The following is an 85048-nucleotide window of genomic DNA, read 5'->3' on the forward strand; positions in this document are numbered from 1 at the left end:
TGAGGTGGGAGCCTTACTGCCCGTTAATGCGGGATAAAGAGGAAGATGGGAAGAAATAAAAAAAGGAAGCTAACAATTTACCATGTTAGCTTCCTTTTTTATTATGAAGCAATTTCTCCAGTTTTTACATCGTCTTGATTGTACGTATCTTGATCTAATTCACCAAGCCATTTACTAGAAATAAGACCTGCTGTCATAGAGCCACTCACGTTAAGAGCTGTACGCCCCATATCGATTAATGGCTCAACCGAGATAACAAGAGCGACAATACCGATTGGTAAGTTCATTGTAGATAGTACGATTAATGCTGCGAATGTTGCACCGCCACCAACACCGGCAACACCGAATGAGCTAATTGCAACGACAGCGATTAAAGTTAAAATGAATTGTGGTTGTAACGGATCAATTCCGACAGTTGGAGCGACCATCATTGCAAGCATCGCTGGATAAATACCTGCGCAACCATTTTGACCGATAGATACCCCGAAGGATGCAGCGAAGTTTGCGATTCCTTCTGAAATACCAAGTTTTTCTTTTTGTGCTTCAATATTTAATGGCATTGCACCTGCGCTAGAGCGAGAAGTGAATGCGAAAGTTAATACAGGGAATACCTTTTTTACATATTGAATTGGATTTAAACCAGATAGAGCAATTAATAATAAGTGAATGATAAACATTACGATAAGTGCTACATAAGACGCCAAAACAAAATTACCAAGTTTTAAAATAGCATTTATATCGCTACCAGCAACTGTTTTCGCCATAAGTGCTAATACGCCGTATGGAGTAAGTCGTAAAATTAACGTTACCATTCGCATTACGATCGCATATGCAGCATCAAGCATCTTTTTAAATAACTCAGCTTGTTCTGGATACTTTCTCTTTACACCGAGAAAGGCAATTCCGATAAAGGCTGCAAAAATTACGACAGAAATTGTTGATGTAGGACGAGCACCTGTTAAATCAAGAAATGGATTTGTAGGTAATAACTCTAACAATTTTTGCGGAATTGGTGTGTTTTCAATTGAAGTAAATTTCTCTTCTACTAATTTCAAACGAGCAGATTCTGCATCTCCTTGTTGTAATCCCGTTGCCGAAACATCAAATCCCGCGCTCGCAGCGATACCGACAGCTGCGGCAATTCCTGTAGTAAGAATTAAGATTCCAATAATAAGACCACTGATTTTACCAAGGTTTTTCGTTAATTGTAATTTTGTAAATGCTGAAATAATAGATACTAAAATAAGTGGCATAACGATCATTTGTAGTAATTTCACATAGCCGTTACCAATTAAACCGAACCAGTTATTAGATTCAATAATTACTTTAGAAGTAGGCTCATAAATGAATTGTAATATAAGACCAAAGATAATTCCGACTCCTAAAGCAGTAAATACACGTTTATTAAAAGATACATGCTTACGTTGCATATAATACAATACACCAACTAAAATGAGCATGACTGCGATGTTAATACTGACAAGCAGTGTATTCATGTTGATTCCCCCTAATTCCAATATGTTATATAGAATATAAGTCAATAAAACCTATAAGTCAACTAGGAAATTGGGGGAATTAAAAAAAGATGGCAAATTTGCCATCTTTTAATGTCCAACTCCAGGGACAAGTAAAAACGTTGTGTACCATGTAAATCCAATGAAGAACACTGTTAAATACGCCCCGAATACGTATATATACATACGCTCTGTTAATTTTAAATAGCTTAAAAGTACGAAGAAACCTGTTTGTCCTAAAAATAGTAGTGCGGTCGAATGCATATCCCCTAAGTAAAACATAACCGAGAAAATTCCAGTCCAAAAGCCGAGAACGCGAAACATGCGCTCCATGCCATCTCCCTCCTTTTCTAGAAAAAGTAAAACCTCTCTTCATTATAGTTTATTTTTCATACTATTGTAAATATTCGTTCATATAAAAGGAAAGAAGCCAACTATAATTGACTTCTTCTCAGATAGGAAATTAAATTTGAATTTTATAGTTACAAGATTTACATCCGTCAAGTAGACTATCATTTCTTGTTAATTCCGCATTTGGGAATAGGATTTCAAAAATTCCTCTCATCATATCTCCGTGCATATTACAAATTTCAGTCGGATGATGAACAGCAACTTCTTTAAATGGGCAATTGTGTACATCATAGAAAATTTTAGTTCCATCTGTACTTAATTCAAAAGCAGGAGATAAGCCAGCTGTTGAGAACGCTTCTTTTGCGATTTGAATTTTTTGTTCTATTGTTAAAGCTTCTTCACTTACATTTAACTGATGCATATGTTGTTCCATTAATTCTTTACCAAATTGTTTTCCTGTTTCATAAAGTGCTTTTTCACCAGCTGCCCCAAGGCTAAGTAGTGAATTAAAAGCTACTTTCGCTAATAATTGATAATCGCGAAATGGGAATTGTAACTGGATGACATCTTGAGACAAGACGTATAGTCTGCTCGGTCGCCCGCCCTTTCCAGTTTTCTTTGTTTCTGACTTTAGCATATTAACATCTTCTAATTTAGATAAATGCAAGCGTGCTACGTTTGGATGAATGTTAAACTCATCTGCAATTTCTTGTACAGTTACGTAATTATGTTTTTGCGAAATGTATTTATAAATGTAATAACGAGTTGGGTCAGATAATACACCTGTAATTTTTAAAGTTTGTTCCATGAGGATCTCCACCTTTATCACTTTATCCAAGATATTAACATTATAATACAGATAAACTTACATATAGGTAATTTCAGACAATAATTCGGAAATTGTTCATAATTTCACAAACATATTTTTCCTTTTTGTTCTAGTGAAAAGACAAAAGTACTAATTTTTCTTTTCCAGTTTTTCATGATATATACATGGTGAGGAGGGAAGTTTGATGAATGGTGTCGAGCTTTTTGCGAATATGATTATGAAAGAAGCTTGCGGGGTACAAGCATCGGACCTACATATTGTACCAAGGCAAAAGGATGTGGCGATTCAATTACGTATAGGAAAAGATTTAATTACGAAACAGTATATTGAAAAGGACTTTGGAGAAAAGCTTGTTTCGCATTTTAAATTTTTAGCATCGATGGATATAGGAGAGAGGAGAAAGCCACAAAGTGGTTCATTGTATTTACAAATCGATGGACAGGAAGTATATTTACGCCTTTCAACACTTCCAACAGTATACCAAGAAAGTCTCGTTATTCGCCTACATTTACAGGCATCTGTTCAGCCACTGTCTCATCTTTCATTATTTCCAAGCTCAGCGAAAAAATTACTCTCTTTTTTACATCATTCTCATGGGTTACTCGTGTTTACTGGACCGACGGGCTCTGGAAAGACAACGACAATGTATGCATTATTAGAGGCAGTTAGAAAAAGACAAACACGTCGCATCGTTACACTTGAAGATCCGGTTGAAAAAAGGAAGGACGGCTTATTACAAATTCAAATTAATGAAAAAGCAGGTATCACATATGAGACGGGACTAAGGGCTATTTTACGTCACGATCCGGATATTATTTTAGTCGGTGAAATTCGTGATGAAGAAACAGCAAAAGTAGCTGTAAGAGCAAGTTTGACTGGACATTTAGTAATGACGACGTTGCATACAAATGATGCGAAAGGAGCGATACTACGATTTATGGATTACGGTATTACACGACAAGAAATTGAACAATCATTATTAGCCGTAGCAGCGCAGCGACTCGTTGAACTAAAATGTCCGTTTTGCAAAGGGAAATGTTCAACTTTATGCAAATCAATGAGGCAAGTAAGGCAGGCGAGCATTTATGAGTTGTTATATGGATATGAATTGAAACAAGCGATTAAAGAAGCAAGTGGAGAGCATGTTATGTATAACTATGAAACATTGGAATCGGCAGTACGAAAAGGATATGCTTTAGGGTTTTTAGAAGAAGATGTTTATGTTTAAGAGAAAATGGAGTTTAAGCGATCAAGTGTTACTGTTGAAAAGGCTAAGCGAGTTATTAGAAAAAGGTTATTCACTTTTACAGGCGTTAGAATTTTTGCAGTTTCAATTACCTTCAGGAAAGAAAGATCAGGTACAGCGCATGATAGAGGGGTTGAAAAACGGACAAAGCTTGCATGATTCTTTTCATCAATTAATGTTTCATCCGGATATGCTAAGTTATTTGTTTTATGCTGAGCGACACGGTAATATTTCTTTTGCATTGCAACAAGGGAGTGTGCTTCTTTATAAGAAGGATAAATATAAGAAAGATATGATGAAAGTACTTCAATATCCTATTTTTTTAGCGGTTTTTTTAATGCTTATTCTTTCTGTTTTCAACCTCATTTTATTGCCACAGTTTGAAACTCTCTATAGTTCTTTACGTTCTACAACATCACCTCTTACGGAGCAAATTTTATTTATAATCAAATCATTACCTTACTTCATTTTTATCATTTTTCTTACTGTAATAATTGGGTTTAGTTTATATGTGTTTTACTTTCGAAAACTTCCTCCTATTCAAAAAGTAAAGATTTTAATCCATATTCCTCTCATGAAAACATTTCTTATTTTAAATCATTCGCATTATTTTTCTGCTCAATTAAGTGGATTATTACAAGGGGGATTGTCAGTGCTAGAAGCTTTAATAGTAATGATGGAACAAAAGCATCATCCATTCTTTCAGTATGAAGCAACCAGGATTGAAAGACAATTAATTGCGGGAGAACAGTTACAAACTATTATTGCTAAAAGTGGTTATTACGAAAAAGAACTTTCTTATATTATTACGCATGGACAAGTAAACGGTAATCTAGCAACTGAGCTTGGTGATTATAGTGAACTTATTATTGAAAAGATAGAACGGAAAATTAAAAACATTTTAGTTGTAATTCAACCGATTTTATTTACATGTATCGGGGTTATAGTCATTCTTATGTATTTGGCAATGATTATGCCAATGTTTCAAATGATGAATTCAATTTAGGGGGATTTGTATGGAGAATGAGAAAGGTTTTACTCTTTTAGAAATGCTATTAGTAATGGTTGTTATATCTGTATTATTACTATTAATCATTCCAAATGTAGTTACACAGCGTTCCTCAGTGCAAGGAAAAGGGTGCGACGCATATGTAAAATCTGTAGAAGCACAAATACAAGTATATCAGTTACAGTATAATAAGATTCCATCAATAGATGCGCTTGAAGAGGGAAAGTATATTACTTCTAAAACATGCCCGAAAGGCGAATTAATCTATATTTCCGATGATGGTGCAGTATCTGTCGGGAAATCGTGAAGCAAAAAGGTTTTACGTTTTTAGAAATGTTACTCGTTTTATTTACTATTTCTGTACTGAGTGTTGTTGCGCATTTTAATGTTACTTCATTATATGAAAAACAAAGAGTTGAGCAGTTTTTGAAACAGTTTTCAAATGATGTTTTGTATATGCAGCAGTTAGCGATTAAGCGTCAAAAACAGTATACGTTACGATGGTATAAAGAGAAAAATATGTATTATATTTGGGAATCGGAGACGGAATCTTTAATTGCTAAGAGAGAATATGATAAAAATATACAAATTGATTTGCATACTTTTCCAAACCCGATGACGTATAATTTGAGGGGAAATATTAATAGGGGTGGTACGATTTTACTTTCGTATCGAAATTACAAATATGAGATTGTATTTCAGCTCGGAAGAGGGAGATTTACGTATCGTGAAGTGTCAAAAAGGATCAGTAATGGCTGAGATGCTAGTAGCACTAAGTTTATTAATGATGGCGGTATCGTTATTGCTCCCGCAAACGATATTGATTATGCAAGAAAGAAAAAATATACAAATGCGCTATAAAGCATTTGTATTATTAAAAAAAGAAGCAACCTTATTCGTGTATGAGAATGAGGAAAAGCGAATAAAAGAGCAAGTTATAAAAGGAGTTGTATATTACACATATTGGAGAGGAGATGAAGTTTGTACGATGTGGAATGATGTGAAAGGGAGAACGATGGAGCAATGCCTTTATGCAGAGAAAAAATAAATTAGAAGCGGGGTTCACATTAATAGAAATGATGGCGTGTTTGTTTCTTTTATTAATGTTCTTTTTACTTTTACCACGGCTTCATATTATAGGGATCGAAAATATACAGTCAAAAGGATTAAATGATTGGGAGTGGGATGTATTTTTAGAGCAAGTGCAAATGGAGTATCGTGAAGTATCAATAGGGAGAAATATAGTAATTGAAAATAATGAAAGTATTTTGCGTTTCCAACACCGTAATGGTGATGAGGTGACGTATGAAAAAGTGAATAGTAATCTTATAAGAAAAGTAAATATGCGCGGAAGGGAATTTATATTACAAAAGGTTGAAGCAGTTTCGTACAAATTAACACCTCATTTGCTATTTATATACGTGAAAGATATAAGTGGTGAAATATATGAAGGTGTTGTGATGCGCTATAGTGAAATTGGAATAGAAACATGAGAAAACAAGATGGATTTGCATTGCCAGGAACAATTATTTTGCTGGTTTTATTAACTTCTTTTTTGATGTATGAAACAAATATGTTACTTTCGGATAAAAAATTTTATATTGAAATAGAACAAAAAATTTTTATGGAGGAACTTGTTGATCGAGCTATTGCAGATATAAAAAAAGACTTACAGCAAAAAGAAAAGAATGATACATTTTTATTTCAGTATGAAAAAGGAAAAGTGAGTGGAAAATATGTCTTTGAAAATGATGTTATTATCATTTCGTTGCAGTGTGTTACGAAACAGAAAGTTTTTTATGTAGTGAGCTTTCGCTATAGGAAAAAGGATAATAAAATATTTGATTGGGTAGAAGGCTGATATGTAAATGTAATTGAGAGAACTGGATGTCAATATTTATATAAAATATATATAGAAAAACCATGTATCTCGATTCAAAAATGAGTCGAGTTTTTTTATGGGAATGGATAAATATAGAAGGTTAAAGTTTAAATTTTCTCAAAAAAGAGAAGGGTGGGAAGAGTATGATATATTCATGCTATCCGATCATTTTTTTAAGGGAGATAGGTACATGGAAAATGAAAATCAAATAGTTGGAAATAAAGAAATGACGATTTTTGATCACAAAGGCAACACGATTGTGACAGAGGATAGAGATGTACACATTATCTCAAGATTCGAAGAGCCTCTTATTGTCGTATTAGCAAATGTATTAAGTGATGAAGAATGCGATGAATTAATCGAATTGTCTAAAAATAAAATGGAGCGTTCTAAAATTGGTTCATCACGTAATGTAAATGATATTCGAACAAGTAGCGGTGCATTTTTAGAAGAGAATGAACTTACTTCGAAGATTGAAAAACGAATTTCATCTATCACGAATGTTCCTGTAGCGCATGGAGAAGGATTGCACATTTTAAATTATGCAGTGGATCAAGAATATAAAGCGCACTATGATTATTTTGCTGAACATAGTAGATCAGCTGCTAATAATCGTATAAGTACTCTTGTGATGTACTTAAATGATGTAGAAGAAGGCGGGGAAACATTCTTTCCGAAATTAAATCTTTCTGTACACCCTAGAAAGGGAATGGCAGTATACTTTGAATATTTTTATCAAGACCAATCACTAAATGAGCTTACGTTACACGGAGGGGCACCTGTTACGAAAGGCGAGAAATGGATTGCAACGCAATGGATGAGAAGAGGTACTTATAAGTAAAAGCAAGCTAGCTAGCTTGTTTGATTGTGAAAAAATAGTGAGTATGTTACGTTTTGTTCTTCATAGCATAAGAAGAACAAAACGTTTTTTTATTAAATAAAGTAACATCTTTCGTTATAATAACAAATAATAACGGATGATTGAGAGGGACGAAAATGAAGTCTATATACATAACTGGTTATATGGGAGCAGGGAAAACAACAATCGGGAAAGCACTAAGTAAAGAACTTCATATGGATGTTGTAGACACAGATCACCAAATTGAAGAGAAGCAAGGAAAGTTAATTCGGCACATTTTTGCCGAAGAAGGAGAAATTGTTTTTCGTGAATATGAAAGTGAAATGTTGCGTTCACTACCAGCCCATAATGTAATTATTACAACTGGTGGAGGGATTATTGAACGCGCAGAAAATCGAAGGTGGATGAAAGAGAACGGCACTGTCGTATATTTATATTGCGATCCATATGTGATTGCAGAAAGGCTTCGTGAAGATACGACACGTCCGCTATTTCAGAAGAAAGATATAGATGCATTTGTAACGAAATTCGAATCGCGCCGAGCTTATTATGAAGAGGCGGATATTCATATTGATACGACAAATAAGTCTGTAGAACAAATTATGAATGAATTAAAGGGGAAGATTAATGTATAAAAAAGTGGACATACTAATCAAGTAGAGGTGATGATAATATGTCTACTAATGATTATGTTCGCTTTGTGACACAGCAATTTGTGTCATATATGGATGCTCCAAAAGAGGATCGAAAACAAAAGAAGGAACAACGCCGTGCAGAGAAAGAGCCATTCTTAAATAAATGGTTTGGTGTTATGCCGCTGAGCGCTGCTTTGCTTTATCGAAATGTAAAAGATAAAAGAAAAAAATCAAGCTAATTATTTTCTACGAGTATTTACGGTGAAAATACATTGGATTCTTTTGTGATAAGTATATGGAATGAAAAATCCCTAGTGCAATAAGGCACTAGGGATTTTTTCTATTGTACAGACTCTTTTTCTTCTGTAATTGCATGTATTTTATTATTTACCCATACAAATCCTATTCCTATACAAATAGAAATTCCCCAACCAACAGCGGTCATAATAGCTCTCATTTCACCATATCCATCTACACCGAAAACAGAGATAAAATAGATTTTCAAGAAGCTTTTTAAAATAAATTGAAGACCAAAAAATAGTGTTAAATATTGTAATGCTGGATATATACGACTATCACGATAAAGCTCACGGCTTTTATCGCGATCATGACCTTGCAGTGCTGCAATATCCGCAGCAAAATATAACATAAGTGGTTTTTTTATAAAAATTGAACATATGACGATAATACCGAGTACGATATGGTAATATGCATCATTCCATAACATTCGTTCGGCTGATCCTGATATTAAATCTACAGTTGTATTAGCGATGAGTGTGATTAAAATAAAGAACCCTGTCACGTTAAACTGTTTTTCCTTTTTAAACGTATACAGTGTATAAATAATCCCAGGGGCAGATGAGATTAACATCGCGTAATAAGGATCGATATAAGGTTTTGCAAATTTCCAAATGAGGAATGGGAATACGAGATAAAAGACAAGATCTAATATAGCTTTTTTATTTTGATTCATACAGAGCCTCCTTAAGTCATACATATATTTTATAATATACTTTCTGAAAATTGTATAAGGTTTAATGGAAAAAGAAAAAGTATATCAATCTTTGGGGGAGTAGTAGATTGAAAAAAATTGCCCCTAGCGTAGTAAGTTTTTTTAGTATATAATAAAGGAAACGCTTTCATTTTTGATTTGTTCACAAAATGGACGGAAAATCACATATTTACTATTGATATGTTGCTTTATAATGAAACTAATTAAATATACATGCATACAATATTGTGAAATAAATAACATAAATAATCTATATAAATGTAAACGTTATCAAAGAGAGAGGTGGAGACAATGAGTAAATTTTTCTTCAATCATAATCCAGCAACATTAGAGGATGGAAGGCTTGTTAAGTATGCTGAAATTATTTATGGAGAAGGTGGCCGTTCTGTATTAGAAAATTTAATGGTGAAGGCATCTATCAGATTGCGTGATCGTTATCCGAATAAATCTGACGAGCAAATCTCGAACCTCGTAAATCAAGGTATCCATGATATGTTTCAAAAATACGTGAATGAGTAAGAGTAGCTAATTGCTGCTCTTATTTTTTTGTATAAGGATTGAGCCTCTAGCTGAAAATAAAGGTGCATGTTGAAACATGAAAAAGGAGGGGAAAAGATGAGCAATGGAATTGGGCGTTCAAAAGAGAATCTTCCGACTGATGCAAATCATGTAAGTGCGAAGGATCGTGCATATCAGAAACGTATGACGAAGAAAAACCAGCAAGAGCGTAATGACGATAGAGAATAGGCTGGGAAATATCTTAAAAGAAGCTCCTTCTAAAGCTGAAGGAGCTTTCTTTAAGATAGAAAATGATTTGCGGTAATATAGAAGAGACCACCGTTTATAATTTGCATTGTAATGCGTGGTTCGTATTGTTCTTGTAATGCTTGCTTTTCAATTTCATAGCTTTCTGGAAGTTCATCGTTATCTTCGTAAAACCGATTTAAAAGGTCTAAATCGTGATTCCAACGCACTCTTGCTTCTTTTGCCCACGTATGGTCGTCTTCAGCTATTATACTTTTTAAAGCATCCTCTATACGTTGTAAGCCACTTTGTGGCTTAATGATAGGTGAGAGTGTAAAACAAAAATCTGGTATTTTCGGCGTGAGTTTGATCTCTGCTAAAGTGTCATGAAAGTTTGCAATCATTGTGCCAGAAATAAGATGAATACCGATGGAATGAAGTATGTCTTTTTTTCGGTCGCATTGATAAGATACTTTTATATTTACACCAAGCCAAGGATGTAGAGGGGTATGAGTTGCCCCGCTATGTTTCACTTCCTCATATAAACGTATGTATGAACCTAGTTCTTTTGTTGTTTCAAAGATTTGATGCAAACGTGGTGAACCGTAATGAATAAGTTCACCATCATTTTCTTCATCCTCCGAATTTGTAAGGAGAGTAAGACGCATCGGATTAGGAATGCCTCCTGTTTTTTCGAGATAGTGCCAATAGAAAGGACGATTCATTAATAATTTGTCCATTTCAATTGTTAATTGTACATCTAATAGATGAGGAGAGTGCTCTAAAATTTCACAGTTATTCGCCTCGAAAAAGTTGTATAAGTAATTATGAATTTCATTTTGCTGCATAGTCTTGCACCTCAGCTTCATTGCGCTTCGCAAAATCGATAATAGATGTTAAATTTTCCATCTTGATTCGAATTTCACCTTCGCTTTTTGATTGCGCGAAAATTTCTTGAATATGCGCATCAATATTTTTCATATTGATTCTCGTTAAAATTTCATCGAGTTCGCCGATTACACGTTCAAATAAATTAATTTTTTCATATAATAGTTTTAAAATGTGCTCTTCAACAGTATGTTTTGTTGCTAAGTTATAAATGTGAACATCATTTTTTTGTCCTAGGCGGTGAATACGCCCAATCCTTTGCTCGAGGCGCATTGGATTCCATGGTAAGTCGTAATTAATCATATGGCTACAAAATTGCAAGTTAATTCCTTCACCGCCAGCTTCGGTCGCAATTAACACTTGTGCATGATTTTGGAAAAGCTCCTTCATCCAATCTTTCTTCCCGCGCTTAAATCCACCGCGAAATGGGACAGAGGAAATTCCATGTTGTTGTAAGAACCATTGTAAATACATTTGTGACGCTCTATATTCAGTGAAAATGATGACCTTATCGTCAATTTCTTTTATAAGCTCTAGAGCTTTATTTGCTTTTGAGTTGAACGGAATATGATTAATTTTATCCATCAGCACATCAATATGTGGGTCCTTTATGTAATGCTCATTTTCTTTCTGCCTTTTTTCTACATGTTTTTTTAATGAATAGTAAACAGCTTCACGACTACTACATGCCTCTCGTTTTAAAGTTAAGGATGAGAAAGCGGACGTGAAGGCATCTTGTCCTCGCCAATTTTCAATTTCATTATATAAAGCTTGTTCTTCGTCATTAAACTCAACGAATAATGTTCGTACATGCCTCTTTGGCCAATCAATCCCAGTATTATGACGTCTATTTCGAACCATCACTTTATTGATGAGAGCTTTTAAATCTTCATCAGATTCAGCTGAACGATTTTTGGAAGCATAATATTCTTCAAAATTAGATTGATTGCCTAAATGACCTGGTTTTAATAAAGAAACAAGGTTGAAGATTTCATCAATTTTATTTTGAACGGGAGTTGCGGTTAGTAATAAACAAAACTTCTTTTTTAATCGTTGTGCAAATTCATAGTTTTTTGTTTTATTATTTTTTAGTTTATGTGCTTCATCGATAATAATCAGATCATACTCTAAGTTTAAAACGATATCACGATGTGGCGAACGTTTCGCAGTATCGATTGATGAAACGATGACATCAGCTTGTTCCCAAGAATAACTTTTCTTTTGAGCGACCGCAGGAATAAAAAATTTTGTGTTTAGTTCATACGCCCACTGAGACACGAGGGAAGCTGGAACGAGAATAAGTACCTTTTTTACGAGTCCACGCACCATATATTCTTTTAAAATAAGACCAGCTTCGATCGTTTTTCCAAGTCCGACTTCGTCTGCTAGAATCGCTTTACCATTCATTTGTTCAATGACATTTTGAGCGACTTCTAATTGATGCGGAAGCGGCGTGAAATGTGATAAATGTTTCGGTGCTTGCAATCCATCAAAAGTAGGGACGAGTAATGATTTCTCTGTTTTATAAGCTAAATGATATAAATCCCAATTTGTCCAAGGACCATCTTCATCAATTCGTTTTAAAAAATTGTTTTGCCACGTTCGATCTACGGAAATATCGACATTCATTAAGACTCTCCCACCTTTTATAAACTAAAATGATTATGAAAAAAATCTTTATTATAAGCCTTGTAATAAGGCGCTATCACACTTACTAAAAGTTAAAGAATAGGCAATGGTAAAGGGATAAATCCCAGAAGTTGTATTTAATAAGATTAAGAATAAAAAATTCTAAATTATTTTTTATGCTAGAATATTGATGAAATATAGCGAATAATGTTAGGATAATGGTGTGAAATGTGTGGAATCTTTCGTATTTTATCCAAGAAAGTAACTTTTTATTTACGCTTTCATAAAAAAATATAATGAGATTCCGTATATCCTTATCTTTTCAGAATGAAAATGTTTAGATATGGGAAGCAACTTTTATTGATTTGTCAGAGCATAAGGGGGAAAGAGCATGATTACATTACAACGTACACCGTTATTTGATGTATACGCGAAGTATGGCGGGAAAACAATTGACTTTGGTGGTTGGGAATTACCAGTTCAATTTTCAAGCATTAAAGAAGAACACGAAGCTGTACGTACAGCGGCAGGTTTGTTCGATGTATCTCATATGGGAGAAGTAGAGGTAAAGGGTGTAGATAGTTTAGCATTTTTACAACGTGTTGTTACAAATGACGTATCTACCTTAAAGGTAGGAGGCGCACAATATACAGCTATGTGCTATGAAAATGGTGGCACTGTAGATGATTTATTAATCTACAAACGTGGTGAAGAAGACTATTTATTAGTAATCAATGCATCAAATATCGAGAAAGATTACGAATGGTTAGCAAGTCATGTAATTGGCGATGCGAAAGTAGTCAATGTTTCTAGTGAAGTTGCACAGCTTGCAATTCAAGGACCAAAAGCAGAAGGCATTTTACAAAAAGTTGTGTCAGAAGATTTGAAAGAAATTAAGTTCTTTAAATTTAAAAACGATATTCTTGTAGATGGAGTTCCTGCACTTGTATCTCGTACAGGTTACACAGGTGAAGATGGATTCGAAATTTACTGTAAGAGTGAAGATGCTGCAAAACTTTGGGAGAAACTTCTTGAAGTTGGAGCAGAAGAGGGCTTAAAAGCATGTGGTTTAGGTGCTCGTGATACACTTCGCTTCGAAGCAACTCTTCCGTTATACGGACAAGAATTATCAAAAGATATTACACCGATTGAAGCAGGAATTGGCTTTGCGGTAAAAACAAATAAAGAAGCAGACTTCTTTGGAAAAGAAACGTTAAAAGAGCAAAAAGAAAACGGTGCATCTCGTAAGTTAGTCGGCATCGAAGTAATCGAACGCGGTATTCCTCGTACGCATTACCCTGTATTTATAGGAGAAGAAAAAATCGGGGAAGTAACGAGTGGTACACAATCTCCAACGTTAAAGAAAAGCATTGGTTTAGCACTAATTGATGTAAAATACGCAGCAGTTGATACAGAAGTAGAAATTGAAATTCGTAATAAACGCGTCAAAGCAGTAGTTGTTCCAACACCATTTTATAAACGTTCAAAGTAACGGGGAGAGGGGTAGATTTCATGTTGCATCGTTATCTTCCAATGACAGAAGAAGACAAAAAAGAAATGTTACAAACAATCGGCGTTCAAACGATTGATGAGTTATTCTCTGATATTCCAGAGAGTGTTCGTTTTAAAGGGGATTTAAAAATTAAAGAAGCAAAATCAGAGCCAGAGCTTTTAAAAGAGTTATCTCAAATGGCTAGTAAAAATGCGAACTTAAAAGAATACGCTTCTTTCTTAGGAGCAGGTGTATACGATCATTACGCTCCAGTAATTGTTGATCATGTTATTTCCCGTTCAGAATTTTATACAGCTTACACACCATACCAACCAGAAATTTCACAAGGGGAATTACAAGCAATTTTTGAATTCCAAACAATGATTTGTGAATTAACAGGAATGGATGTAGCAAACTCTTCTATGTATGACGGAGGTACAGCTTTAGCTGAAGCGGCAATGCTAGCAGCTGGTCATACGCGCAAAAAGAAAATTCTTGTGTCTAGTGCAGTTCATCCAGAATCAAGAGCGGTACTTGAAACATATGCAAAAGGTCAACATCTTGAAGTTGTTGAAATTGATCATAAAAACGGTGTAACAGATTTAGAAGTATTACAAAGTGAAGTAGATGATACAGTTGCTTGTGTAATCGTTCAATATCCAAACTTCTTCGGACAAGTTGAAAAGTTAGCTGATATCGAAAAAATCGTTCATCAACAAAAATCATTATTTATCGTTTCTTCAAATCCATTATCATTAGGCGCATTAACACCGCCAGGGAAATTGGGTGCTGATATTGTAATCGGTGATGCACAACCATTTGGTATCCCAACGCAGTTTGGTGGACCTCATTGTGGTTACTTTGCAACAACGAAAGCATTTATGCGTAAAATTCCAGGACGTCTTGTCGGACAAACTGTAGATTCAGATGGTAAACGTGGGTTTGTATTAACGTTACAAGCACGTGAACAGCATATTCGCCGTGATAAAGCGACGTCTAACATTTGTTCAAACCAAGCGTTAAATGCATTAGCAGCATCAGTTGCAATGACAGCACTTGGAAAACAAGGTGTGAAAGAAATGGCACGTCAAAATATTTCTAAAGCACAATATGCAAAACGTCAATTCGAAGCGAAAGGTTTCACAGTAACATTCGCTGGACCATTCTTCAATGAATTTGTTGTAGATTGTAAACGTCCAGTTAAAGAAGTAAATGATGTATTAATACAAAAGAATATTATCGGTGGTTACGACCTAGGCCGTGATTATAAAGAGCATGCAAACCATATGCTTGTAGCAGTAACAGAGCTTCGTACAAAAGAGGAAATTGACACACTTGTAAACGAAATGGGGGCTATCCAATGAAGAACCAAGACCAAGCACTTATTTTTGAAATGAGTAAAGAAGGACGCGTAGGATATAGCTTACCCAAATTAGATGTAGAAGAAGTAAAATTAGAAGATGTGTTTGAGAGTGATTATATTCGAGTAGAAGATGCAGAGCTTCCAGAAGTATCTGAACTTGATATTATGCGCCATTACACAGCGCTTTCAAACCGTAACCACGGTGTGGATTCAGGATTCTATCCACTTGGATCTTGTACGATGAAATATAATCCGAAAATTAATGAAAACGTAGCACGCTTCGCAGGCTTTGCAAATATTCATCCACTTCAAGATGAAAAAACAGTGCAAGGTGCAATGGAATTAATGTACGATTTACAAGAACATTTAATTGAAATTACAGGTATGGATACCGTTACATTACAACCAGCAGCTGGTGCACACGGAGAATGGACAGGTTTAATGCTAATTCGTGCATACCATGAAGCAAAAGGTGACTTTAACCGTACGAAAGTAATTGTTCCTGATTCTGCTCACGGAACGAATCCAGCATCTGCAACTGTAGCTGGTTTTGAAACAATTACAGTAAAATCAAATGAAAATGGTCTTGTTGATTTGGAAGACTTAAAACGTGTTGTCAATGAAGAAACGGCAGCACTTATGTTAACAAATCCAAATACATTAGGCCTATTCGAAGAAAATATTTTAGAAATGGCAGAAATCGTTCATAATGCAGGCGGTAAATTATACTATGATGGTGCAAACTTAAATGCCGTATTAAGTCAAGCACGCCCAGGAGATATGGGATTTGACGTTGTGCATTTAAACCTTCATAAAACATTTACAGGCCCGCACGGCGGCGGTGGCCCAGGTTCTGGTCCAGTAGGTGTGAAAGCTGATTTAATTCCGTTCTTACCAAAACCAATTTTAGAGAAAACGGAAAACGGTTATCACTTTAACTACGACCGTCCAGAAGCAATTGGACGTGTGAAACCATTCTATGGTAACTTCGGAATTAACGTTCGTGCATACACATATATTCGTTCTATGGGTCCAGATGGATTACGTGCAGTAACTGAGTATGCTGTATTAAATGCAAACTATATGATGAGAAGATTAGCACCGTTCTACGATCTTCCATTCGATAGACATTGTAAGCATGAATTTGTATTATCAGGTCGTCGTCAAAAGAAACTTGGTGTACGTACGTTAGATATTGCAAAACGTCTGCTTGATTTCGGCTACCATCCACCAACAATTTACTTCCCATTAAATGTGGAAGAATGTATTATGATTGAGCCAACAGAAACAGAATCAAAAGAAACGTTAGATGGTTTCATTGATAAAATGATTCAAATTGCTAAAGAAGTAGAAGAAAATCCAGAAGTTGTACAAGAAGCGCCACATACAACGGTAATTAAACGTTTGGATGAAACGATGGCTGCTCGTAAACCAGTGTTACGTTACGAAAAACTAGCACCTGTACAAGTTTGATTGGAAAAAAAGAACTCGCTATATGCGGGTTCTTTTTTTTGCAAAATTGGTGCAGATAGCATGAAAAAAATGTTAAAAATTTATATTTTTTGTTTCATATTGCTGTAATGATGCCGTTTCATAGGTGGTTTTGTTGAAAAAGTCGGTTTGATAAAAGTATTTATTTTTGTTAGAATTTTATTGAAATTAAGAAGATGTGATGGGGCAGAAATTACTCATTTTTATGTATATGTGAAAAAACGAGCAAGACGGGGGTGGAAGTGTGGGATATCGATGTTATAGAATGGTATACCATTTAGAAAACGGAGAAACAATTAAAGATGTAAAAGAATTTTGTTATCGAGACCAAGGGAAAGTGTTAGAAAGAGTAGCGCATCGTGTAATGGATAATAGAGAAGTGACAGCGATTGATAAACAAGGAACAATCATTTCAATAGCGTGTGAGGACATTGTAAAGGTAGAACTCGATTACATAACAGAAAGTTAACCTTGAGTCATATCGAATTATTCGATACAATATACTGTTGAATGGTGAAGTGAAAAGAGAGGAGTTTATCATGGGTAGTACAAGACACTTTTATATGTTTATTTTAGCGTTTGTTCTTGTTGTGGCGTTAACGATTTATTTAATTGTTGATAGCAGCTGGTACAATACAGTTCATCCGGCATTCCTTCTTTTTATGTATGTAGGAATTGCGGTTGTTAGTTTCGGAATGAGAGACGAAATGTTAGATCGCTTTGAAAAGTGATACATATACGAAAGACCAACAGGAAAATGTTGGTCTTTTTTTCTTGCCAAAAATTTTAAAAGCGCCTCATAAAAGGCACCTTCTTCAATAACGACAATATGAAAGTAAGAGTTTATAAACAGAGAGGCTCTTCGGTATAACATCTTTCGGAGTATGTAATATAAAGCTGAAAATGATGATGAAAACGAGAAATAGGAAAAATAAAAATAGGATATGTTTATGTATAGAATTTTGCATATCATCCACTCCTTTTTTAGGTAGTATGTCCAAAGGAAAGAAGGGTATGAGAAAATTTAGGAGGGAGAACGATGGGAAAACGAAAATTGTTATTTGGAATAGGGGTAATATTTTTTTCAATTGGCCTCATAGTATCAAATGTTTACTCAGATATACCATCGCCATTTCCTAAATTGCATAAAGGGATTGGTATAAGTGTTGCCATAGTTGGTCTGCTTTGTCTTATCGCATCAAATTTCTATAGAAAATCTAAATAGACATAAAAAAGGACAGTTACTCTTTTTCAGAGGAACTGTCCTTTTTAAATAACTTGTTCCATAGCTTGGCGATACTCCATATAATTACGATTGCAATGGAGGCAATAATTGACCAAGTGATAGATGCAATTTCAAGTGCCATGTTAGGAAGGAACGTAAGAATGGATAATACTTTATGAAACAACCATTCTATTATATGAAAACTTATTTGTAATAGAATGACGGTCCCGAGTGTGATCCATGTTAAGATTTGTTTTCCTTTTTCTTTCCACATGACATTCACCTCACGTTAGCTTAATAGTTTTAAGCCAACAGCGCCGCATAGAATGCAGCTTAAGAAGGCAAGACGGCGCCAATCCGCTGATTCACGGAAAATAAGAATACCGAGAAGTGCACTTCCGGCAGTTCCGATTCCAGTCCAAATTGCGTAAGCAGTTCCCATCGGTAACGTGTTCATCGCAAGGGATAAGAAGAAGAAGCTTACGCCGAAGTTAGCGATTAAAATAATTTTTGGTGCCCAGCCTTTCTTTTCAGTGGCTACTTTCATAAAGAGTACACCAATAATTTCGCAAATACCAGCTAGAATTAAAAATACCCAAGCCATTTTATGCAGCCTCCTTCGCTTCTTTTTCTTCTGTTACTCGTTTTAAACCGATTACTCCGAAGAAGATTAAACCGATTAATAATACTTTTACGATAGAGAAAGGTTCTCCGAAAACAAAAATCTCTGTAAGAACGATTCCGCCAGCGCCAATCCCTGTAAAGACTGCGTACACAGTACCGACAGGTAAATCTTTGTAAGCTCTAAATAGTAGTACGAAACTAATTGCGATTAATAAAGCGACACCAGCCCACTCAAGTGGTGCCTCCGCGTGTTTTAGTCCAATCACCCAAAAGATTTCAATAATACCAGCTATGATTACATAAATCCATGCCATATGTTATTTCTCCTTCCTACCAGTCGTTAGGTAAAGGGCTTAAAAACGACGCATTGCAAAGGAGCAATCCGTCAGTTTGAAAGTCCGCGCCAAAATACTTTCCAAGAGGCGTTCAAACGTGTCTCAAAGCGATTTAAACCTGCGTATAATAGTTCGACCATAAGGCCGTCTAGTAAGCATAGATAAGCTTCTAAGGCGTCTTTTACTTCAATGTTATGCAGTTCCCCTTGGTCATTTGCACGTTTAAATACAGGATATAAAAGTTTTCTAACGTTTTCGATGTGTGTATTCGCCTTATCGATAATTTGTTCGCGAAATGCATCAGGCGGAAAATACGAAGTTCGTAACCAAAACATTGATTCTTCACTTTCACCAAATCGTTTTGCATATCCTTTTAACAAACTTACGAGCAGTTCTTCTGTAGATGACATTGAAAACTTTTCAATATCGCCTGTGAAGCTCTGTACATCTTTTTGAAGAGCAGCCTCTAAACATGTAAAGTACAACTCCTCTTTTCCTTTAAAGTGTGCGTAAATCGATGGTTTTTTAATCCCAACTTCTTGAGCAATATTTGCTAATGAAGTTCCTTCGTAGCCGTAGCGTGCGAAATGAGAAAGTGCTATAGCTTTAATGCGGTTTGCTGTCATTTTCATCCCCTACCTACCGTTCGTTAGGTTAATTATATGAGATGAAAATTATAAAGTCAATGGGGAAACGTTGAAAAAAAGAGCACTATAGTTAGCACTCTTTTTTTAGACCGTTTTTCGCTCAATTAAATGGAATGAAAGTTCTTCTGAGCTTCCGATAATTTGTTCGTCTTGCATCTGCTTATGGAATAAAGAAAAAGCACGTGATCCCATCGTGAGGCCGGGATGCTCAATAGTTGTAATTTCTAATGCTTTTGAAATTTCATGATTATCGAATCCAAGGATAGCGAGGTCCTCAGGGACGCGAATGCCATGTTTTTTTGCTTCTGTTAATAAACCAGCAGCTACTTGATCATTCGCTGTGAAAATAGCAGTTGGACGATTTGTCATATTTAAAATGCGTTGAAGTATTTTTGCCCCGTCCTGCATCGTATAACATTGATGAAAAATCCAATCGGGTTGTACTATTTTTCCTTCGTGACGAAGAGTATCGGCGAAAGCTTTTTCACGCTCAATTGAATTAACACTTGTTTTTCTTGCTAAACAAATGCCGATTTTTTCATGACCCTTACTTAGTAAATAGGAAGTACCGAGACGAAATCCTTCATAATGATCTACATAGACAGATGAAATGAGGGGATGTTTCATTTTTTCACATGAAATAATAGGAGCGAATTTTGCGAACGGCTCAATTTGTTCCCATGAACTCGTTCGAGAGCAAATAATCATCCCGTCGAATTGTTTCATTTTCATCATTTCAAGAACGCGAATTTCTTCAATACTATCGTAATTCGTTTGGCACAAATTAATATGATATCCAGCTAATAATGCTTCGTTTCCGATTCCTTCAATAATGGTGCTAAAATACGGGAGATTAATGAAAGGTAGCATAACGCCAATTGTATATGTTTTACCTCTTATTAAATGGACTGCATTAATATTTTTTGCATAGTTCAATTCTTCAACTGCATCTAGAACACGCTTACGTTTTTCTTCTTTTACGTAAGGATGATTATTAAGGACACGGGAAACCGTTGATATGGATACACCAGCAGTTTTTGCAATTTGTTTTATATTGGCCATATGTATCACCTCTTTATTTATTATAAGGGAAAATAATAAGAATGAAAAAATCTTGACCTGAAAAGCTTTTCACAATCTATGTTATAAATATGACTTCCGTTATTCGCGTAACCTTTTTATTTGGGCGTAAGAGTGGCGAGGTCATTTTTGTATGTCCACAAAGAATTTTTGTCAAAATGTGTGAGAATAACTTGGAAAGTTTTCAAAGGAGGAGTTTGATTGTAAAGCGAATATGAAGAGAATATAAACGCTTCGTTCGTTAAGAGAGCGATATGAAAGGGCGGAAACAAATTGAAAAAAGGAATCATTTGTTTCGTGTTTTCTAGTGTATTACTTAGCTCATGTTCATTTCAGCAAACGATGCAAGAAGAAAAAACATTTGTGGGAACAACAGGAGGGGCTATGGATCGTGTTACTGATCCTATTCCGCTAAAAGAGCTTCCGACATATTTTCCGGCGAAGTTTAAGGTTCCAACGTTTTTACCTTATGACATTACGAGTGATGTGATGGGGGAGGTAAGAACGATGGGAAAGAAGAATGCTGTCGTAACGATTAAATATAAGCAACAAGAGAAAGGAAGGCACGACTATATAGAATTAACAGTGGCAAACTTTTCTTACAGTTTTCCATACCTCGTAGAAGAGAATCGATTTCAAGAACAAATGAGGTTGAATAATGGAGCACCTGCTTATTTTAAAAATAAGGATGATTACGAACGAGGAGACGAATTTGCTACGCTTATATGGAAAGAGAAGGGAATTGAATATCAGCTATTATATCGTAATATAGATGAGAAAGATGAAGATGTGATCAAACAGAATCTACTGTACATTGCGAACAATATGGAATAAAAAAACTAGCTGAATGATACAGCTAGTTTTTTGTATGTTATTTCTTTTTAATTTTGCCTGTCCAAGATTTAAATCCACCTTGTAATTGGTAGAAATCTTTGTAGCCTTGTTTTTTTAAGTATTGTGCTGCACGACCTGTACGGAATCCGCTTTGGCAATATAAATAAACAGGTTGATCTTGGCGAAGTTCTTTGTAGCGAAGGCGAATTTGTGATAATGGAATGTTACGCGCGCCTAAAATATGTCCCGCGTTAAATTCATCCGCTTCGCGAATATCGATAAGCTGTGCTTTACGGTAGCCAGCGCGAAATTCTTCTTCTGAAAGTGTTTTAATTAATTTTTTCTGATAGAAATACATCCATACAGTGTAGCCGATGAATGCTACAATTGCGACCAGTATAATAATCAAGTTTGTTGACACGATTCTATCGCTCCCTTTTTTCTTATCCTACTTTCAATATTATAATGACCATATGTATTTATGCAACAGATTCATTTGTATATAAGAAGAAATTTCGTATTCTTTCACAAATTTTGTCGAATTTGGTAGACTAGAGAATGTGAAAAATAATTGGTTATATGAGGTGCAGGATGGGAAAAGAAAAATGGTGTTATATTAACTCTGGTCAATGTTCACCGGCATTTAATATGGCGTTAGATGAATGTTTATTAAATTGGCAAAGTGAAAAGAAAATGCCACCAACAATTCGTTTTTATGAATGGGAAGTACCAACATTAACAGTTGGGTATTTCCAGCGTGTTGAAAAAGATATAAATATGGATGTAGTTAACGAAAAGAAATATGGATTCGTTCGTCGTCAAACAGGCGGCAGGGGTGTACTACATGACAAAGAATTAACGTACAGTGTTATTGTGTCTGAAGATCATCCGAATATGCCAAAAACAGTTACAGAAGCATATCGCGTTATTTCGCAAGGCTTATTAGACGGGTTTAAGGCATTAGGATTAGAAGCGTATTATGCAGTTCCGAAAACAGAAGCGGATCGTGAAAATTTGAAAAATCCGCGTTCAGGAGTATGTTTTGATGCACCGTCTTGGTATGAAATTGTAGTTGAAGGAAGAAAAATCGCAGGTAGTGCTCAAACACGTCAAAAAGGTGTTATCTTACAACACGGTTCTATTCCGTTAGAAATTGATTTAGATGAGTTATACGACCTATTTTTATTCCCAAATGAGCGAGTGAAAGAGCGCATGAAGAACATGTTTTCTTCTAAAGCGGTAGCGATTAACGAATTAACAGATCGTACATTTACGATTGAACAGTTAATTAAAGCGTTTGAAGCTGGATTTGAAAAAGGATTAGATGTAGAGCTTGTACCGTATGAACTAACAGAAGAACAACTTCATGAAGTTCAAACTTTAGCAAAAGAGAAGTACGAAAGTAATGATTGGAATTATAAAAAATAAGGAGATGGCGACCGCCATCTCCTTATTTTCATAGTAAATTAAGTACTTTTTCTACTTTGATTCCTTTATCTTGTAAAGAACGAAGGCGGTTTACAACGTCCATAATTTCTTTATCGAATGTAACGCTAATACCTTGGTTTTGTAGTTCTTCTTTTAATCCTTCAATAGAATCATCTATGTCGATGCCAAGCTCGTAATCTTGACAAACTTCAATTGTCTTTTTCACGAGTTTCACATAATTTTCTTGTAGTTTTGAATTTGTTTCAGTCAAAGCAGGTTGCTTCGGTTTTGCAGGAGTAACCGGCGCTGTCTCTTGCTTTGTAACTGGAGTAGATACTACTTTTTTCACAGGTGCTGGAGTAGATAGTTCTACAGCCGCTTCTACACTTACTGGCTTCGGTGTTGGTACCGGAGTAGGTTTAGGCTCTGCAGCAGGTGTTTCTACACGCATAACAGGCTTTGGAGCAGGTGTAACTGCTTTTGGAGCTTCTACAACCACTTCTTTTTTCGGAGTAGCTTCTACAACTGTTTCTTCTTGCTCAGCAGCTTCTTTATTTTCTTTGCTCCACATAACGCGTTCAATTTCTAGAGAAACATTGTTTTTGTTCATCGCTGTTAATGTAACTTTACCAACTTCAGCGTTCCCAGTGAAATCAACAATTTTATAAATGACACTCTTGTTCCAATCCACGTTTCCGCTCAAAAATAATTCTTCGTTACATTTCGGCGTTAAGCCCTCGATTTTAATTTCTGCGTTTACACCGTTTTCACTATATACCATAATTAGCGAAGCATTTACATCTTCGTCTGCTAACATTAGTTCACGTACCATTTTGCCGGTGCGTACTTGCGTTTTCTTCTTAACTGACATCAAATTTCTCCTCTCAAAAATTCAGTAATAATAAAAAAATCGTATAACGAAAAATAATTGCTCACGAAGATTTATGATACCGATAATAAAAGCATCACGTCAACAATTAACTTTAATTATTTTGCATTTTTCTTATTTTCTTTATGAAATTTTTCAATTTGTAAAATTAGACAAAAGAAAAGCAGCCTTTTTAAGGGCTGTTAAAACGTGGGAAACTTTAGTGTGTGTTTATTTTTCATTGCTTTTCATAACTAACGAGAGAAGGTAATTATGAAACCATTTATGCCAAAGCTCGGTTATTTTGAACCAGGAACATCACCATTTGAAGAACGCATTGAGGCTGCTCGTAAAGTAGCAGGGGCTGGTTATCCAATTAGCTTTATTGTTGCACCAATTTATATGCATGAAGGGTGGAAAGAAGGATACCGTGAATTGTTTGAACGATTATACAATGCGTTGAAAGACATGAAGATACCAAATTTAACGTTCGAATTAATTCGACATCGCTATACAAAACCGGCAAAAAAAGTCATTCAAGAGCGTTTTCCAAATACGAAGCTTGAAATGGATGAAGAGAAGCGGAAATATAAATGCGGACGATACGGTATTGGGAAATATGTATATAAAAAAGATGATGCAGAAGTATTGGAAGGAACAATAAGAGGTTATATATGAGTATTTTCCTGATGCAGAAATTCAATATTTTACATATGGGGAATCTGTATTCTTTTTTGTTTTACGTATTTAGGCTCGTTTCCACCTTGTCACGTTATTCTTTCTGGTGTATCATTTTATTGATTGCTTCGTACGGAATAAGCAAAATGAAATTGGATGGAGGAAACCGATGCCTACCCCTAGTATGGAAGATTATATTGAACAAATTTATTTGTTGATTGATGAAAAGGGTTATGCCCGCGTATCTGATATTGCTGAAGCGCTTAGTGTACATCCATCCTCTGTAACAAAAATGGTACAAAAATTAGACAAAGACGAATATCTAATTTATGAAAAATATAGAGGGCTTGTATTAACATCAAAAGGTAAAAAAATCGGAGAACGTCTCGTATATCGTCATGAATTGTTAGAGCAGTTTATGCGTATTATCGGTGTGGATGAAAGTAAAATTTATAATGATGTAGAAGGAATTGAACATCATTTAAGTTGGGAAGCAATCGATCGCATCGGTGATTTAGTGCAATACTTCGAACAAGAAGAAGTTCGAGTTGAGACACTTCGTGGTGTTCAAAAAGCAAATGAAGAGAAAAGTAATTAAGGGGAACGTGTGGCGTTTCCTTTTTTATTTAAATCGAAAAGGGCGGGAAAATAATGAAAGCAATTATTTTTGATTTTGATGGATTAATTGTGGACACTGAAACAATATGGTTTCACTCTTTCAGAGATGCTGTTCGTGAATACGGTGGAGAGTTACCCTTAGAAGAATTTGCAAAATGTATTGGAACGACAGATGAAGTGCTTTATGCATATTTAAAAGAGCAATTAAAAGAAAAATTTAACGAGCATGCATTAAAGGAAAAAGTAACAACTTTACATAAAGAGAAAATGAAAATACCAAAAGCACGTGACGGGGTAAAAGAATATTTAGAAGAAGCGAGAGAACTTGGGTTGAAAATCGCATTAGCCTCTAGTTCCTCTAAAGAGTGGGTTGTTCGTTTTTTAGAAGAGCTACAGATTAGAGAGTATTTTGAAGTGATTAAAACGAGAGAAGATGTCGAGAAGGTAAAACCAGATCCAGCTCTTTATAGGATTGCGATAGAAGAATTAGGAATTGAACTGTCAGAAGCTGTTGTATTTGAAGATTCATTAAATGGATTGAAAGCAGCGATTGCAGCCGGATTAAAATGTGTCATCGTGCCTAATGATGTGACAAGAAATTTACAATTTGAAAACCATCACCTTCGTATCGAAAGTATGAAAGAAAAAAGTTTGAAAGAAGTGCTGCAACATATAAAGTGAAACTTTAATCAGTGGGGGTCTCATCCCCACTGATTATAAGCCACACTAATCGTGAAAAAAAGACCGTATTTCCTAAAAGGAAGCACGGTCTTTCTTTTTGTTTTTTTTACCTTCAATGACAGTTAAATGAGATTGTTTTCTTTTTCGTTTCAACGATGGAGAATTACCCTTTTTCCCCTTGTCATCAGAAGCATTCCGTTTCAAGAAAGAATTGCTTAGGGGTGCTACATTTTGTTTCCCGTGTTTGCGGTTCGATTGTTTTGCAGCACGCTTATAGGAGCTTTGCGAATTTGCAGAGCCACTAGAGTTTGTAAACATTTTGTAGAGTAAGTAAAAGATACCGACGACAGCCAACATGATACCAATGTTTTTTAACACTCCCATTGGATCTGTAATAACAGATGAAACAAGGCCGAATATTGCTAATCCGATAATAAGTACAAATATAGCGAATGTAAACGAACGACCGTTCATAAGGGACACCTCCTAAAAACATATATTAAAATTAGTATATTAACGATGAGGAAAGGAGTTGAACACCATTTTTAAATAATTATTGTTTGTTTTCTAAACGTAATAATTCTTCAAACGATGCGATTGCAACTTCCGCTTGATCATCTGTTGGTTCTTTCGTTGTTAATAGTTGCAGCCATAATCCGGGATATCCAAGTACTCGTAAAACAGGAATATCTCGTAATCGATTGGTAAATTGTAATACTTCAAAAGAAATGCCGAGAACAACTGGAATTAATAAAATTCGGTTTACTACCCTGGCCCAAAGCGGATCTGTAGGGACGAGGAAATAGACAAACATTCCAATAATGACCGTAAATATAATAAAACTACTGCCACAGCGATAATGGAGGCGAGTTTGCTTTTGAACATTTTCTACAGTCAGTGGAAGGTTATTCTCATAAGCATTGATTACTTTATGTTCTGCACCGTGGTACTGAAATACCCGCTTAATAAGTGGGGTTAAAGAAATAAAGTATATATAGCTCAATAATAGCATGAGCTTAATGACACTTTCGACAATGATTTGCCCCGTATGAGATGGGAAAATCGGTCTCGTTAATTCAGCTAAAAGTGCAGGAACTGCTGTGAAAATTACTTTACCGAATATGAACGATAAAACGCCAACTGCTGCAACTCCTAATACCATCGTTAATTTTGATTGTTCTTCTTTTTTATTTGCAAATTGTTCATCATCTTCTGGGTGGACATCAAATCGTTCTGAAGCAAAGTTTAAATGTTTCGCTCCATTCGCACTTGCATCCACAATAGCGGCAATACCTCGTAAAAATGGAATTTTCTTTAGTATAGATAATGCTTTATTACGAACGCGTGGTAAACGATAAAATTCAATCGATTTATCTTTACGACGAACCGCTGTAACAGTATATTCTCTACCGCCAAACATAACTCCTTCTATGACTGCCTGTCCGCCATATATTTGTTTTGACTCTTCTGCCATGTTAACACCAACCTGTATTTGTTTCTCTCTTATGTAGAAAAAGAGGTAATTGTCGTACTTGGTTCTGTCAGATTGAAATAAGACAATCACCGAGTTTCCTTTATTTTATCGACAAATACAAGCGGATGACAAGGGGAAATGTTACGAGAGTCGGACATTTCTTATTCTTTTTATAGACAAATTTTGCAGGATTTAAACATGCTTCAAAATAGTTTCGGGCATACTATTGAGCGGAGGTGTCAATGTGAATCAAGAACAATCAACAATAAGGAACTTTGTACAGATTGGTTTATTTGGTGGCTTATTTTGGGGAGGTATATGGTATTTCCTTCATATATTTTCATTTACAGAAGCTGGCCCTAACTATTTACTTTTACCGTTTGCATTTGGAAATTGGAAAGAAGGGGTTTGGGGGAATTTGCTAGGTATCGTTTGTATGGGACTCCTTTCAATTTTAGTGGCATTTCTCTATAAAGCTCTTTTTAAAAAGTTTGAAGGAGTATTACCTGGCATACTATACGGTTTATTTTGGTGGGCGTTATTATTTTTAGGGATGGGGCTAATGGCACCCGTTATTAAAAGTGCACTCCATTTACCGAAAGGAACAATTGTAACGACAGTATGTATCTTTATATTATATGGTGTTTTTATTTCGTACTCTGTATCATTCGAATCGAATAATACAAATAGAGGAGAAGGGCTCGAGAAGACAAACTATTCAAATAAGTGATTCCTATGTTAAAATGTCGTATAGACATTCTTTAATATTAAGGAGTTTTAAGAAAATGAAAAAGTTACTCCTCGTAAACGGTCCTAACCTAAATCGTCTTGGTGTCAGGGAAGTAAATGTATACGGAAAAGGAACGTTAGCGACGCTTGAAACAGATATGAAACAAGAAGCAGAAAAAATGGGAGTGGAGTTAGAATGTTTTCAATCGAATCATGAAGGAGCTATTATTGATATTATTCATGAGGCGGATGACATATATGAAGGAATCATTCTAAATCCGGGTGCATTTACGCATTATAGCTACGCGATTCGGGATGCTATCGCAAGCGTTTCGATTCCAGTTATTGAAGTACATATTTCTAACATTCATCAACGTGAGTCGTTTCGTCATGAATCTGTGACAGCGGCTGTTTGTGCGGGACAAATTGTTGGATTTGGTTTTTATGGCTATAAGCTAGCGCTATTTGCATTAATGGAGAAATTGAGGGAGGCATAAAGTAATGGAAAAGATCGAGAGATTAAGAAGTGCGTTTGATGAGGCTGGTATTGACGGTATCGTATTAACGAATGAACATAGCCGTAGATATATGGCGAATTTCACAGGAACAGCTGGAGTTGTACTAATTTCAAAAGAGCGTGCTCTATTTATTACTGATTTCCGTTATGTAGAGCAAGCTAGTAAGCAAGCGGTTGGATATGAAATCGTGCAACACACAGGCCTAATTCTTGATGAAGTTGCGAAACAAGTAAAAGAACTTGGAATTCAAAAGCTAGGCTTTGAGCAAGATACCCTTACATATAGCTCTTACGTAACGCATAATGAAGCGATTGAAGCTGAATTCATCCCAACTTCTGGGCTTGTAGAAAAGTTACGCTTGATAAAGACTGATTCAGAGATTAAGATATTAAAGGAAGCTGCACAGATTGCAGATGCTGCCTTTGAGCATATTCTATCATTCATTCGCCCGGGAGTATCTGAAATTGAAGTGTCAAATGAACTTGAATTTTTCATGAGAAAACAAGGAGCAACATCTTCTTCGTTTGATATTATCGTTGCTTCAGGTCTTCGTTCGGCATTACCGCACGGCGTGGCATCTGAAAAAGTGATAGAAAAAGGAGATTTCGTTACATTAGACTTCGGCGCTTATTACAAAGGATATTGCTCTGATATTACTCGTACGATTGCAGTCGGTGAACCATCTGATAAATTAAAAGAAATTTATAATATCGTTTTAGAAGCACAACTACGTGGTGTGAACGGTATTAAAGCTGGTTTAACAGGCCGTGAAGCTGATGCATTAACGCGTGATTACATAACGGAAAAAGGATATGGTGAATACTTCGGACACTCTACTGGTCATGGAATCGGTCTTGAAATCCATGAAGCACCAGGTTTAGCGTTCCGTTCTGATACAGTACTTGAACCAGGTATGGCTGTAACAGTAGAACCAGGTATTTATATTCCAGGTATTGGCGGCGTACGTATTGAAGATGATATCATTGTAACGAGTGAAGGTAATGAGGTAATTACGAAATCACCAAAAGAACTTATTATTTTGTAATACACAGGAGGATTTTTTTACATGATTTCAGTAAACGATTTTCGTACAGGTTTAACAATTTCAGTGGACAATGCCCTTTGGCAAGTACTTGATTTCCAACACGTAAAGCCAGGTAAAGGTGCTGCGTTCGTTCGCTCTAAACTACGTAACCTTCGCACAGGATCTGTTCAAGAGAAAACATTCCGTGCAGGTGAAAAAGTAGAAAAAGCACACATCGAAAACCGTCGTATGCAATACTTATACGCGAGCGGTGAGGCTCACGTATTCATGGATAACGGAACTTATGAGCAAATCGAACTTGGTGAAAACCAAATCGAGCGCGAACTTAAATTCCTAAAAGAGAACATGGAAGTAGCAATTATGACATACCAAGGCGAAGTACTTGGTGTTGAACTTCCAAATACTGTTGAATTAAAAGTTACAGAGACAGAGCCTGGTATTAAAGGTGATACAGCTTCTAACGTAACAAAACCAGCTACATTAGAAACTGGTCTTGTTGTACAAGTACCAATCTTCATTAACGAAGGCGAAATGCTTATCATCAACACTGGTGAAGGTAAATACGTTTCTCGTGCATAGTAAAAAAGCACTCGTGATAATCACGAGTGCTTTTTTTATCCCGCATTAACGGGCAGTAAAACTCCCACCTCAAAATTCGACTGGAGCAAAGAAGTTAGGTGAGAGATCAACTGCCCGTAAACGCCCGATTGGTTCAACTAATAATCAGTGGGGGATGAACAACTCCCCCACTGATTATAGTTTCACTTTATAGGAAATAGGGCAGATAATAAATAATGGTTATTATAAAACTGAAAGCTGTAAGACTAGCAGTACCTATTGTGTAAGGGCTCCATGTCATTTGAAAAGGTTTTACCTTACCCGTTTTATATATAGTGTGATCAATGTTGGCATTTTGATTTATATTTAAAGCAATGAGCCAAATTGCACCGAACAGCGCGATGCTACCAAGGAAAAGGGTTTCCATAAATGACCAACCGACCATCTTTGAAAAAAGATAAATAAGAGCTAATTCTACTACAATTGTTAAACTAATTTTCAATACTTTCATATTTTCTTCCCTCATTTTGTGCTTCCAACCAATTTAAAAATTTCTCGCGGGATATAACATGCAGTACGCAAGGTGATTTTACTTCCTTTTCTAAAGCAGTATGTTCATCAGGGAAGCTATCTTCCACATGCAATGAAATATAAGGTAGCTTCTCTTGTGCTTTTAAAGAGCGAATGTTAGTCGTTTTAGCACCAGCGAATACGTATGTAAGTTGTAAGCCTAAAAATGCGATTTTAAAGATTTCTTTTTTAGCAGCCTCATTATATCCTTTTCCCCAATATTGATAGCCGAGCCAACTTCCAATATGTGAGCGCTTTTGTTCGTAATTAATATGTTTAAGTGTGGTGAGACCGATTATTTCATTTTCTTCATTTACAATCACTCTTGATAAGGAGTGTTTTTTTCGTTCCTCTTCCATTGCAAATAGAATGAAGGCTTTTGTATCTTCAACTGTTTCTACGTGTATTCCTAAAGCATTTTTTACATGTGGATCGCTAGATAGCTCAAAAATAACATTTGCATATCGTAAATCGAGTGGTAATAAAGTAACTCTCTTCATCGTTTATGCCCCCTTTTCTATTAAATATATCATAAAATAATATGAATATTCAGATTTAAACGAAAGCAGTAGAGAAAAATTATGTTTTTACTTCTGAAATAGACAACCTCTGCATATGGTTGTACAAATATATTCTTTTTTAGAATTAGGAACTAGCAAACGTTATGGGAGAAGGTGGGAGAATGAAACAGTGGCTAGCGGCAATGGAAACATCCGTACTTGTGATGGGGTTACTTCGTTTGTTTTCAGGTAGCGCGGAAATATTCGCCGCTTTGCTTATGCTTTACGTGAATGATGCGAAAAAAGCATTGTTTATAAATGGTATGTTGGCGTTTGTTGGACCGACCGTATTAATTTTAACAATGACAATTGGTATAGCGAGTGTAGCAAGTGAGATTTCATTCCTGAAACTTTTTTTTCTAGCGCTTGGAATTGGCTGCATTTTTATCGCGTTGTTGAAATAGTAAGTCGAGTATAGTGGGGAGAAGCTTATGAAAGAGGTATTAGAAGTTTTACCGAAAACGATGAAACAGTTAGTTGAAGATTGTAAGCAATACGATGTCCTAGAGGAAATTCGAGTTCGAATTGGAAGACCACTAGAATGTATCGCACATGGGGAAGTGTTTTTTTATGACTATGTTGCTACAGCGGAAGATGCAATCTACTTATTGAATAAATTAAGTCAATTTTCAATTTACACGATGGAAGAAGAGTTGAAACGTGGATATGTGACACTACGAGGGGGACATAGAATTGGCTTAGCGGGAAAAGTCATTACAGAAAAAAGTGAAGTAAAAATGATTCGAGATGTCTCTTCATTTAATATTCGTATTGCTCGTCAAAAAATAGGGATTGCTGAGCCGCTTTTGCCATATCTTTATGAATCACGATGGTTAAACACGATGGTAATTGGCCCACCACAAACGGGGAAAACAACACTTTTAAGAGATGTAGCACGCTGCATGAGTCAAGGAGTAAGCGCTTCGAAAATTTCTTCTTGTAAAGTAGGAATCGTTGATGAACGATCAGAGATTGCTGGATGTGTGAAGGGGATTCCGCAATATGATTTTGGTACGCGAGTAGATGTATTAGATGCTTGCCCAAAAGCTGAAGGAATGATGATGATGATTCGTTCTATGAGCCCAGATATATTGATCGTAGATGAAATTGGACGTAAAGAAGATAGTGAAGCGATTATGGAGGCGGTGCATGCAGGCGTTCAGCTTTTTATAAGTGCACACGGATTTTCTTATGATGATGTTGTGAAACGTCCATCGTTGCAGGCGGTGCTGGAACTTGGCGTATTTGATAGGTTTGTGGAATTGTCAAAAGCGAGAGGGCCAGGAACGGTTATGCAAGTGAAAGATAGATATGGAAAACCGGTATTACCGCATAGAAAGGCTCAAGGCGTATGGTGAAAATATTTGGTGCGGTATTAATAGTTGCTGTTAGCACTTTTTTCGGATTTTCATACGCTAAGCGATACAGCGAGCGACCGCGGCAGCTTAGGTTATTGAAGGCGGCATTGCAATCATTAGAAGCTGAAATTATGTATGGACACACACCTTTATCTGAAGCGGCTGAGCGATTAGTTAAACAAATGCCAAAGCCGCTAAATTGGATATTTCAAAGCTTTTCGAGGCGTCTAGAGAGCGGGGAACAAACAGTTAGAGAAGCTTGGAATGATAGCTTAAAGGAGAACTGGGCATTAACGGCGTTTAAACAAACCGAGCATGAGATTTTACAACAATTTGGTGAAACACTTGGACAACATGATCGTGAATCACAACAAAAACATATTCGCTTATGTATTACGCATTTGGAAAGAGAAGAAGGAGAAGCGAAAGCTTTACAACTCCAATATGAAAAAATGATAAAGAGTTTAGGTGTGCTAGCAGGGCTACTTATCGTAATTTTACTGCTATAGGGGGGAGAAAGGCGATGTCCATTGATGTTGGATTAATATTTCAAATCGCCGGAATCGGCATTGTTTTAGCTTTCATTCATACCGTACTAAAAGAATTAAAGCGAGAGGATATTGCAAATTGGGTTATCCTTGTCGGTTTTGTCGTCATTTTGTTTCATGTTGCATTTTTAATTAATACTCTGTTCGACAAGATTAAAAGTGTCTTTCTCTTCCAGTAAAGGAGGCGGTTCGAATCGAAATTATACAAATTGTCGGATTAGGCCTCGTTGCTACATTTTTAGCTGCTGTTTTAAATCAGCAAAAATCTAGTATTACATCGTTATTTATTGTGTTCGTTGGTAGCGTAATGTTTCTTCTCTTAATCGATCAAATTCATTCTATCTTGCAAATGATTGAGAGAGTGGCGAGTGAAGCGAAGGTTAGCAACGTATATGTAGAGACATTATTGAAAATTATAGGGATTGCTTATATCGCTGAGTTTGGTGCGCAAATTACAAAAGATGCTGGTCAAGGTGCAATCGCTTCGAAAATTGAATTAGCTGGGAAAATTTTAATTCTCGTTATGGCAATTCCTATTTTGACGGTTGTAATTGAAACAATTCTCGGGTTTTTACCTACGGGATAAGGGGGAGTGAATGTTGAGGAAGTTTGGAGCTAAGCTGCTATTTGCTTGCTTCCTTTTCTTTTCTTTACCGATTGTTGTACAAGCTTCTCCTGTAGAAACAAACGTCGTTGATCAACAATTGGATAAGCTCGGAATTGAAGATGTGAAGCAATTTTGGGACGGGCTTGTTACAAAATATGGAGGCTATTTACCAGAGAGTCAAAAAGGAAGCTTTATGGAGTTTGTAAAGGGAGAAAAAGAATTCTCCATAAAAGAGTGGATGATAGGTCTATTAAAATATTTATTTCACGAGCTTGTTGCAAATGGAAAGTTACTTGGAACGCTCATTATGCTCACAATTTTTAGTGCATTGTTGCAATCACTACAATCTTCTTTCTCAAAGAGTAGCGTAAGTAAAATTGCGGATGCAGTCGTATATATGGTACTTATTATTTTCGCTTTAAATAGCTTTTATGTTGTCATGACATATGCAAGAGAAACGATACAAACAATGGTAGATTTCATACTAGCCCTATTGCCAATTTTACTTGCACTGATAGCAACCGGGGGCGGTGTTGTTTCTGTATCATTTTTTCATCCAATCATCATTTTCTTAATGAATACGAGCGGGCTTCTGATGAATTATATCGTTCTACCACTTTTATTACTTGCAACTATATTAAGTATTGTAAGCACGATGAGTGATCAATATAAAGTTACGAAATTGTCCAAGCTTTTGCAGAACGTTAGTGTCGGGATTATCGGAATCTTTTTGACGATTTTTTTAGGGGTATTATCTGTACAGGGAACAGCGTCAGCCGTTGCTGACGGCATAGCTGTGAAAACTGCTAAATTTGTAACAGGAAACTTCATTCCTGTAGTAGGAAGGATGTTTACTGAGGCGGCGGATACTGTTATTAGTGCATCTGGATTATTAAAAAACACAGTCGGAATTATCGGGCTCGTTATTTTATGCTTAATTGTCGCTTTTCCAGCGATTCAAATATTTTGTATTGCGTTTATTTATAAATTCGCAGCAGCAGTATTGCAACCGGTTGGCGGAGGAGCAATTATTCAATGTTTAGATATTATCGGGCGAAGTATCATTTATGTATTTGCTTGTTTAGCTATCGTATCGTTTATGTTCTTTTTAAGTATCACAATTATTATTGCTGCGGGGAACATTACGCTCATGATGCGATAGGAGGTGCAGAGTATGCAATTTGTTACAGAGTGGATTAGAAATATTATCGTTTTTTTACTCTTGGCGACAATGCTTCATCTTATTCTTCCAAATTCAAACTTACAAAAGTACGTTAAATTCGTTGTAAGTCTATTATTAATTGTGTTAATTTTAACGCCCCTTTTTAAATTATTACAAACAGATGTGAACGAGGTAATCGCAAATTTTAACGAAGAAAAATATGTAACAGATGGATCAGTAAAAAATTCAATAGATTCGAAGAAAAAAGAAATACAAGCTCTAACACGTGCATATAGTTTAGAAGAGATGGCTACCAAAATGAAAAAAGAAGTAGGAAAAGAGTTTGAGAAAAAGTATGGTATGACAGTCTCTGAAATACAAATAGTTGCAGCGGAACATACAGAAGAAGTAAAGTCAGCGAAAGATATTCAATCTGTTATTGTGACGTTGAAAGAAAAAGAACGTAGTAAAAATGATGCAATCGAAACAGTAAAGCAAGTTGAAATTAATACGAAAGAACCTCCAAAAAAATTAGAAGAAACGAATGTAGAAATGAAAGATTTCTTTTCAAGCAGGTGGCAACTAGAGGATAAACAAATCCAAGTTCAAATGGAAGGGAGGACAGGTAGAGTAAATGGACAATAAAGATAAAAATTCGAGGTTCTCATTTTTTCGAAACTTATTAAATGGGGATGAAAAAGAAAGTAATGAGAAGGGGAAAAAGGTAACACCTAAGTTTTTGCTTGTCCTACTCATACTTGGGATTGTGCTTATGTTTTCTAGTAATTTCTTTTCACCTAAAAAAGAAGTGCCTGTGTTTAAAGAAAAGACAAGTCAAAGCCAAGATAAAGATGTACCAACTTTCGGACAAAAAAATAACGATAATATGTCAAATGTAGAAAAATATGAAAAAGCGTATGAGCAAGAATTGAAAGCCTCTTTAGAAGAGATAGCGGGAGTAAAAGATGTAACGATTAAAGTAAATTTAGATTCATCTGAAGAAAAAATACTTGAGAAAAATACGGTGAAACGCTCACAAACGACAGGTGAAACTGATAAAACAGGCGGGAAAAGGGAAGTAGACGACGAGTCTCTTGATGTAAAGACAGTCATTATACGTGAAGGTGATAAAGAAACTCCAATTGTTTTGCGAACAGAGAAACCGAAAGTACGAGGTGTTCTTGTCGTAGCAAAGGGAGTGGATAATATACAAATAAAAGCAATGGTAAAAGAAGCTGTGACGCGATTGTTAGATGTGCCAGCTCATCGCGTTTCAGTATCACCGAAAAATTGATAGGGAGGAAATGAAGTGTTAAAAAAACAAACAGTTTGGCTATTAACGATGTTAAGTTTAGTGGTTGTACTATCTGTTTATTACGTGACAACTCCTGAGAAAATGAACAATGCGGCACCAACAACGAGTGAAAAGATGGGACAAGAAAAGCAAGGTGCTGACAAAGCAGTTACAAAAGAAACAACGAAAGAAACTACGAATAAAGAGACAACAAAAGAAAGTACAAGTAAGGAAACTACAAATAAAGAAACAGACAAAAAAGAGAATGCTAAAAAAGAAACAAGTAAAAAAGATGCTAACGTAACAGTTCAATCAAGTGATGAGAATTTCACAGCTTTACGTATGCAAATGGAAGATCAGCGTAGTGCTGAAAAAGAAAAGTTACAAGGTGTAATGAATTCATCAAAATCTTCAGCAGAAGAAAAGAGTAAAGCGAAAGATAATCTAGATGCAATCACTACAATGGAAACGAAGCAAGAATTACTTGAAACAGTGATTAAGTCTCAAGGTGGATATAAAGATGCTCTTGTAAGAGCTGATGGAACTGATATTAAAGTAACAGTTAAATCGGCAAAGCATTCACAAAAAGAAGCGAATAAAATTATTCAGCTTGTAAGAAGTGAAGGCGGCTCAAAAGATGTAGGGGTAAAATTTGATCCATCAGTAAAATAAAGTGAACTTTAAGTATCCTGTTAATACGGTTTAATTGTAAGGGGCATTTGTACTTCAAATTAGATAAAAAGAATAATAGAAAAAAGCTATCGCTTTCGATAGCTTTTTTCTATTTCATCTTTGTAGTTGCATTTAGTATTTTCAATTGGAAACGGGGAAATACGCTGTGAGTAAAAGATTAATGGTTCATGATACTGGTGATTACTTTTTCCGGATTTGAGGTGGATGAAGAAGACCAATGTCCAAATCATTACGGCAGGCAAGAACAGAATGAGCCATATCATATGTCCACACCTCACTACAATAAATTTTCTACACTTTGAACATACTATTCTTTTATGAAGGAAGAATGAACGGCGCGTAAACAAAAAAATAATATTTGGTAAAAATATGTTTTTTTACCGTAGATAAAATGAAGAATACTGAGGGGATTACGTGTATACACTGTACAGTTTTGAAAATGTAAAGAATGTTTTTTAGGAAGTGGTCTTGCCAATTTTGTGTGAAACTTGGTATTATTACTAGGTAATAAATTTTTAGTGGAATAATATTTTCACAGGAGTTTCGATTTATAATAAAGAAATATAAATTGGAATGTTTAAAAAATTTATCGTAAGATGGGAATAGTAAATATTTCTATTAGTAAATGTCATAGGAATGAAATGTCTAATAGAATACATCGTATTTTTACAGTCAATCAGTTTTATTGATGCCAATCTGTAAAAACGGGACAAACAAGAGTATGGGAGTGGATTTTACATGTTTAAAATTCAAGAAGTTCGTGAATTAATTAAATTAATTGATAGCTCTAATATTGATGAATTTGAATACAAAAAAGATGGTACAACAATCAAAATGAAAAAACGTGGTAATGAAGTTGTTACTATGCAAGCACCGGTAACGCAACAAGTAGTGCAACCAGCGGCACCTGTTGAAGTAGAAACAGCAGTAGCGGCAGCGCAAGTAGAAGTGGCAAAACAAGAAGAGAAGAAAGCTGTTCAAAATGAAAATCTACATAAAATTACATCACCAATGGTAGGAACATTTTATTCTTCTTCTTCACCTGATACACCTCAATATGTAAGTGTTGGGGATAAAGTATCGAAAGATTCTATCGTATGTATTGTTGAGGCTATGAAGTTATTTAACGAAATTGACGCAGATGTAGAAGGCGAAATTGTTGAAATTCTTGTTAATAACGGACAGCTTGTTGAGTATGGACAACCGCTATTTCTTGTAAAAGCGTAATAAGGGAGTCTTTGTGATGATAAAAAAAGTATTAATAGCCAATCGTGGGGAAATTGCTGTACGAATTATTCGTGCTTGTAAAGAAATGGATATTGAAACAGTTGCAATTTATTCAGAAGCAGACAAAGAGTCACTTCATGTCCAAATTGCAGATGAAGCATATTGTGTTGGACCAACGATTTCGAAAGAAAGCTATTTAAATTTGACGAACATTATTAGCGTTGCGAAATTGACGGGTTGTGATGCAATTCATCCGGGATACGGATTTTTAGCAGAGAATGCAGATTTTGCAGAATTATGCCGTGAGTGTAACTTGATTTTTATCGGTCCAAGTCCGGAAGCAATTTCAAAGATGGGCACAAAAGACGTTGCACGTGATACAATGAAAGAAGCAGGGGTTCCGATTGTACCAGGTTCACAAGGGATTATTAAAAATACCGAAGAAGCGATCAAGCTTGCTAATCAAATTGGATATCCAGTTATTATTAAAGCGACTGCAGGTGGCGGTGGAAAAGGTATTCGTGTTGCACGCCATGAAGAAGAGCTTGTGAAAGGAATTCAAATTACACAGCAAGAAGCTAGTACCGCTTTTGGGAACCCTGGTGTATACTTGGAGAAGTACGTTGAAGATTTCCGCCATGTTGAGATTCAAATAATGGCAGATACACACGGAAATGCCATTCATTTAGGAGAGCGTGATTGTACAATTCAGCGCCGTCTGCAAAAACTATTAGAAGAAAGTCCATCACCTGCACTTGATGAAAACATTCGCAAGCAAATGGGTGAAGCGGCAGTTAAAGCGGCGGTAGCGGTTGATTATACAGGTGCTGGTACGGTTGAGTTTATTTATGAATATAAAACGAAAAGCTTTTATTTCATGGAGATGAATACGAGAATCCAAGTTGAACATCCAGTTACTGAAATGGTAACAGGGATGGATTTAATTAAAGAACAAATTCTTGTTGCTTCTGGAGAAAAGTTATCGTTACAGCAAGAGGAAGTACAATTTAATGGTTGGGCAATTGAATGTCGAATTAATGCGGAAAACCCTGCCAAAAAATTTATGCCATCTCCAGGTAAAGTAGAAATGTACTTACCACCAGGCGGATTTGGTATTCGCGTCGATTCAGCTGTATATCCGGGATATTCAATTCCACCTTTCTATGATTCGATGGTTGCTAAATTAATTGTTCACGGAAAAACACGTGAAGAGGCAATTGCAAAAATGAAGCGAGCGCTCAGTGAATTTGTCATTGAAGGCGTACATACAACAATCCCGTTCCATTTGCAATTGCTAGATCATCCTGATTTTGTAAAAGGTGAGTTTAACACGAAATTTTTGGAAGAGCATGAACTTGTGACGCAGTGATACATTAAAGGAGGTTTTTTTCATGGCTGAACATATGTTAGATATGGGTCAAGATACAACTCTTGGAAAAGTAGAAATTGCACCAGAAGTAATCGAAGTAATTGCAGGTATTGCAGCTGCTGAAGTAGAAGGTGTAGCGGCAATGCGTGGTAATTTTGCTACAGATGTTGTTGAGAAGTTAGGTAAGAAAAATCATGGTAAAGGTGTAAAGGTTGAATTAGCAAACGAAGATATTATTGTTGACCTTTATGTTGTTATGTATTTTGGTGTAGCAATTCCAGTTGTTGCACAAAAAATTCAAGACAATATTCGCCAAGCACTCTTTACAATGACAGGACTTGAGCCAAAAGAAGTGAATGTTCACATCGTTGGCGTAACATTCGAAACACAAAAAACAGAAATCGAACCAGTGTAAGAGTGAAAAAGGTGCCTAGTAAAATAGGCATCTTTTTTATCGTTTCATTTCTTCACAAATTAAAACCCTCTAATTATTATACTATTTCAAAAAATGAGAAATAAAAAAGAAAATGTATCGTTTTTCCAAAAAACGTACATTGTGATAAGATATGGAACTTGAAGTTAATCTTTTTATTATTTTTCAGCCTTGTACCCCGTGTGTGAAACGATAAATTGTGTTATTATCATTGTATTATAAGGTTGGAAAATCAATGAAAACTGCAAGAGTAAGTGAATTGACGGCTTATAAATTATAATAATATAACAAAGCATAAGGAAAGACTTGAAGTATAAAGGAGAGTTACAATGAAACGTAGGACGGCTAGAGAAAGAGCAATGCAAGCATTATATCAAATGGATATTACAGGAGAATTAGAACCGAAAGTAGCGGTGGAAAATACGCTAGATGAAGGTGAAGAAACAAATGAGTTTCTAGAATCACTTGTTGTTGGTTTTGTCGAGAATAAAGAAGTAATTGATGAAGCGATTCGTCAAAACTTAAAAAAGTGGAAGTTTGAACGTATTAGTATTGTTGATCGCAGTATTTTACGTGTAGCTGTGTATGAAATGAAATACATGGAAGAAATTCCACACAATGTAACAATTAACGAAGCAATTGAAATTGCTAAAGCATTTGGGGATGAGGAATCTCGTCGTTTTATTAACGGCGTTTTATCTAATATAAAAGATACACTGTAATTTCTTTAAGGGGGAATCTTAAAATGGTAGCAGTAATCATCAAAGGAAATGAAGTTGCGGAGAAAAAACGAGCACAATTAAAAGAAGAAGTTGTGAAGTTAAAAGAGCAAGGGATTGTACCAGGATTAGCAGTTATTTTAGTTGGAGAAGATCCAGCATCTCGTTCTTATGTAAAAGGAAAAGAAAAAGGCTGTGAGCAAGTGGGAATCTATTCAGAGCTAATTGAACTTCCTGAAACGATTACTGAGGAGCGTTTGCTTGCTGAAATCGATCGTTTAAATGGAGACGACCGTATTAATGGCATATTAGTACAATTACCTTTACCAAAACATATTGAAGAAAAAGCTATCATTGAAAGAATTTCACCTGAAAAGGATGTAGATGGATTTCACCCAATTAGCGTGGGGCGTATGATGACAGGACAAGATACATTCCTACCATGCACACCGCACGGTATTGTGGAATTAGTAAAAGAAACAAATCTTGATATTTCTGGAAAACATGTCGTTGTCATTGGAAGAAGTAATATTGTCGGTAAACCAGTGGGACAACTGTTTTTAAATGAAAATGCAACTGTCACATATTGTCATTCTAAGACGCAAAATATAAAAGAATTATCGAAGTTAGCTGATATTTTAATCGTAGCTGTTGGAAGAGCGAAAATGGTAACAGCTGATTATATTAAAGAAGGTGCGGTTGTAATTGATGTCGGTGTAAATCGTTTGGAAACAGGAAAGCTTTGTGGTGATGTTGATTTTGATAATGTATTGGACGTTGCGGGTTACATTACGCCTGTACCAAAAGGAGTTGGCCCAATGACTATTACAATGCTACTTCACAACACTGTTGAATCTGCAAAGCGTGCAGGTGTTGTTTGTAAATAATTTGAATCGGCTATGAGGAGAGAGCAATGGAGAAACAATATTTAACCGTTACAGCATTAACACGCTATATAAAAACAAAAATAGAGTACGACCCGCATTTGCAGTCTGTTTGGTTAAAAGGAGAAATTTCCAACTTTAAATATCATAGCCGTGGTCATATGTATTTTACATTGAAAGATGAAAATGCAAGAATTGCAGCGGTTATGTTTGCGGGTCATAATCGTAACATTAAATTCAGACCTGAAAATGGAATGAAAGTACTTGTAAAAGGAAAAATTTCCGTTTATGAGGCGAGTGGTTCTTATCAAATTTATATTCAAGACATGCAACCTGATGGAGTTGGAAATCTTCATTTAGCTTATGAACAATTAAAAGTCCGTTTAGAAGAAGAAGGGCTGTTTTCTCAAGTTTATAAGCGTCCAATCCCTGCGTATGCAAAAACAATTGGTGTTATAACGTCGCCAACAGGAGCAGCAATTCGCGATATTATAACAACGATTAAACGTCGTTATCCAATTGGAAACGTTATTGTGTTTCCTGTACTTGTACAAGGGGAGTCAGCGGCTCCCTCAATTGTACAAGCAATTCGCACAGCGAATGAAATGGGAGATATTGATGTTTTAATTGTTGGGCGTGGTGGGGGCTCTATTGAAGAATTATGGGCCTTTAATGAGGAAGTAGTTGCAAGAGCTATTTTTACAAGTGAAATTCCAATTATTTCAGCTGTAGGACATGAAACGGATTTTACAATTGCTGATTTTGTTGCTGATTTGCGTGCACCTACGCCGACTGCAGCAGCAGAACTTGCGGCACCTAATATTCTTGAATTGCAAGAGAAAGTGCTACAAAGAACTCTCCGCTTGCAAAGAGCGATGAGAGAGATGGTACATAAAAAAGAAGAAAAACTACAAGTGTTACAAAAATCTTATGCGTTCCGTTATCCAAGACAAGTGTACGAACAAAAAGAAGAGCAGTTAGATAGGGCTCTTGAACAACTTGTTTTAGCGAAAGAGCGTTATATAGATAAAAAAGTAAATCAATTAAAGCAACTTTCATTTTATTTAGAGAAGCACCACCCATCTCAAAAAATTATACAAACGAAAACTGCAATTGAAACGTTGCAAAAGCAATTGCAACGTGAAATGCAAACATTACTTCAAACGAAGGAGTTCGCATTTGTGAGAGCGGCTCAAAAGCTTGAAGCATTAAGCCCGCTTAAAGTAATGATGAGAGGGTATGGGCTTGTATACGATGAAGAGAAACAAGTATTAAAAAGTGTGAAAGATGTTAACCTTGGAGATGCTGTTTCGGTTCAATTACAAGATGGAATACTAGATTGTAGCGTATCGAGCATAGAGGAGCGTGAATTGAATAATGGAAAATAAGTTAAGCTTTGAAGAAGCAATTTCGCAGCTTGAGCATCTCGTTTCTAAGCTTGAACAAGGTGATGTACCTTTAGAAGAAGCAATTTCTTATTTTAAAGAAGGCATGGAGTTATCTAAGCTTTGTGATGAGAAATTGAAAGATGTACAAGAACAAATGGCAGTTATCCTTGGGGAAGATGGAGAGCTTGAACCGTTTACTGCTTTAGGAGATGAAGCATAGTGACACATATAGCTTTTGATGCTTTTTTGAAAGAGAGTAAAACTTTCGTAGAAGAAAAGCTTGTAAGCTATGCAAATGAATTACAATGTCCAAATGTGCTTCGTGAAGCGATGGCATATTCTTTGGAAGCGGGTGGAAAACGTCTCCGCCCGTTACTTTTATTTGCAACGTTACAAGCATTTGGGAAAGAAAGAAATCTTGGCGTGGGTGCAGCTTGTGCCCTTGAAATGATTCATACATATTCGTTAATTCATGATGATTTACCTTGTATGGATGATGATGATCTAAGACGAGGGAAGCCCACAAATCATAAAGTATTTGGTGAAGCAATGGCGGTTTTAGCAGGAGATGGTTTGTTGACATATGCTTTTCAAGTTATTATGGCATATGAGCCAAAAGAAATCTCTGCTGAAAAAAAAGTAAGACTTGTACTTGAGCTTGCGAAAGCAGCAGGACCTGAAGGAATGGTTGCTGGACAAGTGGCAGATATGGAAGCCGAAGGAAAACGACTTACAATTAATGAATTAGAGTACATCCATAAGCATAAGACAGGAAAACTGCTTGAATTTGCTGTACTTGCAGGAGCGATACTTTCTGATGCTACAGAAGAGCAGGAAGAGAAGTTACTTACATTTGCGAAATATATCGGTCTAGCTTTCCAAATTAGAGATGATATTTTAGATGTAGAAGGTACAGAAGAAGAGATTGGCAAACCGATTGGTAGTGATGCTTCCAATGAAAAGAGCACATATACGACGTTATTTACTGTAGATAGAGCAAAATCTATTTTAGAGGAAACAATTGCAAAAGCAAAAGATGCTATTAACTCTTTACAATTACAAGATGAATATTTACTATCTATTTGTGATTTGATCGCAAAACGTAATAACTAAGATAACAGCGTTTTCATTTGTTGAGTCATTCATCATTTTATGATATAAATGTAGGAAAAGGTTTTTCTTTTCTTGTTATTGGCAAAAATATATGTAGATTACATTGCCGTTATCACTTCGTGTTAGCGGCTATTTTTTCATCGCGTAAAGAAATATGATGTATAATAGGGTAAGTGAAAAAATGGAAGTATTTTCTGAAACAGGACAAGATAAAAAGAATAGAAAAGAGAATTTCTTGTGTTGCGTAAATGTTTCTTATACTATTTGACATGTTGACAGATTATGAAATGAAAGTGAGTGATCCATGTGGATCTAACGCAAATTCAAAACCCTAGTTTTTTGAAAGATATGTCTATCAGGGAACTAGAGGGATTGAGTGAGGATATTCGTAAGTTTTTAATTGAAGAGCTCTCTCAAACAGGTGGACATATTGCACCTAATTTAGGTGTAGTAGAACTCACAATTGCTCTGCATAAATTATTTGATAGTCCGAAAGATAAATTTTTATGGGACGTAGGACATCAATCCTATGTACATAAAATTTTAACCGGGCGTGCGAAAGAATTTGGCACATTGAGACAATACCAAGGTTTATGTGGTTTCCCAAAACGCTGTGAGAGTGAGCATGATGTATGGGAAACTGGTCATAGCTCGACGTCACTATCTGCTGCGATGGGTATGGCTCTTGCGCGTGATATAAAGAAAACGAAAGAATATGTTATACCAATCATTGGAGATGGTGCTTTAACGGGCGGAATGGCTTTAGAAGCATTGAACCATATTGGGCATGAAAAAACAGACATGATTGTTATTTTGAATGACAATGAAATGTCAATCGCACCGAACGTCGGTGCACTTCATAATGTACTTGGTCGTTTACGTACTGCAGGGAAATACCATTGGGTGAAAGATGAGCTGGAGTATATATTGAAGAAAATCCCAGCAGTCGGTGGGAAAGTGGCTGCGACAGCAGAAAAAATAAAGGATAGTCTAAAATATTTACTAGTATCAGGTGTCTTTTTTGAAGAATTAGGCTTTACATATTTAGGTCCGGTCGATGGGCATGATTATGAAAAGTTATTCGAAACGTTGCAATATGCAAAGAAAACAAAAGGCCCAGTACTTGTTCATGTTATTACGAAAAAAGGAAAAGGTTATAAACCAGCTGAGAGTGACGTTATTGGAACTTGGCATGGAACAGGACCTTATAAAATTGAATCAGGTGACTTTGTTAAGCCGAAGGAAGTTGCACCGGCATGGAGTGCTGTTGTTAGTGAAACAGTGCTTAAGCTAGCGAGAACGGATGAACGTATCGTTGCAATTACGCCTGCGATGCCTGTTGGATCGAAACTTGAGAAATTCCAAAAAGAATTCCCAGATCGCATGATTGATGTAGGTATTGCAGAACAGCATGCTACAACAATGGCAGCAGGTATGGCAACGCAAGGAATGAAGCCGTTTTTAGCAATTTATTCAACATTTTTACAAAGAGCATATGACCAAGTTGTTCATGATATATGCCGTCAAAATTTAAATGTTTTCATTGGAATAGATCGCTCTGGATTAGTAGGAGCAGATGGTGAAACACATCAAGGTGTATTTGACATCTCATTTTTACGTCACTTACCGAATATCGTGTTGATGATGCCAAAAGATGAAAATGAAGGGCAACATTTAGTATATACGGCGATGCAATATGAAGACGGACCAATCGCTTTACGTTATGCACGTGGTAATGGACTTGGCGTTCATATGGATGAAGAATTAAAGGCGATTCCAATTGGTACGTGGGAAACGTTAAAAGAAGGTACACAAGCAGCGATTTTAACATTTGGTACGACGATTCCAATGGCAATGGAAGCAGCTGAGCGTCTTGAAAAGGCTGGAGTTTCAGTGAAAGTAGTGAACGCTCGCTTTATTAAACCAATGGATGAAGCGTATTTACATGATCTCTTAGGAAAGAATATACCGATTTTAACGATTGAAGAAGCTTGTTTAATCGGTGGTTTTGGAACGGGAGTAGCTGAATTTGCGTCTGAGAATGGATACCATAGTGCATTAATTGAACGAATGGGTATTCCAGACCGTTTCATAGAGCACGGAAGTGTAACAAAATTATTAGAAGAAATTGGTTTAACGACAGATGCTGTTGTAGACCGTATTCATACAATGATTCCATCAAAACAAAAAAGGGCGTAACAAATGAGCGTAAAAAAAGAAAGAGTAGATGTACTATTAGTAGATCGAGGACTTATAGAAACGCGTGAGAAGGCTAAACGTGCTGTTATGGCGGGTCTTGTATATGCGAATGAAATGAGACTCGATAAGCCAGGGGAAAAAATTCCGCAAGATACGGAGATTACGGTGAAAGGGCAAGTTATGCCGTATGTAAGCCGTGGTGGTTATAAGCTTGAAAAGGCGTTAGAAACATTTCAACTTGATTTACAAGATAAAGTTATGATAGATATCGGTTCATCAACTGGTGGTTTTACAGATTGTGCGCTTCAAAATGGAGCGAAGTTATCCTATGCATTAGATGTAGGATATAATCAACTTGCGTGGAAATTGCGTCAAGATGAGCGTGTTGTTGTGATGGAACGAACGAACTTCCGTTACGTGACACCGGCAGATTTAGAGCGTGGTTTACCTCAGTTTGCAAGTATCGATGTTTCATTTATATCATTAAAGCTTATATTGCCGGTTTTAAAAACAATGCTTATGCAAAATGGTGATGTAGCGGCATTAATTAAACCGCAGTTTGAAGCTGGGCGAGAACAAGTCGGGAAAAAAGGTATTGTTCGTGATAGAAAAGTACACGAGGCTGTCGTGGAAATGATTGTCGATTTTGCTCTGAAAGAAGGCTATGATGTAGAAGGTTTAACATTCTCACCTATTACAGGTGGAGATGGTAATATTGAATTTTTAATTCATCTAAAGTGGCACGGTGAACGTGAGAATGGCGGAAATCATTCTCCAGTTTCTATTGAGCAAGTTGTTACAGAAGCACATGAGGTTTTAAAACAAAAAGGGAAAGGGGAATAACATATGTTGTTCCTCTTTTTGTTGTAATTGTATAATGATTGTAAAAACAATTGTGTACAAGTAACGGATAATACGTTAACATAAATAAGTGAAGTATACCAATGTTTAAACTATGGTAAGAGATAGTGTGAGGTGCAAATGTATGAATAAAGGTCAGCGCCATATTAAAATCAGGGAAATTATTGCGAACAAAGAAATTGAAACACAAGATGAACTAGTTGATATTTTACGTAATGAGGGATTTAATGTAACGCAAGCAACAGTATCACGCGATATTAAAGAACTGCATTTAGTGAAGGTGCCATTACATGATGGTCGCTATAAATATAGCTTGCCAGCAGATCAACGATTTAACCCGTTGCAAAAATTAAAACGAAATCTAGTGGATTCATTTGTAAAATTAGACACGGCAGGACATATGCTTGTGCTAAAAACATTGCCTGGTAACGCTCATTCACTTGGGGCACTTATTGATCATTTAGAGTGGGATGAGATCATCGGAACCATTTGTGGTGATGATACTTGCTTAATTATTTGCCGTACACCTGAAGATACAGGTGTTGTCTCTGATCGTTTCTTAAATATGCTGTAACAGAAAAATCTTGTTTGCTTTCCTCTGCAAAGTGGAAAGTAAACAAGATATTTTTATTGGCTAAAAATATGGATTTTCAAATACAATACATTATTTTTTTTGAATAAAGTTAGAAAATAGGTGGATTGACCCGTAAAACAAATGTTTGGTACAATGGAGCGGGTTAGAAGAGTAATTTATACATATAAACATATAGTATAACTATTTGAATGAAGAATACTGAGAAAAGCCCTTAATAGGGGATTAGTTAATAACGAGGTGAATGGGGCATTGTTATCGGAATTATCGATTAGAAACTTTGCTATTATTGAGGCATTAAATATTTCTTTCCAAAAAGGTTTAACTGTTTTAAGTGGTGAAACAGGAGCTGGAAAATCCATTATTATTGATGCAATTAGTTTGCTTGTTGGTGGCCGTGGTTCAGCGGAATTTGTTCGATACGGAACAGAAAAGGCTGAGATAGAGGGATTATTCTATGTAGAAGATGATAAGCATCCATGTATCGCAAAGGCAGAAGAGTTAGATATAGAAATAGAAGATGGTATGATCATTTTGAAGCGTGATATTGCTGCGAACGGAAAAAGTGTATGTCGTGTAAATGGGAAACTTGTTACACTCAGCATATTAAAAGAGATTGGGAAAACGCTTGTTGATATTCATGGACAGCATGAAACGCAAGATTTAATGAATGAAGAACGTCATATGTTTATGCTCGATCATTTTGATGGAGATCGTATTGTTAAGCAATTGGACGTATATCAAAATGTATACGCGGACTATGAGAAATTAAAAAAACAGTTAAAATCTTTAAGTGAAAATGAACAACAAATGGCCCATCGTCTAGATTTAATTCAATTCCAACATGAAGAAATTCGTAAAGCGGATTTAAAAATGGATGAAGAATATGAATTGACTGAGGAACGATTAAAAATCTCCAATTTTGAAAAGATTTATAAAGCGTTAGGAGATGCGTATCGTTCGTTAAGTTCGGACGGACAGGGGTTAGATCATGTAAGAAATGCAATGGCACAAATGGAGAGTATTACACACTTAGATGAAGCGTATCAAGAAAATCATGATTCAATTGCAAATAGCTATTACTTATTAGAAGAAGTTGCATATCAGCTTAGAGAAAAGTTAGATATGATGGAATATGATCCGAAACGTTTAGATGAAATTGAAACGCGTTTGAATGAAATCCGTATGTTAAAGAGAAAGTATGGAAATACTGTAGAAGAGATTTTAGCGTATGCAGATAAAATTGAACAAGAAATTTTTACGATTGAAAATAAAGACGTACATATTGAAACGACGAGAAAGCAGTTAAAGGAATTAGAAGTTGTTATTCTAAAAGAGGCAACGTTGTTAAGTGATATGCGTCATGAACTTGCAGATCATCTTACAAGCGCAATTCATCAAGAGTTAAAAGAACTATATATGGAAAAAACGAAATTTGAAGTGAGAATCATGAAGAGGGAAGGAAACGCAGAAGAACCTCTTGTAGAAGGAACACCGGTGAAACTTACGACGGATGGCTACGATCATGTGGAGTTTTATATTTCAACGAACCCAGGTGAACCGTTAAAGCCACTTTCAAAGGTCGCTTCTGGCGGAGAGTTATCTCGTATTATTTTAGCTTTAAAAAGCATTTTTTCTAAGCATCAAGGTGTTGCATCTGTTATTTTTGATGAAGTGGATACGGGTGTGAGTGGTCGGGTTGCACAGGCTATTGCGGAAAAAATTTATCGTGTATCAGTAAACTCGCAAGTACTTTGTATTACGCACTTACCTCAAGTAGCTTCAATGGCGGACTCGCATTTATTTATTAGAAAGCAAGTGGCGAATGATCGGACGATTACATCCGTTACTGTGTTAAATACGGATGAAAAAGTAACAGAAATTGCTCGAATGATTTCTGGTGTGGAAATTACAGATTTAACGACAGAACATGCGAAAGAGTTACTTACGCAAGCACATCATTTCAAGCAGACAGCAGAGGCTATCCAGTAATGGATAGCTTTTTTTCTCAAATGACGATTTCTTAATTCTTCCGGTTATAAATAAAGCACTGCAAGGAGAGATTAAAAAGTGAAGCCAAGAGGCTGAATGTGGGGTAGGAGCGAGGAGAGTGAACAAATTGAAATTAGAAAGATTTCGAAAAATAATAGGTCTTTGTCTCCTTGTTTCTCTAGTTCTTATTGGATGTTTTAAACCGCTTCGAACGTTTATTTCATCCCCGAAGCAACTTGTTGTTTTTGAAGGACAACAATCAGAAATAGCATCATTACCAGTTTTTAAGGCCTCATCTACAAATCGTAATGTATTTACAGTAAGTTCAAATGAGCAAGAACTTATGGTAAATTCTCACCAAAATGGTGAAGCTGATATGGTGTTTCAACTCGCTGGTTTTCCAGTGAAAAAAGTAAATGTGAAAGTATTAAAAGATTTTAAAGTTATCCCAGGTGGACAATCGATTGGTGTGAAATTGAACACAAAAGGTGTACTTGTTGTAGGCCATCATTTAATTCAAACTGAAAAGGGTAAAGTATCTCCTGGTGAAACAGCTGGTGTACAGATTGGGGATATGATTACTGAAATTAATGGTAAAACAATTGAAAGAATGAGCGATGTAGCACCATTTATTCATAATAGCGGAGAAACAGGTGAACCGCTTAATCTTGTTTTATTAAGAGATGGAAAATACATTCACACTAAGCTAACACCACAAAAAGACACTGGCGAATCCTCTTACCGAATTGGACTATATATTCGTGATTCAGCAGCTGGTATCGGAACGATGACATTTGTACATCCAGATTCCATGAAATATGGGGCGCTTGGTCATGTGATTTCCGATAATGATACAAAAAAGCCGATTCAAGTAGAAGATGGACAAATTATGCGTTCGACAGTAACGTCTATTGAAAGAGGGAGTCACGGGAACCCAGGGGAAAAATTAGCAAGATTTTCACCAGACCGTGAAGTAATTGGTAATATTACAGTAAATAGTCCGTTTGGTATTTTTGGGAAATTGAACACAAATATGACAAACGGTATAATGGATAAAGCAATGCCTATCGCATTATCCCATCAAGTAAAAGAAGGGCCAGCGAAAATATTAACAGTTATCGATCAAGATAAAGTAGAAGCATTTGATATTGAAGTTGTTAGCACAGTACCGCAAAAGTTCCCAGCTACAAAAGGTATGGTAATAAAAGTGACAGATAAACGCTTGTTAGCGAAAACAGGTGGCATTGTACAAGGGATGAGTGGAAGTCCAATTGTACAAAATGGAAAAGTAATTGGTGCTGTTACACATGTATTTGTAAATGATCCGACGTCAGGATACGGTGTTCATATTGAATGGATGTTACATGAAGCTGGAATTAATATTTATGATCAAGAAAGAAAAGCGAGCTAATACATATTAGCTCGCTTTTCTATTGAAAAATTCGTTGAAATTTTGTAAAAGCTCCGCAAGAGCTGTTTTTTGTTGTAAAATATAAGCAAAGGGTTGAACGTTTCGCTGGAATTCTATGATGGAATGTGTTGCGAAAGAAAAAAAATGAACGATAAACATATTTTTTTGTGATTTTATCGGAAAGTAAGAAACTTTAAAAGGGAATTTTCACACAATTGTCGAACAATTCATGTAGCCTAGAAGCTTACACATGTCGGAAGAATCGATTCGGTAAGGGAGGAAAAGCTGTGGAAAAAATTAAAGTATGTCTTGTGGGTGATAATAAGGAATTGGTATCAATGCTAGAGAGCTATGTTGCTGCTCAAGATGATATGGAAGTTATCGGAACTGCTTACAATGGCCAAGAGTGTTTAAATTTATTAAAAGACAAGCAGCCTGATGTTCTTGTTTTAGACATTATTATGCCACATTTAGATGGTCTAGCTGTGCTAGAGAAAATGCGACATATTGAAAGGCTAAGACAGCCTAGCGTAATTATGTTGACAGCATTCGGGCAAGAAGATGTGACGAAAAAAGCAGTTGACTTAGGTGCTTCATATTTCATATTAAAACCATTTGATATGGAGAATTTAACAGGTCATATTCGTCAAGTGAGTGGTAAGGCAAATGCTACCATTAAACGTCCATTGCCATCTTTCCGATCAGCAACAACAATAGATGGAAAACCGAAAAACTTAGATGCGAGTATTACAAGTATCATTCATGAAATTGGTGTACCTGCTCATATTAAAGGATATATGTATTTAAGAGAAGCAATCTCTATGGTGTATAATGATATCGAATTGTTAGGATCTATTACGAAAGTGTTGTATCCAGATATCGCAAAGAAATACAATACAACAGCAAGCCGCGTCGAGCGTGCAATCCGTCATGCGATTGAAGTAGCTTGGAGCCGTGGGAATATTGATTCTATTTCGTCCTTATTTGGTTATACAGTATCAATGTCCAAAGCAAAGCCTACGAATTCCGAGTTCATCGCAATGGTTGCGGATAAGCTAAGACTTGAACATAAGGCTAGCTGAGAGTAGCATATTAAAAATAAATTTTTTCATAAAAGATCGATGGGTTTAAAACACTCGTTGATCTTTTATTTTGTTATAAGGATAATATTGAAGTGTTATTTTCATAAGAAATATGATTATGACACATTTAAAGGTGATTCATTGATTTATATGGAAAATAAAACATATATTTAGTAAAATTATCTATAAAGGGATATTTATTGATATGGAATTTGTTAAGGGAGTAACTGGAAATGACTGGGGGATTTATATGAAAAAGAAAATTTTAATTTGGATTGGATGTGCAATAGGCTTAGTCGGGCTTACTGTTGGTATAACTTTTGGAATGTTGGAACTTGCAGATAATCCGGCGGACAAACAAGCTAGTGCTGAAATAGATACAAGCGAATATAAAACAGTTCCAAAAGAAAAAGAAGCGCAGTTTGGTGAGATTGGTGGCGCAAGTGCGAAACTTCAAATTACAAAAGATTCTACTGAAGAAGAAGTAGTTAAAGCGATGCACAGTATGACCCACCAAAAAGTAATAGCTGAGCAAAAATGGGGAGCAATCCCAATGTCTAAAGAGAATGCTAAAAAAGTAAGAAGTATCTTAAATGAGAGTACTTTTGAAACGAAAGAAGAACTTTTAGCGATTGCTGAAAGATGGATAAACAAAGACTTTAGTAAAGTTGTGGACGATCATAACTACTTCTGGAAATTGCAAGGTGGTAATATCGGAAAAGCTACAGGAGTTATGGATCCACTAGAAGAGCAAACTTTTTCTTTAAATAATTTTGGAGATGGAGTAACAGGTGAATTACACAAATCTGGAGACCTTCAATATGTTGGAGGAAATTAAAATTTGCAAGTTGTAGAAAAAGCTTCTTTATAGGGGCTTTTTATTTTGGTGTTCCATGCATTCGTAATTTTAGTGGGTAAGTTATCCGTGATATAATGAAAGAAGAAATATAGATTATAATAAAAAGCCCTGCAAAACAGGACTATATTATTCTTCGTCTTTATTTTGTTTTTCTAATTCAACTAACTTTTGAATTAAAATGTGTTGTGGCATATGCATAAGCTGTTCGAGCGGGACACCTAACGCTTTTGATAGGCGGACTGCAGTGTCTGGAGAAATTTGTAATGGTCTCATAGAAGTACCTCCTTTTTCGTATAGTATAGCATAAGATTGGGGGAGTGAGGATGACTCTTATATTTGCACATCGTGGTGCGGCGGGAACATACCCGGAAAATACAATGATTTCATTTGAAGCAGCGGAGGCTTTCGGGGCAGACGGAATTGAACTTGATGTTCAATTAACGAAAGATGGAAAAGTTGTCGTCATCCATGATGAAACTGTGAATCGAACGACGAATGGAAAAGGTGCTGTTCGGAATTATTTATACGCAGATTTATGTAAGTTAGATGCAAGTTATAAATTCAGCGGAAAAGTAGGTTTTTGTAAAATCCCTCTATTAGAAGAGGTGCTTGAATGGCTTACAAAAACGCAATTGCTACTCAATATTGAACTGAAAAATAATACAATTCCATATAGAGGCTTAGAGGAAGAAGTAATAACACTTGTACGTAAGTTTAGTTTAGAGGATCGGACTATTTTTTCTTCTTTTAATCACTACAGTATGAAGCGGTGTCATATGATGGCTCCGGATATTCAAACAGCTATTTTATATCGCGAAGGTCTGCATAGCCCGTGGGCATATGCGAAAAAAATGGGTGCTAAAGCAGTGCATCCAAATTATCGTTATCTTCAAGATGCCATTGCTGAATTAACGATGGAAAGTGGTGTAGAGGTTCGTCCTTACACAATAAATGAAGAAACGCTTATGCGTAAATATTTTGATATGAACATATCGGCGATTATTACTGATTATCCTGAAACAGCAAGAACTTTATTATCGATAAAAAAATGAGACCTATTATAACGGTCTCATTTTTTGTTTATGGATATGTGAAAAATTTGTTCTATCTTCTAAAGCGGGCTTGTACTTTATTTCTCTTACGATCTCTATGTAGGACGAAGCCGCCAAAGATATAAAACCCAAGTGCGAAGCAAAAAGCGCCGATTAAAAATTGTAACCATAATATAGGGATTGGAGAGAATAAAATCCCAAATACAGTGTCTCTCATTAACTTTATGCCAAGCACAGCTAATGAAATAGGGATGAGTGCTAATAATAGAGCAAGGTAACGCTGCATACATAACGCTCCTTTTCAGATTATTTCGTATATATTAAATGATGTTATATGAAAAGGGTGTTTGTCAAGAGGTTGCTGAACGAGTAAGATAAGGGTGTGAAAAATTTTGCAGAGATACTTCGAGAGGAAGTGTAATGTATGAAACAAAAGGTGTTAATTGTTGGAGCGGGTGAAGGTGGAAGTACACTGCTTAGTCTGTTACAAAATTCGAATATATTTCAAATTATAGGGGTTATTGATATTAATCCAATAGCGAAAGGATTAGAAATTGCTAAGGAATATGGAATTCCGATTGATGATAGTGTAACCCCGTTTCTTTCTATGCATATTGATGTAATGTTTGATATGACAGGTGACTATGATTTACATAAGGTTTTATGGGAGGTTAAGCATAAAGATACTCTTCTTATACCAGGGGATATTGCAAAAATTGTTACGAGATTAGCGCATGAGAAGGAAGAATTAATTGGGAAGCTGGAAGAACAGACGCAACAAGGGGATTTGATTTTAAATTCTACACATGACGGTATGATTGTTATAGATCGAGAGGGACAAGTTCGTCTGTTTAATAAAAGTGCAGAGCGTATTATCGGATATAAAAAAGAAGAAGCGATAGGGAAATATATTTTAGAAGTCATTCCAACGAGTAAGTTACTGCGCATTATACGTACGAAACAAATAGAAGTGAATTATGAACTGACGCTAGAGAATGAAAAGAAAATTATTACAACGCGTATACCAATATTAAAAGAAGATGGAGAGGTTCAAGGGGCATTTGCGATTTTTAAAGACATTACAGAAGTTGTAGATTTAGCGGAAGAAGTTACAGACTTAAAAGAAATTCAAACGCTCCTTGAGGCAATTATCAACTCATCTGAGGAAGCGATTTCGGTTGTTGATGAGAAAGGAAGAGGGCTCGTTATAAACCCTGCTTATACGAAGTTAACTGGTTTGACAGAAGAGGATATTATAGGGAAGCCGGCTACAACTGATATTGTAGAAGGTGAAAGTATGCATATGAAAGTACTTCGGACACGCCGAGCGGTACGAGGAATACATATGAAGATTGGGCAAAAAAAGCGGGATGTAATTGTAAACGTAGCACCGGTTATTGTTGATGGAATATTGAAAGGAAGCGTCGGGGTAATTCGTGACGTATCAGAAATTCAAAAATTAACAAATGAATTGAATAGGGCAAGACAAATTATTCGAACATTAGAAGCGAAATATTCATTTGATGATATTGTTGGCGATTCAGATGAAACGACGGCGGCTATTGAACAAGCGAAGCTTGGAGCGAATACACCAGCAACGGTATTGCTACGCGGAGAATCTGGGACAGGTAAAGAATTATTTGCGCATGCGATCCATAATGGAAGTAATCGGAAATATAATAAGTTCGTCCGTGTAAACTGTGCGGCTATTTCGGAAACGTTGTTAGAAAGTGAATTATTCGGTTATGAGGAAGGTGCGTTCTCTGGAGCGAAAAGAGGCGGTAAACGAGGTTTCTTTGAAGAAGCGAACAATGGAAGTATATTTTTAGATGAAATTGGAGAGTTATCTGCGAATACGCAAGCGAAGCTCCTTCGTGTACTGCAGGAAAAGGAGATTGTGAAAGTAGGAGGAACGAAAGCGATACCTATTAATGTCCGAGTGATTGCGGCGACGCATGTGAATTTAGAAAAAGCGATTTTAGAAGGGAAGTTCAGAGAGGACTTATATTATCGTTTGAATAAAATCCCAATTCAAATTCCTTCCCTTCGTCAGCGCAAAGGAGACATACCAGCGATTGCAGAAAGGTTAATTCAAAAAATTAACCAAGATTATGGCCGGAATGTAGAAGGGCTCACCGATGCAGCCGTTTCGTATTTACAATCATATGAATGGCCAGGAAATGTTAGGGAACTTGAAAATATTTTAGGACGAGCTATTATCTTTATGAATTATAACGAGATATATATTGATGTGCATCATTTACCGCCTTTACATAAAGAAGAACAAGTAGAGACGAAACAAAATAATTTATTACCTGAATTAGAAGAGAAGGCCCTTGAACACCTAGTGACAGAATTTGAGGGGAATATTATCCATGAATATTTGGAGAAATTTGATGGGAACAAAACGAAGACTGCAAAAGCGTTAGGGATTTCGGTTCGAAACGTATATTACAAGTTAGAAAAGTACAACCATGCAAAAAATAGCATGCAATAAATTGCGTACCGTGCAATTTATTGCATGGTATACAAGAAGTGACAAAATGAGACACAATATTCCGTTTTTTTAAAAGTATTGATTTTACTGCATTTTGAATGCGTTTTCATTATTGGTAAGACCACTTTTAAAAGTTGGCACGGTATTTGCTTAATAAATAGGCGAGGGACGACGGAAAGGGTTGATTACAAAATATGAAGTTAGAACACTTAATTGATCAAGCAGTAGGACAGCCTAAAAAAACTGTAGCTGTAGCAGTAGCTGAAGATCATGAAGTAATTGAAGCTGTAGCGAAAGCAATTAAATTACAGCTAGCTCAATTTCGTCTATATGGAAATCAAGAGAAAATAATGGGGATGCTACAAGAACATGGTTTACAAACTTCAGAACATATTGAAGTGATTGCAGCAGAATCAAGTGCTGAGGCTGCAGAACTTTCTGTTAAAGCTGTGAGAAACGGTGAAGCAGATGTACTTATGAAGGGTAACATCCCAACAGCGAATATTTTGAAGGCTGTGTTAAATAAAGAGTGGGGGCTACGTAAAGGTAGCGTACTTTCACATGTAGCAGCATTTGAAGTTCCAAACTATAATCGTCTTATTTTCGTTACGGATGCAGCGATGAACATCGCACCTGACGTAACACAAAAAGCTGCTATTACACAAAATACTGTAGAAGTTGCCCGGGCAATAGGAATTGAGTTGCCAAAAGTGGCACCAATCGCAGCAGTAGAGGTTGTGAATCCAGCGATGCAGGCGACAATTGATGCAGCGATGTTAACACAAATGAATCGCCGCGGACAAATCAAAAATTGTATCGTTGATGGACCACTTGCTTTAGATAATGCAGTATCACAAATTGCAGCAGAACATAAAGGCATAGTAAGTGATGTAGCAGGTAAGGCAGACATTTTACTCGTCCCAACGATTGAAGCTGGAAATGTGCTATATAAATCACTCGTTTACTTTGCAGATGCAAAAGTAGGAGCAATGATTGCTGGCGCAAAAGCACCGATTGTTTTAACATCTCGTGCTGATTCAGCAGAAACAAAAGTATATTCATTAGCATTGGCAGTTGCGACTGCTTCAAAATAAACCAAAAAGGGTAAAACATTAGGGGGAAACGACAATGACATTAGAAATCTTCGAATACTTAGAAAAATATGATTATGAGCAAGTGGTATTTTGTCAAGATAAAGAATCTGGTTTAAAAGCAATCATTGCAATTCATGATACAACACTTGGACCAGCTCTTGGTGGAACAAGAATGTGGACATATGATTCTGAAGAAGCGGCGATTGAAGATGCATTGCGTCTTGCAAAAGGGATGACATACAAAAATGCAGCAGCTGGTTTAAACTTAGGTGGTGCAAAAACAGTAATTATCGGTGATCCACGTAAAGATAAAAGCGAAGCAATGTTCCGTGCATTAGGACGCTACATTCAAGGACTAAACGGACGTTACATTACAGCTGAAGATGTTGGTACAACAGTAGATGATATGGATATTATCCATGAAGAAACTGACTTTGTAACAGGTATTTCACCATCATTCGGTTCTTCTGGTAATCCATCTCCAGTAACTGCATACGGCGTTTACCGTGGTATGAAGGCAGCTGCAAAAGAAGCGTTCGGTACAGATAACCTAGAAGGAAAAGTAATTGCGGTTCAAGGCGTTGGTAACGTAGCATATCACCTATGCAAACATTTACACGCTGAAGGAGCAAAATTAATCGTAACAGATATTAATAAAGAAGCTGTACAACGTGCAGTAGAAGAATTCGGTGCATCAGCAGTTGAACCAAATGAAATTTACGGTGTTGAATGTGATATTTATGCACCATGTGCATTAGGCGCAACGGTTAATGATGAAACTATTCCACAACTTAAAGCAAAAGTAATCGCAGGTTCTGCAAATAACCAATTAAAAGAAGATCGTCACGGTGACATCATTCATGAAATGGGTATTGTATACGCACCAGACTATGTTATTAATGCAGGTGGCGTAATTAACGTAGCAGACGAATTATATGGATACAATAGAGAACGTGCACTAAAACGTGTTGAGTCTATTTATGACACAATTGCAAAAGTAATCGAAATTTCAAAACGCGATGGCGTAGCAACTTATGTAGCAGCAGATCGTCTAGCTGAAGAGCGCATTGCAAGTTTGAAAAACACTCGTAGCACATACTTACGCAACGGTCACGACATTATTAGCCGTCGCTAATTATTCATATAAAACTTTTACAAAAGGTGTGGTTACCTCTCATGAGGTTTCCACTTCCTTTTGAATTTATTAGTGGAGGTAGCAACATTGTCCTTAAATCGAATTCTTGTTATTAATCCGGGTAGTACATCCACAAAAATTGGTGTTTTTGATAATGAAAGACCCGTTTTAGAAGAAACAATTCGTCATGACGAAGAACAGATTGGAAAATATAAGCGAATCATTGATCAATATGAGTTTCGAAAAGAAACGATTTTAGAAGTTCTACATTCTCACGGTATTAACATTTCAAAATTGAACGCTGTTTGTGGGCGTGGTGGATTACTTCGTCCAATCGAAGGTGGAACGTATACAGTAAACGATGCGATGTTAGAAGATTTGAAAAATGGGTTTAGTGGTCATCATGCTTCAAACCTTGGAGGCATTTTAGCATATGAAATTGCTTCTGGATTAAATATTCCGGCATTCATTGTAGATCCTGTTGTTGTAGATGAAATGGAGCCGATTGCTCGCATAAGCGGTATTGCTGGTATGGAACGTAAAAGTATTTTCCATGCATTAAATCAAAAAGCGGTTGCTCGTAAAGTGGCTGAACAATTAAACCACAAATACGAGGATTTAAATTTATTAGTTACACATATGGGTGGCGGCATTACAGTTGGTGCTCATAAAAAAGGAAAAGTTATTGATGTTAATAATGGCTTAAACGGAGAAGGACCATTTAGTCCAGAGCGTGCTGGTACAGTACCAGTAGGACAACTAGTTGAAATGTGTTTCTCTGGCGAGTATTATCGTGACGAAATGGTTAAAAAGCTTGTCGGACAAGGTGGACTTGTAAGTCTAATCGGCACAAATGATGCGATTAAAGTAGAACAAATGGTTGAAAAAGGCGATCCTGAAGCAACTCTTATTTATAAAGCAATGGCATATCAAGTTGCAAAAGAGATTGGCGGAGCTAGCGCTGTACTTCACGGGAAAATCGATGCAATCGTATTAACTGGTGGACTTGCATACAGTAAAATTCTTGTCGATGAAATAAAAGAACGAGTAGATTGGATTGCAGATGTTATCGTACATCCAGGAGAAGATGAATTACAAGCATTAGCAGAAGGAGCACTTCGTGTATTACGTGAAGAAGAAGCTCCAAAAGAATATGTTGTACGTGAAAAAGAAACGGTAGCTAGGGGTTGAGATAATGGCAAAAGAATATGATTTAGTCATCGTTGGCGGCGGTACTGGTGGATATGTTGCTGCTATTCGTGCATCACAACTAGGTTTAAAAACTGCACTTGTTGAAAAAGAAAATCTTGGTGGTACTTGTTTACACAAAGGATGTATTCCTAGTAAAGCTCTTTTACGTAGTGCGGAAGTATACGCAACTGCTAAAAAAAGCGAAGAGTTCGGAGTTATTGCAAGTAATGTAGAACTAAACTTTGCGAAAGTACAAGAGCGTAAAGAGAAGATTGTAACGCAGCTTCATAAAGGCGTTCAACATTTAATGAAACAAGGTAAAATTGATGTGTTTGAAGGTATTGGCCGTATTCTTGGCCCATCTATTTTCTCTCCGATGCCAGGGACAATTTCAGTTGAACTTGCAAGTGGAGAAGAAAATGAAATGTTAATTCCAAAAAATGTACTTGTTGCAACAGGTTCTCGTCCAAATTCATTACCAGGATTAGAGTTAGACGGAGAGTATGTAATGTCTTCAGATCATGCCCTAAAAATGGAAACGCTTCCTAGTTCAATCATTATCGTGGGTGGCGGTGTAATCGGTATTGAGTGGGCATCTATGCTTGCTGACTTCGGTGTAGAAGTTACAGTATTAGAGTATGCGAAAACTATATTACCACTAGAAGACAATGACGTTTCAAAAGAAATGCAACGTCTATTCAAGAAAAAAGGTATTAAAGTGGTAACTGGTGCAAAAGTATTACCAGAAACATTGGTAAAAGATAATGGAGTAACAATTCAAGCTGAACATAACGGTGAGAATAAAGAATTTAAAGCAGAAAAAATGCTTGTATCTGTAGGAAGACAAGCGAATACGCAAAACATTGGTTTAGAGAATACTGATATCGTTGTGGAAAAAGGATACATTCAAACAAATGAGTTTTATCAAACGAAAGAATCTCATATTTACGCAATTGGAGATGTAATCGGTGGCTTGCAACTTGCTCACGTTGCTTCTCATGAAGGAATTGTTGCAGTAGAACATATTGCAGGTAAAGAAGTTACACCAATTGATTATTCGATGGTATCAAAATGCGTATATAGCAGTCCAGAAGTTGCTTCTGTCGGCTTAACAGAACAAGAAGCGAAAGAAAAAGGCTATAAGTTAAAAGTAGGTAAGTTCTCATTCCGTGCAATCGGAAAGGCACTTGTATACGGAGAATCAGATGGTTTTGTAAAACTTGTAGTCGATGAAGAAACAAATGACATTCTTGGTGTTCATATGATCGGGCCACATGTAACAGATATGATTTCTGAAGCTGGTCTTGCAAGAGTACTTGATGCAACACCTTGGGAAGTAGCACATACAATTCATCCGCATCCATCATTATCTGAAGCGATTGGTGAAGCAGCACTAGCTGTAGATGGAAAAGCGTTACACGCATAAAAATGTGGATTTAGGAGGTTATGAAAAATGGCAGAAGTAAAAGAAAAGCGCCATGAAGAGCTTGGCTTAAATGATGAGCAAGTATTAGAAATGTACCGTACGATGTTACTTGCACGTAAAATCGACGAACGTATGTGGTTATTAAACCGTGCAGGTAAAATTCCATTCGTAATTTCTTGTCAAGGACAAGAGGCTGCACAAGTTGGAGCAGCGTTCGCTCTTGATAGAGAGAAAGATTATGCATTACCATACTACCGTGATATGGGTGTTGTACTAGCATTTGGTATGACAGCTAAAGAGCTTATGTTATCTGGTTTCGCGAAAGCTGGAGATCCAAACTCTGGTGGTCGTCAAATGCCTGGTCACTTCGGTCAAAAGAAAAATCGTATTGTTACAGGTTCATCTCCAGTAACAACACAAGTACCGCATGCAGTTGGTATTGCGTTAGCTGGAAAAATGGAGAAGAAAGATTTAGTAACGTTCGTTACATTCGGAGAAGGCTCTTCAAACCAAGGTGATTTCCATGAAGGTGCGAACTTTGCTGGCGTACACAAACTACCTGTTATTTTCATGTGTGAAAATAATAAATACGCAATCTCTATTCCAGTTGAAAAACAATTAGCATGTAAAAATGTATCAGACCGTGCAATTGGATATGGTATGCCTGGATACACAGTAGACGGAAACGATCCACTTGCAGTATATAAAGCAGTAAAAGAGGCAGCAGACCGCGGTCGCCGTGGTGAAGGCCCAACTCTAATCGAAACAGTATCATATCGTTTAACAGCACATTCTAGTGACGATGATGATCGTGTTTATCGTGATAAAGAAGAAGTAGAAGAAGCGAAGAAAAATGATTCAATTATAACATTTGCTGCTTATTTAAAAGAAGTTGGCGTGTTAACTGAGGAATCTGAGAAACAAATGTTAGATGAAATTATGCATATCGTAAACGAAGCAACAGAATATGCAGAAAATGCTCCGTATGCAGCACCTGAAGATGCATTGAAGCACGTATACGCAGAATAGGGGGGAACGTTTCATGGCTGTAATGTCTTATATTGATGCTATTACATTAGCAATGCGCGAGGAAATGGAACGCGATGAGAAAGTATTCGTTTTAGGTGAAGATGTTGGTAAAAAAGGTGGCGTATTTAAAGCGACACACGGATTATATGATCAATTTGGTGAAGATCGTGCGTTAGATACACCACTTGCAGAATCAGCAATCGCTGGGGTAGCAATTGGTGCAGCAATGTATGGTATGCGTCCAATCGCTGAAATGCAGTTTGCTGATTTCATCATGCCAGCAGTAAACCAAATTGTTTCTGAGGCAGCAAAAATTCGTTATCGTTCTAACAATGATTGGACTTGTCCAATTACAGTTCGTGCGCCATTTGGTGGCGGTGTTCACGGTGCATTGTATCATTCACAATCTGTAGAAGCGATGTTTGCAAACCAACCAGGTTTAAAAATTGTTATCCCTTCTACACCATATGATGCAAAAGGTTTATTAAAAGCAGCAATTCGTGATGAAGATCCAGTATTATTCTTTGAGCATAAACGTGCATATCGCTTAATTAAAGGTGAAGTGCCAGAAGATGATTACGTATTACCAATCGGAAAAGCAGATGTAAAACGTGAAGGTGATGACATTACTGTTATCACATACGGATTATGTGTCCACTTTGCTCTTCAAGCAGCTGAGAAATTAGCGCAAGATGGCATCTCTGCACACATTCTTGATTTACGTACTGTATATCCATTAGATAAAGAAGCAATTATCGAAGCTGCTTCAAAAACTGGTAAAGTTCTTCTTGTAACAGAAGACAATAAAGAAGGAAGCATTATGAGTGAAGTGGCAGCAATTATCGCTGAAAACTGTCTGTTTGATTTAGATGCACCAATTGCACGTCTTGCAGGCCCAGACGTTCCAGCAATGCCATATGCACCAACAATGGAAAAATTCTTTATGGTAAATCCAGATAAAGTTGAAAAAGCAATGCGTGAACTTGCGGAATTTTAATCGGGGGGACTATACATGGCTGTAGAAAATATTACAATGCCTCAGCTCGGGGAGAGCGTTACAGAGGGTACAATTAGTAAATGGCTCGTTAATGTTGGCGATCATGTGAACAAATATGATCCACTTGCAGAGGTAATGACAGATAAAGTAAATGCAGAAGTACCATCTTCTTTCACTGGTATTGTGAAGGAGTTAATAGCTGGTGAAGGTGATACGTTAGCTGTAGGTGAAGTTGTTTGTGTCATTCAAGTAGAAGGCGCAGATGAAGTAGCGGCAACAGCTGTAGAGGAAAAAACGAAAGAAGAACCAAAAGCAGAAGTAACTACATCTGAAAAAGCACCGAAAGTAAAACAACCAACTGATGGAAAACCACGTTTTTCACCAGCGGTTTTAAAACTTGCGGGCGAGCATAATGTTGATTTAGATTTAGTAGAAGGTACGGGAGCAAATGGCCGTATTACTCGTAAAGATATTTTAAAGCTAGTGGAATCTGGAAACATTCCGCAAGCAGGTGCGAAAAAAGAGGAAGCTGTAGCAGTAGTAGAAGCACGTCCAGCAGCACCAAAAGCAGCACCGGTAGCGCAAAAAGTAGAAGCTGCAAAACCAGTTTCTGTGCCGACAATGCCTGGAGATATCGAAATTCCAGTAACAGGTGTGCGTAAAGCGATTGCAGCGAACATGTTACGTAGTAAACACGAGGCACCTCATGCTTGGATGATGATTGAAGTAGATGTGACAAACCTTGTGTCATACCGTAATTCAATTAAAGGTGATTTTAAAAAGCGTGAAGGCTTTAACTTAACGTTCTTTGCTTTCTTCGTAAAAGCAGTAGCACAAGCGTTAAAAGAGTATCCTCAAATCAATTCTATGTGGGCTGGCGATAAAATCGTTCAGAAGAAAGATATTAACCTTTCTATCGCTGTTGCAACAGAGGAAGAACTATTTGTACCAGTAATTAAGCAAGCGGACGAGAAAACAATTAAAGGTATCGCTCGTGAAATTACAGAACTTGCAGGAAAAGTACGCACGAAGTCGTTAAAAGCGGACGAAATGCAAGGCGGAACATTTACAATTAATAACACAGGATCATTCGGTTCTGTTCAATCTATGGGTATTATTAATTACCCACAAGCGGCTATTTTACAAGTAGAATCAATTGTAAAACGCCCAGTAATTATGGATAACGGTATGTTCGGTGCTCGTGACATGGTTAACTTATGTTTATCACTTGATCACCGCGTACTTGATGGTTTAATTTGTGGTAAGTTCTTAGGACGTGTTAAAGAAATTTTAGAAAACATGTCAGAAAACAATACATCTGTATATTAATAAAAAGCTCGCTTATGCGAGCTTTTTATCATCTTATTTCTTCATTTGTATCCTACAATATGTACAAACCTTTTCCCATTAATCTTACAATGAATGATCATGTATAAGGAATTTGCGAAAATACATTGCTGATATATGGTATATAGATATAAAATAAGAAAAGAATAATTTTTTTGGCAAATCTTACTGATGAAACTGTAGTATAATATATTGTATTGTATGAAAAAGAGAGTTATTCTATATAAGTGTTTTATAGATAATGTGTAATCAGTCGTCAAAACATGAAGAATGTTGACTCCTGGTTTTTTATTTTGCTGTAACAATGTTTCAGGAGGATGTCATGAAAAGAAGTACCGAGTTTCTAAAAAGTTTAGATGTAAAATTAATTTTAATTTTGTGTGCATTATGTGTTACGAGTATAGCCGCTATATATAGCAGTCAGCAAACCGGACAGTATGGAGATGCAAACTTTGCTGCGAAACAGGGTTTGAACTACATAATTGGGGCTGTATTGTTATTGCTTGTTGCAAGCATCGACTTAGATCAATTGCAAAAATTGTCTTGGCCGCTTTATATAGTTGGGTTTGGTTCACTTATTCTTTTGAAAATACTACCGGTTTCCACTTTCACACCTGAAAAATTAGGTGCAAAAAGATGGTTCGTTTTTCCATTGGTTGGACAAATCCAGCCATCTGAGTTTTTCAAAATTTCATTGCTTCTACTAGTTGCAAGTTTAGCGGTGAAACATAATGCTCAGTATATGGCCCGGACATTCCAGACTGATTTAAAATTGGTTGGGAAGATTATGTTAGTATCTCTTCCGCCTATGGCCGTTGTATATAGCCAACCAGACACAGGAATGGTGTTCTTATATGCAGCAGCTATCGCATGTATTTTATTCATGTCAGGAATTCAAAAGAAATTAATTGCGATATGTACAGTAATTCCAGTGACAATATTGTCTGCATTAATATTTATATTTGTAAGATACCCAGACTTCTTCTTTAATAAACTGGTTACTTTACTAAAACCTCACCAACAATCACGTATTATAGGTTGGTTAAATCCATTTGAAAATGCAAATGAAGGTTATCAAACGCAGCAATCGATTTTAGCTGTAGGTAGTGGAGGTATGGAAGGTAAAGGGTACGGTGAAGGGAGCGTCTATATTCCAGAGAAACACACTGACTTTATATTCGCTACAATTGCTGAAGAAGGTGGATTTATAGTAGCAGCACTAGTTGTGTTCTTGTTCCTGTTGCTACTTTATCGAACAATTATTATTGGTTATTCTGCTGATAATTTATTTGGTACACTATTATGTGCGGGATCAATAGGAATACTAACGGTTCAAATATTTCAAAATATTGGTATGATCGTTGGATTAATGCCTGTAAAAGGTATCGCATTACCTTTCTTATCATATGGGGGAAGTTCCTTATTCTCGAATATGATTATGATGGGACTCATATTATCGGTACGGAAAACGTATAAAAAATATATGTTTTCAGTTAAGTAACAAAAAGCTGGTTCGTTTAAAAACGAATCAGCTTTTTTACATATATGCTCTTAAACGTTGCAAACTAAAACAAAATTGTAGTTTGCAACGTTTAAGGGGTGCAAAGTTATGTATATACATATTTTTGAAGGAGCACGGCATATTTCTAATGGGGAATGGATTATTCGGGCAGTTATAGCTTATATATTTTTAATTTTAGTTGCGAAATTGATGGGACAAAGGTCCATTGCACAACTTCGCTTTTTAGATGTTGTATTAGTGTTATTGCTTGGTGGGAATATTTCTAATGCACTATCCGATGAAAAGGTCGGATTGCTTGGTTCAATGATTACAACTTTTATACTAGTTGTACTACATATTGTAAGCTCTGTTTTAATGTTGAAATGGGATAGGTGGAGACGTTTTTTAGAGCCTGCGCCAGTTATTCTTATACACAATGGTTCCATTGATTTTAGCAATTTGAAAAAAGCGAGAATTACGGCAGAATATTTATTTTCGGAACTTCGCATGCGAAATGTGAGCGATATTCAAACGATTAAATTAGCATTATGGGAAGCAAGTGGTGTTGTTTCTATATTTCAGTATCCAGAATATGAAGCAGTTTCTCGGCTTGATCTTAAAGTGGCGGGGAAAAAATCTCCAGTTGCTTTTATTTTAGTGAAGGATGGTAGAATTCAACAGGATGTACTCGCTTTATTAGGAAAAACAGAAGAGTGGGCGAAAGAGTTTTTAGAGAAGAGTGCGGAAATCGAATCCATTATGTTAGCTACAGTAGATGAAGCACATAAAATAAATATTTTGTTAAAAAAATGAAAAATATACGCATTTTGTCGTTTCATACATATGATACAATAGTGTGGACAACGAAAAAGGAGGCGATACGATGGGATATGTAGAAGAATTACGAAAAATAGTTGGTCATCGCCCTTTAATTTTAGTTGGAGCTGTTGTACTCGTTATAAATGAAAGTGGATATGTATTATTACAGCAACGAACAGAGCCGTACGGAAAATGGGGGCTGCCTGGCGGGTTAATGGAGCTTGGTGAATCACCAGAAGAAACAGCTTACCGCGAAGTATATGAAGAGACAGGAATAGAAGTTAAGAATTTACGATTAATCAATGTATTTTCTGGAGCGAATTATTTTACCAAATTAGCAAACGGTGATGAATTTCAATCCGTAACAACCGCCTATTATACCGATGAATACGAAGGGAATTTTGTTATGAATAAAGAAGAAGCTGTTCAGCTTAAGTTCTTTCCAGTAACAGAGCTACCTGACTATATTGTAGGGTCACATAAAAAAATGATTGTTGAATATATGAAAATTATGGAAAAAAAGATATAATAGTAGTGGAAGAAATACAAAAACACAGCTCTGGTTGGTAGTCCAGACGCATGATTTCATGTCAGTAACCTTCCCCTCCGGGATGTCCGGTATTTCTAATTTTGCTAAGGAGGGGCTGTCAATGGAATTGACAGTATATCACGATGGTCAATTTTTTGTAGGAATTATTATGCGCCAAGAAAAAGGGAAATTGTATGGAGCCAGGTATATTTTTGGGATGGAACCATCAGATGAAGAAGTACTTATATTTGTAAATGGTCCAATGTTAGCGTATTTCCAGCGCTTTGCAAGATGTGGTGTGGAGATTAAAGAAAAACAGCGTCCGAAAAGTATTAAGCGTATCATAAGGCAAGCTGCTAAAGAATTAAATGTAAAACGTTATACAAAGGCGCAAGAGGCAATTAGTTTATCTTATGAACTGCATAAACAAGAAAAGAAAGTGCAATCTAAAGAGAAGCGAGAAGCAGAAAAGCAGCGGAAACGTTTAATTAAAGTACAAAAGGCAAAGCAAAAACATCGAGGTCATTAAGAAAAGGTGTTAGAGCAAGAGCTCTAACACCTTTTATATGCTTAAATACAAGTAAACTTACTTGTATTTTCTAAACATTAACTGGTAAGATACAAATAGGTAGAATTAGAGGAGGGAACACATTGATTAACTTTAACTTTTTTATGAACGATGTTGTCCGTCAAGCGCGTGAAGAGATTGTCTCTGCGGGATATACGGAATTGACGACACCAGAAGCAGTTGAAGAAGCATTTAAAAGAAATGGTACAACACTTGTAATGGTAAACTCTGTATGTGGTTGTGCAGGCGGTATTGCTCGCCCTGCTGCTGCACATTCCGTACATTATGATAAACGTCCTAACCACCTTGTAACGGTATTTGCGGGTCAAGATAAAGAAGCTACAGCAAGAGCTCGTGAATATTTTGAGGGATATCCACCTTCATCTCCATCATTTGCTTTATTGAAAGATGGAAAAATTGTAACGATGGTAGAACGTCATGAAATTGAAGGTCATGAACCAATGCAAGTAATTGCAAAACTACAATCTTACTTCGAAGATAATTGCGAAGAACTATAAGGAAGAGAAAAAGCGGTACGTCCACGATTAAGTGGATGTACCGCTTTTTTATTTAGTTTTTATAATGATCGAACATGCATAAGAATGTTATTTTATGCATGTTTTTATGCGTTGTGAATGACGGTAATAATGTTTTTGTGTTTATTTTTATTTTAAATATTGCATAAAAATAAAAGTGCTGATACAATACTAACAACGAATAAATATTCTATTAAACTTTTAAATATACATTATTAGGAGGAAGAAGGATGAAGAAGTTATTATCAATATCATTTGCACTTATTTTAATTGTAAGTATGTTTAGTGCCTGTAGTAAAGGGGATTCGAAGGCAACTAATGCAGGTAACACGAATAAGAAAGTACTCGTTATGGGGACTTCAGCAGACTATAAACCATATGAATACGTGGAAGCATCAAAAAGTGATGAAATTATCGGCTTTGATGTTGATATTGCAAAATATATCGGAAAAGAACTTGGATATGAAGTGAAAGTGAAAGATATGGATTTTGGTGGTTTATTAGCATCTCTTAACTCAGGAAAAGTTGATTTTGTTATGGCGGGTATGACGCCAACTGCAGAGCGTAAAAATAATGCTGATTTCACAGACATTTATTTTGTTGCTAAAAACATGATCGTGTCAAAAAAAGATTCCAATATTAAATCGTTAGAAGATTTAAAAGGGAAAAAAGTAGGGGTACAAACAGGGTCAATTCAAGAAGAAAAGGCAAAAGAATTTCAAAAACAAGTCGATTTCAAAGCCGAGGGACGTGACCGTATACCGGAAATCGTACAAGAAATTAAAGCTGGCCGTTTTGACGCAGCCATTTTAGAAGATACAGTAGCTAAAAATTATTTAGAAAATATGAAAGAATTACAAGGAATTGAAATTCAAGAAGCACCAGAAGAAGTAGGTGCAGCAATTGCCCTTCCGAAAAATAGTGATAAAACAGCAGAATTTAATAAAGTAATTAAGAAAATGCAAGAGAATGGAGAAATGGATAAATTAGTGAAGAAATGGTTTGGCAGCGCGAAATAAGCTGCCTTTCACTTTTCTGTGAGGGGAATGAAAAGGATGAATCTAGATTTTTCGGCGATTACGCCTTCTATACCATATATATTAAAAGGCTTAGAAGTTACATTGAAAATTGTGGCTGTATCAGCTTTAGCAGGATTTATTTTAGGAACGTTATTAGCGCTTTGTAAAATTGCTAGAATACGAGCATTAAATATTGTAGCAGATATTTATACATCAATATTTCGTGGCACACCGCTTGTATTGCAATTAATGATTATTTATTTCGGTGTCCCGCAAATGATTGGTTATGATATACCTGCCTTTTTAGCAGCTGTACTTGCATTTAGTTTAAATTCAGGGGCATACATGTCAGAAGTAATTCGTGCCGGAATTCAAGCGGTCGATAAGGGACAAACTGAAGCGGCGATGGCTTTAGGTATTCCTTACGGGAAAATGATGAGAAATATCATTTTACCTCAAGCATTAAAAAATATATTACCAGCACTTGTAAATGAATTTGCGACTCTTACGAAAGAATCGGCTGTAGTAACTGTAATTGGAGCAACAGATTTAATGCGCCGAGCTTACATTGTAGGCGGTGAAACATTTAAGTATTTAGAGCCATTACTGTTTGTTGGACTTGTTTATTATATGTTAGTGATTATTCTTACATTAGTTGGAAAGGCAATTGAAGGGAGAATGAAGAAAAGTGATTAAAATTGACAACCTTCATAAATCATTTGGAAAAAATGAAGTATTAAAAGGGATCACGACAACGATTGAAAAAGGAGAAGTTGTTGCAATTATCGGACCGTCAGGATCTGGAAAGTCAACATTTTTACGTTGCATGAATGTATTAGAAGCACCAACAGATGGTCACATTTGGATTGGAACGGAAGAAGTAACGAATCCGAAAACAAATATTATGCACGTTCGTGAAAATGTCGGAATGGTATTTCAACATTTTCATTTATTCCCTCATATGACTGTATTAGAGAATATTACGTATGCTCCTATTAATGTAAAAGGTATAGCGAAGCAAGAGGCTGAAAAGAAAGCTGAGAAGCTTCTAGAAAAAGTAGGGTTATTAGATAAAAAAACTGCGTATCCGAATCGTCTTTCAGGGGGACAAAAGCAACGTGTAGCAATTGCAAGAGCACTGGCGATGGAACCGGAAGTTATGCTATTTGATGAACCGACATCAGCGCTAGATCCAGAAATGGTGAAAGAAGTGCTAGAAGTTATGAAATCATTAGTTACGACAGGAATGACGATGGCGATTGTTACGCATGAAATGGGATTTGCAAAAGAAGTAGCAGACCGCGTTCTCTTTTTAGATGGTGGAAAACTTGTAGAAGATAGCAATCCGGAAGAGTTTTTTACGGCACCAAAAAGTGACCGTGCAAAAGAATTTTTGCAAAAGATATTGTAATATGTAAAGGTTACGTGAATAATAAGTAGAAAAAGGATGACATCGCGTCATCCTTTTTTTATACTATCTTTAAATACGTTTATACATATAGGAGTAATGATATGTTTAAAATTGGATATAGAACAGTGAAAACAGCGCTTGGAACAGGTGCGGCAGTTTTTATTGCTCAGCTATTAGGGTTAGAATTTTATAGTTCAGCTGGTATTTTAGTCATTTTATGCGTACAAAACACGAAACGTAAATCAGTTCAAGTATCGTTGCACCGTTTTTTAGCTTGCGTATTATCGATGGTATTCGCGTTTTGCATTTTTGAAACGGTTGGCTATACACCACTTGCGATTAGCTTATTACTGCTTACCTTTATTCCGACTGCAGTTATGTGCAAAATTCAAGAAGGTATTGTCACGAGTTCAGTTATTGTTATGCATCTGTACTCATTAAAGCAAATTACATGGTCTATAGTTGGTAATGAAATTGCTATATTAACGATTGGAATTAGTGTCGCTTTATTAGTAAACATGTACATGCCAAGCAGTGAGAATAAACTGAAAGAGTATCAAGAGAAAATAGAAGAGCATTTCAAAACAATTTTGTTCGAAATGGTTGTTTATTTAAGAAATCGCGATAGTAATTGGAGTGGAGCAGAATTAATTGAAACAGAGATGATGTTGAAAGAAGCGAAAGATTTATCATTTAAAAAGCTTGAGAATGAGTTTATGCGTGAAGATGACTATTATTACCGTTATTTTGATATGCGCATGCAGCAATTTGAAATTTTAGAGCGGATGATACCATTAGCTGCGTCACTATCGTGGACGTATGAACAAGCTGATATGATTGCAGACGTAATCGAAAATATAGGGAATTCCATTCGTCCTGAAAGTACAGGGGTCATTTCGTTAAGACAACTTCAAGAAATGCGAGAAGTGTTTAGAGAAATGCCGCTACCAGTCACGCGAGAAGAATTTGAAATACGTGCGAAACTCGTTCAACTTGTTTATGAGATGGAGCAGTATCTACTCATTAAAAGTCGTTTTAAGGGAAAGGATAATATAAAAGAACTTATATAGAAGGCAGGAATTATTTATGCCGTATCTTCTCTCTTTATTATTATGTCTTTCTTTATCACCGATTTGGCCTCTTGGTGATAATCCTCGTGCTGGGGATCCTTTTATAATTGTAAATAAGGCGACGAATAAACTAGCTTACATTGACGATGGGAAGATCCAAAAGGTTTTTCCAGTAGCGACGGGGAAAACAAATGAATTAACACCAGAAGGAACTTTTGATATTGTATTGAAAGCGAAGGATCCGTATTATATTGCGAAGGATATTCCTGGGGGGTCTCCGAAAAATCCACTTGGATCGAGGTGGATGGGATTTAACGCAAAAGGAACTGACGGAAGTAAATATGGGATACATGGGACAAATCAGCCTAGTTCAATTGGAAAGTATATTTCACAAGGATGTATAAGAATGAAGAAACAAGATGTGGAATATTTGTTTGATCGTATTCCAATTGGAACGAAAGTATGGATTGTGAAATCGAAGAAATCATTTCAGCAATTGGCGAAGGAAAAAGGAGCCATTGCATTCAGAGAAGTCAACGAGAAGTTGGCTTTTTCTTTTATCCCGCTATTTGCGAGCAGTAAGATCCCCACCTAAAAATTTGGCTAAAGCAAAGAAGTTAGGTGGGAGTAGGGCTGCCCGTAAAAGCCCGATTGGTGTGGGCTAATAATCAGTGTGTTATGAACAAAACCCCAATTGATTAAAGTTTCACTTTATTAAGTTGTCTTGACATGTGTACATAACCATGCGTTAATGAGAATATATAAAGATAACTAAGTAAAGGGGTTGCTCATATGTATTTGAATCCAAAAATTTCTTATATGCAGTTTTGTGTTGGTTTTCTATTTGTCATTACATTCATATTAGCAACTTTTAATATATGCTCTTACGTAGTATCAATTGTATTGATGGCATTACTTAATTTTACTTTCGTCATTGGGGCATTTCAGCAAAAACAGTACACGAGTTTTGTAATAGCACTTGTAATGGCCTTTTCCTTTAGCATTGTAGCGATTGTACTATATATAAAATAAGAATTTTCATACAAAAAAGACTATCTCGATTTCGAGATGGTCTATTTTGTATAAATAGAAAGTAAAAAAAGGACGAGAGAATCGTCCTTTTTACCAAAACATACTTGCGCCAGTAAGTAATGTTGTTACAAGCATAGAAATTAACATTATATAAACCATAATTTTTTGAGCTTTTTTATGCATCGTTAAGCCTCCTTGCAAATCAGTACAATTTCATTGTAACGAGAAATGAAATTGTGGACAAGGGGAGAGAAAGGACAAATTTCGGGAAGGGGTTGCAAAATATAACAGGAAATTTGGATATGCGTGGAGAATATATTAAAAGATAGATTGTGAGTTTTTGTTATGCAAGCTGAAGAATGGAGATACGATGATGAAAATATACGAAACAGATCGCTTACATTTAAGAGAAATTGATGAGTCGTATGCAGAAAAAGTTCTTCAATATTACGACAGAAATCGTGAGTTTTTAAAGGCGTGGGAAGAATATAGACCAGATGATTTTTTTACGTTAGACTATCAAAAGAAAAGGTTACAAAAGGATAGAAGAGAGTTCGCGGAAGGTAAAATCATTCGATTATGGATTTTTAAAAAGGGCGATGATACGAAAGTTATTGGGTGTATTTCATTTAATCTAATTGTTCGTGGAATTTATCAATCTTGTGTACTTGGTTATAAATTAGATAAGGAAGAACTGAATAAAGGTTATACAACAGAAGCGCTTAGAAAAGCAATTCAAGTTACCTTTGAAGAATTTCATTTACACCGTATAGAAGCACCGATTATGCCACGAAACTTAGCATCTATACAAGTAGTGACAAAGATAGGGTTTCAATATGAAGGCGTATCTCGCAAAATGTTGATGGTAAATGGAGTTTGGGAAGATCATATGCGTTGGGTGCTATTAAACGAGTAATAGAAAGCAGATGGGTATCTAGATGTGTGAACCATCTGTTTTTTGTCTTGTATTTCGAAACTTTTGCGAAATTCTGTTATAATTAATATTGTTACATACATAATGGTAGTGCAGGAGGCGCAGTCTTATGATTAATCAAGAACGTTTAGTAAATGAATTTATGGAGTTAGTACAGGTAGATTCTGAAACAAAATTTGAAGCAGAAATTTGCAAAGTGTTAACAAAGAAATTTACTGCTTTAGGTGTAGAAGTATTTGAAGATGATACAATGGGTGTGACTGGTCACGGTGCAGGTAACTTAATTTGTACTTTACCAGCAACAAAAGATGGTGTTGATACAATTTATTTCACTTCTCATATGGATACAGTAGTTCCTGGTAATGGAATTAAGCCTTCTATTAAAGATGGATATATCGTATCAGATGGTACTACAATTTTAGGAGCGGATGATAAAGCTGGATTAGCATCTATGTTTGAAGCAATTCGTGTTTTAAAAGAGAAAAACATCCCTCACGGTAAAATTGAATTTATTATTACAGTTGGAGAAGAATCTGGTCTTGTTGGTGCAAAAGCATTAGACCGAGAGTGCATTACAGCAAAATATGGTTATGCATTAGATAGCGATGGAAAAGTTGGGGAAATCGTAGTTGCAGCACCAACACAAGCGAAAGTGAATGCTATCATTCGTGGGAAAACAGCTCACGCTGGCGTAGCCCCAGAAAAAGGTGTATCTGCAATTACTATCGCAGCGAAAGCGATTGCAAAGATGCCACTTGGCCGTATCGATTCTGAAACAACTGCAAATATTGGACGTTTTGAAGGTGGTACACAAACAAATATCGTTTGCGATCATGTTCAAATCTTTGCAGAAGCTCGTTCTTTAATAAATGAGAAAATGGAAGCACAAGTTGCAAAAATGAAAGAAGCATTTGAAACAACTGCAAAAGAAATGGGCGGTCAAGCAGATGTTGAAGTAAAGGTTATGTATCCAGGATTTAAATTCGCTGATGGCGATCACGTTGTAGAAGTAGCGAAACGTGCAGCTGAAAACATCGGTCGTACACCTTCTCTTCACCAAAGTGGTGGAGGAAGTGATGCGAACGTAATCGCCGGACATGGTATCCCAACAGTTAACTTGGCAGTTGGTTATGAAGAAATTCATACAACAAATGAAAAAATTCCTGTTGAAGAATTAGCGAAAACAGCAGAATTAGTTGTAGCTATTATTGAAGAAGTAGCGAAGTAATAAAGTAAAAAAGATGTGTGAACCAACTATGGTTTACACGTCTTTTTTTATTTTGATTCAAGTGCTTTTACAAGGCGGATAAGCCAGTATAAGAAGAGCCATGGCAATATATAAGTTGTTACAAAGCGTATGAAATGAGAGAAGATTCCTAAAACATGAATGTTGATGTTAAAAAGGGGCAGTAACAAATAATTAATTGCAAGGATTATAATAATGATAATAAATACATTATTGAGTTTATTGTGTTGTTTCATAACAATCCACTTCCTTTACAATAAAATCCATTTATTTCATAAAGTATAGCAAAAATAAAGATGAAAAAGAATAAGTAATTATTATATTGTACATGAATTTGGTATAATGAAGGAACGAATGTTCTTGGAGGAGGGTGGTAGTATGCGAGAAATGTATCCGAAAAATGGTCGTGTTATTTTACATGTAGATATGAATTGTTTTTTCGCATCTGTTGAAATTGCCCATGATCCAACATTAAAGGGAAAGCCATTAGCGATTGCCGGGAATGAAAAAGAGAGAAAAGGGATTATCATAACATGTAGTTACGAAGCGAGAGAGTATGGAATACGTACGACGATGCCCCTTTGGGAAGCAAAGCGATTATGTCCGCAACTAGTTGTAAGGCGTCCTAACTTTACATTATATCGCGAAGCCTCATTTCAAATGTTTCAAATCCTTTCCCGTTTTACAGAAAAGATACAACCAGTTTCTATAGATGAAGGGTATTTAGATATTACAGATTGCTATGTGCTAGGTTCGCCGCTTGAAATAGCAAAGATGATTCAACAAGCGTTATTAACAGAGTTACAGCTTCCGTGTAGCATTGGTATTGCTCCAAATCTTTTCTTAGCAAAGACTGCTTCTGATATGAAAAAGCCACTTGGTATTACAGTGCTTAGAAAACGTGATATCCCAGAAGTCATTTGGCCACGACCAGTTGAAGCGATGCATGGAATTGGAGAGAAAACAGCTGAAAAACTAAAAGATATTCATATAAATACAATTGGACAGTTAGCAAAAGGAGACGAGCATATCATTCGCGCTAAAATTGGAAAGCACGGTGTTGATTTACAAAAGCGTGCAAAAGGTATGGATGATAGGGATGTTGATCCGAATCAAATGGGACAACATAAAAGTGTTGGAAATTCGATGACTTTCTCAAAGGATATGGATGAAGAGAAAGAATTGCTTGATATGTTAGGGAGACTGTCGGGCTCAGTGAGTAATAGACTACAAAAGCGAACTCTTGTCAGCTATAATATCCAAGTTATGATTAAATACCATGATAGGCGGACGGTAACACGAAGCAAACAATTGAAAAATGCAATTTGGGAAGAACGTGATATATTTCAAGCTGCATCACGTTTGTTGAAACAACATTGGGATGGTGATTCCATTCGTTTATTAGGTGTTACAGCTACTGAATTGGAGTGGAAGACAGATTCGGTCAAACAGTTAGATTTGTTTTCATTCGAAGAAGATGCGAAAGAAGAGCCGCTACTTGCTGTTATTGATCAGATTAATGATAAGTATGGAACACCTCTTTTGCAGCGAGGTAGTCAATTATTGCGTAAGCAAGAGAAGTCGTTTCAGCAAAAACTAGAAAATAAATTTATGTAGAAGGTGCTATGAATATAAAACCTTCTTTTTTAGATGGAAAGAGAATCCGGCCATGAGAAGAAGCGGTCAGAACCTTTTTCAGCCCCATGCCAAGTTAAAACAAAAAGATCGAACGAGTATGGATTACTTTAAGTTATTCCAAGTAGTTGCTAATAACTTGAAAATAAAAAATGGGTGTATGTAGAAGGTGTCATGAATATAAAACCTTCTTTTATATTCATGACACCTTTATGATTTAACTTGCTTCTAAATCTAGTGAAGTTTTCCAGCCAGCGGCAGTAACACCAGATTCTAAAAGCATTCTACTTACTATTTTTTCGATTAAGACAGCTGCATTTGTATTGCAATGTAATGTAGCTTGTATAGATACTTTTTGGTTAGAATCAACGTCTTCACTGTACAATTCTTTTAAACCGATACCTTCTGAACTTACCATGTGCATGAGAAGAAAACGAATATGTGCTTCATTTTCTTCTGAACAAGTAAGAGAAAGTAAGTAGTTTGTTTGCTCGGGTACATCTTCTTTTGATTTATTATTCATAAATAGAGCGATTGGGCGTAGTAGTATATTTGCTAGTAAGACGCCGGCTGCACCTAGCATAGCTGCAACGAGGAAGCCAGCGCCTGTAAGAGTACCTACAGCAGCTGCACACCATAAAGTTGCCGCTGTATTTAACCCTCTAATACTAAAACCGTCACGAATAATAACACCGCCTCCTAAAAAGCCAATACCACTCACAACTTGAGCAGCGATACGTGATGGGCTAGCTTCATGATCAAGCATGACGGATAATAAAACAAATATACAGGCACCAAGTGATACGAGAGCGTTTGTTCGTAGCCCAGCCATTCGATGTCTCCATTGTCTTTCCATTCCGATGCAAGCTCCTACAATAATTGCTATAAATAATCTTAATACGATGTCATACCATACCATCATGGTCACCTCCATACATTTAAGTACATGGTATATTTTTTAAGAATGAGTGAGAAATACCCACTCATTCTTATTTTTACAACCAGCTATGAAACTTTTTAATATAAAGTTTTTTCAGGAATTGTGTTAAGAAAGCATAACCTAATAATATTCCTATTAACCATGGGAAGTAGCTTAGTGGTAATGCTTGTAAACCAACTGCTGCACCAAGTGGTGAGAACGGAATGTAGATACCAATTGCCATAATACAAGCAGTTAATAAGAGAACTGGTATTGATGCAGTACTTTGAATGAATGGAATCTTCTGTGTTCTGATCATGTGAACAATTAATGTTTGCGTTAGTAACCCAACGACAAACCAACCAGATTGGAATAGCGATTGTTCTCCAGGTGTATTTGCACCGAATACATTCCACATGACAACGTATGTGATAATATCGAATATAGAGCTAATTGGGCCGATACAAATAATGAAATTACGTAAGTTTGCAGTATCCCATTTTCTTGGTTTTTCTAAAAATTCTTTATCCATCTTATCCCATGGAATAGAAAGTTGAGAAAAATCGTAAAGCAAGTTTTGAATTAATAGATGAATTGCAAGCATCGGTAAAAATGGAATGAAAGCACTCGCCACTAATACACTAAATACATTTCCAAAATTAGAGCTAGCTGTCATTTTTATATATTTTAAAATATTGCCGAACGTAGTGCGACCTTCTAAAATGCCTGCTTCTAATATAGTTAAACTTTTTTCAAGTAGGATAATATCGGAAGATTCTTTTGCAATATCAGTAGCAGTATCAACAGATATCCCAACGTCAGCATCACGTAGTGCAACGGCATCGTTAATACCATCCCCCATATAACCTACAGTGTGACCATTCCCTTGTAATACGCGAATGATGCGAGATTTTTGCATTGGATTTAGTTTTGCGAACACTGTTGTTTCTTCTGCTAGTTTTGCTAATACTTTATCTGGTAAAGAATCAATTTCGTAACCGAGGACAGGCTCCCCTATATTTAATCCAACTTCCTTGCAAACTTTTTTTGTAACAATTTCGTTATCGCCAGTTAAGATTTTCACTTGTACGCCGTGTTTATGCAATGCTTGAATTGCAGAAGCAGCAGATGGTTTTGGTGGATCTAAAAAGCCGATATATCCAGTAAGAATCATAGCGGATTCATCTTGTACTGCATAAGCTTTATAATCAGGTTTGTTATCTTTCTTGTATGCTACAGCGATGACACGCATTCCTTCACTATTTAAAGTTTCGCTAAGGTGTTTTACATTTTCTCTCACTTCTTCAGTAAGAGGGACAATTTGCCCATCCACTTCAGTGTAGTTGCAAATTGATAAGATTTCTTCTACGGCACCTTTACAAACCATTGTATGTTCACCTGAAATCTCTTTCACGATGACAGACATACGACGGCGAGCAAAATCAAATGGAATTTCATCTAGTTTTTGAAAAGCTGATGGATCAAATTTATGGTTTTCCTCTGTATGTTCAATGACAGCTTTATCTATTAAATTTTTCAATCCAGTTTGATAGAAGCTATTTAAATATGCAAATTGTAAGACGCGATTACATTCATTTCCATTAGGATCTAAATGACGAACAAGGACAACTTTATCTTCTGTTAAAGTTCCAGTTTTATCTGTACAAAGGATGTTCATAGCACCTAAGTTTTGAATAGAGTTTAGCTGTTTTACAATTACTTTTTGCTTAGACATGTTAACGGCACCTTTAGCTAAATTAGCAGTTACAATCATTGGTAACATTTCAGGTGTAAGACCAACTGCAACGGCAATAGCAAAGAAGAAAGCTTCTTGCCAATCTCCTTTTGTGAATCCATTAATGAGGAGGACAATAGGTGTCATAATAAGCATGAATGTGATTAAGAGCCAACTTACTTTGTTTACGCCTTTATCAAAGCTTGTTTCTGCACGTTTTCCGATAACCTTTTTTGCCAAAGAGCCGAAATACGTATCCGTACTTGTTGAAACGACAACAGCTTTTGCGCTACCGCTAACAATATTTGTACCCATGAAGCAAAGGTTTTCCATATCGAGTGGATTGTAATTTTTTTTCATGTTTTTCGGTAATATATGTTTATTTTCCGTATGGTAGCAGTTTTCATATTTTTCTACCGGAAGTGCCTCGCCTGTTAAGGAAGACTGATTTACAAATAAATCTTTAGCCGATAAGATACGCACATCAGCTGGAACGATATCACCAGCTGAAAGTGAAATGATATCACCAGGTACAAGTTCTTCAATTGGGATTTCCGTTGTATGGTTATGATTTAAATTCATTACGTTTTTTGTTTCGTGTATAAATCCATTTATTCTAGAGACGCTTGCAGTTGTTCGAACCATAGCTTTTAACTTATCTGCAGCTTTTTGAGAACGAAATTCTTGAAAAAAACGAATCGTTGCACTTAGTAGTACCATCACAGATACGACAATTGTTCCTTGTATGTCATCTGTGAAAAAAGAGAGTACTCCAAGAGCTAACAAAACAAAAATAAATGGGTTTTTAAATGCCAGCAGAAATTGAATATACCATGGCAATGTTTTATTATGAGCAATTTCGTTCGGACCATATAAAGAAAGTCTACGAGACGCTTCTTGTTTAGAGAGTCCATCTTGTGTTGTGTCTAGAAGTTTTAACGCAGAGTTTACATCTTGCGTTGCAACTTCCACTAATAATTTGTTATTTGTTTTCATGCTATCTTGATCGTAAGCATGCTTCGTTTCTTGTCTTTGTAAATTTAACATTGGTAGTTCCTCCTTTTCATGAAGGAGGAAACAATCTGTTACTCGACTATATTAAACAGGGAGGAACAGCTTCTTTCCTACCTACATGATGAAATATTAACGTAAAACATATGGGTATCTGGGCCGAATCATCACTTGCCACTGTTCCTCACCTCCGTACAATTAGTAGTTTCTAAATATGCTATGTTTGTTTCATAGTAAGGTGCATAAAGATATAAAAAAGGCCTTTACTCAAAACGAGTAAAGGCCTGAATTCGCAGTTAAAAAGAGTCAACAACAAAGACTGTTATTAAACATAGATAAAAACAGTTTTTGTGTATGACAAAGCATACGCACCTCTCCCTCGTTGAGTTTTAGCACTGTATAGCATAGGTACTGAAACCAGCTACGTTAAGAAAGGCCTTCATTCCGACCTTTCCTGTTGACCCATTGGCGTCTCTCGACATTTTTGGGCAGCAGCGTTTCTCTATACAGGAGCCTCACCTAACAGAGACCATATTCAATTACAAGTTGAATATTAGCACTGTAAATTTGTAGTGTCAATATCTTTTTTGTCTCTTTTTTTTGAAAAATTAAATAGATTCATGATGGCTATATAGTAGGAAATAAGAGGTGTTTTTTTGGAAATAAGGTGGGGAATAAATACTTTAATGGATATAAATAAAAAGCACTGATTACAGTGCTTTTTATTATAGATTATGAGATTGTAGGATTTTCAAAAATAACAATTTCTGAGCTGTTTGTTGTTGCAATGCGTTGTGCGTAATATGTTAAAGCTGAAGAAATATATGTTGGTAACGTCTCATTTGTATGTGATGTTGTATATTCATGAATTAATTCTTTTAAAGTCGTCCATTCTAGTTGTGCTGGGTGATCAGAAACGAAAGAACTTACCCAGCGATCAAATGAAGATGAAAAATCAGTTTGTAAACGAAATACTTCTTTCATAATAAAACGCTCCCTTTATATGTGATATAGTTATATTACTACAAAACACGAACGATTGTTAAGTTTTTTGTTTTTAATGTTCGTGTTATATAGTTGTCTAGATGATTGGTTATGTAAATTCAATTTGCCATTTGAAATAACATTCCGTAAGATGAAGAGTAGATTATATAAAGAGCTGGAGGAAAGAAAGTGGAATTTGTATTTTTAGGAACTGGTGCAGGTGTTCCTTCAAAAGGAAGGAACGTTTCAGCAATCGCCTTACAATTGTTAGAAGAACGAGGGCAAACGTGGCTATTTGACTGTGGTGAAGCGACTCAGCATCAAATTTTACATACATCTGTGCGCCCACGACGCATTGAAAAAATTTTTATTACGCATTTACATGGAGATCATATTTTTGGCTTGCCGGGTTTATTAGGGAGCCGTTCTTTCCAAGGAGGAACAACGCCGTTAACTGTGTATGGACCGAAAGGAATTAAACAATTTATTGAAGTAGCGTTATCGGTAAGTACGACACATGTAAAATATCCACTTGAAATCGTTGAGATTACAGAAGAAGGCATTGTGTTTGACGATAATGAATTCTATGTAGAAACAAAAAGGTTATCACATGGAATTGAATGTTTCGGATATCGTATTGTAGAAAAAGATATACAGGGAGCTCTTTTAGTGAATAAGCTGCTGGAAATTGGCGTGAAACCTGGTCCGATTTTTAAACGCTTAAAAGATGGTGAAGTAGTTGAATTAGAGAACGGTACTGTACTAAGTGGAAAAGATTTTATTGGTCCACCTCAAAAAGGGAGAGTTATTACAATTTTAGGCGATACACGATATTGCGAAGCGAGTAAAGAGCTTGCGCAAGATGCTGATGTACTTGTTCATGAAGCAACTTTTGCAGCAGAAGACGAGCAACAGGCGCATGATTATTTCCATTCCACAACAAAGCAAGCTGCGAGTATCGCACTTAAGGCAAATGTGAAGCGATTAATATTGACTCATATTAGTTCGCGTTATCAAGGAGATACATATAAGGAATTATTGAAAGAGGCACGGGAGTTATTTTCTAATACAGAAATAGCGATGGATTTAAAATCATTCCCAGTAGAGAAGTAATATTTTCGTAAAAAAATGGTAACGTACGTTTGCCATTTTTTTTATTTATGATAATTTTTTTCACTCAAACTGTTATCATTTTATGTTTATATGGGATAACACAGAGTTTTGTAATGGTTTGAATATATAGGATAACAATACATAATACCGATTATTTAGACAAACTGTTATATAAGCACGCTTATATACAACTGATACAAACAAGGGAAATAGATTTTTGTTCAGAAATTTTAAAATTCAATAAAAGTAAGCGTTTTATAAAAAACAAGCTATAATGAGGGCACATTATAATTTATCGTAAGTTACAGCGTGCGTTTTAGCCATTTTTCGTAACAAACGAAATTGACTAAAAAGGGAGAGGGCATCATGGAGATTATTAAGGGACCGATATTACTATTATTTGTACTAAGTCTTTTTTCACTCTTTAGTTTTAAAGCGCCAAATGGTATGAAAGCAATGGAGCTTTAGCAAATGCGGCCGTTGCAAGTTTATTAGTTGAAGCTTTTCAATTATAAGTTGGTGGAGATTTGATTGGTATACCATTCTTAAAAGAGGTTGGACAATCAGCAGGTAGTCTGGGCGGAGTAGCCAGTGCAACTTTAGTTGCATTAGCAATGGGTGTATCACCTGTTTATGCTATGCTTGTAGGGGCTTCTGTGTTAAAATTTGGTTTGCTACCAGGATTTATTGCTGGTTATCTCATATCATTTTTAATAGTAGAAAATAATCTTTTCATAGAGTTTTAGGGGGAGTTATGATGAAGTATCGCTCAGTGTTTGATATTATTGGTCCGGTTATGATTGGTCCATCAAGTTCACATACAGCAGGCGCTGCAAGAATGGGGCAAGTTGCTCGTCAGCTGTTTCGTCACGAGCCAGAGAGAGTTAGCATTTCATTATATGGTTCATTTGCAAAAACATACCGTGGTCACGGTACGGATGTAGCGTTAATCGGTGGAATACTAGGATTTGAAACAGATGATTTACGTATTCCAAGTGCGTTAGACATTGCAAAAGAACGCGGAATTGAAGTAGAATTCATTGAAGAAGATGCAAATGCTCCACATCCTAATACAGCGAAAATTCGTCTGTATAAAGGAGAAGAGGAAATCGAAGTTGTTGCTTGCTCAATCGGTGGCGGTAAGATCGAAGTTGTAGAATTAAACGGATTCGATCTTCAATTATCAGGAACGAGTCCAGCACTGCTTATTGTAAATAACGATCGCTTTGGTGCTATTGCAGCTGTAGCTTCAATCCTTGCAAAACATGAGATTAACATTAGTACAATGAGTGTTTCTCGTAAAGAAAAAGGAAGAAGAGCGCTTATGGTCATTGAAACAGATGAATTATTAGCAGATGAAGTGATTGAAGAAATAAATGGGCAACAAAATATTTGTCAAGTAACTATTATGGATTAATTGCAGGGGGGACACACCATGTTTCGGAACGCAGCGGAACTAGTGGCGCAAGCTAAAGAACAAAATGTAAAAATCGCAGAAATTATGATTCAGTGTGAAATGGAAACAAGAAGTATATCACGTGAAGAAGTAATTGCCGGAATGGAAAAGAACTTAGTCGTGATGGAACAAGCAGTAGAACGCGGTATTCGTGGTGTAAAATCACCGACTGGTTTAACTGGCGGGGATGCTGTGAAAGTTCAAGCGTATATGCAGAGTGGAAAAGGCTTATCCGGGGATACAATTTTGGACGCAGTGAGTAAAGCTGTTGCGACAAATGAAGTAAATGCGGCGATGGGAATCATTTGTGCAACACCAACAGCAGGATCAGCTGGAACAGTGCCAGGCGTACTGTTTGCACTTAAAGAAAAATTACAGCCTACACGTGAAGAAATGATTGAATTTTTATTTACAGCAGGAGCTTTCGGTATGGTTGTTGCGAATAATGCTTGTATTTCTGGTGCGGCAGGAGGTTGCCAAGCTGAAGTAGGTTCAGCGAGTGGAATGGCAGCCGCAGCCGCAGTTGAGATGGCTGGTGGAACACCAGATCAAGCA

General features: G+C 36.2%; 102 protein-coding genes, 2 pseudogenes and 1 riboswitch. Of the genes and pseudogenes, 78 read left to right on the forward strand and 26 right to left on the reverse strand.

Features of this window, described 5'->3' with window-relative positions:
- Nucleotides 1-101: 101 nt before the first annotated feature.
- The 3 genes from BAU28_RS11510 to BAU28_RS11520 form a co-directional block, all read right to left on the reverse strand.
- Nucleotides 102-1496, reverse strand: coding sequence for an L-cystine transporter (locus BAU28_RS11510; protein ID WP_071718628.1), 1395 nt, complete (start codon nt 1494-1496; stop codon nt 102-104).
- 108 nt (nt 1497-1604) lie between these two features.
- Complete coding sequence (locus BAU28_RS11515; RefSeq protein WP_002173453.1) at nt 1605-1847, reverse strand: DUF2626 domain-containing protein; 243 nt, start codon at nt 1845-1847, stop codon at nt 1605-1607.
- Nucleotides 1848-1977: 130 nt separating this feature from the next.
- A complete protein-coding gene (locus BAU28_RS11520) occupies nt 1978-2673 on the reverse strand; it encodes a helix-turn-helix transcriptional regulator (RefSeq protein WP_002173452.1) in 696 nt (231 codons plus the stop codon).
- Between the two features lie 205 nt (nt 2674-2878).
- Here BAU28_RS11520 and comGA point away from each other — a divergent pair, with 205 nt between their 5' ends.
- The 10 genes from comGA (at nt 2879) to BAU28_RS11570 (ending at nt 8564) form a co-directional block, all read left to right on the forward strand.
- Nucleotides 2879-3922 carry a competence type IV pilus ATPase ComGA gene (gene comGA, locus BAU28_RS11525; protein WP_048374183.1) on the forward strand — a complete coding sequence of 348 codons (1044 nt, stop codon included), beginning with the start codon at nt 2879-2881 and terminating at the stop codon, nt 3920-3922.
- Nucleotides 3909-4946, forward strand: coding sequence for a competence type IV pilus assembly protein ComGB (gene comGB / locus BAU28_RS11530; RefSeq protein WP_071718629.1), 1038 nt, complete (start codon nt 3909-3911; stop codon nt 4944-4946). Before comGA ends, comGB begins: the two co-directional genes overlap by 14 nt.
- A gap of 10 nt (nt 4947-4956) precedes the next feature.
- Nucleotides 4957-5256, forward strand: a complete 300-nt coding sequence (gene comGC, locus BAU28_RS11535; protein WP_002173449.1) for a competence type IV pilus major pilin ComGC — start codon at nt 4957-4959, stop codon at nt 5254-5256.
- Nucleotides 5253-5708, forward strand: coding sequence for a competence type IV pilus minor pilin ComGD (comGD, locus tag BAU28_RS11540; protein WP_071718630.1), 456 nt, complete (start codon nt 5253-5255; stop codon nt 5706-5708). The genes comGC and comGD overlap by 4 nt, the downstream gene beginning before the upstream one ends.
- On the forward strand, nt 5701-5997 hold the full coding sequence (locus tag BAU28_RS11545) for a hypothetical protein (RefSeq protein WP_025147454.1): 297 nt from the start codon (nt 5701-5703) through the stop codon (nt 5995-5997). The genes comGD and BAU28_RS11545 overlap by 8 nt, the downstream gene beginning before the upstream one ends.
- Nucleotides 5981-6442, forward strand: coding sequence for a competence type IV pilus minor pilin ComGF (gene comGF / locus BAU28_RS11550; protein WP_071718631.1), 462 nt, complete (start codon nt 5981-5983; stop codon nt 6440-6442). The genes BAU28_RS11545 and comGF overlap by 17 nt, the downstream gene beginning before the upstream one ends.
- On the forward strand, nt 6439-6810 hold the full coding sequence (gene comGG, locus BAU28_RS11555; protein ID WP_002173445.1) for a competence type IV pilus minor pilin ComGG: 372 nt from the start codon (nt 6439-6441) through the stop codon (nt 6808-6810). The genes comGF and comGG overlap by 4 nt, the downstream gene beginning before the upstream one ends.
- Before the next feature lie 211 nt (nt 6811-7021).
- Nucleotides 7022-7672, forward strand: a complete 651-nt coding sequence (locus tag BAU28_RS11560; RefSeq protein WP_048374177.1) for a 2OG-Fe(II) oxygenase — start codon at nt 7022-7024, stop codon at nt 7670-7672.
- Nucleotides 7673-7827: 155 nt separating this feature from the next.
- On the forward strand, nt 7828-8325 hold the full coding sequence (locus tag BAU28_RS11565; RefSeq protein WP_071718632.1) for a shikimate kinase: 498 nt from the start codon (nt 7828-7830) through the stop codon (nt 8323-8325).
- A 38-nt stretch (nt 8326-8363) separates the two neighbouring features.
- Entirely contained in the window at nt 8364-8564 is a 201-nt protein-coding gene (locus BAU28_RS11570) for a YqzE family protein (protein ID WP_071718633.1), read from the forward strand.
- Between the two features lie 101 nt (nt 8565-8665).
- On the opposite strand, the gene BAU28_RS11575 is transcribed toward BAU28_RS11570, so the two are convergent.
- Both BAU28_RS11575 and BAU28_RS11580 read right to left on the reverse strand, forming a co-directional pair.
- Nucleotides 8666-9298, reverse strand: coding sequence for a VC0807 family protein (locus tag BAU28_RS11575; RefSeq protein ID WP_071718634.1), 633 nt, complete (start codon nt 9296-9298; stop codon nt 8666-8668).
- 141 nt (nt 9299-9439) lie between these two features.
- Nucleotides 9440-9556 carry a GTP pyrophosphokinase gene (locus BAU28_RS11580; protein WP_071718678.1) on the reverse strand — a complete coding sequence of 39 codons (117 nt, stop codon included), beginning with the start codon at nt 9554-9556 and terminating at the stop codon, nt 9440-9442.
- A gap of 72 nt (nt 9557-9628) precedes the next feature.
- On the opposite strand from BAU28_RS11580, the gene BAU28_RS11585 reads away from it, so the two are divergent.
- Both BAU28_RS11585 and BAU28_RS31310 read left to right on the forward strand, forming a co-directional pair.
- Nucleotides 9629-9856 carry a hypothetical protein gene (locus tag BAU28_RS11585; RefSeq protein WP_000032698.1) on the forward strand — a complete coding sequence of 76 codons (228 nt, stop codon included), beginning with the start codon at nt 9629-9631 and terminating at the stop codon, nt 9854-9856.
- Nucleotides 9857-9952: 96 nt separating this feature from the next.
- Nucleotides 9953-10084 carry a hypothetical protein gene (locus BAU28_RS31310; protein ID WP_053081430.1) on the forward strand — a complete coding sequence of 44 codons (132 nt, stop codon included), beginning with the start codon at nt 9953-9955 and terminating at the stop codon, nt 10082-10084.
- 50 nt (nt 10085-10134) lie between these two features.
- On the opposite strand, the gene BAU28_RS11595 is transcribed toward BAU28_RS31310, so the two are convergent.
- Nucleotides 10135-10929 carry a YqhG family protein gene (locus BAU28_RS11595; protein WP_025147459.1) on the reverse strand — a complete coding sequence of 265 codons (795 nt, stop codon included), beginning with the start codon at nt 10927-10929 and terminating at the stop codon, nt 10135-10137.
- Nucleotides 10916-12598 (reverse strand): DEAD/DEAH box helicase, encoded by a 1683-nt coding sequence (locus BAU28_RS11600; RefSeq protein ID WP_071718635.1) that lies wholly within the window; start codon nt 12596-12598, stop codon nt 10916-10918. The genes BAU28_RS11595 and BAU28_RS11600 overlap by 14 nt, the downstream gene beginning before the upstream one ends.
- Before the next feature lie 391 nt (nt 12599-12989).
- On the opposite strand from BAU28_RS11600, the gene gcvT reads away from it, so the two are divergent.
- The 6 genes from gcvT to BAU28_RS11630 all read left to right on the forward strand — a co-directional run bounded on the left by gcvT (nt 12990) and on the right by BAU28_RS11630 (nt 18169).
- On the forward strand, nt 12990-14090 hold the full coding sequence (gene gcvT / locus BAU28_RS11605) for a glycine cleavage system aminomethyltransferase GcvT (protein WP_071718636.1): 1101 nt from the start codon (nt 12990-12992) through the stop codon (nt 14088-14090).
- A gap of 20 nt (nt 14091-14110) precedes the next feature.
- Nucleotides 14111-15454, forward strand: coding sequence for an aminomethyl-transferring glycine dehydrogenase subunit 1 (gene gcvPA / locus BAU28_RS11610; protein ID WP_071718637.1), 1344 nt, complete (start codon nt 14111-14113; stop codon nt 15452-15454).
- Nucleotides 15451-16926 (forward strand): aminomethyl-transferring glycine dehydrogenase subunit 2, encoded by a 1476-nt coding sequence (gcvPB, locus tag BAU28_RS11615; protein WP_048374172.1) that lies wholly within the window; start codon nt 15451-15453, stop codon nt 16924-16926. Before gcvPA ends, gcvPB begins: the two co-directional genes overlap by 4 nt.
- Nucleotides 16927-17209: 283 nt before the next feature.
- Entirely contained in the window at nt 17210-17413 is a 204-nt protein-coding gene (locus BAU28_RS11620; protein ID WP_000262495.1) for a DUF3929 family protein, read from the forward strand.
- Nucleotides 17414-17483: 70 nt separating this feature from the next.
- Complete coding sequence (locus tag BAU28_RS11625) at nt 17484-17675, forward strand: hypothetical protein (protein ID WP_000535934.1); 192 nt, start codon at nt 17484-17486, stop codon at nt 17673-17675.
- 308 nt (nt 17676-17983) lie between these two features.
- The gene (locus BAU28_RS11630) at nt 17984-18169 is read left to right on the forward strand and encodes a hypothetical protein (protein ID WP_071718638.1); all 186 of its coding nucleotides are present in this window, start codon (nt 17984-17986) and stop codon (nt 18167-18169) included.
- 16 nt (nt 18170-18185) lie between these two features.
- Here the strand turns inward: BAU28_RS11630 and BAU28_RS11635 are convergent, their stop codons facing one another.
- The 5 genes from BAU28_RS11635 to BAU28_RS11655 form a co-directional block, all read right to left on the reverse strand.
- Nucleotides 18186-18443, reverse strand: coding sequence for a DUF3975 family protein (locus tag BAU28_RS11635; RefSeq protein WP_071718639.1), 258 nt, complete (start codon nt 18441-18443; stop codon nt 18186-18188).
- A gap of 15 nt (nt 18444-18458) precedes the next feature.
- Nucleotides 18459-18773, reverse strand: coding sequence for a DMT family transporter (locus BAU28_RS11640; RefSeq protein WP_071718640.1), 315 nt, complete (start codon nt 18771-18773; stop codon nt 18459-18461).
- A gap of 1 nt (nt 18774) precedes the next feature.
- Nucleotides 18775-19107, reverse strand: a complete 333-nt coding sequence (locus BAU28_RS11645) for a DMT family transporter (RefSeq protein WP_071718641.1) — start codon at nt 19105-19107, stop codon at nt 18775-18777.
- 71 nt (nt 19108-19178) lie between these two features.
- Nucleotides 19179-19760: a TetR/AcrR family transcriptional regulator gene (locus tag BAU28_RS11650; protein ID WP_071718642.1), complete on the reverse strand. Its 582-nt coding sequence runs from the start codon at nt 19758-19760 to the stop codon at nt 19179-19181.
- A gap of 99 nt (nt 19761-19859) precedes the next feature.
- A complete protein-coding gene (locus BAU28_RS11655; protein ID WP_071718643.1) occupies nt 19860-20837 on the reverse strand; it encodes a LacI family DNA-binding transcriptional regulator in 978 nt (325 codons plus the stop codon).
- Between the two features lie 315 nt (nt 20838-21152).
- On the opposite strand from BAU28_RS11655, the gene BAU28_RS11660 reads away from it, so the two are divergent.
- Complete coding sequence (locus BAU28_RS11660) at nt 21153-21689, forward strand: DNA polymerase III subunit delta (RefSeq protein WP_071718679.1); 537 nt, start codon at nt 21153-21155, stop codon at nt 21687-21689.
- 37 nt (nt 21690-21726) lie between these two features.
- Here BAU28_RS11660 and BAU28_RS11665 read toward each other — a convergent pair whose 3' ends face one another.
- A complete protein-coding gene (locus BAU28_RS11665; protein ID WP_025150053.1) occupies nt 21727-22110 on the reverse strand; it encodes a rhodanese-like domain-containing protein in 384 nt (127 codons plus the stop codon).
- A 170-nt stretch (nt 22111-22280) separates the two neighbouring features.
- Here BAU28_RS11665 and BAU28_RS11670 point away from each other — a divergent pair, with 170 nt between their 5' ends.
- A complete protein-coding gene (locus tag BAU28_RS11670; protein ID WP_025150054.1) occupies nt 22281-23117 on the forward strand; it encodes a lipoate--protein ligase family protein in 837 nt (278 codons plus the stop codon).
- 28 nt (nt 23118-23145) lie between these two features.
- On the opposite strand, the gene BAU28_RS11675 is transcribed toward BAU28_RS11670, so the two are convergent.
- Nucleotides 23146-23988 carry a hypothetical protein gene (locus BAU28_RS11675; RefSeq protein WP_025150055.1) on the reverse strand — a complete coding sequence of 281 codons (843 nt, stop codon included), beginning with the start codon at nt 23986-23988 and terminating at the stop codon, nt 23146-23148.
- Nucleotides 23989-24288: 300 nt separating this feature from the next.
- Between BAU28_RS11675 and BAU28_RS11685 the strand changes: the two are divergent.
- From BAU28_RS11685 to BAU28_RS11695, 3 genes and pseudogenes are all read left to right on the forward strand, one after another.
- A pseudogene (locus BAU28_RS11685) lies at nt 24289-24736 on the forward strand (spore photoproduct lyase family protein); the annotation flags it as partial.
- Nucleotides 24737-24832: 96 nt separating this feature from the next.
- Nucleotides 24833-25261 carry a transcriptional regulator MntR gene (mntR, locus tag BAU28_RS11690; RefSeq protein ID WP_002173426.1) on the forward strand — a complete coding sequence of 143 codons (429 nt, stop codon included), beginning with the start codon at nt 24833-24835 and terminating at the stop codon, nt 25259-25261.
- 53 nt (nt 25262-25314) lie between these two features.
- Nucleotides 25315-25962, forward strand: coding sequence for an HAD family hydrolase (locus BAU28_RS11695; protein WP_002173425.1), 648 nt, complete (start codon nt 25315-25317; stop codon nt 25960-25962).
- Nucleotides 25963-26034: 72 nt separating this feature from the next.
- Here the strand turns inward: BAU28_RS11695 and BAU28_RS11700 are convergent, their stop codons facing one another.
- Both BAU28_RS11700 and BAU28_RS11705 read right to left on the reverse strand, forming a co-directional pair.
- A complete protein-coding gene (locus tag BAU28_RS11700) occupies nt 26035-26436 on the reverse strand; it encodes an SA1362 family protein (protein ID WP_002129056.1) in 402 nt (133 codons plus the stop codon).
- A gap of 79 nt (nt 26437-26515) precedes the next feature.
- Complete coding sequence (locus tag BAU28_RS11705) at nt 26516-27436, reverse strand: DUF1385 domain-containing protein (RefSeq protein ID WP_002173423.1); 921 nt, start codon at nt 27434-27436, stop codon at nt 26516-26518.
- Nucleotides 27437-27680: 244 nt separating this feature from the next.
- Here BAU28_RS11705 and BAU28_RS11710 point away from each other — a divergent pair, with 244 nt between their 5' ends.
- Genes BAU28_RS11710 through efp form a run of 4 tightly spaced genes read left to right on the forward strand, consistent with a single transcriptional unit; the run spans nt 27681 to nt 30307 of the window.
- Nucleotides 27681-28166, forward strand: coding sequence for a YqhR family membrane protein (locus BAU28_RS11710; protein ID WP_002173422.1), 486 nt, complete (start codon nt 27681-27683; stop codon nt 28164-28166).
- Between the two features lie 55 nt (nt 28167-28221).
- Nucleotides 28222-28662 carry a type II 3-dehydroquinate dehydratase gene (gene aroQ / locus BAU28_RS11715; protein ID WP_002111769.1) on the forward strand — a complete coding sequence of 147 codons (441 nt, stop codon included), beginning with the start codon at nt 28222-28224 and terminating at the stop codon, nt 28660-28662.
- 4 nt (nt 28663-28666) lie between these two features.
- Entirely contained in the window at nt 28667-29728 is a 1062-nt protein-coding gene (gene pepQ / locus BAU28_RS11720; protein WP_071718645.1) for a Xaa-Pro dipeptidase, read from the forward strand.
- A gap of 21 nt (nt 29729-29749) precedes the next feature.
- Nucleotides 29750-30307, forward strand: a complete 558-nt coding sequence (gene efp, locus BAU28_RS11725) for an elongation factor P (RefSeq protein WP_071718646.1) — start codon at nt 29750-29752, stop codon at nt 30305-30307.
- A gap of 187 nt (nt 30308-30494) precedes the next feature.
- Here efp and BAU28_RS11735 read toward each other — a convergent pair whose 3' ends face one another.
- Both BAU28_RS11735 and BAU28_RS11740 read right to left on the reverse strand, forming a co-directional pair.
- Nucleotides 30495-30797: a hypothetical protein gene (locus tag BAU28_RS11735; RefSeq protein ID WP_071718647.1), complete on the reverse strand. Its 303-nt coding sequence runs from the start codon at nt 30795-30797 to the stop codon at nt 30495-30497.
- Entirely contained in the window at nt 30778-31356 is a 579-nt protein-coding gene (locus tag BAU28_RS11740; protein ID WP_071718648.1) for a GNAT family N-acetyltransferase, read from the reverse strand. The genes BAU28_RS11735 and BAU28_RS11740 overlap by 20 nt, the downstream gene beginning before the upstream one ends.
- Nucleotides 31357-31538: 182 nt before the next feature.
- Here BAU28_RS11740 and BAU28_RS11745 point away from each other — a divergent pair, with 182 nt between their 5' ends.
- From BAU28_RS11745 to BAU28_RS11785, 9 genes are read left to right on the forward strand one after another with little or no spacing between them, the layout of a single operon-like run.
- On the forward strand, nt 31539-31820 hold the full coding sequence (locus BAU28_RS11745) for a YqhV family protein (RefSeq protein WP_000816054.1): 282 nt from the start codon (nt 31539-31541) through the stop codon (nt 31818-31820).
- Nucleotides 31821-31847: 27 nt separating this feature from the next.
- Entirely contained in the window at nt 31848-32774 is a 927-nt protein-coding gene (gene spoIIIAA, locus BAU28_RS11750; RefSeq protein ID WP_025150063.1) for a stage III sporulation protein AA, read from the forward strand.
- Nucleotides 32768-33283, forward strand: coding sequence for a stage III sporulation protein SpoIIIAB (gene spoIIIAB, locus BAU28_RS11755; RefSeq protein WP_048374157.1), 516 nt, complete (start codon nt 32768-32770; stop codon nt 33281-33283). Before spoIIIAA ends, spoIIIAB begins: the two co-directional genes overlap by 7 nt.
- 14 nt (nt 33284-33297) lie before the next feature.
- A complete protein-coding gene (spoIIIAC, locus tag BAU28_RS11760) occupies nt 33298-33501 on the forward strand; it encodes a stage III sporulation protein AC (protein ID WP_000020914.1) in 204 nt (67 codons plus the stop codon).
- Between the two features lie 23 nt (nt 33502-33524).
- Nucleotides 33525-33908, forward strand: coding sequence for a stage III sporulation protein AD (gene spoIIIAD, locus BAU28_RS11765; protein WP_082147950.1), 384 nt, complete (start codon nt 33525-33527; stop codon nt 33906-33908).
- A gap of 10 nt (nt 33909-33918) precedes the next feature.
- On the forward strand, nt 33919-35091 hold the full coding sequence (spoIIIAE, locus tag BAU28_RS11770; protein ID WP_025150065.1) for a stage III sporulation protein AE: 1173 nt from the start codon (nt 33919-33921) through the stop codon (nt 35089-35091).
- A 12-nt stretch (nt 35092-35103) separates the two neighbouring features.
- Entirely contained in the window at nt 35104-35736 is a 633-nt protein-coding gene (spoIIIAF, locus tag BAU28_RS11775; RefSeq protein ID WP_071718650.1) for a stage III sporulation protein AF, read from the forward strand.
- A complete protein-coding gene (gene spoIIIAG, locus BAU28_RS11780; protein WP_071718651.1) occupies nt 35726-36385 on the forward strand; it encodes a stage III sporulation protein AG in 660 nt (219 codons plus the stop codon). Before spoIIIAF ends, spoIIIAG begins: the two co-directional genes overlap by 11 nt.
- A 15-nt stretch (nt 36386-36400) precedes the next feature.
- Complete coding sequence (locus tag BAU28_RS11785) at nt 36401-37057, forward strand: SpoIIIAH-like family protein (RefSeq protein WP_071718652.1); 657 nt, start codon at nt 36401-36403, stop codon at nt 37055-37057.
- Nucleotides 37058-37143: 86 nt separating this feature from the next.
- On the opposite strand, the gene BAU28_RS11790 is transcribed toward BAU28_RS11785, so the two are convergent.
- On the reverse strand, nt 37144-37341 hold the full coding sequence (locus BAU28_RS11790; RefSeq protein WP_071718653.1) for a DNA recombination protein RecO: 198 nt from the start codon (nt 37339-37341) through the stop codon (nt 37144-37146).
- A 475-nt stretch (nt 37342-37816) separates the two neighbouring features.
- Here BAU28_RS11790 and accB point away from each other — a divergent pair, with 475 nt between their 5' ends.
- The 15 genes from accB to BAU28_RS11870 all read left to right on the forward strand — a co-directional run bounded on the left by accB (nt 37817) and on the right by BAU28_RS11870 (nt 53186).
- On the forward strand, nt 37817-38305 hold the full coding sequence (accB, locus tag BAU28_RS11795; protein WP_071718654.1) for an acetyl-CoA carboxylase biotin carboxyl carrier protein: 489 nt from the start codon (nt 37817-37819) through the stop codon (nt 38303-38305).
- Nucleotides 38306-38321: 16 nt separating this feature from the next.
- A complete protein-coding gene (gene accC, locus BAU28_RS11800) occupies nt 38322-39674 on the forward strand; it encodes an acetyl-CoA carboxylase biotin carboxylase subunit (RefSeq protein WP_002173410.1) in 1353 nt (450 codons plus the stop codon).
- A gap of 22 nt (nt 39675-39696) precedes the next feature.
- Nucleotides 39697-40089 carry an Asp23/Gls24 family envelope stress response protein gene (locus BAU28_RS11805; RefSeq protein WP_000807630.1) on the forward strand — a complete coding sequence of 131 codons (393 nt, stop codon included), beginning with the start codon at nt 39697-39699 and terminating at the stop codon, nt 40087-40089.
- A 347-nt stretch (nt 40090-40436) separates the two neighbouring features.
- Entirely contained in the window at nt 40437-40829 is a 393-nt protein-coding gene (nusB, locus tag BAU28_RS11810) for a N utilization substance protein NusB (RefSeq protein ID WP_048374151.1), read from the forward strand.
- Nucleotides 40830-40852: 23 nt separating this feature from the next.
- On the forward strand, nt 40853-41713 hold the full coding sequence (gene folD / locus BAU28_RS11815) for a bifunctional methylenetetrahydrofolate dehydrogenase/methenyltetrahydrofolate cyclohydrolase FolD (RefSeq protein ID WP_071718655.1): 861 nt from the start codon (nt 40853-40855) through the stop codon (nt 41711-41713).
- A gap of 26 nt (nt 41714-41739) precedes the next feature.
- Nucleotides 41740-43098, forward strand: a complete 1359-nt coding sequence (xseA, locus tag BAU28_RS11820; protein WP_071718656.1) for an exodeoxyribonuclease VII large subunit — start codon at nt 41740-41742, stop codon at nt 43096-43098.
- Nucleotides 43088-43318, forward strand: a complete 231-nt coding sequence (xseB, locus tag BAU28_RS11825; RefSeq protein WP_002173406.1) for an exodeoxyribonuclease VII small subunit — start codon at nt 43088-43090, stop codon at nt 43316-43318. The genes xseA and xseB overlap by 11 nt, the downstream gene beginning before the upstream one ends.
- Nucleotides 43318-44211, forward strand: a complete 894-nt coding sequence (gene ispA / locus BAU28_RS11830; protein ID WP_025150071.1) for a (2E,6E)-farnesyl diphosphate synthase — start codon at nt 43318-43320, stop codon at nt 44209-44211. The genes xseB and ispA overlap by 1 nt, the downstream gene beginning before the upstream one ends.
- Nucleotides 44212-44517: 306 nt before the next feature.
- On the forward strand, nt 44518-46410 hold the full coding sequence (dxs, locus tag BAU28_RS11835) for a 1-deoxy-D-xylulose-5-phosphate synthase (protein WP_071718657.1): 1893 nt from the start codon (nt 44518-44520) through the stop codon (nt 46408-46410).
- A gap of 3 nt (nt 46411-46413) precedes the next feature.
- A complete protein-coding gene (locus BAU28_RS11840; RefSeq protein ID WP_071718658.1) occupies nt 46414-47253 on the forward strand; it encodes a TlyA family RNA methyltransferase in 840 nt (279 codons plus the stop codon).
- Between the two features lie 142 nt (nt 47254-47395).
- The gene (gene argR / locus BAU28_RS11845; protein WP_001032581.1) at nt 47396-47845 is read left to right on the forward strand and encodes an arginine repressor ArgR; all 450 of its coding nucleotides are present in this window, start codon (nt 47396-47398) and stop codon (nt 47843-47845) included.
- A 270-nt stretch (nt 47846-48115) separates the two neighbouring features.
- Entirely contained in the window at nt 48116-49855 is a 1740-nt protein-coding gene (gene recN, locus BAU28_RS11850) for a DNA repair protein RecN (protein WP_071718659.1), read from the forward strand.
- A gap of 118 nt (nt 49856-49973) precedes the next feature.
- Entirely contained in the window at nt 49974-51266 is a 1293-nt protein-coding gene (gene spoIVB, locus BAU28_RS11855; RefSeq protein WP_071718660.1) for a SpoIVB peptidase, read from the forward strand.
- A gap of 287 nt (nt 51267-51553) precedes the next feature.
- The gene (spo0A, locus tag BAU28_RS11865) at nt 51554-52348 is read left to right on the forward strand and encodes a sporulation transcription factor Spo0A (protein WP_071718662.1); all 795 of its coding nucleotides are present in this window, start codon (nt 51554-51556) and stop codon (nt 52346-52348) included.
- Between the two features lie 250 nt (nt 52349-52598).
- A complete protein-coding gene (locus tag BAU28_RS11870; protein WP_033719448.1) occupies nt 52599-53186 on the forward strand; it encodes a PRK06770 family protein in 588 nt (195 codons plus the stop codon).
- A gap of 147 nt (nt 53187-53333) precedes the next feature.
- Here the strand turns inward: BAU28_RS11870 and BAU28_RS11875 are convergent, their stop codons facing one another.
- Nucleotides 53334-53480, reverse strand: a complete 147-nt coding sequence (locus BAU28_RS11875) for a YycC family protein (protein ID WP_001247671.1) — start codon at nt 53478-53480, stop codon at nt 53334-53336.
- Nucleotides 53481-53530: 50 nt separating this feature from the next.
- On the opposite strand from BAU28_RS11875, the gene BAU28_RS11880 reads away from it, so the two are divergent.
- Complete coding sequence (locus tag BAU28_RS11880; RefSeq protein WP_071718663.1) at nt 53531-54259, forward strand: glycerophosphodiester phosphodiesterase; 729 nt, start codon at nt 53531-53533, stop codon at nt 54257-54259.
- A 52-nt stretch (nt 54260-54311) separates the two neighbouring features.
- Here the strand turns inward: BAU28_RS11880 and BAU28_RS11885 are convergent, their stop codons facing one another.
- Complete coding sequence (locus BAU28_RS11885) at nt 54312-54545, reverse strand: DUF2627 domain-containing protein (RefSeq protein WP_002173397.1); 234 nt, start codon at nt 54543-54545, stop codon at nt 54312-54314.
- A gap of 138 nt (nt 54546-54683) precedes the next feature.
- Here BAU28_RS11885 and BAU28_RS11890 point away from each other — a divergent pair, with 138 nt between their 5' ends.
- The 19 genes from BAU28_RS11890 (at nt 54684) to BAU28_RS11990 (ending at nt 73460) form a co-directional block, all read left to right on the forward strand.
- Nucleotides 54684-56756 (forward strand): sigma 54-interacting transcriptional regulator, encoded by a 2073-nt coding sequence (locus BAU28_RS11890; protein ID WP_071718664.1) that lies wholly within the window; start codon nt 54684-54686, stop codon nt 56754-56756.
- Between the two features lie 194 nt (nt 56757-56950).
- Nucleotides 56951-57850, forward strand: coding sequence for a phosphate butyryltransferase (gene yqiS / locus BAU28_RS11900; protein WP_071718665.1), 900 nt, complete (start codon nt 56951-56953; stop codon nt 57848-57850).
- A 34-nt stretch (nt 57851-57884) separates the two neighbouring features.
- Complete coding sequence (locus BAU28_RS11905; protein WP_002173394.1) at nt 57885-58985, forward strand: leucine dehydrogenase; 1101 nt, start codon at nt 57885-57887, stop codon at nt 58983-58985.
- 87 nt (nt 58986-59072) lie between these two features.
- The gene (buk, locus tag BAU28_RS11910) at nt 59073-60176 is read left to right on the forward strand and encodes a butyrate kinase (protein WP_002173393.1); all 1104 of its coding nucleotides are present in this window, start codon (nt 59073-59075) and stop codon (nt 60174-60176) included.
- 4 nt (nt 60177-60180) lie between these two features.
- Entirely contained in the window at nt 60181-61602 is a 1422-nt protein-coding gene (lpdA, locus tag BAU28_RS11915; protein ID WP_002173392.1) for a dihydrolipoyl dehydrogenase, read from the forward strand.
- 27 nt (nt 61603-61629) lie between these two features.
- Nucleotides 61630-62631, forward strand: coding sequence for a 3-methyl-2-oxobutanoate dehydrogenase subunit alpha (bfmBAA, locus tag BAU28_RS11920; RefSeq protein WP_025150081.1), 1002 nt, complete (start codon nt 61630-61632; stop codon nt 62629-62631).
- 13 nt (nt 62632-62644) lie between these two features.
- Nucleotides 62645-63628 carry a 3-methyl-2-oxobutanoate dehydrogenase subunit beta gene (gene bfmBAB, locus BAU28_RS11925; protein WP_000290076.1) on the forward strand — a complete coding sequence of 328 codons (984 nt, stop codon included), beginning with the start codon at nt 62645-62647 and terminating at the stop codon, nt 63626-63628.
- 15 nt (nt 63629-63643) lie between these two features.
- A complete protein-coding gene (locus BAU28_RS11930) occupies nt 63644-64957 on the forward strand; it encodes a dihydrolipoamide acetyltransferase family protein (protein ID WP_071718666.1) in 1314 nt (437 codons plus the stop codon).
- A 340-nt stretch (nt 64958-65297) separates the two neighbouring features.
- The gene (locus BAU28_RS11940; protein WP_048374144.1) at nt 65298-66476 is read left to right on the forward strand and encodes an FtsW/RodA/SpoVE family cell cycle protein; all 1179 of its coding nucleotides are present in this window, start codon (nt 65298-65300) and stop codon (nt 66474-66476) included.
- A 108-nt stretch (nt 66477-66584) separates the two neighbouring features.
- Complete coding sequence (locus BAU28_RS11945; protein ID WP_048374143.1) at nt 66585-67289, forward strand: DUF421 domain-containing protein; 705 nt, start codon at nt 66585-66587, stop codon at nt 67287-67289.
- Between the two features lie 70 nt (nt 67290-67359).
- Nucleotides 67360-67824: an NUDIX hydrolase gene (locus BAU28_RS11950; protein WP_071718668.1), complete on the forward strand. Its 465-nt coding sequence runs from the start codon at nt 67360-67362 to the stop codon at nt 67822-67824.
- Nucleotides 67825-67945: 121 nt separating this feature from the next.
- Entirely contained in the window at nt 67946-68353 is a 408-nt protein-coding gene (locus BAU28_RS11955) for a YjdF family protein (protein WP_071718669.1), read from the forward strand.
- Nucleotides 68354-68496: 143 nt separating this feature from the next.
- Nucleotides 68497-68910, forward strand: coding sequence for a BrxA/BrxB family bacilliredoxin (locus BAU28_RS11960; RefSeq protein WP_002015097.1), 414 nt, complete (start codon nt 68497-68499; stop codon nt 68908-68910).
- A 248-nt stretch (nt 68911-69158) separates the two neighbouring features.
- A complete protein-coding gene (locus tag BAU28_RS11965) occupies nt 69159-69947 on the forward strand; it encodes a transporter substrate-binding domain-containing protein (protein ID WP_025150087.1) in 789 nt (262 codons plus the stop codon).
- A 36-nt stretch (nt 69948-69983) separates the two neighbouring features.
- Entirely contained in the window at nt 69984-70643 is a 660-nt protein-coding gene (locus tag BAU28_RS11970; protein ID WP_071718670.1) for an amino acid ABC transporter permease, read from the forward strand.
- Nucleotides 70636-71358 (forward strand): amino acid ABC transporter ATP-binding protein, encoded by a 723-nt coding sequence (locus BAU28_RS11975; protein WP_025150088.1) that lies wholly within the window; start codon nt 70636-70638, stop codon nt 71356-71358. Before BAU28_RS11970 ends, BAU28_RS11975 begins: the two co-directional genes overlap by 8 nt.
- A 101-nt stretch (nt 71359-71459) precedes the next feature.
- Nucleotides 71460-72428 carry an aromatic acid exporter family protein gene (locus tag BAU28_RS11980; protein WP_002173382.1) on the forward strand — a complete coding sequence of 323 codons (969 nt, stop codon included), beginning with the start codon at nt 71460-71462 and terminating at the stop codon, nt 72426-72428.
- Between the two features lie 16 nt (nt 72429-72444).
- Nucleotides 72445-73023 carry a L,D-transpeptidase gene (locus BAU28_RS11985; RefSeq protein WP_071718671.1) on the forward strand — a complete coding sequence of 193 codons (579 nt, stop codon included), beginning with the start codon at nt 72445-72447 and terminating at the stop codon, nt 73021-73023.
- 197 nt (nt 73024-73220) lie between these two features.
- Complete coding sequence (locus BAU28_RS11990) at nt 73221-73460, forward strand: DUF3894 domain-containing protein (protein WP_002173380.1); 240 nt, start codon at nt 73221-73223, stop codon at nt 73458-73460.
- 90 nt (nt 73461-73550) lie between these two features.
- Here the strand turns inward: BAU28_RS11990 and prli42 are convergent, their stop codons facing one another.
- Entirely contained in the window at nt 73551-73643 is a 93-nt protein-coding gene (prli42, locus tag BAU28_RS30405) for a stressosome-associated protein Prli42 (RefSeq protein ID WP_000549036.1), read from the reverse strand.
- Between the two features lie 187 nt (nt 73644-73830).
- Between prli42 and BAU28_RS11995 the strand changes: the two genes are divergently transcribed.
- Together BAU28_RS11995 and BAU28_RS12000 are read left to right on the forward strand one after the other, a co-directional pair.
- On the forward strand, nt 73831-74376 hold the full coding sequence (locus tag BAU28_RS11995) for a GNAT family N-acetyltransferase (RefSeq protein ID WP_025150091.1): 546 nt from the start codon (nt 73831-73833) through the stop codon (nt 74374-74376).
- A gap of 127 nt (nt 74377-74503) precedes the next feature.
- Nucleotides 74504-75622 (forward strand): tripeptidase T, encoded by a 1119-nt coding sequence (locus BAU28_RS12000; RefSeq protein WP_071718672.1) that lies wholly within the window; start codon nt 74504-74506, stop codon nt 75620-75622.
- Between the two features lie 47 nt (nt 75623-75669).
- Here the strand turns inward: BAU28_RS12000 and BAU28_RS12005 are convergent, their stop codons facing one another.
- The gene (locus BAU28_RS12005; protein WP_071718673.1) at nt 75670-75876 is read right to left on the reverse strand and encodes a hypothetical protein; all 207 of its coding nucleotides are present in this window, start codon (nt 75874-75876) and stop codon (nt 75670-75672) included.
- 142 nt (nt 75877-76018) lie between these two features.
- Here BAU28_RS12005 and BAU28_RS12010 point away from each other — a divergent pair, with 142 nt between their 5' ends.
- Nucleotides 76019-77257 carry a DNA polymerase IV gene (locus BAU28_RS12010; protein WP_071718674.1) on the forward strand — a complete coding sequence of 413 codons (1239 nt, stop codon included), beginning with the start codon at nt 76019-76021 and terminating at the stop codon, nt 77255-77257.
- 235 nt (nt 77258-77492) lie between these two features.
- Here the strand turns inward: BAU28_RS12010 and BAU28_RS12015 are convergent, their stop codons facing one another.
- From BAU28_RS12015 to BAU28_RS12025, 3 genes are all read right to left on the reverse strand, one after another.
- On the reverse strand, nt 77493-78194 hold the full coding sequence (locus tag BAU28_RS12015) for an MgtC/SapB family protein (protein ID WP_025150093.1): 702 nt from the start codon (nt 78192-78194) through the stop codon (nt 77493-77495).
- Nucleotides 78195-78270: 76 nt separating this feature from the next.
- The gene (mgtA, locus tag BAU28_RS12020; RefSeq protein ID WP_071718675.1) at nt 78271-80976 is read right to left on the reverse strand and encodes a magnesium-translocating P-type ATPase; all 2706 of its coding nucleotides are present in this window, start codon (nt 80974-80976) and stop codon (nt 78271-78273) included.
- Nucleotides 80977-81306: 330 nt separating this feature from the next.
- Nucleotides 81307-81474, reverse strand: a riboswitch (M-box (ykoK) riboswitch).
- A 198-nt stretch (nt 81475-81672) separates the two neighbouring features.
- On the reverse strand, nt 81673-81924 hold the full coding sequence (locus BAU28_RS12025; protein WP_002173374.1) for a DUF3932 family protein: 252 nt from the start codon (nt 81922-81924) through the stop codon (nt 81673-81675).
- Between the two features lie 189 nt (nt 81925-82113).
- On the opposite strand from BAU28_RS12025, the gene rnz reads away from it, so the two are divergent.
- The 4 genes and pseudogenes from rnz to sdaAA form a co-directional block, all read left to right on the forward strand.
- Complete coding sequence (gene rnz / locus BAU28_RS12030; RefSeq protein ID WP_071718676.1) at nt 82114-83037, forward strand: ribonuclease Z; 924 nt, start codon at nt 82114-82116, stop codon at nt 83035-83037.
- Between the two features lie 366 nt (nt 83038-83403).
- Nucleotides 83404-83753, forward strand: a pseudogene (locus tag BAU28_RS12035) (PTS sugar transporter subunit IIC); the annotation flags it as partial.
- Between the two features lie 41 nt (nt 83754-83794).
- The gene (gene sdaAB, locus BAU28_RS12040; RefSeq protein ID WP_002173372.1) at nt 83795-84454 is read left to right on the forward strand and encodes an L-serine ammonia-lyase, iron-sulfur-dependent subunit beta; all 660 of its coding nucleotides are present in this window, start codon (nt 83795-83797) and stop codon (nt 84452-84454) included.
- 18 nt (nt 84455-84472) lie between these two features.
- The coding region (sdaAA, locus tag BAU28_RS12045; protein ID WP_071718677.1) for an L-serine ammonia-lyase, iron-sulfur-dependent, subunit alpha at nt 84473-85048 on the forward strand (576 nt) is incomplete at its 3' end.

It is taken from the genome of Bacillus paramycoides, assembly GCF_001884235.1.
Taxonomy (GTDB): Bacteria; Bacillota; Bacilli; order Bacillales; family Bacillaceae_G; genus Bacillus_A; species Bacillus_A paramycoides.

Coding starts and splice junctions, on each gene's coding strand:
- BAU28_RS11740 (WP_071718648.1), bottom strand. CDS start 31,356: ATGAAGAGAGTTACTTTATTACCACTCGATTTACGATATGCAAATGTT.
- BAU28_RS11625 (WP_000535934.1), top strand. CDS start 17,484: ATGGGTAGTACAAGACACTTTTATATGTTTATTTTAGCGTTTGTTCTT.
- BAU28_RS11885 (WP_002173397.1), bottom strand. CDS start 54,545: ATGCAGCGTTACCTTGCTCTATTATTAGCACTCATCCCTATTTCATTA.
- gcvPA (WP_071718637.1), top strand. CDS start 14,111: ATGTTGCATCGTTATCTTCCAATGACAGAAGAAGACAAAAAAGAAATG.
- BAU28_RS11805 (WP_000807630.1), top strand. CDS start 39,697: ATGGCTGAACATATGTTAGATATGGGTCAAGATACAACTCTTGGAAAA.
- BAU28_RS11880 (WP_071718663.1), top strand. CDS start 53,531: ATGACTCTTATATTTGCACATCGTGGTGCGGCGGGAACATACCCGGAA.
- BAU28_RS11875 (WP_001247671.1), bottom strand. CDS start 53,480: ATGAGACCATTACAAATTTCTCCAGACACTGCAGTCCGCCTATCAAAA.
- BAU28_RS11870 (WP_033719448.1), top strand. CDS start 52,599: ATGAAAAAGAAAATTTTAATTTGGATTGGATGTGCAATAGGCTTAGTC.
- BAU28_RS11620 (WP_000262495.1), top strand. CDS start 17,210: ATGGTATACCATTTAGAAAACGGAGAAACAATTAAAGATGTAAAAGAA.
- BAU28_RS11650 (WP_071718642.1), bottom strand. CDS start 19,760: ATGAAAATGACAGCAAACCGCATTAAAGCTATAGCACTTTCTCATTTC.
- BAU28_RS11570 (WP_071718633.1), top strand. CDS start 8,364: ATGTCTACTAATGATTATGTTCGCTTTGTGACACAGCAATTTGTGTCA.
- mntR (WP_002173426.1), top strand. CDS start 24,833: ATGCCTACCCCTAGTATGGAAGATTATATTGAACAAATTTATTTGTTG.
- efp (WP_071718646.1), top strand. CDS start 29,750: ATGATTTCAGTAAACGATTTTCGTACAGGTTTAACAATTTCAGTGGAC.
- BAU28_RS11575 (WP_071718634.1), bottom strand. CDS start 9,298: ATGAATCAAAATAAAAAAGCTATATTAGATCTTGTCTTTTATCTCGTA.
- BAU28_RS11645 (WP_071718641.1), bottom strand. CDS start 19,107: ATGGCATGGATTTATGTAATCATAGCTGGTATTATTGAAATCTTTTGG.
- BAU28_RS11735 (WP_071718647.1), bottom strand. CDS start 30,797: ATGAAAGTATTGAAAATTAGTTTAACAATTGTAGTAGAATTAGCTCTT.
- BAU28_RS12015 (WP_025150093.1), bottom strand. CDS start 78,194: ATGGTATGGTATGACATCGTATTAAGATTATTTATAGCAATTATTGTA.
- accB (WP_071718654.1), top strand. CDS start 37,817: ATGTTTAAAATTCAAGAAGTTCGTGAATTAATTAAATTAATTGATAGC.
- BAU28_RS11955 (WP_071718669.1), top strand. CDS start 67,946: ATGGAATTGACAGTATATCACGATGGTCAATTTTTTGTAGGAATTATT.
- BAU28_RS12005 (WP_071718673.1), bottom strand. CDS start 75,876: ATGAAACAACACAATAAACTCAATAATGTATTTATTATCATTATTATA.
- BAU28_RS12025 (WP_002173374.1), bottom strand. CDS start 81,924: ATGAAAGAAGTATTTCGTTTACAAACTGATTTTTCATCTTCATTTGAT.
- BAU28_RS11520 (WP_002173452.1), bottom strand. CDS start 2,673: ATGGAACAAACTTTAAAAATTACAGGTGTATTATCTGACCCAACTCGT.
- BAU28_RS11990 (WP_002173380.1), top strand. CDS start 73,221: ATGTATTTGAATCCAAAAATTTCTTATATGCAGTTTTGTGTTGGTTTT.
- xseB (WP_002173406.1), top strand. CDS start 43,088: ATGGAAAATAAGTTAAGCTTTGAAGAAGCAATTTCGCAGCTTGAGCAT.
- BAU28_RS12000 (WP_071718672.1), top strand. CDS start 74,504: ATGATTAATCAAGAACGTTTAGTAAATGAATTTATGGAGTTAGTACAG.
- BAU28_RS12010 (WP_071718674.1), top strand. CDS start 76,019: ATGCGAGAAATGTATCCGAAAAATGGTCGTGTTATTTTACATGTAGAT.
- gcvPB (WP_048374172.1), top strand. CDS start 15,451: ATGAAGAACCAAGACCAAGCACTTATTTTTGAAATGAGTAAAGAAGGA.
- spoIIIAE (WP_025150065.1), top strand. CDS start 33,919: ATGTTGAGGAAGTTTGGAGCTAAGCTGCTATTTGCTTGCTTCCTTTTC.
- comGC (WP_002173449.1), top strand. CDS start 4,957: ATGGAGAATGAGAAAGGTTTTACTCTTTTAGAAATGCTATTAGTAATG.
- BAU28_RS11675 (WP_025150055.1), bottom strand. CDS start 23,988: ATGTCAGTTAAGAAGAAAACGCAAGTACGCACCGGCAAAATGGTACGT.
- comGB (WP_071718629.1), top strand. CDS start 3,909: ATGTTTATGTTTAAGAGAAAATGGAGTTTAAGCGATCAAGTGTTACTG.
- spoIIIAF (WP_071718650.1), top strand. CDS start 35,104: ATGCAATTTGTTACAGAGTGGATTAGAAATATTATCGTTTTTTTACTC.
- BAU28_RS11960 (WP_002015097.1), top strand. CDS start 68,497: ATGAACGATGTTGTCCGTCAAGCGCGTGAAGAGATTGTCTCTGCGGGA.
- spoIIIAC (WP_000020914.1), top strand. CDS start 33,298: ATGTCCATTGATGTTGGATTAATATTTCAAATCGCCGGAATCGGCATT.
- BAU28_RS11985 (WP_071718671.1), top strand. CDS start 72,445: ATGCCGTATCTTCTCTCTTTATTATTATGTCTTTCTTTATCACCGATT.
- BAU28_RS11705 (WP_002173423.1), bottom strand. CDS start 27,436: ATGGCAGAAGAGTCAAAACAAATATATGGCGGACAGGCAGTCATAGAA.
- BAU28_RS11630 (WP_071718638.1), top strand. CDS start 17,984: ATGGGAAAACGAAAATTGTTATTTGGAATAGGGGTAATATTTTTTTCA.
- BAU28_RS11940 (WP_048374144.1), top strand. CDS start 65,298: ATGAAAAGAAGTACCGAGTTTCTAAAAAGTTTAGATGTAAAATTAATT.
- BAU28_RS11560 (WP_048374177.1), top strand. CDS start 7,022: ATGGAAAATGAAAATCAAATAGTTGGAAATAAAGAAATGACGATTTTT.
- folD (WP_071718655.1), top strand. CDS start 40,853: ATGGTAGCAGTAATCATCAAAGGAAATGAAGTTGCGGAGAAAAAACGA.
- BAU28_RS11745 (WP_000816054.1), top strand. CDS start 31,539: ATGAAACAGTGGCTAGCGGCAATGGAAACATCCGTACTTGTGATGGGG.
- BAU28_RS11700 (WP_002129056.1), bottom strand. CDS start 26,436: ATGAACGGTCGTTCGTTTACATTCGCTATATTTGTACTTATTATCGGA.
- yqiS (WP_071718665.1), top strand. CDS start 56,951: ATGAAGTTAGAACACTTAATTGATCAAGCAGTAGGACAGCCTAAAAAA.
- BAU28_RS11840 (WP_071718658.1), top strand. CDS start 46,414: ATGAGCGTAAAAAAAGAAAGAGTAGATGTACTATTAGTAGATCGAGGA.
- spoIIIAA (WP_025150063.1), top strand. CDS start 31,848: ATGAAAGAGGTATTAGAAGTTTTACCGAAAACGATGAAACAGTTAGTT.
- BAU28_RS11545 (WP_025147454.1), top strand. CDS start 5,701: ATGGCTGAGATGCTAGTAGCACTAAGTTTATTAATGATGGCGGTATCG.
- BAU28_RS11965 (WP_025150087.1), top strand. CDS start 69,159: ATGAAGAAGTTATTATCAATATCATTTGCACTTATTTTAATTGTAAGT.
- sdaAB (WP_002173372.1), top strand. CDS start 83,795: ATGAAGTATCGCTCAGTGTTTGATATTATTGGTCCGGTTATGATTGGT.
- gcvT (WP_071718636.1), top strand. CDS start 12,990: ATGATTACATTACAACGTACACCGTTATTTGATGTATACGCGAAGTAT.
- BAU28_RS11950 (WP_071718668.1), top strand. CDS start 67,360: ATGGGATATGTAGAAGAATTACGAAAAATAGTTGGTCATCGCCCTTTA.
- BAU28_RS11655 (WP_071718643.1), bottom strand. CDS start 20,837: ATGGCCAATATAAAACAAATTGCAAAAACTGCTGGTGTATCCATATCA.
- bfmBAA (WP_025150081.1), top strand. CDS start 61,630: ATGGCAGAAGTAAAAGAAAAGCGCCATGAAGAGCTTGGCTTAAATGAT.
- BAU28_RS11890 (WP_071718664.1), top strand. CDS start 54,684: ATGAAACAAAAGGTGTTAATTGTTGGAGCGGGTGAAGGTGGAAGTACA.
- spoIIIAG (WP_071718651.1), top strand. CDS start 35,726: ATGGACAATAAAGATAAAAATTCGAGGTTCTCATTTTTTCGAAACTTA.
- comGA (WP_048374183.1), top strand. CDS start 2,879: ATGAATGGTGTCGAGCTTTTTGCGAATATGATTATGAAAGAAGCTTGC.
- BAU28_RS11595 (WP_025147459.1), bottom strand. CDS start 10,929: ATGCAGCAAAATGAAATTCATAATTACTTATACAACTTTTTCGAGGCG.
- BAU28_RS11970 (WP_071718670.1), top strand. CDS start 69,984: ATGAATCTAGATTTTTCGGCGATTACGCCTTCTATACCATATATATTA.
- BAU28_RS11995 (WP_025150091.1), top strand. CDS start 73,831: ATGATGAAAATATACGAAACAGATCGCTTACATTTAAGAGAAATTGAT.
- BAU28_RS11510 (WP_071718628.1), bottom strand. CDS start 1,496: ATGAATACACTGCTTGTCAGTATTAACATCGCAGTCATGCTCATTTTA.
- BAU28_RS11635 (WP_071718639.1), bottom strand. CDS start 18,443: ATGTGGAAAGAAAAAGGAAAACAAATCTTAACATGGATCACACTCGGG.
- argR (WP_001032581.1), top strand. CDS start 47,396: ATGAATAAAGGTCAGCGCCATATTAAAATCAGGGAAATTATTGCGAAC.
- pepQ (WP_071718645.1), top strand. CDS start 28,667: ATGGAAAAGATCGAGAGATTAAGAAGTGCGTTTGATGAGGCTGGTATT.
- accC (WP_002173410.1), top strand. CDS start 38,322: ATGATAAAAAAAGTATTAATAGCCAATCGTGGGGAAATTGCTGTACGA.
- lpdA (WP_002173392.1), top strand. CDS start 60,181: ATGGCAAAAGAATATGATTTAGTCATCGTTGGCGGCGGTACTGGTGGA.
- mgtA (WP_071718675.1), bottom strand. CDS start 80,976: ATGTTAAATTTACAAAGACAAGAAACGAAGCATGCTTACGATCAAGAT.
- BAU28_RS11905 (WP_002173394.1), top strand. CDS start 57,885: ATGACATTAGAAATCTTCGAATACTTAGAAAAATATGATTATGAGCAA.
- aroQ (WP_002111769.1), top strand. CDS start 28,222: ATGAAAAAGTTACTCCTCGTAAACGGTCCTAACCTAAATCGTCTTGGT.
- BAU28_RS11670 (WP_025150054.1), top strand. CDS start 22,281: ATGGGAAAAGAAAAATGGTGTTATATTAACTCTGGTCAATGTTCACCG.
- comGF (WP_071718631.1), top strand. CDS start 5,981: ATGCAGAGAAAAAATAAATTAGAAGCGGGGTTCACATTAATAGAAATG.
- BAU28_RS11930 (WP_071718666.1), top strand. CDS start 63,644: ATGGCTGTAGAAAATATTACAATGCCTCAGCTCGGGGAGAGCGTTACA.
- BAU28_RS11515 (WP_002173453.1), bottom strand. CDS start 1,847: ATGGAGCGCATGTTTCGCGTTCTCGGCTTTTGGACTGGAATTTTCTCG.
- BAU28_RS11980 (WP_002173382.1), top strand. CDS start 71,460: ATGTTTAAAATTGGATATAGAACAGTGAAAACAGCGCTTGGAACAGGT.
- BAU28_RS11585 (WP_000032698.1), top strand. CDS start 9,629: ATGAGTAAATTTTTCTTCAATCATAATCCAGCAACATTAGAGGATGGA.
- BAU28_RS11565 (WP_071718632.1), top strand. CDS start 7,828: ATGAAGTCTATATACATAACTGGTTATATGGGAGCAGGGAAAACAACA.
- BAU28_RS11580 (WP_071718678.1), bottom strand. CDS start 9,556: ATGCATGTATATTTAATTAGTTTCATTATAAAGCAACATATCAATAGT.
- BAU28_RS11695 (WP_002173425.1), top strand. CDS start 25,315: ATGAAAGCAATTATTTTTGATTTTGATGGATTAATTGTGGACACTGAA.
- BAU28_RS31310 (WP_053081430.1), top strand. CDS start 9,953: ATGAGCAATGGAATTGGGCGTTCAAAAGAGAATCTTCCGACTGATGCA.
- comGG (WP_002173445.1), top strand. CDS start 6,439: ATGAGAAAACAAGATGGATTTGCATTGCCAGGAACAATTATTTTGCTG.
- BAU28_RS11600 (WP_071718635.1), bottom strand. CDS start 12,598: ATGAATGTCGATATTTCCGTAGATCGAACGTGGCAAAACAATTTTTTA.
- spoIIIAB (WP_048374157.1), top strand. CDS start 32,768: ATGGTGAAAATATTTGGTGCGGTATTAATAGTTGCTGTTAGCACTTTT.
- prli42 (WP_000549036.1), bottom strand. CDS start 73,643: ATGCATAAAAAAGCTCAAAAAATTATGGTTTATATAATGTTAATTTCT.
- BAU28_RS11945 (WP_048374143.1), top strand. CDS start 66,585: ATGTATATACATATTTTTGAAGGAGCACGGCATATTTCTAATGGGGAA.
- BAU28_RS11640 (WP_071718640.1), bottom strand. CDS start 18,773: ATGGCTTGGGTATTTTTAATTCTAGCTGGTATTTGCGAAATTATTGGT.
- BAU28_RS11790 (WP_071718653.1), bottom strand. CDS start 37,341: ATGATATGGCTCATTCTGTTCTTGCCTGCCGTAATGATTTGGACATTG.
- xseA (WP_071718656.1), top strand. CDS start 41,740: ATGGAGAAACAATATTTAACCGTTACAGCATTAACACGCTATATAAAA.
- bfmBAB (WP_000290076.1), top strand. CDS start 62,645: ATGGCTGTAATGTCTTATATTGATGCTATTACATTAGCAATGCGCGAG.
- nusB (WP_048374151.1), top strand. CDS start 40,437: ATGAAACGTAGGACGGCTAGAGAAAGAGCAATGCAAGCATTATATCAA.